This window comes from Photorhabdus luminescens subsp. luminescens, assembly GCF_001083805.1.
Lineage (GTDB): Bacteria > Pseudomonadota > Gammaproteobacteria > Enterobacterales > Enterobacteriaceae > Photorhabdus > Photorhabdus luminescens.
Genome location: NZ_JXSK01000001.1, coordinates 57,672 through 173,014 on the forward strand (window position 1 = coordinate 57,672; position 115,343 = coordinate 173,014).

General features: G+C 42.1%; 93 protein-coding genes and 5 pseudogenes (2 of these 98 cut by a window edge). 41 read left to right on the forward strand and 57 right to left on the reverse strand.

All coding sequences use genetic code 11. The annotated features are described in order from the left end of the window. The 6 genes from TI10_RS00255 to TI10_RS00280 all read right to left on the reverse strand — a co-directional run. Nucleotides 1-2,973, reverse strand: the 5' portion of a protein-coding gene (locus tag TI10_RS00255) for an MdtB/MuxB family multidrug efflux RND transporter permease subunit (protein WP_049581176.1). Its footprint begins 174 nt before the window's first position; 2,973 of the gene's 3,147 nt are visible here — the first part of the coding sequence; the start codon lies at nucleotides 2,971-2,973; the stop codon falls past the left edge of the window. Next, nucleotides 2,973-4,178, reverse strand: coding sequence for an MdtA/MuxA family multidrug efflux RND transporter periplasmic adaptor subunit (locus TI10_RS00260; protein WP_049581178.1), 1,206 nt, complete (start codon nucleotides 4,176-4,178; stop codon nucleotides 2,973-2,975). The genes TI10_RS00255 and TI10_RS00260 overlap by 1 nt, the downstream gene beginning before the upstream one ends. 480 nt (nucleotides 4,179-4,658) lie before the next feature. Continuing rightward, on the reverse strand, nucleotides 4,659-6,191 hold the full coding sequence (gene asnB, locus TI10_RS00265) for an asparagine synthase (glutamine-hydrolyzing) (protein WP_049581180.1): 1,533 nt from the start codon (nucleotides 6,189-6,191) through the stop codon (nucleotides 4,659-4,661). Nucleotides 6,192-6,226: 35 nt separating this feature from the next. Then, the gene (aroA, locus tag TI10_RS00270) at nucleotides 6,227-7,582 is read right to left on the reverse strand and encodes a 3-phosphoshikimate 1-carboxyvinyltransferase (RefSeq protein WP_049581182.1); all 1,356 of its coding nucleotides are present in this window, start codon (nucleotides 7,580-7,582) and stop codon (nucleotides 6,227-6,229) included. 16 nt (nucleotides 7,583-7,598) lie between these two features. Continuing rightward, nucleotides 7,599-8,915, reverse strand: a complete 1,317-nt coding sequence (locus TI10_RS00275) for a 3-phosphoshikimate 1-carboxyvinyltransferase (RefSeq protein WP_049581184.1) — start codon at nucleotides 8,913-8,915, stop codon at nucleotides 7,599-7,601. Nucleotides 8,916-8,965: 50 nt separating this feature from the next. Next, complete coding sequence (locus tag TI10_RS00280; protein ID WP_049581185.1) at nucleotides 8,966-9,364, reverse strand: RidA family protein; 399 nt, start codon at nucleotides 9,362-9,364, stop codon at nucleotides 8,966-8,968. A gap of 451 nt (nucleotides 9,365-9,815) precedes the next feature. On the opposite strand from TI10_RS00280, the gene TI10_RS00285 reads away from it, so the two are divergent. After that, nucleotides 9,816-11,072 (forward strand): ATP-grasp domain-containing protein, encoded by a 1,257-nt coding sequence (locus TI10_RS00285; protein WP_049581186.1) that lies wholly within the window; start codon nucleotides 9,816-9,818, stop codon nucleotides 11,070-11,072. 15 nt (nucleotides 11,073-11,087) lie between these two features. Next, complete coding sequence (locus tag TI10_RS00290; protein WP_049581187.1) at nucleotides 11,088-11,933, forward strand: DMT family transporter; 846 nt, start codon at nucleotides 11,088-11,090, stop codon at nucleotides 11,931-11,933. 292 nt (nucleotides 11,934-12,225) lie between these two features. Here the strand turns inward: TI10_RS00290 and ppx are convergent, their stop codons facing one another. The 5 genes from ppx to purM all read right to left on the reverse strand — a co-directional run bounded on the left by ppx (nucleotide 12,226) and on the right by purM (nucleotide 18,256). Beyond that, nucleotides 12,226-13,758: an exopolyphosphatase gene (gene ppx / locus TI10_RS00295; protein WP_049581188.1), complete on the reverse strand. Its 1,533-nt coding sequence runs from the start codon at nucleotides 13,756-13,758 to the stop codon at nucleotides 12,226-12,228. Nucleotides 13,759-13,761: 3 nt separating this feature from the next. Continuing rightward, nucleotides 13,762-15,831, reverse strand: a complete 2,070-nt coding sequence (ppk1, locus tag TI10_RS00300) for a polyphosphate kinase 1 (RefSeq protein ID WP_049581190.1) — start codon at nucleotides 15,829-15,831, stop codon at nucleotides 13,762-13,764. 63 nt (nucleotides 15,832-15,894) lie between these two features. Then, nucleotides 15,895-16,464 (reverse strand): spermidine N1-acetyltransferase, encoded by a 570-nt coding sequence (gene speG / locus TI10_RS00305; protein ID WP_049581192.1) that lies wholly within the window; start codon nucleotides 16,462-16,464, stop codon nucleotides 15,895-15,897. Nucleotides 16,465-16,571: 107 nt separating this feature from the next. After that, the gene (gene purN / locus TI10_RS00310) at nucleotides 16,572-17,210 is read right to left on the reverse strand and encodes a phosphoribosylglycinamide formyltransferase (protein WP_049581194.1); all 639 of its coding nucleotides are present in this window, start codon (nucleotides 17,208-17,210) and stop codon (nucleotides 16,572-16,574) included. Continuing rightward, complete coding sequence (gene purM, locus TI10_RS00315) at nucleotides 17,207-18,256, reverse strand: phosphoribosylformylglycinamidine cyclo-ligase (protein WP_049581195.1); 1,050 nt, start codon at nucleotides 18,254-18,256, stop codon at nucleotides 17,207-17,209. Before purM ends, purN begins: the two co-directional genes overlap by 4 nt. 227 nt (nucleotides 18,257-18,483) lie before the next feature. Here purM and upp point away from each other — a divergent pair, with 227 nt between their 5' ends. Together upp and uraA are read left to right on the forward strand one after the other, a co-directional pair. After that, complete coding sequence (gene upp, locus TI10_RS00320; protein ID WP_049581197.1) at nucleotides 18,484-19,110, forward strand: uracil phosphoribosyltransferase; 627 nt, start codon at nucleotides 18,484-18,486, stop codon at nucleotides 19,108-19,110. A gap of 68 nt (nucleotides 19,111-19,178) precedes the next feature. Further along, on the forward strand, nucleotides 19,179-20,471 hold the full coding sequence (gene uraA / locus TI10_RS00325) for a uracil permease (RefSeq protein ID WP_049581198.1): 1,293 nt from the start codon (nucleotides 19,179-19,181) through the stop codon (nucleotides 20,469-20,471). Between the two features lie 144 nt (nucleotides 20,472-20,615). Here uraA and TI10_RS23315 read toward each other — a convergent pair whose 3' ends face one another. From TI10_RS23315 to TI10_RS00350, 6 genes are all read right to left on the reverse strand, one after another. Next, complete coding sequence (locus tag TI10_RS23315; RefSeq protein ID WP_074524865.1) at nucleotides 20,616-20,816, reverse strand: AbrB/MazE/SpoVT family DNA-binding domain-containing protein; 201 nt, start codon at nucleotides 20,814-20,816, stop codon at nucleotides 20,616-20,618. Nucleotides 20,817-20,873: 57 nt separating this feature from the next. After that, the gene (locus TI10_RS24710; RefSeq protein WP_155416447.1) at nucleotides 20,874-21,044 is read right to left on the reverse strand and encodes a hypothetical protein; all 171 of its coding nucleotides are present in this window, start codon (nucleotides 21,042-21,044) and stop codon (nucleotides 20,874-20,876) included. A gap of 444 nt (nucleotides 21,045-21,488) precedes the next feature. After that, complete coding sequence (locus tag TI10_RS00335) at nucleotides 21,489-22,796, reverse strand: 6-phospho-beta-glucosidase (RefSeq protein ID WP_049581200.1); 1,308 nt, start codon at nucleotides 22,794-22,796, stop codon at nucleotides 21,489-21,491. Beyond that, on the reverse strand, nucleotides 22,793-23,134 hold the full coding sequence (locus TI10_RS00340) for a PTS lactose/cellobiose transporter subunit IIA (RefSeq protein WP_049581201.1): 342 nt from the start codon (nucleotides 23,132-23,134) through the stop codon (nucleotides 22,793-22,795). Before TI10_RS00340 ends, TI10_RS00335 begins: the two co-directional genes overlap by 4 nt. Before the next feature lie 18 nt (nucleotides 23,135-23,152). Next, nucleotides 23,153-24,481 (reverse strand): PTS sugar transporter subunit IIC, encoded by a 1,329-nt coding sequence (locus tag TI10_RS00345; protein ID WP_049581202.1) that lies wholly within the window; start codon nucleotides 24,479-24,481, stop codon nucleotides 23,153-23,155. A gap of 28 nt (nucleotides 24,482-24,509) precedes the next feature. Further along, nucleotides 24,510-24,815 (reverse strand): PTS sugar transporter subunit IIB, encoded by a 306-nt coding sequence (locus TI10_RS00350; RefSeq protein ID WP_049581203.1) that lies wholly within the window; start codon nucleotides 24,813-24,815, stop codon nucleotides 24,510-24,512. Between the two features lie 370 nt (nucleotides 24,816-25,185). Here TI10_RS00350 and TI10_RS24715 point away from each other — a divergent pair, with 370 nt between their 5' ends. The 3 genes from TI10_RS24715 (at nucleotide 25,186) to hda (ending at nucleotide 27,463) form a co-directional block, all read left to right on the forward strand. Beyond that, nucleotides 25,186-25,863 (forward strand): hypothetical protein, encoded by a 678-nt coding sequence (locus TI10_RS24715; RefSeq protein WP_053093407.1) that lies wholly within the window; start codon nucleotides 25,186-25,188, stop codon nucleotides 25,861-25,863. Beyond that, the gene (locus TI10_RS00360; protein ID WP_049581204.1) at nucleotides 25,856-26,521 is read left to right on the forward strand and encodes an RES family NAD+ phosphorylase; all 666 of its coding nucleotides are present in this window, start codon (nucleotides 25,856-25,858) and stop codon (nucleotides 26,519-26,521) included. Before TI10_RS24715 ends, TI10_RS00360 begins: the two co-directional genes overlap by 8 nt. 234 nt (nucleotides 26,522-26,755) lie before the next feature. Beyond that, a complete protein-coding gene (gene hda / locus TI10_RS00365; RefSeq protein WP_011146972.1) occupies nucleotides 26,756-27,463 on the forward strand; it encodes a DnaA inactivator Hda in 708 nt (235 codons plus the stop codon). 38 nt (nucleotides 27,464-27,501) lie between these two features. Here hda and arsC read toward each other — a convergent pair whose 3' ends face one another. After that, entirely contained in the window at nucleotides 27,502-27,858 is a 357-nt protein-coding gene (gene arsC, locus TI10_RS00370) for an arsenate reductase (glutaredoxin) (RefSeq protein WP_049581206.1), read from the reverse strand. 9 nt (nucleotides 27,859-27,867) lie between these two features. Beyond that, nucleotides 27,868-29,331, reverse strand: a complete 1,464-nt coding sequence (gene bepA / locus TI10_RS00375) for a beta-barrel assembly-enhancing protease (RefSeq protein WP_049581207.1) — start codon at nucleotides 29,329-29,331, stop codon at nucleotides 27,868-27,870. 136 nt (nucleotides 29,332-29,467) lie between these two features. On the opposite strand from bepA, the gene TI10_RS00380 reads away from it, so the two are divergent. Beyond that, nucleotides 29,468-30,547 carry an AI-2E family transporter gene (locus TI10_RS00380; protein WP_049581208.1) on the forward strand — a complete coding sequence of 360 codons (1,080 nt, stop codon included), beginning with the start codon at nucleotides 29,468-29,470 and terminating at the stop codon, nucleotides 30,545-30,547. A gap of 123 nt (nucleotides 30,548-30,670) precedes the next feature. Here TI10_RS00380 and bcp read toward each other — a convergent pair whose 3' ends face one another. Both bcp and TI10_RS00390 read right to left on the reverse strand, forming a co-directional pair. Continuing rightward, nucleotides 30,671-31,141 carry a thioredoxin-dependent thiol peroxidase gene (gene bcp / locus TI10_RS00385; protein WP_049581209.1) on the reverse strand — a complete coding sequence of 157 codons (471 nt, stop codon included), beginning with the start codon at nucleotides 31,139-31,141 and terminating at the stop codon, nucleotides 30,671-30,673. A 26-nt stretch (nucleotides 31,142-31,167) separates the two neighbouring features. Then, nucleotides 31,168-31,713 carry a glycine cleavage system transcriptional repressor gene (locus TI10_RS00390; protein ID WP_049581210.1) on the reverse strand — a complete coding sequence of 182 codons (546 nt, stop codon included), beginning with the start codon at nucleotides 31,711-31,713 and terminating at the stop codon, nucleotides 31,168-31,170. 258 nt (nucleotides 31,714-31,971) lie between these two features. On the opposite strand from TI10_RS00390, the gene dapA reads away from it, so the two are divergent. The 6 genes from dapA to TI10_RS00420 all read left to right on the forward strand — a co-directional run bounded on the left by dapA (nucleotide 31,972) and on the right by TI10_RS00420 (nucleotide 40,585). Then, nucleotides 31,972-32,871 (forward strand): 4-hydroxy-tetrahydrodipicolinate synthase, encoded by a 900-nt coding sequence (gene dapA, locus TI10_RS00395; RefSeq protein WP_049581211.1) that lies wholly within the window; start codon nucleotides 31,972-31,974, stop codon nucleotides 32,869-32,871. Nucleotides 32,872-32,887: 16 nt separating this feature from the next. Then, nucleotides 32,888-33,937 carry an outer membrane protein assembly factor BamC gene (gene bamC / locus TI10_RS00400; RefSeq protein ID WP_049581212.1) on the forward strand — a complete coding sequence of 350 codons (1,050 nt, stop codon included), beginning with the start codon at nucleotides 32,888-32,890 and terminating at the stop codon, nucleotides 33,935-33,937. 444 nt (nucleotides 33,938-34,381) lie between these two features. Further along, nucleotides 34,382-35,095, forward strand: coding sequence for a phosphoribosylaminoimidazolesuccinocarboxamide synthase (gene purC / locus TI10_RS00405; protein ID WP_049581213.1), 714 nt, complete (start codon nucleotides 34,382-34,384; stop codon nucleotides 35,093-35,095). 609 nt (nucleotides 35,096-35,704) lie between these two features. Further along, nucleotides 35,705-37,435, forward strand: a complete 1,731-nt coding sequence (locus TI10_RS00410) for an ABC transporter ATP-binding protein (RefSeq protein WP_049581214.1) — start codon at nucleotides 35,705-35,707, stop codon at nucleotides 37,433-37,435. After that, on the forward strand, nucleotides 37,432-39,084 hold the full coding sequence (locus TI10_RS00415) for an ATP-binding cassette domain-containing protein (RefSeq protein ID WP_049581215.1): 1,653 nt from the start codon (nucleotides 37,432-37,434) through the stop codon (nucleotides 39,082-39,084). Before TI10_RS00410 ends, TI10_RS00415 begins: the two co-directional genes overlap by 4 nt. A 322-nt stretch (nucleotides 39,085-39,406) precedes the next feature. Beyond that, entirely contained in the window at nucleotides 39,407-40,585 is a 1,179-nt protein-coding gene (locus tag TI10_RS00420) for an alpha/beta hydrolase (protein WP_049581216.1), read from the forward strand. Between the two features lie 6 nt (nucleotides 40,586-40,591). Here TI10_RS00420 and TI10_RS00425 read toward each other — a convergent pair whose 3' ends face one another. From TI10_RS00425 to TI10_RS00460, 8 genes are all read right to left on the reverse strand, one after another. Further along, on the reverse strand, nucleotides 40,592-40,822 hold the full coding sequence (locus tag TI10_RS00425; protein ID WP_049581217.1) for a phosphopantetheine-binding protein: 231 nt from the start codon (nucleotides 40,820-40,822) through the stop codon (nucleotides 40,592-40,594). A 34-nt stretch (nucleotides 40,823-40,856) separates the two neighbouring features. Continuing rightward, nucleotides 40,857-42,080 (reverse strand): ABC transporter permease, encoded by a 1,224-nt coding sequence (locus tag TI10_RS00430; RefSeq protein WP_080984991.1) that lies wholly within the window; start codon nucleotides 42,078-42,080, stop codon nucleotides 40,857-40,859. A 2-nt stretch (nucleotides 42,081-42,082) separates the two neighbouring features. Continuing rightward, nucleotides 42,083-42,748 carry an ABC transporter ATP-binding protein gene (locus TI10_RS00435; RefSeq protein ID WP_049581219.1) on the reverse strand — a complete coding sequence of 222 codons (666 nt, stop codon included), beginning with the start codon at nucleotides 42,746-42,748 and terminating at the stop codon, nucleotides 42,083-42,085. Continuing rightward, nucleotides 42,732-43,889, reverse strand: a complete 1,158-nt coding sequence (locus TI10_RS00440; RefSeq protein ID WP_049582112.1) for an efflux RND transporter periplasmic adaptor subunit — start codon at nucleotides 43,887-43,889, stop codon at nucleotides 42,732-42,734. Before TI10_RS00440 ends, TI10_RS00435 begins: the two co-directional genes overlap by 17 nt. Nucleotides 43,890-43,930: 41 nt before the next feature. Further along, nucleotides 43,931-48,322, reverse strand: a complete 4,392-nt coding sequence (locus tag TI10_RS00445) for a condensation domain-containing protein (RefSeq protein WP_049581220.1) — start codon at nucleotides 48,320-48,322, stop codon at nucleotides 43,931-43,933. 17 nt (nucleotides 48,323-48,339) lie between these two features. Then, entirely contained in the window at nucleotides 48,340-48,834 is a 495-nt protein-coding gene (locus tag TI10_RS00450) for a hypothetical protein (RefSeq protein WP_049581221.1), read from the reverse strand. Continuing rightward, nucleotides 48,831-49,841, reverse strand: a complete 1,011-nt coding sequence (locus tag TI10_RS00455) for a hypothetical protein (protein WP_049581222.1) — start codon at nucleotides 49,839-49,841, stop codon at nucleotides 48,831-48,833. Before TI10_RS00455 ends, TI10_RS00450 begins: the two co-directional genes overlap by 4 nt. A 523-nt stretch (nucleotides 49,842-50,364) precedes the next feature. After that, nucleotides 50,365-51,429 (reverse strand): radical SAM protein, encoded by a 1,065-nt coding sequence (locus TI10_RS00460; protein WP_049581223.1) that lies wholly within the window; start codon nucleotides 51,427-51,429, stop codon nucleotides 50,365-50,367. Nucleotides 51,430-51,682: 253 nt separating this feature from the next. Between TI10_RS00460 and TI10_RS00465 the strand changes: the two genes are divergently transcribed. From TI10_RS00465 to TI10_RS00485, 5 genes and pseudogenes are all read left to right on the forward strand, one after another. After that, on the forward strand, nucleotides 51,683-53,302 hold the full coding sequence (locus tag TI10_RS00465) for a (2,3-dihydroxybenzoyl)adenylate synthase (RefSeq protein ID WP_049581224.1): 1,620 nt from the start codon (nucleotides 51,683-51,685) through the stop codon (nucleotides 53,300-53,302). Between the two features lie 22 nt (nucleotides 53,303-53,324). Beyond that, nucleotides 53,325-53,945: pseudogene (locus TI10_RS00470) on the forward strand (isochorismatase family protein); the annotation flags it as partial. Nucleotides 53,946-54,021: 76 nt separating this feature from the next. Beyond that, nucleotides 54,022-54,792 carry a 2,3-dihydro-2,3-dihydroxybenzoate dehydrogenase gene (dhbA, locus tag TI10_RS00475; protein ID WP_049581225.1) on the forward strand — a complete coding sequence of 257 codons (771 nt, stop codon included), beginning with the start codon at nucleotides 54,022-54,024 and terminating at the stop codon, nucleotides 54,790-54,792. An 87-nt stretch (nucleotides 54,793-54,879) separates the two neighbouring features. Beyond that, the gene (locus TI10_RS00480) at nucleotides 54,880-55,332 is read left to right on the forward strand and encodes a DUF441 domain-containing protein (RefSeq protein WP_049581226.1); all 453 of its coding nucleotides are present in this window, start codon (nucleotides 54,880-54,882) and stop codon (nucleotides 55,330-55,332) included. A 5-nt stretch (nucleotides 55,333-55,337) separates the two neighbouring features. Beyond that, a complete protein-coding gene (locus TI10_RS00485; protein WP_049581227.1) occupies nucleotides 55,338-57,419 on the forward strand; it encodes a tRNA(Met) cytidine acetyltransferase TmcA in 2,082 nt (693 codons plus the stop codon). Here the strand turns inward: TI10_RS00485 and TI10_RS00490 are convergent. The 5 genes from TI10_RS00490 to TI10_RS00510 all read right to left on the reverse strand — a co-directional run bounded on the left by TI10_RS00490 (nucleotide 57,370) and on the right by TI10_RS00510 (nucleotide 60,595). Further along, nucleotides 57,370-57,558, reverse strand: coding sequence for a YpfN family protein (locus tag TI10_RS00490; RefSeq protein WP_049581228.1), 189 nt, complete (start codon nucleotides 57,556-57,558; stop codon nucleotides 57,370-57,372). The two genes, TI10_RS00485 and TI10_RS00490, sit on opposite strands and share 50 nt — an antisense overlap. Next, nucleotides 57,558-58,220, reverse strand: a complete 663-nt coding sequence (locus TI10_RS00495; RefSeq protein WP_074524873.1) for a M15 family metallopeptidase — start codon at nucleotides 58,218-58,220, stop codon at nucleotides 57,558-57,560. The genes TI10_RS00490 and TI10_RS00495 overlap by 1 nt, the downstream gene beginning before the upstream one ends. An 11-nt stretch (nucleotides 58,221-58,231) precedes the next feature. Next, nucleotides 58,232-59,359 (reverse strand): succinyl-diaminopimelate desuccinylase, encoded by a 1,128-nt coding sequence (dapE, locus tag TI10_RS00500; protein ID WP_049581230.1) that lies wholly within the window; start codon nucleotides 59,357-59,359, stop codon nucleotides 58,232-58,234. Between the two features lies 1 nt (nucleotide 59,360). Then, nucleotides 59,361-59,744 (reverse strand): ArsC family reductase, encoded by a 384-nt coding sequence (locus TI10_RS00505; protein ID WP_036779792.1) that lies wholly within the window; start codon nucleotides 59,742-59,744, stop codon nucleotides 59,361-59,363. Between the two features lie 215 nt (nucleotides 59,745-59,959). Further along, nucleotides 59,960-60,595 carry a response regulator gene (locus tag TI10_RS00510; RefSeq protein WP_011146941.1) on the reverse strand — a complete coding sequence of 212 codons (636 nt, stop codon included), beginning with the start codon at nucleotides 60,593-60,595 and terminating at the stop codon, nucleotides 59,960-59,962. 589 nt (nucleotides 60,596-61,184) lie between these two features. Between TI10_RS00510 and maeB the strand changes: the two genes are divergently transcribed. The 5 genes and pseudogenes from maeB (at nucleotide 61,185) to TI10_RS00535 (ending at nucleotide 69,953) form a co-directional block, all read left to right on the forward strand. Beyond that, a complete protein-coding gene (gene maeB, locus TI10_RS00515) occupies nucleotides 61,185-63,464 on the forward strand; it encodes an NADP-dependent oxaloacetate-decarboxylating malate dehydrogenase (protein ID WP_049581231.1) in 2,280 nt (759 codons plus the stop codon). A gap of 73 nt (nucleotides 63,465-63,537) precedes the next feature. Next, a complete protein-coding gene (locus TI10_RS00520; RefSeq protein WP_049581232.1) occupies nucleotides 63,538-64,416 on the forward strand; it encodes a ChaN family lipoprotein in 879 nt (292 codons plus the stop codon). 153 nt (nucleotides 64,417-64,569) lie between these two features. Next, the gene (locus TI10_RS00525) at nucleotides 64,570-65,367 is read left to right on the forward strand and encodes an energy transducer TonB (protein ID WP_049581233.1); all 798 of its coding nucleotides are present in this window, start codon (nucleotides 64,570-64,572) and stop codon (nucleotides 65,365-65,367) included. Nucleotides 65,368-65,497: 130 nt separating this feature from the next. Next, on the forward strand, nucleotides 65,498-67,555 hold the full coding sequence (locus tag TI10_RS00530; RefSeq protein ID WP_049582115.1) for a S9 family peptidase: 2,058 nt from the start codon (nucleotides 65,498-65,500) through the stop codon (nucleotides 67,553-67,555). Nucleotides 67,556-67,677: 122 nt separating this feature from the next. After that, nucleotides 67,678-69,953: pseudogene (locus TI10_RS00535) on the forward strand (TonB-dependent receptor domain-containing protein). A gap of 32 nt (nucleotides 69,954-69,985) precedes the next feature. Here the strand turns inward: TI10_RS00535 and xseA are convergent. Then, nucleotides 69,986-71,359, reverse strand: coding sequence for an exodeoxyribonuclease VII large subunit (gene xseA, locus TI10_RS00540; RefSeq protein WP_049581234.1), 1,374 nt, complete (start codon nucleotides 71,357-71,359; stop codon nucleotides 69,986-69,988). Nucleotides 71,360-71,531: 172 nt separating this feature from the next. Between xseA and guaB the strand changes: the two genes are divergently transcribed. Beyond that, a complete protein-coding gene (guaB, locus tag TI10_RS00545) occupies nucleotides 71,532-72,998 on the forward strand; it encodes an IMP dehydrogenase (protein ID WP_049582116.1) in 1,467 nt (488 codons plus the stop codon). 73 nt (nucleotides 72,999-73,071) lie between these two features. Continuing rightward, nucleotides 73,072-74,649, forward strand: a complete 1,578-nt coding sequence (guaA, locus tag TI10_RS00550; RefSeq protein ID WP_049581235.1) for a glutamine-hydrolyzing GMP synthase — start codon at nucleotides 73,072-73,074, stop codon at nucleotides 74,647-74,649. Nucleotides 74,650-74,908: 259 nt separating this feature from the next. Here the strand turns inward: guaA and TI10_RS00555 are convergent, their stop codons facing one another. From TI10_RS00555 to TI10_RS00570, 4 genes are all read right to left on the reverse strand, one after another. Further along, the gene (locus TI10_RS00555; protein WP_049581236.1) at nucleotides 74,909-75,169 is read right to left on the reverse strand and encodes a helix-turn-helix domain-containing protein; all 261 of its coding nucleotides are present in this window, start codon (nucleotides 75,167-75,169) and stop codon (nucleotides 74,909-74,911) included. A 197-nt stretch (nucleotides 75,170-75,366) separates the two neighbouring features. Further along, entirely contained in the window at nucleotides 75,367-75,687 is a 321-nt protein-coding gene (locus TI10_RS00560; RefSeq protein ID WP_049581237.1) for a CcdB family protein, read from the reverse strand. Further along, on the reverse strand, nucleotides 75,687-75,953 hold the full coding sequence (locus TI10_RS00565) for a type II toxin-antitoxin system CcdA family antitoxin (protein WP_049581238.1): 267 nt from the start codon (nucleotides 75,951-75,953) through the stop codon (nucleotides 75,687-75,689). The genes TI10_RS00560 and TI10_RS00565 overlap by 1 nt, the downstream gene beginning before the upstream one ends. A gap of 39 nt (nucleotides 75,954-75,992) precedes the next feature. Further along, entirely contained in the window at nucleotides 75,993-76,229 is a 237-nt protein-coding gene (locus tag TI10_RS00570) for a DUF2335 domain-containing protein (RefSeq protein ID WP_049581239.1), read from the reverse strand. Nucleotides 76,230-76,719: 490 nt separating this feature from the next. Between TI10_RS00570 and rlmA the strand changes: the two genes are divergently transcribed. Beyond that, a complete protein-coding gene (gene rlmA / locus TI10_RS00580; RefSeq protein WP_049581240.1) occupies nucleotides 76,720-77,538 on the forward strand; it encodes a 23S rRNA (guanine(745)-N(1))-methyltransferase in 819 nt (272 codons plus the stop codon). Between the two features lie 57 nt (nucleotides 77,539-77,595). Here rlmA and mntP read toward each other — a convergent pair whose 3' ends face one another. The 8 genes from mntP to pabB form a co-directional block, all read right to left on the reverse strand. Continuing rightward, a complete protein-coding gene (gene mntP / locus TI10_RS00585) occupies nucleotides 77,596-78,177 on the reverse strand; it encodes a manganese efflux pump MntP (RefSeq protein WP_049581241.1) in 582 nt (193 codons plus the stop codon). A 433-nt stretch (nucleotides 78,178-78,610) separates the two neighbouring features. Further along, on the reverse strand, nucleotides 78,611-79,069 hold the full coding sequence (locus TI10_RS00590; protein ID WP_049581242.1) for a DUF986 family protein: 459 nt from the start codon (nucleotides 79,067-79,069) through the stop codon (nucleotides 78,611-78,613). A 65-nt stretch (nucleotides 79,070-79,134) separates the two neighbouring features. Beyond that, complete coding sequence (locus tag TI10_RS00595; protein WP_049581243.1) at nucleotides 79,135-80,001, reverse strand: PTS mannose transporter subunit IID; 867 nt, start codon at nucleotides 79,999-80,001, stop codon at nucleotides 79,135-79,137. A 13-nt stretch (nucleotides 80,002-80,014) separates the two neighbouring features. Continuing rightward, nucleotides 80,015-80,815, reverse strand: a complete 801-nt coding sequence (locus TI10_RS00600; protein ID WP_049581244.1) for a PTS mannose/fructose/sorbose transporter subunit IIC — start codon at nucleotides 80,813-80,815, stop codon at nucleotides 80,015-80,017. A gap of 75 nt (nucleotides 80,816-80,890) precedes the next feature. Continuing rightward, nucleotides 80,891-81,874: a PTS mannose transporter subunit IIAB gene (gene manX, locus TI10_RS00605; RefSeq protein WP_049581245.1), complete on the reverse strand. Its 984-nt coding sequence runs from the start codon at nucleotides 81,872-81,874 to the stop codon at nucleotides 80,891-80,893. A 499-nt stretch (nucleotides 81,875-82,373) separates the two neighbouring features. Beyond that, entirely contained in the window at nucleotides 82,374-83,738 is a 1,365-nt protein-coding gene (locus tag TI10_RS00610; protein ID WP_049581246.1) for an L-serine ammonia-lyase, read from the reverse strand. A gap of 296 nt (nucleotides 83,739-84,034) precedes the next feature. Next, nucleotides 84,035-84,598, reverse strand: a complete 564-nt coding sequence (locus tag TI10_RS00615; protein WP_049581247.1) for a CoA pyrophosphatase — start codon at nucleotides 84,596-84,598, stop codon at nucleotides 84,035-84,037. Next, a complete protein-coding gene (gene pabB / locus TI10_RS00620) occupies nucleotides 84,595-85,977 on the reverse strand; it encodes an aminodeoxychorismate synthase component 1 (protein ID WP_049581248.1) in 1,383 nt (460 codons plus the stop codon). Before pabB ends, TI10_RS00615 begins: the two co-directional genes overlap by 4 nt. A gap of 139 nt (nucleotides 85,978-86,116) precedes the next feature. Here pabB and TI10_RS00625 point away from each other — a divergent pair, with 139 nt between their 5' ends. From TI10_RS00625 to pip, 3 genes are all read left to right on the forward strand, one after another. Beyond that, the gene (locus tag TI10_RS00625) at nucleotides 86,117-86,296 is read left to right on the forward strand and encodes a YoaH family protein (protein WP_036781980.1); all 180 of its coding nucleotides are present in this window, start codon (nucleotides 86,117-86,119) and stop codon (nucleotides 86,294-86,296) included. A gap of 107 nt (nucleotides 86,297-86,403) precedes the next feature. Beyond that, nucleotides 86,404-86,778 carry a protein YebF gene (gene yebF, locus TI10_RS00630; protein ID WP_049581249.1) on the forward strand — a complete coding sequence of 125 codons (375 nt, stop codon included), beginning with the start codon at nucleotides 86,404-86,406 and terminating at the stop codon, nucleotides 86,776-86,778. Nucleotides 86,779-86,976: 198 nt separating this feature from the next. Beyond that, nucleotides 86,977-87,930 (forward strand): prolyl aminopeptidase, encoded by a 954-nt coding sequence (gene pip / locus TI10_RS00635; RefSeq protein WP_049581250.1) that lies wholly within the window; start codon nucleotides 86,977-86,979, stop codon nucleotides 87,928-87,930. 49 nt (nucleotides 87,931-87,979) lie between these two features. Here the strand turns inward: pip and TI10_RS00640 are convergent, their stop codons facing one another. Continuing rightward, entirely contained in the window at nucleotides 87,980-88,210 is a 231-nt protein-coding gene (locus TI10_RS00640; RefSeq protein WP_049581251.1) for a DNA polymerase III subunit theta, read from the reverse strand. A 314-nt stretch (nucleotides 88,211-88,524) separates the two neighbouring features. Between TI10_RS00640 and ftnA the strand changes: the two genes are divergently transcribed. From ftnA to TI10_RS00660, 4 genes are all read left to right on the forward strand, one after another. Then, nucleotides 88,525-89,028: a non-heme ferritin gene (gene ftnA / locus TI10_RS00645; RefSeq protein WP_049582119.1), complete on the forward strand. Its 504-nt coding sequence runs from the start codon at nucleotides 88,525-88,527 to the stop codon at nucleotides 89,026-89,028. A 195-nt stretch (nucleotides 89,029-89,223) separates the two neighbouring features. Then, complete coding sequence (gene yobA / locus TI10_RS00650; protein ID WP_049581252.1) at nucleotides 89,224-89,610, forward strand: CopC domain-containing protein YobA; 387 nt, start codon at nucleotides 89,224-89,226, stop codon at nucleotides 89,608-89,610. Nucleotides 89,611-89,612: 2 nt separating this feature from the next. Continuing rightward, nucleotides 89,613-90,506 carry a copper homeostasis membrane protein CopD gene (gene copD, locus TI10_RS00655; RefSeq protein ID WP_049582120.1) on the forward strand — a complete coding sequence of 298 codons (894 nt, stop codon included), beginning with the start codon at nucleotides 89,613-89,615 and terminating at the stop codon, nucleotides 90,504-90,506. Nucleotides 90,507-90,632: 126 nt separating this feature from the next. Continuing rightward, a complete protein-coding gene (locus TI10_RS00660) occupies nucleotides 90,633-90,974 on the forward strand; it encodes a YebY family protein (RefSeq protein ID WP_049581253.1) in 342 nt (113 codons plus the stop codon). 225 nt (nucleotides 90,975-91,199) lie between these two features. Here TI10_RS00660 and TI10_RS00665 read toward each other — a convergent pair whose 3' ends face one another. Continuing rightward, entirely contained in the window at nucleotides 91,200-91,442 is a 243-nt protein-coding gene (locus tag TI10_RS00665) for a DUF1480 family protein (RefSeq protein ID WP_049581254.1), read from the reverse strand. 665 nt (nucleotides 91,443-92,107) lie between these two features. Between TI10_RS00665 and TI10_RS00670 the strand changes: the two genes are divergently transcribed. From TI10_RS00670 to htpX, 4 genes and pseudogenes are all read left to right on the forward strand, one after another. After that, nucleotides 92,108-92,605: a GAF domain-containing protein gene (locus TI10_RS00670; protein ID WP_049581255.1), complete on the forward strand. Its 498-nt coding sequence runs from the start codon at nucleotides 92,108-92,110 to the stop codon at nucleotides 92,603-92,605. A gap of 95 nt (nucleotides 92,606-92,700) precedes the next feature. After that, nucleotides 92,701-93,408 (forward strand): RNA chaperone ProQ, encoded by a 708-nt coding sequence (gene proQ, locus TI10_RS00675; protein ID WP_049581256.1) that lies wholly within the window; start codon nucleotides 92,701-92,703, stop codon nucleotides 93,406-93,408. A gap of 115 nt (nucleotides 93,409-93,523) precedes the next feature. Beyond that, nucleotides 93,524-95,479, forward strand: a pseudogene (gene prc / locus TI10_RS00680) (carboxy terminal-processing peptidase); the annotation flags it as partial. A 468-nt stretch (nucleotides 95,480-95,947) separates the two neighbouring features. Beyond that, a complete protein-coding gene (gene htpX / locus TI10_RS00685; protein WP_049581259.1) occupies nucleotides 95,948-96,835 on the forward strand; it encodes a protease HtpX in 888 nt (295 codons plus the stop codon). Between the two features lie 67 nt (nucleotides 96,836-96,902). Here htpX and TI10_RS00690 read toward each other — a convergent pair whose 3' ends face one another. The 3 genes and pseudogenes from TI10_RS00690 to TI10_RS25765 form a co-directional block, all read right to left on the reverse strand. Then, the gene (locus TI10_RS00690; protein WP_049581260.1) at nucleotides 96,903-98,294 is read right to left on the reverse strand and encodes an L-cystine transporter; all 1,392 of its coding nucleotides are present in this window, start codon (nucleotides 98,292-98,294) and stop codon (nucleotides 96,903-96,905) included. A 187-nt stretch (nucleotides 98,295-98,481) separates the two neighbouring features. Continuing rightward, a complete protein-coding gene (locus tag TI10_RS00695) occupies nucleotides 98,482-99,030 on the reverse strand; it encodes a metal-dependent hydrolase (RefSeq protein ID WP_049581262.1) in 549 nt (182 codons plus the stop codon). A gap of 223 nt (nucleotides 99,031-99,253) precedes the next feature. After that, nucleotides 99,254-99,438, reverse strand: a pseudogene (locus tag TI10_RS25765) (hexitol phosphatase HxpB); the annotation flags it as partial. A gap of 381 nt (nucleotides 99,439-99,819) precedes the next feature. Here TI10_RS25765 and TI10_RS00700 point away from each other — a divergent pair. Continuing rightward, nucleotides 99,820-100,362: a YniB family protein gene (locus TI10_RS00700; RefSeq protein ID WP_049581263.1), complete on the forward strand. Its 543-nt coding sequence runs from the start codon at nucleotides 99,820-99,822 to the stop codon at nucleotides 100,360-100,362. 57 nt (nucleotides 100,363-100,419) lie between these two features. Here the strand turns inward: TI10_RS00700 and TI10_RS00705 are convergent, their stop codons facing one another. The 5 genes from TI10_RS00705 to TI10_RS00725 all read right to left on the reverse strand — a co-directional run bounded on the left by TI10_RS00705 (nucleotide 100,420) and on the right by TI10_RS00725 (nucleotide 105,099). Next, nucleotides 100,420-101,286 (reverse strand): fructosamine kinase family protein, encoded by an 867-nt coding sequence (locus tag TI10_RS00705; protein WP_049581264.1) that lies wholly within the window; start codon nucleotides 101,284-101,286, stop codon nucleotides 100,420-100,422. A 237-nt stretch (nucleotides 101,287-101,523) separates the two neighbouring features. Further along, the gene (locus TI10_RS00710) at nucleotides 101,524-102,417 is read right to left on the reverse strand and encodes a metal ABC transporter permease (RefSeq protein WP_049581265.1); all 894 of its coding nucleotides are present in this window, start codon (nucleotides 102,415-102,417) and stop codon (nucleotides 101,524-101,526) included. Beyond that, nucleotides 102,414-103,289 carry a metal ABC transporter permease gene (locus TI10_RS00715; RefSeq protein WP_049581266.1) on the reverse strand — a complete coding sequence of 292 codons (876 nt, stop codon included), beginning with the start codon at nucleotides 103,287-103,289 and terminating at the stop codon, nucleotides 102,414-102,416. Before TI10_RS00715 ends, TI10_RS00710 begins: the two co-directional genes overlap by 4 nt. Continuing rightward, nucleotides 103,286-104,182, reverse strand: a complete 897-nt coding sequence (locus tag TI10_RS00720; RefSeq protein WP_049581267.1) for a manganese/iron ABC transporter ATP-binding protein — start codon at nucleotides 104,180-104,182, stop codon at nucleotides 103,286-103,288. The genes TI10_RS00715 and TI10_RS00720 overlap by 4 nt, the downstream gene beginning before the upstream one ends. Next, nucleotides 104,179-105,099, reverse strand: a complete 921-nt coding sequence (locus tag TI10_RS00725; protein ID WP_049581268.1) for a metal ABC transporter substrate-binding protein — start codon at nucleotides 105,097-105,099, stop codon at nucleotides 104,179-104,181. The genes TI10_RS00720 and TI10_RS00725 overlap by 4 nt, the downstream gene beginning before the upstream one ends. A gap of 221 nt (nucleotides 105,100-105,320) precedes the next feature. On the opposite strand from TI10_RS00725, the gene TI10_RS00730 reads away from it, so the two are divergent. Beyond that, entirely contained in the window at nucleotides 105,321-105,989 is a 669-nt protein-coding gene (locus TI10_RS00730) for a transglycosylase SLT domain-containing protein (protein WP_049581269.1), read from the forward strand. 949 nt (nucleotides 105,990-106,938) lie between these two features. After that, nucleotides 106,939-115,343, forward strand: a pseudogene (locus TI10_RS26315) (amino acid adenylation domain-containing protein); it runs 10,008 nt beyond the window's last position.

Genomic DNA, 115,343 nt, shown 5'->3' on the forward strand with positions numbered 1-115,343 from the left:
TTCAGCGCCTACACCGGTGCTGAGCATCAAAGGGAGCGCCCCAAGCAATGCTGCCATTGTGGTCATCAGGATCGGCCGGAAACGCAATAAACACGCTTGATAAATGGCTTCGTAAGGCGATAACCCCTGTTCACGTTCTGCCGCCAGCGCGAAATCGATCATCATGATGGCATTTTTTTTCACAATACCTATCAGCAGGATAATGCCAATGATCGCAATGACATCCAGTTCATGACCTGCCATCATCAGCGCCAGTAGTGCGCCTACTCCCGCTGTCGGCAATGTAGAGAGGATTGTCACCGGGTGGATGAAGCTTTCATACAATATGCCTAGCACGATATACATAGCGATGATGGCAGCCGCGATTAGCCATAATGTATTGCCCAGCGCGCTTTCAAATGCCAGCGTTGTTCCCTGGAATTGGGTGGAAATATCTTTGGGCATTTTGATCAATTTTGCTGCATTACGAACAGCATTGACCGCCTGTTCGAGAGAAGCATCCTCAGTAACGTTGAAAGAAAATGTTGCTGAGGGAAATTGAGCTAGATGATTGATTGCTAGCGGGCCAAATTTTTGTTCAATAGTCGCAATAGCCCTGAGAGGTATGACATGGCCGTCAGTTCCGTTAAGACGGATGTTATCAAATGCCGCCAGCCCTGGAGTGGATGTCACATCATGCTCCAAGATAATCCGATATTGATTAGCCTGTGTATAAATGGTTGAAATTAGCCGCTGGCCGAATGCATTGTAGAGTGCGTTATCTATAGCGGCCATTGAGATGCCTAATCGGCTGGCTGTGTCTCGGTCTACCTTAACGTAGGCAATTGGTCCCTGATCTTGCCAGTCACTGCTGATATCAACCAGTTCTGCTCTCTGCTTTAGTTCAGCCAGCAATTTTGGCGCCCAGATACTCAGTTCATCCAGAGAAGTTGCCTGCAAAGTGAATTGGTATTGGGTACGGGTAACTTGAGTATCAATCGTCAAATCCTGTATGGGTTGCAGATAGAGTTTTATGCCGGGTATAGCGGCAACTTTTTCCTGCAAACGCGGAATAATGTCAACGATTCTGTCATCACGCTGATTCAGTGGTTTCAGCGTGATTTGCAATCGCCCGTTATTCAAGGTTGGGTTGCTGCCGTCAACACCGACAAAGGTGGTGATATTTTCTACTGCCGGGTCTTGCAGTAATAGGGATGAAACTTGCTGTTGTTTATCCACCATTGCAGAGAAAGAAATGGATTGCGGCGCTTCCAGTGTTCCCTGAATCAGCCCATTATCCTGTGATGGAAAAAATCCTTTTGGAATCATCAGATAGAGTAGCGTCGTTAGCGCCAATGTGCTTAGGGCGATGCTAAATGTGATCCACGGGTGGTTCAGCGCTCTTTTTAGCCATACGGCATAACCGGCAATCATTTGTTCAAAAAAGCGTTCACTGGCTTGTTCAAAACGATTGTGTTTTATCTGTGATTCCGGTTTCAGTATTCGAGCGCACATCATGGGGGTTAATGTCAGTGAGACAATGGCTGAAATCAGAATTGCTACGGCCAGGGTAATCGCGAACTCACGAAACAGGCGGCCAACGATATCGCCCATAAAAAGCAGCGGGATTAACACTGCAATCAAAGAGAAAGTCAGGGAAATAATGGTAAAACCGATTTCACCTGCGCCTTTCAATGCTGCGGTCATCGGTTTCTCGCCTTGTTCTATATAACGGGAGATATTTTCAATGACCACAATGGCATCATCCACGACAAAACCGGTGGCAATGGTGAGCGCCATTAGCGTCAGGTTATTGACGGAGAAGCCGCAGAAATACATCACTGCGAATGTACCAGTCAGTGAAAGGGGAACAGCGATACTGGGGATGAGTGTTGCAATGCCGTTGCGTAAAAACAGGTAAATCACCATAACAACCAATGCAATTGCCAGTAACAGCTCAAACTGAACATCTTTCACAGAAGCACGAATGGTTGTCGTGCGGTCAGTCAAGATTTTCATATCAACAGATTTTGGCAAGCTGCTGATGAGCTCCGGCAACATCTGACGAATATTATCTGTGGTTTCAATCACATTAGCGCCGGGCTGGCGCTGGATATTAATCACAATGGCTTGTTTGTTATTTGACCATGCGCCTAGTTTGGTGTTTTCAGCTCCTTGCTCAATGGTTGCGACATCTTGTAACCGTACCGGTGAGCCATTTTTATAGGCAATGATCAGTTTGCGGTAATCATTTACTGACTTCATTTGATCGTTGGCCGAAAGCGTGACAGAGCGAGTCGGACCATCAAGGCTACCTTTGGCGGAGTTAACGTTAGCATTGTTGATAGCGGTACGGATCATTTCGCTATCCAATCCCTGTGCAGAGACTGCTTGAGCGTTTAATTTCACTCTGACGGCTGGCCGCTGGCCGCCGGCGAGCGTCACCAGTCCTACACCGTTAACCTGCGAAATTTTCTGTGCGATACGGGTTTCCACCATATCTTGAATCTGTGTCATTGGCATTGCATCGGAGGTGACTGCCAGCATTAAAATAGGCGGATCTGCGGGGTTAACTTTGCTGTAAATGGGAGGATAAGGAAGGTCATTTGGCAGTAAATTACTGGCTGCATTAATGGCCGCCTGTACTTCCTGTTCGGCGACATCTAACGGCAACGTCAGTTGGAATTGCAATGTGATAACGGAAGCCCCGCCGGAACTTTGGGATGCCATCTGTTTAAGACCTGACATCTGTCCGAGTTGGCGTTCCAGTGGCGCGGTGACTGCCGAAGTCATTACATCGGGGCTTGCGCCGGGATAGAGTGTGACAACCTGAATGGTGGGATAGTCTACTTCCGGTAATGCAGACACGGGCAGCATGCGATAGCCGATAATACCTGCCAGCAAGATTGCCGCCATAAATAGCGTGGTGGCGACAGGTCGCAAGATGAACAGGCGTGATGGTCCGCCTCCTGGGATTGGGGAGCTTACCTGCATCAGGAATTCTCCGTTTTGTCGTGTTTTTGTGGCTGAGGCTTATTGACCATCGGTGTGACAATATCCACTTTAGCGCCATCTGTTAGGCGATCGATACCATCAGTGACCACTTTATCGCCTGCTGCCAAGCCGGTACTGATAACAACGCGTTTTGTATCCTGCAATTTGACCGTGACCAGATGTTTGCTGACTTTATTCTCTTTGCCTAACATCCAGACAAAATTCCCTTCATTACCCATTTGCAGAGCAGCATTTGGGATCACCACTGCGTTTTCCAGTGTATCGACTTTAATACGGACATTAACGAATTGATTTGGAAATAAGATGCTATCTTGATTGGAAAAACGGGCTTTCAGCTTAATTGTGCCGGTAGCGGCGTCAATTTGATTATCAATGCTCAACAGTTTTCCTGCGGCAAGTTGTTGTTGGTTATTGCGATCCCAGGCACTAACGACGACGTCATGATTGGTTTTCTGAGCTTGCAAAACAGCACTGATATCGTTTTCAGGGAGTGAAAATAGTACATCTACCGGATCGGTTTGGGTAATAACCACAATAGGAGAGTTGTTGCCACTGGAGATAAAATTCCCTATATCAATCTGTTTCAAGCCCACTTTACCGGAAATTGGAGCCGTAATACGGCTGTAAGTGAGTTGAAGTTTTGCATTATCAATTGCTGCTTGATCAACTTTTAGACTGGCTTCGTGTTGGCGGACAAGCGCACGTTGATTATCCATTTCTTGTTGGGAAATCAAGTGGGTGTTTGCCAATTTCTGGTAGCGATTGAGATCCTGACGGGCATTCGCCAATATTGCTTCGTCTTTAGCCAGTTGGCCTTTGGCTTGTGCCAGCTGAACCTGAAAAGGACGTGGATCAATTTCTGCCAGTAAATCCCCTTGGTTGATTTGTTGACCTTCCTGAAAGTGTAAAGCGATAAGCTGACCTTCAACCCGACTGGTTACCGTGGCGGTGTTGGCGGCCTGAATGGTGCCAAGCCCAGTCAGAAAGCGAGGGACTGCCTGCTCTTTTGCTGTGGCGATCTGCACAGGGGGTAACGGAGGATGCCCTAAATCGGAGGATTGATCAGATGGGCCGGATTGTTGAGGAGTTTTAAATTGGTACCAGAAAAATATAGCGGCAGCGATAGCGATAGAGGCCAATGCTGCACGGAAAAGGAGGGTACGACGTTTATTATTTTGATTCATTTCTTCGGCATTCTCTCAACATTAAGGCTAGGGTATTGCTTAATTATGTGCGACTGAAATATCGGTTTAATCATATGTTATTAGTTTAGACAGTGAGGATAGGCTAAAAAATGGAGAAAATGTGGAAAATATGTCAAGGAAGCGCTTTTTAAGTTAAATTAAGGCGTTTTTTGTCATTTTTTTCGAGACGGCTCCAAAAATTATGCAAATGATGCTGTCTCTGTTACTTTCGTTTCCTTTGCTGTTTTAGTCAGGCAATTAAATAGAGCTATTAAAAGTTTGAATGAAAAAGGGATAATTATGTCAAAGAATAAGAGAGTTGAAATTATTGGTTATAATTTTTTAAAGAAAGATATTGAACTTCAATTTGACTCCAAGTGATGAGAGCAAAAAGTCCTATTTTTTATCTCCAGATAGCTGCATTGTTAGCAGAATAAACAATGCAGCAATCAACACGATGATTACAACACAATGGTTAAATTACGATATAAAATTAAAGTAACCAGATTCTGAAAAATCTTTGCCAGATTCTTTGAAACGTTCTTTTGGTAGTGGATAACCAAAAGAGAGATATTTCTCAGCGAAATAGAGTGAACTTTGGCTGTTTAGTCCGATGGAACTAAGGCTGTCAACCACGTTTCTTGGTAAATTACATTTAATATCTTTAACGTAATCAATGATAGTATTTTTTACACCACTACCATCCGGCATTCTTATTTTAGGTCTGTCAATAATATATTCGGGTATTTTTCCTCTGAATGCTTCACGTAGAATATATTTTTCTATCCCGTCATTGAGTTTATAAGAGAAATCCAGACTTAAAACATAGGGCACTAGTGCTGAATCCATAAAAGGAACTCTTGCTTCGACAGTATTTCTCATGCTTGCCCGATCAACTCTTTGTAAATCAGTCCTATGAAGGTTATTTAATCGATATAGGGAGAGATGATGGGGATTGGGATACGTTTTAAATAAATCGTAGCCAGCAAAAATTTCATCACTACCTTCTCCACATAAAGCAATTTTGAAGCCAAGGCGGTTAGCAATATAATAGCCAAAGTGAGCAATAGTCGAATCAATGGCATCGATTGGTTCGAAAAACTCACCATAATAGATAGCATCTTGGATGTTATTGATTAATTCTTCCTGAGTAAACGTGTATATAATGTGTTTTATCTTATTCTCAGAACAATATCTTTGGGCAATTTCAATGTCTTTTGAGCCGGGTAATCCAAATGAAATTGCCGTAACATCGTGGTGATATTTGTGTGCAAGATAAAGCACAATGGTACTGTCGATACCGCCGCTAAACATAATTGATATGGGCAAATCTGTGTCAACTCGCTTTTTGACTGCATTATCTAACAGTGAATAGATTTTTTCTTTTACCTGTTCGAAATTATCGTTGCTTGTGGAAATATTTGTGTCGTAACTAATATATTTCTCACTGGTAAATCCGTCGAAAATTGAACCGGGTTCAACAGGTTTAATTTCTGAGTTAAACTCGATCAATGATTTTATTTCTGACGCCACATACCAGTTACCCTCTTTTTGGGTGTAATAGAGTGGCTTTATTCCGACGTGATCTCTTCCTAATAAGAATTTGTTATTCTTATTATCAAATAGAATAAAACTGAACATGCCATCTAATTTCTTAATAAATGACTTGCCATAGCAAATATAGGCAATTAGGACGACTTCAGCATCGCCGCCATTTTTAAATTGATAACCTTGTTTAGTTAATTCATCTCGAAGCGATTTATAATTATAAATTTGACCATTCAGCACAAGATGAAGATCATGTTCTTGATTTGATATGGGTTGATAGGCTGAATCGCGTTCGACAATAGCCAGTCTGTTGGTTGCGATTGCAAAATTATTTCTGACAATCTTCTCGTTAAACCGAGATGCATCACCTCGGTGCGCTATTTTTGACATTATAGTCTGTAGCTTATTTTCAATATCATCAATAAGCCTGTTTTCTGTATTAAAGATACCACCAATTCCACACATAGTGAATTCCTTTGGTTAAGAGTTATTAATGATATTTAAATGTCTTCTGGTATAGGTCCAGAATATTTTAATTCATTCACATCGGCGCCTAATGTGGATATTTCGGCGAAATATTCTGGATAGGTTTGACCAACATGATATGGCTCACTAATAATGAGTGGTTCATCACAATGTAAACCTATTGTTGTGAGCGCCATGATTAATCCATGATCGTAATGACCATCAACAATAACACCGCCTTTATATCCATATGGGTTGCCATAAATAATTAATTGGTCTAGCTTCTCTTCGGATCTAACCCCTATTTTGTCCAACTCTCGCCGAAAATCAGAAATTCTGTCTGATTCTTTATAGCGGATATGTTCAATGTTATAGAAAACGCTTTTACCGTCGGCAAACGCAGCTAATGCAGCAAGTGCAGGTACAGCATCTGGTGCTAATGAACCATCGAAATCCTGCGCTTTTAGGGGGCCGCCAGAGCGAATGTTGAGACAATCTTCTCTGGTAAAGCTGATTTTCGTTCCGCTGTTAATTAAATAATCCACTACCGCGCCGTTACCTAATTCTTCCTCAAAGAAACCATTTAGGGTAACGTCGGAATTCAGTGAGGCGCAAAGTGCAAGGATTGCTGCCGTGCTGGCTGGATCAGCGCCGACGCTAAATTCTGATGGGATAAATCGACTCTTTCCTGTCGTAAAGAAATTGCGGAATTTATCGTCATACTCAATATTAATGCCGGCTTTGCGTAAATTATTAATTGTTGTGTGAACCATTGATGGCGCGGTAATGGTATCGGTGACTTTTATTTGCAGATCTCGTTCACTAATAGCACCTAAATAAAGTAATCCACTCAGGAATTGAGAGCTCTTTCTGCATGAAATTTCAGTGTAACTACTGATGTTTCTATCTGATTTCATGCTTATTGGTAAAAATGAATCAGGCCCAACTGCGGTACATTGAATATTGAGTAATTTTAGTGCATTGACCATTTCTGATTGTGATCGTGTACCTAAGGAGTGACTGTATTCTGTAATAAACTCAGTATCAGGCAAATAACCGGATACACCCATTAATAGCCGTAATACAACGCCAGAATTACCAGGGTTAAAGATGATTTTTTTATCAATTTTTCTGACATCTATGCCTTCTACGATTGTCCCTGTAATATTATTATTAAATGATGCTCCTAAATGGGAACAGTTTAATTTCATTGCTGTTGTATTGTTCCCTAATGCTATGTTATTTATTTTACTTGTACCTTCCGTTAATGATGCAGTCAGAATGGCGCGAGTTGAAGAGCTTTTTGAGGCAGGTAAAGTTATTGAACCATTTAGTGATCTGGTTTTGTTTATTTCGATAAATGGCGGATGATTATTACCATAATACTTCATATTTTTATCTCGCTTATTATACTGTTAGCTTACTTATTCTAGCTCCGAGAGAACTTAAGGATTGGATGAATCCTGGAAAACCATCATCTAATTTATGTATGTGATTAATGGTTGTTGGCTCTCTTGCCCCTAGTGATACAATAATATTGGATGCGCAAATTCGATGATCATAGTAACTGAATATTTCAGCGCCGCCTTTTAATGGCCCGTTACCATTAATCCTTATTTTGTTGAAAGCTCCAGTGTCATTAAAAATTAAATAACTTTTTCCTCCCATCATGCGTATATTTTCGTTGATAATAAATGCTCGTTGACATTTGTGATTGTTTATAGCATTAAGACCGGAAAATGTAATATCTCCATTGCCATTAATCGCTGCCGCGATAATATTAGTGGCAACGGAAGGGAGTTCATTTAAATGGATTTCATCTGTAATAGCGTTATGTTCCTTCTCCAAGATGATATTAAGATCATTTTTAATTGGATTGTAGCTTAAATTCATACCAAATTTTTTATATATGTCAAATAATACTTTTTCGTTAATGGTATTCCCTAGATAATAACTTTTTATAGTAACTTTACTTGGTCGATTAATACTTAATATCGACGAAGCGATGTAGCTTAGTGATGTAAAATCCGAAGGGATGTTGATAGTTATATCCTTTGGTTGATATTCAGTTGAAATAAATGTGCTGCCTATTCGGGTGATTTTACTTCCCAGCAATGCCATCATTTTAATTGTTATATCGACATATCCATTCTTAGTTTCGCCGTTGTTGTTAATGAGAATATTTTTCCCTTTAATAAATGGCGAAACAAGAAGAGAGAATGATAGGAATTGAGTGCTCTTATTGAAGTTTAATGGTGACTGTGACGGATATATTCTCCTGGAGACGACGACGATATTTTCTTCTCGCTTTTCCACAAAGACATTCAGGTATGAAAAAAATGATTCATCATACAGGCTTTCTCTGTTAAACAGTGAATCATTGCATTTTATACGAACTTCTTTTTCTGTCAGTGACGCTAAAGCGATACTGATTCTAAATAACATACCAGAGCCATTAGCATTAATAATCCCGTTACAATGATATATTGGACGTGTTCCTTTCAATATAATATGATTTTCACTTCTATCCAGAATTTGTAGCCCAAACTGTTGTAGAGCGATAAGGAGATCTTCTGTTTCGCTACACCACGATATATTATTTACGGTTGTTGTTTCTTCATTCAACAGTGCTAATAGCAGCGCTCTTTGGATATGAGGCTTAGATGATGGTATGACTATTTCCCCATTAAGAGTAGAGTCGGGGAGCACGCTAATTTTATTCATGCCAAGCCTCCAGATAAATCAATTACCATTGGTATTATTCTTTGATTTAACTATTTGCTGTCGATGGCAATAGTTGTAATTTCAACGTAATGTTCTGGTTTCACCATCGATTTAACGGCAATGGTGGTATTGACCGGACGTATATCGCCAAATTTTTCATTAAACGCTCGACAGTAATCATCGAAATGTTGGAAATCTGTTAAATGTGTTACTGTGCTGACAACATCAGTCAGTTCTGCGCCAAGCTCTTTTAAATATTTCTCAATTTTTTCTATGATAAATAGAGTTTGCTTGTAAGCATTTTCTCCCATAACATTTCCATCACCGTCTGAAGCGACACATCCTGCAATAAAGATCTGATTGCCAACTCTTTTTCCTCTCGAATATCCCATTTTATTTTCCCACGGAGAGGGGCTGAATACTGTTTTTCTAATTTCATGAGATGACATAAACACTCCTATAAATGAAAATATATAAGAAGAAGATTTGGGAACAATAAATTAATTTAAACAATTTATTCCGTTAACTAAAAAATATCCTTAAATCAATGCAGTATTAATAACAGTATATAAAGCCTGATATGTCAAATAAAATTAATTATTAAAATAGAATAATTTTTTGTTTTTTTATTTTAAAAATGAATAAATATTTTCTCTGGCCGGAAAAATTATTTTTTATGAATAAATTTCTATTATTATTGAATCAGTTATGTATTAAAGAATTGAGTCTGGTTGTGTTTTGAGTGTTTTTGTATTTGAAAGTCACCTTCGTTGGAACTATACATGATAATTAGGCTGTCTTAATTTTGATGTGAATTTTATTTATTAATAAAAATAGATGATTTAAAGAGTGAATGAAATGTGTATAGAGTAATAATTGTTAACTGATGATGGGGGAGATATGGGCGTTTTTATTTTTATTGAAGCAAGACCGGTTGAATGTTTAGCGATTGATTATATTAGAAATTTAGGATTTTCTCCTGTATTATTTACGTCAATGGAGTCAATGAATAAAGGATTATATGATGATTTGAAGAAGGAATTATTTGATAATGTTTATTATTTAGATACGAGAAGTAGTACGGATATCATTAATTTAATTAAAGATAACTGCATTCCTATTGTAGCGATCTTAGGCTGCTATGATGATTTTATGATTGTGGCGTCTGAAGTGGCGTTAGAATTTGGTTTACCTCACTCGGATATAGAAGGTTTGAGGAACGCATTTAGTAAGAAGAATGTTAGGGATATCTTGGCACAACATGGTTATGAACAACCGGCCTACGAGGTTTTTGCTTATAATAATATGCCAGAAAATCCTAAAGTTCCTTTTCCGTTTGTTATTAAGCCACTTCGTGATGCAGGGGCTTATGGGGTATCACTTTGTAAGTCTTTAGGTGATTATCACCATGTGATTGCGGAAATTTCATCTAATGGCTCAATATCAATGCTTGGAGAAGTCAATGAGGAGTTCTTGATAGAAGAATTCCTGCAAGGAAATTTTTATGGGGCTGAATTAGTTTATAGTCATGATGAATGGCATTTAATTGGTATCAATAGAATTTTTGTTTCTCCTGATGATAGCTTGTGTATGACAGGTTTATCTCATCCTGCTGAGTTGTCTGAATTTGAATTTACAATGGCTTGTAAGCTTGTCAAAGAGTGGGTAACCGTTTTGGGATTACGGGGGGGCGTAATAAATGTAGAATTTATTTATACCTCTCGTGGGCCTGTATTAGTTGAAATTAATTTGCGTATAGCGGGCGCCAGAGCGGCTCAACAGGTCCTCATGACCACCGGGATTAATATGGTCAAGTATTTGGTAGACTTTGTTTGTGGTATCGAAAGTTCTATATCGCCAGAATCGGAAAGAGTTTATCCATTTGTCGCTGATGCATTTGTTTTTTATCGTGGTGAGGGGGTTGTCAATGATATTAGGATAGATGCTGATATCCCTTATTTCATCTCCGCAGGGTTTAAAAAAACACCTTTTACTATTTTATCCAAAAGTAAAAGTTTATCCAAAAGTAAAAGTTCATCGAAAAGTAAAAATTTTGGTTCTATTGTCGGTCATGTTCTGGCTTATGGTAATAGCTGTGAGGAAGCGATGGAAAATGCCGCATGTATTGCTAATAGCGTACAGTTAAAAACAAATTAATAAGAGATTATCATTATGGCTATTCTGATGGGGTTGATTTCAGCATTATGCTGGGGAAGTACTGATTTTTTGGCAGGGCAAGTGGCAAGAAAAGTCGGTGTTGCTAAGTCTTTATTTTATAGTCAGCTATTTGGTTTTTTTGTTTTATCATTGCTGCTGTTTTTTTATTTTGAGATGTCGTTTGTTAATGCAAGTTTTTTTCAATTGACCATCTGTATTGTTGCTTCGGTTTGTAATTTAATGGCAATGGTGTTTCTGCTTAAAGCATTATCGATCGGCAAAGCTTCGATTGTCGCGCCGATTGTTTCGCTTTATGGCGCCGTTACCACGATTTTATCACTAATAAATGGGAAACCAATGACCGCTTTGGTTTTGTTTAGTCTATTTATGTGTGTTGTTGGCGCTTGTCTAACCAGTATACCCAAATCAAAAGATGGACAACGAGAATCATCCGGTTCAATTTTTTTTGCACTTTTATCTTCACTGATGTTTGGTTTAGGTTTCTGGCTGCAAGGGGAATTTGCTGTTAGAGATCTGGGGGTTATTAATGCGTTATGGGTTTACTATTTAACTGCTGTGGTTGTTTTGTTCCTCACACTGTTAAAAAAAGGGAATTTATCATTACCGCCGATTTCAATTATCGCTCTGGTTTTTTCAATTAGTTTCTTTAGTTTAATCGGGTTTGCTTCATTAGCTTACGGTTCTGCAACGGGACATGTTGCCGTTGTTACCGTTCTGAGTTCATTGGCAAGTGGCGTCACTGCTTTATTAGGCTTTTTTATTCGCGGAGAACGGTTGAGCCAAATTCAGTGGATTGGCATTGTGATTATCATAGCGGGTGTCATTCTTTTGAAATTATGACATTTGTGATCATTTGTTTCCCCGAATTCTTCGAGGAAACAGTGAAGTAATGACATTGATTAGTGATAATCAGTGCTATACCCGTTATCTTGCAAGTTGCTTCTTTGTTGGCTGCGCTCACTCACCCCGGTCACATAGTTCGCTATGCTCCCGGGGATTCGCTTCCTTGCCGTCGCGATGCATCTTGAAATCCATAGGGTATAAATGAAACGGCCAAATAAAATGAGAAAGCTAATAAGTAAAATCAGTTTAGTTATTTGAAATTGCTTCTTTTTTTCATTATTTGAAGTCGTTATATTGATTCCTCAGCTATTTCTAATTGCCAACCCGTAACGTTATGCCAGTAACCTTGCTCTTTTTCTAAGTCAAGCTGCATCAGGGTGTTTTCTGATAAATAATTGTAAGGCAGGTAGAGCGCCCAATGACTATCATCAGTAACCAGTCTGAGTGATTCAGGCGTGGTTGTGGATTGGCGTTGATTATTGAGTAACGTTGCTAAACGTAGGATTTGAATTAATGGCAGATACTGTTTTTTCTTGAATAAATTGAATCTTGGCAAATCATCCAGTTTTATTGTTTTACGATGACAGCGAACCAAGGTTGCCAGTAGTAATTGTTGTTCCTGATTAAAGCCCGGTAAATTGGTGTTTTGTAGAATATAGGCAGAGTGTCGTTGTAATCCGCTTAAGTTAATACTTAATCCAACTTCATGTAGCATTGCTGCCCAGTGTAAAATCGCTTCGAGTTGAGGTTGTACCAGTTTGGGGTTCTGCATTGCCCACTGTTTGTAAAGTGTTTCCGTCGTATTAAGTACACGCTTGGCCTGTTCTCTGTCGATATTATAGTGTTCAGCTAAGCTTTTTGCGGTTCTCTGGCGAATATCTTGATGACGGAAACGGCCTTCCATTTCATACAAAACGCCTTCGCGTAGCGCCCCATCTGAGAGTTGTAATGTTTTTATGTGCAGGGCATCGAATATACCGCATAAGATAGCCAAGCCAGGAATAAAAAAATGTTTACGATCGTCTGATAATCCAGGTAGGTCGAAGGTTTTTAACTTTTTGAATTTGAGTATTTCTTTGACTAACATCTCCAATCGTTCAGGGGTGATTAATCCGTCCTTTTCCCCCATTGCGACCAGTACTTCATAAACCGCTTTAATTGTCCCGGATGCGCCAAGCGCTGAATTCCAGCCTGTGATGCGATACTGCCATGAGAGATTCTCCAGTTTTTGCGCGGCTTCAAGCCGTGCTCTGCGGAATTTTTCTGCACTAATTTCGTCATCGGGAAAAAATTGGTGGGCGAAACTAATGCATCCCATGCGTCGGCTTTCTACTAATAAGGGTTCAAAATTTTCACCAATCACCAGTTCAGTGGAGCCGCCGCCAATATCAATCACCAGCTTACGGTCTTTTTCTGGTTGCGTATGTTCCACGCCCATATAGATTAGGCGGGCCTCTTCATGGCCGGAAATAATTTCAATCGGGTAGGGGATAACATCTTTAGCACGTTTGATAAATTCTTTTGCATTACTGGCTTCACGTAAGCTGTGAGTGCCCACCAGACAAACATTATCAGCAGGAACGCCTTGTAATCGTTCAGCAAATAGAGCCAGACAGGCAAGACCGCGTGCCATTGCTTCTTCGCTTAATCGATTGTTGTGGTCAAGGCCGTCGGCAAGATGGACGCGTTGTTTTAAGCGGCCCAGGATCTGAAATGCACCGTTAACAATTCGTGCGATAATCATATGAAAACTGTTTGAACCCAGATCAATAGCCGCAATTTCTATTGGTCTGGGTGTCGGTTTGTCGTGTGTTAGCGGCATAAATTAAGCTCTTGGTTCAGGTTGTTCGAGGGCTTTTATATAGTCATAAATAGCCAGTTGCGCCCGGATTTTCCGCTTATTACCCCGAGGCACATAACTATTGCTCAGCTCTTTATCAACGTAACGGGCTTTTACCGTATCGTTGAATTGTAATTCGAGAATATCCAGTACCCGTTGTTTTAATTGTGGATCAAGTAAGCAAACCGCAACTTCAATTCGGTAGTCGATATTACGGGTCATCCAATCGGCAGATGAGAGAAAGACTTTTTCATCTCCGTCATTAGTGAATACGTAAACTCGATCATGTTCGAGGAAACGGTCAACGATACTGGTGATCTGAATATTTTCGCTAAATCCGGGTTGATTGGGTACTAGCGAACACATACCGCGTATCAGTAGACGTATTTTTACCCCCGCTTCTGAAGCGTCGTATAAGCGGTCCACCAGCTCTTTGTCAACCAAATTATTAATCTTTAACGTGATGCCTGCGGGCTTATTTGCTCTAGCATTGGCGATTTCCTGTGAAATAAGCTGGTTGAGCATCGCGCGGGAATTTTGCGGCGAAACCATCAGGTTTTCAAATTTAACTGGACGGTAAGGATTCTCAATGAAGTTGAATACTCGGCGCACTTCGTTAGTAATTTGCGGATTGGCTGTCAGTAAGGAGTAGTCGGTGTAGAGGCGAGCGGTTTTTTCATTAAAATTACCCGTACCAATATGAGCATAGCGAACAATTTCTTCACCTTCCAGACGGGAAATAAAGAACAATTTTGCGTGAATTTTTAGTCCCGGCGCTGAGAAAATAACATGTACACCTGCTTCGGTTAGTCGTTTGGCCCAATGGATATTGGCTTCTTCATCAAATCGGGCCTGTAATTCAACCACAACAGTCACTTTTTTACCGTTATGGGCAGCATGGATCATGGAATCAATAATGCGGGAGTCTTTTGCTACCCGATAAATATTGATCTTGATGGAAAGTACACTGGGGTCGAAAGAAGCCTGACGTAATAATTCCAGTACATGTTCAAAAGTGTGATAGGGATAGTAGAGCAGCACATCTTGTTCACGAATCGCATCAAAACCATTGCGGAAATTATCAAACCAGGTGTGTCGTAATCTCGGCAAAGGTTTATTGAGTAGATTTTTCTTCCCCTCATTGGGGAATTTAATGAAATCTTTAAAATTGTGATAACGTCCGCCGGAAATCACTGAGTCATCGTTTGACAAGCCAAGTTTGCTACGCAGTAATTCCACCATTTCATCCGGCATCTCTCGCTGATAAACAAATCTTACTGGTTCCGCTGTCAGCCGTTGTTTCAATGTAGATGACATGAGTTCGAGCAAGCTTGATTCCATCTCGGTTGCTAAATCATATTCAGAATCACGGGTCATTTTCATTGAATAGGCATTTAGTGAATCATAATCGAAAAAGCCTTTGAAAATTTCATCAAGACAATAACGCATGATATTGTCTAGCAGGATCATTGATTTGCGGCGGTGTGGCATTTCAGGCGGCAAGTTAACAAAACGTGGCACCTTATCTGACGGAATTTCCAATAGTGCATATTGAATATTCTGGCCGTGAACAATTTCAACTGCCAGATAAGTGTAGTCATCTTTCAGAAATTCAACCAGGTTGGTTTCTGGATTGATAAGGATTGGCGTAGTGTGCGGCCGCAGATGTTGACGAAAGTATTGGCGTAACCAGATTTGTTGATTTGGTGAAATTTGTCGCTCATTGATGAGAAAAATTTGATTACGAGCTATTTCTAGTAGCAATTCATTATAGAGTACATCAAATTCTTGGTCGGTTTTAGCCACTTTAGCTTGAATTTTTTTCAATACATTCCGAGCGCTGGCGGCCGATCCTCGTTCTTCATTAATTAATATTCGCCGTTTTACATCAGCAAAACGGACTTTGTAAAATTCATCCAGATTATTGGAGTAAATACCAAGGAACCGCATCCGTTCTATTAATGGATTGCTCTTATCCGCTGCTTCTTGAAGCACACGTTCGTTGAATGATAACCAACTAAGTTCTTTCTCGGTATAGAGCCTGTCTTGGGACATTGTTACTCCAGGTGTTGAGGTAAAAGTATTAAAACTTTGAATACGACGGGGTGTCGTTTGTCGCTATATTCTTGTCTGTAATTGCTGACTCATTTTTTCATCTTGCTTGGAGGCAAAATATTGATGTTGGAAAATGCACATGCGAATGGCTGTGCGGTAACTGCCATTAATAAAGAATTCGTCTATTAATTCGCCCTCAGTGTAGAAACCTAGCTTATTATAGATATGAATGGCCTTGGCGTTATCTTTATCAACAATCAGGTAGAGTTTGTACAGGTTAAGTACGGAAAATGCATATTCCATTGCCAGTTTTGCTGCTTTGGTTGCATGACCTTGGCCCTGATAGGCGGGATCGATAATAATCTGAAATTCTGACCGGCGGTGGATATAGTCGATTTCGACTAATTCAACTAAGCCAACTTTAGCATCAGCACTTTCGATAATAAACCGGCGTTCGTTCTGGTCGTGAATATGTTTGCCATACAGATCGCATAGTTCAACGAAAGCTTCGTAAGGTTCTTCGAACCAGTAACGCATAACACTGGCATTGTTATTTAATTGATGGACAAAAGGGAGATCTTCCCGCTCAAGGGGACGTAACCTAACAGGTGGAGTATCAGAACCACCAGACATTTGGCACCTCAGTGTTTTTAATAAAGTAAAGGGCATGATTAATAATAGTTCACAGTGCCGGGTATATTACCACAGCACTGTACTGTAATTAGCCGTTAATAAATAGATTATTCTGCGGCATAGCCTTCTGGAGGGAGAATCTTTCCATCCAGATACGCTTTGCCATTAGCCATACTTAGGCGTCCTTCGACAAACCAGTTGATAACTAACGGATAGATATCGTGTTCCTGAGTCTGAACCCGTTTAACAACCTCATCTTCCTGATCATCGGCAAAAATAGGAACTTTAGCTTGCAGGATCACCGGACCGCCATCCAATTCTTCTGTTACAAAATGGACGGAAGTGCCGTGTTCTGTATCACCATTTTCTATCGCTTTGCGGTGAGTATGCAGCCCAGGATATTTGGGTAATAGAGAAGGATGAATGTTTAACAGGCGACCAAGATAGTGTTGTACAAAATCCGGCGTCAAAATGCGCATATAACCTGCGAGGACCACCAAATCTGGCTGATATTGATCAATGGCACGCTTCAACGCTTCATCATAAGCCTGACGATCTGCATAGTTTTTTGGGCTAATGGCATGGGAGGGAATGTCCGCCTGTTTAGCGCGTAACAGACCGTAAGCATTTGCTGTATTACTAAATACCGCGCAAACCTGCCCATTGATTCTGTTGTGTTGGCAGGCATCAATCACCGCCTGGAGATTGCTGCCGCTGCCAGAGATGAGGACAACGATATTTTTCATTGAATAACAACCTGTTGTTCACCCTCTTTCAATGTGGCGATAGTGGCGATAGTGCCGATATGCCAGGCTTTCTCACCGGCAGCAGTGAGTAATTCAATCGCTTGTTCAACGGCTGTTGGTGGTAATGCAATTACCATTCCGACACCACAGTTGAATGTACGGTACATTTCATGACGGCTAACGTTGCCAGTCTGTTGCAGCCAATTAAATATGGCCGGCCATTGCCAACTGGATTCGTTAATCTGCGCTTGGGTATTTTCAGGCAGAACCCGCGGAATATTTTCCCAGAAACCGCCGCCAGTCAGATGAGCAATAGCGTGAACATCAACCTGCTCAATCAAAGATAAAAGGGATTTCACATAAATTTTTGTCGGGGCGAGTAGGTGATCCGCCAGCGATTTACCTTCAAGCTCTGTTGTTTCGGGATCGGTGTTGCTGACGGCCAGAATTTTGCGTATCAGAGAATAGCCGTTTGAGTGAGGACCACTGGCGGCGAGGGCAATCAAAGCATCACCCGCTTGAACCTTACTACCATCGATGATTTCTGATTTTTCAACCACGCCGACGCAGAAGCCGGCAACATCGTAATCTTCACCGTGGTACATCCCCGGCATTTCTGCGGTTTCACCGCCAACCAAAGCACAACCAGATAATTGACAGCCTTCTGCGATACCGGTGATAACGCTGGCGGCAGTATCGACATCCAATTTCCCGGTAGCATAGTAATCGAGGAAGAATAGGGGTTCTGCACCTTGAACAACCAGGTCATTGACGCACATTGCAACTAAGTCAATGCCGATAGTGTCATGGCGTTTGAGATCCATTGCCAAACGTAACTTGGTGCCGACACCATCAGTACCAGAAACCAGAATGGGTTCACGGTATTTTTGTGGTAATGCGCATAAAGCGCCAAACCCACCTAAACCGCCCATCACTTCTGGGCGGCGGGTCTGTTTTACAACACCTTTGATGCGGTTGACTAAGGCATTGCCGGCGTCGATATCGACACCGGCATCTTTATAACTGAGAGAGGTTTTGTTGGTCACTCGAAGCCCCCAAGGCGGTTGCGTTTGATAAATTAAGACAGAATAGTAACAATTCTAACAGTCTAAGCAAACGTTTGCGAGACTCTTGTTTAGGATCTCAATTCTCTACAAGCAGGGCTATGTTTGATGAAAATCAACGGATTGGTAGTGGTGTTATGGGTAAAAGACGGTATAATCTCGCCGTTTTTTTGTCTGCTGGCGACATGACATACAGTTAGGAGAGGTCCATGAAGATCGTTGAGGTGAATCACCCACTTGTTAAACATAAACTCGGCCTGATGCGAGCACATGATATCAGCACCAAACGCTTTCGTGAACTGGCCGCAGAAGTTGGAAGCCTTCTGACTTATGAAGCAACTTCTGATTTAGAAACTGAAAAAGTCACTATTGATGGCTGGTGTGGTCCGGTAGCAGTTGAGCAGATTAAAGGTAAAAAAATAACTGTCGTACCTATTCTGCGTGCGGGGTTGGGTATGATGGATGGTGTATTGGAGAATGTTCCCAGTGCCAGGATTAGCGTCGTAGGGGTTTATCGTAATGAAGAAACCTTAGAACCTGTCCCTTATTTCCAGAAACTGGCTTCCAATATTGATGAACGTATGGCGCTGGTGGTTGACCCCATGTTGGCAACCGGCGGCTCCATGATTGCAACTGTCGATTTACTGAAAAAAGCAGGCTGCCAGTCAATTAAAGTGCTGGTTTTAGTGGCTGCTCCTGAAGGTATTGCTGCGTTGGAAAAAGCCCATCCTGATGTGGAACTGTATACAGCTTCTATTGATGAGAGACTTAATGAACAGGGATATATTGTGCCCGGCTTAGGGGATGCAGGCGATAAAATATTTGGTACGAAATAATAAGTTAGCCGACTTTTAAGTCGGCTTTTTTTTGGTTCTAACGCAAGAATATTAAGAGGATAAAGAAAATGACCCGTCGTGCGATTGGCGTAGATGAGCGGCCTCCCTTTTTACAGACCATCCCACTCAGCTTCCAACATCTTTTTGCTATGTTTGGTGCGACGGTATTGGTGCCGATTTTATTTAAAGTTAACCCGGCGACCATTCTGCTATTTAACGGTATCGGTACATTGTTGTATCTGGTGATTTGTAAGGGAAAGGTTCCGGCGTATTTGGGATCGAGTTTTGCTTTTATTTCGCCGGTTTTATTGTTGTTGCCACTGGGATATGAGTTGGCTCTGGGAGGGTTTATTCTGTGTGGTGTGCTATTTTGTCTGGTTTCACTGATTGTCAAAGTAGCAGGGCGAAGCTGGATTAATGTGCTGTTTCCACCTGCGGCAATGGGGGCGATTGTTGCTGTTATCGGTCTGGAACTTGCTGGTGTTGCGGCTGATATGGCAGGTTTACGCCCGGCGGAAGGTGCCGCTGTTGATCCGACAACCTTGACAATTTCTATGGTAACGCTGGCGGTAACCGTCCTTGGTTCAGTTATGTTCCGCGGATTCCTGGCTATTATTCCGATTCTTATTGGCGTTTTGGTAGGTTATGGGTTGGCGTTCCTGATGGGTGTAGTTGACCTGACACCGGTACGCGAAGCGCCGTGGTTTGCATTGCCGACTTTTTATACGCCACGTTTTGAATGGTTCGCTATTATGACGATCTTGCCCGCGGCGCTGGTTGTTATCGCTGAGCATGTTGGTCATTTAGTTGTAACGGCGAATATTGTGAAGAAAGATTTGTTAAAAGAGCCGGGTTTGCATCGTTCTATGTTCGCAAATGGTTTATCAACCGTGATTTCCGGTTTCTTTGGTTCAACGCCGAATACGACTTATGGCGAGAATATTGGCGTCATGGCAATTACTAAAGTTTACAGCACTTGGGTTATTGGCGGCGCTGCGATACTGGCGATTCTGCTCTCTTGCGTCGGTAAACTGGCGGCGGCAATTCAGGCCGTGCCGGTTCCAGTTATGGGGGGGGTCTCGCTGTTGCTTTATGGGGTTATTGGCGCGTCAGGTATTCGGGTGCTGATTGATTCCAAAGTGGATTACAACAAAGCGCAAAATCTGATCCTGACTTCCGTTATTCTTATTATTGGCGTCAGTGGAGCGAAAATTAATATCGGTGTTGCCGAACTTAAAGGTATGGCGTTGGCAACGATTGTAGGTATCGTTATGAGTTTGATTTTCCGTCTGATTACTGTTTTTCGTCCAGAAGAACGGTATATTGAATCTTCCGTTGAGTCTGTTAAGCATAGTAAATAACAGGGCAATAAACTTGAACTGATTTCCCCGCTTTTTGAGTAGTTTTCATTATGAAGAGGCGGGGATGGTGATAATTATCTTATTCGTAAGGGAGATTTTGTTCGAAAGCAAGCCAGCAAATATCTCCACGTTTAGGAATGGACATTAGCCATCTAGCTCTTTGTGACTCGGTGCTGCCAGTTCGTCAGCATGAGCAGTATAAGCAGATAAGCCATTTAGTAAATCAGACTTAGTTAATCGTTTCTTGACTACTTTTTGAATAACTGCTCCTTCTTCATTGATATTAATGTTTACGATATCACCTGTTTTAAGATTGGCTATTGTTTTAAGATTTCCCAATAACATATTGTGGAGTAAAAAAGTTGTGGAGTAAAAAAGGAGCGAAAAGCTCCTCTCAAGTGTTTAGCGGACTACGTACCAGTTTCGTTTTTCATTGAGATACTGAACAGTGCCCTCTCTTTCAGATTTTTTTAGGGCGCTGTAGGCCGCTCTCATACGTTCCGCTTTTTTAGCTACTGCTTTTTCGAGTTCAAGCTTTTCTTTTTCAGCTTGTTCATGATGTATATATGACATAACCCCTCCCGTTTGGATCTAACTTGTTTTTTGCGTCAAATGAGACTTCGAAAAAACAGCCCCGGTTAAATCTGTAATTTTCAGGTAAAACGACAGAAGAATCTCCCTTTGAGATAATTTCCATTATAATCAAAGTATATTCCACGCCAAATACCTCAAAATCTGAGATATGTGCTTCTCCATATCCGAGGTTTTCTATTTTAAAAGGCATAGAGTTTCCCAAAATTTCAACGTGTTGAAACTTTATATTTCAGTATTCTTCAATCAATTGATTTCATCACAGTATAATACAAACTTTCTTGTTTAAACTTAGTGTGAGAAATAATTGCGTATTGCACCGCAAAAAAAGTGACAAAATCAATTAACAATACCAGTATTAGTTGGTAATAATGGGTATCCCTTTAACTTTATTCCGATCCTAATTTCAAATTAATTACTGTTTATTCACCGAAATTGTGGCAGATAATCACGGTTTATCATTAATACGTCATCCAATAGTGGTGAAGCAATATCTGCATCGGCAACCAGTGGATTGGTAATCAGTGCTAATAGCGCAGCATTGCGATCGCCATAAATGGCTGCTTTGATCGTCAAGCGTTCATAAGTTTTTATCTGTTGTGTCAAAGGATACATACTGTCAGGCAAACGGCCGAACGTCAGCGGGTGGGCGCCTTCTGCATTAATAATACAATTGGTTTCGATGACGGCATCATCCGGTAAACCACGAATAGCACCGTGGTTTGTGGTATTGACCACCAATTGGTTATCAAGATTGTTATGAATGGCGCAAATCAGATCCAGTGCGACCTCAGAATAGAATGAGCCACCGCGGAAACTGAGTTGTTCTGGTTTGTGATCAAGTTCTGGATCAGCATACAGTTCGAATAGTTCCTGTTCTACTTTCATAACTTGTTCTGCCCGAGTGCCTTGTTCGACCGCAGCCTCGCGCTCTTCCTGTAACATATTGCGGGTTTGATAGAAATAGCGGTGATAAGGGCAGGGGATTGCGCCTAGTGCCTTGAGTAGTGGTGGAGGCCAGGGTGCCTCTTGAATATTATTCATGGTTAAAACAGCACCATTGCATAGCATATCAAGAATTTGTTGAGTTTTATCCTGACCTGAAACCAGTACTTGATGCACCCAGACCATATGATTAAGCCCGGCAAAGCGTAACTGCACGTCCTGATAAGGACGTTGTAACATATTAGCTATCATGTGATGCATTGTGACTGGGACGTTACATAAGCCAATAATTTTTGCTTTGCTATAGCGGGAGATTGCTTCGGTGACGATCCCGGCTGGATTGGTGAAGTTAATCATCCATGCGTCTGGGGCAAGTTGCTCGACTTTATAGGCGATATCTAGTAAAACGGGGATGGTACGTAGCGCTTTGGCAAATCCGCCTACGCCGGTAGTTTCCTGACCGATCAAGCCATATTTTAACCCCAGACGTTCGTCCGCAGCACGTGCCGGAAGCTGGCCGACACGCAATTGAGTCAAAATAAAACTGGCGCCGCGAATGGCGTCATCTGGTGTGAAATGGACGCTGACAATAACGTGTTCCATGTTGTGACGAGCTAACATACGGCGAGTAAGCGCGGCGATAATTTCTACTTTCTGTTTTCCACTGTCAATGTCAACTAATGCCAGTTCAGATAGTGGAATGCTTTTTTTGTGTTGAATAAGCCCTTCGACTAATTCGGGGGTGTAGCTGCTACCGCCGCCAATAACAGCTATTTTGACTCGTTTCATATTTTTTCCTCTTGTGATGGTATTCGGCGATAGAGTTCAATCATATCGCTGGCAAGATCTTGAATAACCATTGCGTTCATTAAGTGATCTTGCGCATGGACGGTGATGAGATTGACCGGTAATTTACCGCAACCTTCATCCAATCCGATGAGGGTAGTTTGAATGGTGTGTGCTTCTTTGATTGCCTGTTGGGATTCAGTCATCAGTGTTTGTGCTGTTTGAAAGTCACCGTTTCTGGCATGTTGTAAGGCCATTAGCGCATGACTGCGTGCGCTTCCGGCATGAATCAGCAGTTCTACAATAATTTTTTCTAAATCAATAGGTTGTTCTAAATCCATGTGTAAATCCTCCGAAAATTAGGGTTGGGATTGAGTTTCTACACCGGTGGATGCTGTGTTTTCTCGTTGTTTATCTTCTTCGTTGAGCAACTGTTTTTCATAAATTTTGAAGAAGGGATACCAGATAAAAAGGTCGATTATCATTAGCATGACAACTAGCACTGCCGCACGATAATCCCAGGCGGCGGAAATCATTGCGCCGAATGGTGCCGGTGCAGTCCAGGGGGAAAGGGCGACCGTTTTATGCACCAGGTCAAGATGCAGGGTGCTGTAGGACAATACTGCATTGACCAATGGCACAACCAATAGAGGAATAAATAAGGTTGGATTCATCACAATCGGTGAACCAAATAGCAGTGGTTCGTTAATATTGAATATGGATGGAACTACGCCCAGTTTTCCAATAGTGCGCAAATGTATAGAACGGCTGCGCAGATAAAGAATCGCCAGAACCAGTGTAGAACCAGAGCCGCCAAGACAGATATAAAATGACCAGTAAGGATCAGTAAAAATTTGTGTTGCAGCAGTACCTTGAGCCATTAATGTGGCATTGGTAGCAATATTTGCCATAAAAATAGGGGCCATCAAGCCAGTGATAATGTTGGCGCCATGAATACCGGCAAACCACAGTAGGTTAGAAATGAGTAGCGCCAGTATAATGGCAGGCAGAGTATCACCGACGGAGATGAGTGGGTGGAACATCTGCATTATGGCTGCGGGAATAAGTAGATTGAATTCACTCTGTAATAGCAAGCTGGCAGGATAAACTGTCAACAAGATACCTATGACTGGGTACAGAAGTTCAAAAGAACGGGCGATTGCTGGCGGTACTTGCGTTGGCATTCGGATGGTGATGTTGTATTTTTTTAGTAGACGCGTTAGTTCAACTGACCAGACAGCGCAAATTAAAGCGGTAAATACACCGGCGCCACCGAGGAAATCGAGAGCTATTTTGTTTTCTATCTGTGGTGCTGCTGCTAGCAAAAACGCTACCAGTGACAGTAAAGCAGAAGTTAGTCCATCCAGACCGTAAGATTTAGCCAAACTATAGGCGGCGCCGACCGCAACAAAGACACTCATTAAGCCCATAGTCATAAAGTAAGGCATGGTAATGGTGCCCCAGTGAGTTTTGGCAAAGGACAACCAAGCTTGGCCGAATGAGGATGTAGTCTGTAAATCGAAGGGTGGGTTTGCCACAATTAACATCATGCTGCCGATGATCAAAAACGGCATGGCTGAGATAAAACCGTCACGCATTGCAATAATATGCCGCTGGTTACCGATTCGCCCGGCAATCGGGATAATATAGCGTTCTAAGACACAAGTAAAAGAGGTATAGAGACTCATGAGGGACTCCAAGTGGTGGTGAAATGGCTTATTCCAACAGGCTTAATGCCTTATCGAGAACCTTATCACCACGAAGGGTGCCATAATCCATCATGTCAATAACGTCTATTGGTTTGCCGAGTGGTTTGGCGATAGCGGAAAAATGAGATAATTGATACTTCACTTGTGGGCCGAGTAGAACAACGTCAACGTCGGTTATCAGGTGTTCTAATTCAACTATGGGGGCTGCTTTGATCTCAATGTCCAATGCCCGTTTTATCACTTCTGCTTGCATACGTTGTACCAATATGCTGGTGGACATACCGGCTGCACAACACAATAGGATTTTTTTCATTGCTCAGTCTCCAGTTTGTTATATCGTTTCTTATGGGATAAGTGGTTAATGAGAGCTTTCACTTTATTAAGACTAGCAACTTATGTTAAATATGTTGCGATTCTGTTCGCATATTAATCAAGAATAGTTTAAGGAATAGGGATGGAATGTGATCTTCGTTTGCATTGTACATAGTGTGAAATTGTCAAGTTAGATTAGGACGTTGCAGCGGGATTTTTTACTTATGGAATGAGGGTGAGTGCTGGTTTATACCTCGTATGGTTATCGGCTATGGATCGTTAATCTTTGCCTTTTTCATAAATACGCCATATCATCCATATAAGTAATATATGCAAAATACGCACTCAAGTAGATACACTATGGAGGCAGTATGATTACCAAATCCCACCCTAAGTCGAAGCATGTTAGCTTTAACTTCCTTTCAATGGATACCATTGAGTTGTCAAGCAATAAGGATGTTGCTAAACATATCAATTTGTCTGATATTCCCGTTGATGAGGCAGATCAATATGTTGTCGTGAAATTGCCAAGATCAATTGATTATTATGATATTAAGCTTGCAATAGCTAGCGCAGTAACTGCTGTCACTACATTCAATAAACACAAACATTTGCCTTTGGTGACTGAACCATCTGAAAGTGAATTTGCTTCCCGTAATGAAGCACGTCTCGAAAAATTAAAAAATCAGATCCTTACTGATTCAAAGTGGCTAACTGCAAGTGAACTTAGCAGATTAACCGGATCTAAATCGGTTAATTCCAGCGCTGCGGCAAATCGGTTGAAAAAGTCGAAAAAAATATTCGCATTGCCCATTAATGGTAAAGATCTATTCCCGTTGTATGCTCTAGACGAAGGCGGCCAGCCGTTACCTGTGATAAAAAACGTTATTGAGCTGTTTAAGAACAAAACGCCCTGGTCAATAGCTATTTGGTTTGGTACACCAAATAGTTGGCTCAGTAATAAAAAGCCAAAGGATCTTTTATTAACTCAACTTGATGATGTTTATATGGCAGCCAAAGAAGAAGTTGAAGGGCCGCGTCATGGTTGATGATGAAAAGGAGCTTCAAGAAAATATACCATTTCCTCCAGAGAATACAGGAGTTAAGATTCAAAAGTGGAAAGCTGGTACACCTATTGAACGTATTCATAGAATTAAGTTTAAAGGGATTGAATTTAATCCTGGCATTGGCAATGCTCGTTTTAGCCCGTTCAAGAATAATGGAATTTTCGTTCCGACAATCTATGGTGGTGAAAACATAGGGGTAGCTATTATGGAGACGATTTTACATGATATTCCATTGAATTGCTCCGGTATACCTGTTTATCTTGGTAAACTAGATGACTTAGCGCGTAGCCGAATTATTCCGAGAAAAGATATCAAGTATGTGGATATCAATCCACGAATACTGAAGAAGTGGGGAATTATTCAGAGCCAGTTAATAGAATCAGAGGCATCGGATTATCATATTACTCGAAGATGGGCAGCCAAAATTTATCATGATAATCCTGATGCTCAAGCAATTCGATGGTCTTCTAAGCAGCACGGGAGCAAAGCGATAATAATTTTTGGGGATCGGGTAAAAGAAGGAGATTTGAGTGTGTCTATTGAATCTGAGCCAGCAGCTACTTCTAAAGAAGTTAACGAAAAACTTAAAGATTTGGCCGATGAAATGGAACTAGTTCTGGTGCCTAAAAATATTACGTAAATATCCGTTGATTTTCATCATTAGAGAGGTTTTTAAGTTGTTCGACTAAACCATTATTTTACAAGTGCTTGCGGGCCGTTCTATATTATGACAAAACATTATGCGCTGGTAGAGCTGGAATGGATTTAACTTATTGAATCTTAAAAATAGTTTTTTTATTATTTACCTATACAGTTCATTTACAACTATTTTCTGTGATAAACTTGCTGGCGTTTATTACCAGCTCTGTTTGAGGTGCTTCTGAACACGCCATCGCAGCTTTCGTTACCTTTGTATCTTCCCGATGATGAAACTTTCGCCAGTTTCTTTCCGGGGGAAAATGCCACCCTGTTAGCTGCAATCAAATTGGCCATTAATCAGCCGCATGGCAGCTATATTTATTTCTGGTCCCGTGACAGTGGAGGCCGAAGTCATTTGTTGCATGCCGCCTGTGCTGAGTTGTCCCTGAAAGATGAAGCTGTGGGCTATGTTCCGCTGGATAAACGCGCCTATTTTATCCCTGAGGTGCTTGATGGCATGGAACACTTATCACTGGTTTGTATTGATAATATTGAGAGTATTGCTGGTGATGAAGAGTGGGAAATGGCGATTTTCAATCTTTATAATCGCATTCTGGAGATTGGTCGCACTTGTTTGCTGATTAGCGGCGATCGCCCGCCTCGCCAGATTAATCTTAAGTTACCTGATTTGGCTTCTCGTCTGGATTGGGGGCAAATTTATAAATTACAACCGCTTTCCGATGATGAAAAATTACAAGCCTTGCAATTGCGAGCGAAGTTACGTGGTTTTGAATTGCCAGAAGATGTAGGGCGCTTTTTACTGAAAAGATTGGACAGAGAAATGCGAACTCTGTTTATGGCATTGAATCAGTTAGATCATGCTTCGATAGTTGCTCAGCGCAAGTTGACGATTCCATTTGTGAAGGATATTTTGCACCTTTAAAGATGATGGTGGTGTCACCATCATCATATCTATTCTTATCAATTAAGAATTTCTTTTACTTTTTCCGGTGGGCGTCCAAGTCTAGCTTTATCACCGCAAACGACGATTGGGCGTTCAATCAGTTTAGGATTGGCGATCATCGCTTTCAGTAAATCATGCTGAGTGAGTTTTTCATCAGCCAGATTCAACTCCTTGTAGAGATCTTCTTTCGTTCTCATCAATTGGCGTGCATCATGAAAACCAAGCTGTTCTAGCAGAACGGATAATTGCGCTACAGTGAGAGGAGTTTCCAAATAGAGAATAATTTGTGGTTTAATTCCCCGTTCTTCAATAAGAGCCAGAGTTTCACGGCTTTTGGAGCAGCGGGGATTATGATAAATCGTCACCTGTTGCATGAGAATTCCTTAACGTTTGTATTGACTGTAACGCTGTTGTAGCTGGCGTAATTGATCGATACGAGCATCATAACGTGCTTGATCGTAACTGCCTAATTTTACGAGCGCGCTGGCGCTACTGAGGTATTTGATGGCATTGTCAAATTGACCGCGAAGGGCCATTTCTTCCGCATGCGCTGATAATTCTTCATGGCGTTTGCCTTGCTTGGCGGCAGCCTCGGCCATCAGGCGCCAACCGTTTGGATCATCTGGGTTATTGAATGTATAGCGGTGGAGTAGTTTTAAAGCTTGTTGATATTGCTTTGCGTGAATAAGCGCATTAGCGAGATTAATTTGTAATACCAAATTGTCCTTTTGTTTTTGTAACGCGTTCTGTAACCGGGTGATAGCCTGAGCAATTCGGTTCTGTTCGATGTCTATGTCAGTCATTGTGTCAATAAACCAGATATTATCCGGTTGTTTTGCTAACAGTGGTTCCAGAATAGCCTGTGCTTCAGTGTATTTTTTATCTTGAGCAAGCAAGATTGCTCGGCCATAAGCGGCGGCAAGTTGCTCTTTAGCTGTGCCTCTACGGTAATTTTCCAAAATTTGTTCAAGATAGCTGCGTTGCTCGGTGGTGTACATGCCCATAACACGGACTCTGGCGAACAAAAAGTCTTGAGATTGTGGAATGTTCTGGGCCGGATATTGATTAGCGCGGTTACGCGCATCAGCAAGGCGGCTGTCAGGTAGCGGGTGGGTGAGTAACATTTCTGGCGGCTTAGAACTGTAACGGGTTTGATCGACCATAATCTGCATAAAGGCTGGCATACCTTGAGGATCAAAGCCAGCTTTACGTAATGTTTGCATGCCAATACGATCAGCTTCTTGTTCATTGGATTGAGTAAAACTGATCATGCCTTGTTGTACACCCGCAATAGTCCCACTGAGGGCTGCCATCCCTGCTTGTGGGTTAGCCATGAGTAAAAGGATAGAACCTAGCGTGCCTGCCCAGGCTAGCGGTGCTGTGCGTTGCTGATCTTCCATCATTCGCGCCAGGTGGCGTTGAGTGACGTGAGAAATTTCGTGAGCTATTACGGAGGCAAGTTCGCTTTCATTACGGCTATAACGAAAAAGCGCAGCATGGAGTACCACATTACCGCCAAAGAAAGCATAGGCGTTGATATTCGGGTTATCAATCAGATAGAAATGGAAAGGCGTTTTAACTGAGTCCGCATGAGCCACCAGCCTTTGTCCAATGGCATTAATATATTGTGTCAATAATGGGTCATAAATCAGCGGAGCGTTGTCACGCATCTGGCGAGCGTAGAAATCGCCCATTGCCAGTTCCTGATTGATGCTCAGGATTGAACCTGCCGTGGTACCGATATCTGGCAATGAATCTTCAATAGAGGCGCTGAGAACAGGAGGACTTGTTAGCAATAGCGTACTGATTAATATTGCTGTCAGAGATTGATTAGACATTATTTTCATAAAACAAAAGTGCTCTCATTTGGCCATCGTCTTAGATAATGCGTGTATGATAAACAAGGGTACCTTAAAATTAATCAATTAGTACAATTTTTAAGAAAAATAGAAATATGAATATTGCTATCAAGGAGCCTGGTTAATGCTGGATATGATTATACAGTGGTATCGCCGTCGGTTTACTGATCCGCAAGTTATTGCGTTATTTGTCATCCTCTTGGCAGGGTTTGGCATTATTTATTTCTTACATGGCATTTTGGCGCCTTTGCTGGTAGCGATTGTTCTTGCCTACTTGCTGGAATGGCCGACAGCTAAACTTGAAAGGTTGGGATGTTCACGCACAGTGGCTGTTTGTATTGTGCTGGTTATTTTTTCCGGTATCAGTTTGTTGGTCATCCTGATTGTCGCGCCAACCGCATGGCAGCAGGGGATTAATCTGTTGTCAGATATACCCAATATGCTTAATCGGTTTAATGAATATGCCCAAACATTACCGGCCCGTTACCCGGTTTTGGTTGATGCCGGCATCATTGATATGATGGCCGAAAATCTACGTAGTAAGATTTCAACTGCCGGTGACTCTGTGGTGAAGTTTTCGGTGGCTTCATTGATTGGTTTATTAACGCTAGCTATCTATTTGATTCTGGTGCCGCTGATGGCCTTTTTCTTGCTAAAGGATAAAACCCAGATGCTGCAAGCATTGCAACGGGTTCTGCCGCGTAACCGTATTTTAGCCGGGCAAGTATGGCGCGAGGTGAATCAGCAAATTACTAACTATATTCGAGGTAAAGTCACGGAGATGGCGATCGTCGGTATTTGTACCTATGCGGTGTTTGCATTTCTTGGATTGGATTATTCATTACTGCTTTCTGTTTTAGTTGGGCTATCAGTGTTAATTCCTTATGTAGGCGCGCTGATTGTCACGATTCCTGTTGTACTGGTTGCGTTATTTCAATGGGGCGTCGGGACAGATTTCTGGACCTTGATTATTGCTTATCTGGTCGTTCAGGGGCTGGATGGTAACTTGCTGGTGCCGATTTTATTCTCTGAAGCTGTAAACTTGCACCCTCTGGTAATCATTCTTTCTGTGATTACTTTTGGTGGGTTGTGGGGATTCTGGGGCGTATTTTTTGCTATTCCGCTGGCGACGCTAATTAAAGCAGTGATCCATGCATGGCCGGAAGAGATAGTTATAACAGAAGACGATGAAATAAAAGAGTAAATTTATTTTTAATGGTACAGGTACCTGTCATTAGAGGAAGCACGGGATGGGAATATCCCTCCCGTACTTGCCTTTGGCATCTTGAGCTGTTAAATGAGCATGATTAAATTTTGAATCATTTTCTTAAGGGTGCTGTTTCAGATAATTCACCACGATTTGGTGGTGATCACTGGTCTTAAATTTATCAAAAACGTGCTCTATATTGCCGTTGGTATCGATCAGGAAACTGATACGGTGGATACCATCATAGGTTTTGCCCATAAACTGTTTCTCGCCCCAGACGCCAAATTGTTCAGCAACTTGATGATCCTCATCGGACAACAATGTGAAGTTCAGCATTTCTTTTTCCACAAAGCGTGACAATTTACTTGGGGTATCTGTGCTAATGCCTAGCACTTCAACACCTGATTCCTTTAATTTATCCATTTCATCGCGCAGACCACAGGCTTGTACAGTGCAACCAGGAGTCATTGCTTTAGGATAAAAATAGACTAAAACACGCTGGCCTTCGAAATCAGATAAATTGATTGTTTCTCCATCTTGGTCAGGAAGGCTGAACTGAGGGGCCTTATCACCGGCTTTCAATGGGTTCATCCTGTATTCTCCGTTTAATCTTTCAACTAAAGTGGTTCAAGAATACTAATACTGCCTTGTGCATTTAGATCTGTACATAACTTATTAAACGCCTGCTTAATAATTATGCCGTCATCCTCTAATAGACTATGGGCGGTAATCTGGATCTGCAACCGAGCAGGGATATCGCCTTCTGGCGGCTGTGTTTTTGATACCAGTTCAGCAATATTAAAATCCTGTGTGGTAAACAGACTGGTAAACTGTTCGACAATACCGGGTGAATCATCAACATCAACCTTAACGGAGACCGTGGAAGGAAATGTTGTATGGGTATCGCACTTTGTGCGCTTCATGACGATAAGAAGATCGAGCTCGGCTCCTTTCTGCGGTAGTGAGGATTCAATCATTGTGATAGCGTTCCAGCTACCGGAAAGCAGCATAATGAAGGTGAATTCCTCACCGAACATGGCTAAGCGGCTGTCTTCAATGTTACAACCACACTCACTCACAAGACGAGTAATGGTGTTGACGATACCCGGACGGTCAACGCCTAAAGCGGTTATAACGAGAAAATGTTGTTCTGATTGTGGCAAAGTCACTTTTCCTTCTCTGCTATGGTTTCGTTAAGGTAAACATAAAAAGGCTATACTGCCAAGGCCAATTGCATCAAAGTTGCGCTATTGTACTGCCATTCCCAGCCATTGAATTTCAACAAATTACTTTGGTTATCACTTCTTTTTAATAGAGGTTATCTGGTATTAACAAAATTCATTGAAATTCCGCGTTAAATAGTTTCCTTCTGGATGACTAAAAAGTACCATGAAGTTCTTGTTTGTATAGGGGGTTATGTAATGTCTAGCGGGAGATTTGAATTTACAGGTAGCATTGTTGCGCTGGTAACACCAATGGATGCGAACGGTCAGGTTGATAAGGCCAGTTTGAAAAAGTTAATCGATTACCATGTTGCTAGTGGGACATCAGCGATAGTCTCGGTAGGGACAACCGGCGAATCTGCTACATTGAGTCATGATGAGCACGGTGATGTTGTTTTGACAACCGTAGAATTGGCTGATGGGCGTATTCCGGTTATTGCCGGAACAGGTGCAAATGCGACTGCTGAGGCAATATCCCTAACGAAACGTTTTGAAAACAGCGGCGTTGTTGGTTGCCTAACGGTAACGCCTTATTATAATAAGCCGTCGCAAGAGGGTTTATATCAGCATTTTAAAACAATTGCTGAAAATACCGATTTACCACAAATTCTGTATAATGTGCCTTCTCGTACTGGGTGTGATCTGCTGCCGTCAACTGTAGCGCGTTTGGCGAAGATTAAAAATATTGTCGCAATTAAAGAAGCTACAGGGAACTTAAATCGTGTTAGTCAAATCCAAGAATTGGTTAATGATGATAGTTTCATCTTATTGAGTGGCGACGATGCAAGTGGATTGGATTTTATTCAGCTTGGCGGCAAAGGGGTTATTTCTGTTACTGCAAACATTGCAGCGCCTGAAGTGGCTAAGTTTTGTGAATTGGCATTAAACGGCCAGTTTGCAGAGGCGCGTAAGGTAAATAATCGCCTGATGGATTTACATCGTCAGCTATTTGTTGAACCTAACCCGATTCCAGTTAAATGGGGATGTTACAAACTGGGTTTGATTGCTGGTGACACCGTGCGTCTGCCGATGACGCCATTGACAGATGCAGGAAAAGTCTCAGTTGAAAAAGCCTTGAAAACGGCCGGATTACTGTAAAATTTAGGGAATTTTAATGGCAATATTGTTGCAAAAATCGAAGGTGATAAAGGTTGCTGGTATGTCACTTGTCGTGTTATTGGCAGCCTGTTCTGGCGACCAAAGTTATAAGCGCCAAGTCAATGATGATGACACATATCTTGAAACACCTCCCCTGAAGGCGTTGAAAGTTCCTGCGGGTATGGTATTGCCATTGCAGAATGGTGAATATGATATTCCAGCAATATCCTCTAAAGGGCAGGTTGGGAAAGCGCTTGATATTCGCCCGCCATCTCAGGCACTGGCCCTGTTGAGTGGTTCCCGTACTGAAAACAGTGCAAAGAGCAGTAAATTGCTGCTTGAAAGCACGCCTGAGAATAGTCATCTGTGGTCACAGATTAACAATGTTCTGTTGAAAAAAGGTTATCCAATTAGCCAACGCGATGATGCTAGCCAGACATTGACAACTGATTGGATCGATTGGCCGCGTGCAGATGAAAATGTTCCATATCAGACTCGTCATCGTATTAATGTTGTACGCCAGAGCTATCAGATTGAATTATCCGTTACTAATGAAGGGCTGAGACAAGGTGATCGACAGGTCACTGATCCTATTGAAATCCAGCGTTATAACTCACTGATGCTCAATGAATTAATTGAAGGTGTGAACCAACAGCGCGAACGCATTAGCGATGATGCTGTGGCGCGTAATCTAGGCCCATTGGAGGTACAGAGTGGCGGTGATACTTCTGGATTACCTCAGATGATTGTTCGTGCGCCATATAATATTGTTTGGGATAGATTACCGGCCGCACTGGAAAAAGTAGGCATGAAAGTGGGTAGCCGCAGCCGTTCAACCGGGGCTATTACTGTGACTTATAAAAGCCTCAGTTCATCTAGCTGGAAATCAATGGGGGTTAGTGAACCATCCATTAGTGAAGGTGATTACAAATTACAGGTTGGTGATTTGAATAACCGGAGCAGCTTACAGTTTATTAGTGATAAAGGTAAACCGTTGACCCAATCACAAAATGATGAATTGGTTGCAGCGTTGAAAGCCGCTTTCAGCCAGACCGCAGGATTATAAGCTAGCCCCTCAGATTATTGGCAAAGCGCTGGCTGTTTAGTTAGCGCTTTGATTTAACATAGCGCTGTGTTAAGAATATCCCCTTCATATAATTTCTTCCTGAAACTCAGGAAATTCAAATTAATATCGCTGACTATCGTTGGTTACCATATTGCTAAGATATTCACGGTATTTTGGGTTCTTAACGATCCAGAAATACAGAATCGAGCAATTTTTTTGTTAGCTTTACTTACCATATAACCTTTGAGGATAAGTTTTTCGAAGGTCATCAGCTTGCCTTGAGATTGATAGGCAGACGGTTTTTTAGCATGAAATTTGGCTGTTTTTTAGACTAATCAGATAACTATAGAAAAAATCAGCCCTTTGGACAGGATTTTATCGACAATCTGTTTTATTATTTATCTATGGTGTTTATACAATAGTAATATCTCTGGAGTATATAAGATGCAAAAAAAAGCTGAGTTGTATCGTGGAAAGGCAAAAACGGTGTACACCACGGACGATCCTGATTTGCTAGTACTGGAGTTCCGTAATGATACATCAGCGTTGGATGGCGAACGTATTGAACAGTTTGATCGTAAAGGGATGGTGAACAATAAATTTAACCATTTCATTATGAGCAAATTGGCAGAAGCAGGGATTCCGACGCAAATGGAGCGTCTGTTATCGGACACTGAGGTATTAGTTAAAAAGCTGGATATGGTGCCGGTTGAATGTGTTATTCGCAATCGGGCTGCGGGTTCATTAGTTAGACGCCTTGGTATTGAGGAAGGTTTGGTATTGAATCCACCTCTGTTCGATCTGTTTCTGAAAAATGATGCTAAGCACGATCCAATGGTGAATGAATCTTATTGTGAAACTTTTGGTTGGGTTAGCAAAGAACATCTAGCTGAAATGAAAGAATTGAGCTACAAGGCTAATGAAGTATTGAGCAAATTGTTTGATGATGCTGGTTTGATTTTGGTTGACTTCAAACTGGAATTTGGTTTGTTCAAAGGTCAGATAGTTCTAGGGGATGAATTCTCTCCTGATGGCAGCCGTTTGTGGGACAAAGAGACGTTGAACAAAATGGATAAAGATCGCTTCCGTCAAAGCCTTGGTGGCCTAATTGAAGCGTATGAGGAAGTAGCGCGCCGTATCGGTGTTATTTTGGACTAATTACGCAAACGATTACTTGGGCCGAAAGGCCCTTTTTATTGGCTCAAGTGATTCTGGTTGTAATTTTTTCATTGGCTTTTTATGACCAAATATTATCCGACAATGAAGTAGTTAATATGAATTAATCCAATTATAGAATAGACTACCTCTTTGTAAGAGGTGATTTGCTTAAGTTTAGAACAATTTAAGGCATGTTAATATTGAATAGGAATTCATTTATATAATCGCTATATATTTAAAAAATCATTATAATTCATTGGAATTATTGTTATTTTTTACTCCATCTATGATTTGTTGTTTGGAATAAATTATTTATTATTCATATTGGCGAGATATTTTACAATTAGTATATTAAATAACCTAATAAAGGTATTGACATTGTAAAATAAGGTATCAATTTTATTTTTCGGCTATTTTCTTGTGATAGCGTTTATAAACATTTCAATCAGATCGTGATAAATGCGAATATTTTGCGATAATTGCATTTTGCTAAATGTGAACCAGATCTTACTGTTGTGATCGATCTGTTATTAATAACCTTGATGTTGGCTGCATACACTGATGTTGCAAATAACATCGTTAATTTTGATGAGGTGCCATAACCTAAAGATGAAAAGCGTGATGTCAGAGAATTTAACTGTATGGCGGGTATTGTTACAAAGCGCCATACCATTTAAGGGGACTGTTCTATGTGCGTTTTTGGCCTTAACCGTTACATTATCGTGTGATCTAAGCGGTCCTTATATTATCAGGAACTATGTTGATAAGGCGACATCAGGGACGACTGTTGATCAACTTATCATGTTGGCAATCATTTATGTTTTTATTGCGTCGATTGGTGTTATCGGTAATTTGGTAACCAGTTACATGAGCACCAAAGCCGGTTGGGGTATTGCTGATACTATTAGATATAAGCTTTTTCGCCATGTGATGACAGTGTTGCCTGTATTGGAAATAGAACGACGATCACAGGGAGAGTTGCTGGAAAATATCGAAGGTAACGCAGATATTATAGGAAAAACGATTTCTAAAGCAGGCTTCAAAGCCATTGCTAATTTAGCGCTGACATTAGGGACATTGATAATTATATTCAGCGTTATGCCTCAGGCAGGTATTGCCATAACTGTCGTCGTCATACTAGTAGCATATGTGTTGATTCAATTAACCAGACTTTCTGTCCGTCGCTGGCTAATTGCGCGAAATGAAAAAGCCCGAATCTTTGGTTTTGTCGGTGATTCATTACATGCAATGGATGATTTACAACCATTGTCCCAGGCGCATTGGCCTGCCATTGCATTTCGTAAAATGTTGTCAATATTGCTCAAATTTGAACGTAGCGCTTATATTGGCGGCAGGGCTTTTTGGCCAATTACTCAGCTCTTTTTTGCACTCTGTTTCGGTATCGGGTTTGGCTTTGGGCTTCAGTTACTTGGTGAGAACAGTTTAAGTATCGGTACATTAACGATGGTTTATCTCTATGTTGATAAACTTCGGGAACCGGTGGAGGATATGTCATCAGAAATAGAGTTGATACAGAAATTGTTTGCTGCTTTGTCACTTTCGGCAAAAATGTTAAATGAAGGTACTCCTGATAAATCATCGGATAATTTATTGCCTGATGGTCCTCTCTCGATCCATTTCGATAATGTTGATTTCAGTTATAACGGAGAAGAAGCGCAAGTTTTGCATGGCGTTAATTTTTACGTCGCTCCGGGGAGTAAAATTGGCATTATTGGTAGAACGGGGGCGGGAAAAAGTACCATTCTTAATTTGATGTGTGGATTTGCGCGACCTGATTCAGGAAGAGTGACCATTGGCAATGTCGATGTCTCAACGATTAAACCTGAGGAGTTTGCAAAAAAGATTGCTGTCTTGAGCCAGCGTTCTCATCTGTTTTCCGCAACATTGCGGGAAAATTTAACGCTTTTCAGTAGTGAAATATCTGACGACCAAATTTGGGCGGTTCTGCAAGAATTAGATGCGCTTGAATGGGTTAGGGCATTACCTGATAGTCTTGATACACAGGTTGGTACTAATGGTCTGATGCTATCAGCAGGAGAAATTCAAATGATAGCGGGCGCCAGAGTGATGTTGCAGCATTGCTCGTTAGTGATTATTGATGAAGGAACTTCTCAACTTGATCCCCGAATGGAAGAGAGTTGGCTGAAATTGCTTGAAAAGTTAAGCCGCAATTGCACTGTCGTGATGGTTGCACATCGCCTTCACACGCTTTCGGTGGTTGATGAAATTATCATTATCGATGATGGGCGGATTCAACAACGAATCCCTGAAACAGAAATCGCAATGTTAACGAGTAATCATGATGGGCTCATGGTATGACTATATCCAATGTATCAACTAAACTGAAAATGTTACCGGCCTTGACTGAGCTGATAAAAAAGTTTGCTCCTCTCTATTTCATTACCATGTTTGTGTGGACACTGATGCATGGTTTTCCTCTGTTGATTGGTTACCAAATCAGCAAATTACTTGATAGAGCGATGAATGAGCCGACTAACCCTGTCGTCTGGTGGTTGCTTGCTTCGGCGATTGCAACTATGGTTTTGCGATCGCTATTTTTATTCTTGGGATTAACCTTTGATTTTACGTTGATCTTCAAGGTCAGCGCTTATCTGAAAGAACGGGTTTTGTGGGGAGTGAGCCATTGTTCCCACAATCAGAGACAGGCTTTTTCTCAAGGCGATATTCTGAACCGTATTCGTGATGATAGTGATGAAATTGCGGAATTTCTGAGTTGGACTTCTGATTTTATTTACCGTGCATTACTTTTAATTATCGCATTAGTTGTGCTTATCAACACTGACATAATAACCACACTTGCTCTTATGCCTATGATTGTGGGCCTGTGGGTCGGGGCGATACTTAAACGCAAGGTAGGGAATTTACAGAAGAGTAAACGTCAATCGCAAGGGGACATTGCCGGCAAGATTACTGATGTCTTAACGGGAATACGCGATCTGCGCCTTGGTAATAAAATGGAAGGGCAGATTGAGCGGTTATCGCAGAAATTTGTCAATCGACGGGCTATTCAAGCCAAACATCAGGTATTTACTGACCTTCTTTCTGGGCTGTTCAAAAATATTGTCATACTTGGGACGTCGGCTGTTTTATTGATAGTAAGTAAACGAATCGTCGATGGCAGTTTTACTGTAGGTAATTTGGCACTGTTTTTGACCTATATCGGCTGGATCAGTGAACAGATACTTTTCTTTGGTCGGTCAGTTGCCTATTACAAAAATGCTGATGTGTGTTACGGACGAATCAGACAGTTTCTGGCAAATGAAGTAGATAAAAAAGAAACCAAAGAATATGGGCAAGGTGAAATTCTGCATAAGCTGAGCGTTAGTCATCTGACATATTCCAAAAACCAACCCCCGGTTTCATTTGAGGCAACAGCTAATCAGGTTATTGGCATTGTTGGTGATATTGGTTCGGGTAAGACCGCCTTTTTGCGTTACCTGATTGGTCTGGAAAAATCCAGTTCCGGCAGTGTGCTTTGGAATAACAAAGAGGTTCTGGGAAATGAAAACTGGTGGCGGAATCCACGTATCGGATATGCCAGGCAGAAAGCGGGGTTTTTTGGTGGAACCGTAAGACAAAACCTCGCGTTGGGTGATAAAGATATCGATGATGATGTCATGGTGCGGGCGCTGGAGGCAGTCGGTCTGACGCCCGGCTCATATGAATTGCCAGAAGGGCTTGATACCGTTATTAATTCTGGCAGTGCCGGTCAATTATCTGGCGGCCAGCGTCAACGTTTGGCATTGGCCCGGATGTTATGTCGTCCTGCTGACGTTTATATTGTTGATAACTGTGATTCGTCATTAGATACGGATACGGCCCGTAGTTTATGGACTGTTTTACCTGAGCGCTGGCCCGGTCTGTGGATTGTTGTTTCGCATAATGCCGATCTTCTCGCTAAAGCGGATCATATTGTTACCGTTCAACAGCGGAGAGAGTTAACATAATCCATTGGATATCCACTCCTGGCTAAGTCGGTAGGAGTGGATGTCAATAATGAAATGGTATATATTTTTTTATATCAAACGAGGAGGGACTATGGGTAAACAAGCTGTTTTTACTATGAAACTTGAATCAGATCTGCGTGATCACGACGTAAAAGCGATTTTTGCGGCTCGAAGAGAACAGGTTAAGGCTCGTAAGTGAACGTAATTTGGACACCTCAGGCGCTTTGCGATAGCGAGGCAATATGGGAGTGACTGGTTTTTGTCTGGATTTTAGCTTTAGTGCATACATCACGGTTGTGGCCGTAGGAAGTTGAGTAATTACATGCTTATTAAAAACTTAATTGCCACATTGGAAGGTGAAATACAGATATTAATAACCACATTGCTTAATGAGCAATGGGAAGCAGCCAGGGAATTAATGAATGAATCATTGCGTATGGCGGCTGATGATTTAGCTTTAACTGTATTGGCAGACAGTTTGTGTAACTCAGATATCGATATTATTTATCGGCAGCAAGGTGCTTGTCATCTGCGGCTAAATACTCTCAATGGAAAGCTCAATCTTTATATTGGGATTAAAGATCGGCAAATTGATTCTCTCACATTATCTCGATGCCCAATACCTGATGCGTATGCAAAACAGGGTATTTTTATCGAAAAAACGTTAAAGACGTTTGGTCTTAGAGATGTCCCGGATGGTTTGGTATGTTTGCCATCGCCACATAATGTCAAAGCGCTTGTACTATTGCTTGCGGGTTCTGGTCCGCATTCGATGGATTATGATGTTGGGCCTAATCCACTGTTTCGTATGTTGGCGCATGAATTAAGTCAATATGGCATTGCGAGTGTCCGTTTTGACAAACGCTATTACCGTATCCGGCAGAGAAATATGGACCCTGAGGTTGTCGATCTCAATACGGAAATTGTTGACGATGCTTGTAATATTCTGACCGGTTTAATGGGACATATTGAATTACACGATGTACCAGTCTTTCTGGTTGGGCACAGTTTCGGCGGATATGTCAGCCCATTAATTGCAAAGAACTTACAGCAAAAATCGGGTTTAAATATTACGGGCATTGCGATGTTGGCGGCGCCTTTCCGTAATTTACTCCGGGTGATTTTATCCCAATTACCCAGCGGGAAAGAGCAAGATACAGTATCTCTTGAGAGCTTTTTGTCAGTGCCGGATAGTTATCTCAAACAGATTGAGAATTATCATGCATTTGACTGCTTAAACAGCTTGCCTGCAATGCCGTTATTTTTTGCTCAGGGAGATCAGGATTTCCAGATTTTGCATAATGTTGATTTTACGATGTGGAAAACTGCACTGCAAAATAATAGGCAGGCAGAATTCAAACTCTACACTGGATTGAATCATATTTTATTGCCCACAATGGGGTGCGATGGTGGAGAGGATTATCTGCAACCAGGTCAGATCCCGGTGCAGGTAATTGCAGATTTGGCTGCATGGATCATCCACCATTCGTCAATGAAATAGACAGCGCTATTTATCTTTTTCGAGCAGTTTGACCCAATCGTTGATTGTCGGCCAGCGGGCTAAATCTGCAAAGTTGGTTGGATAACCTGCATAATTCAGCCGATCAACTAGCATCAGCATTTTTACCGAATCGAAACCGATATCAAAAAGATTTTCATCCTCCGGTATTTCCTCTGCTTCTGGATGAAGCGCTCTGATTTCTCGATGTAAAACTTCATAGATAAGCTGATTTTTCATTGTGTCTCCAAAAGGTGTTATGAAACAAAACAAGCTACAATTCTCTGATACCTTCGATTGGCGCCGATGCGGCTGCGCGATGTGATGGATATACACCAAACACAACGGTAATAAAGCAGGCTGCGAGGGAAGCGAGTAAAAAGGAATAGAAAGAGAAACCAACCGCAATATCAAATAGTAATAAAATTCTGAAACCGATAAATGAGAATAACAGTCCTAATAGTGTTCCCAATAATGAAATCAAAAATGCTTCGGTAAGAAACTGATAAAAAATATCGGAATAACTTGCTCCTACGGCAAGTCGTATACCAATCTCTCTTCTACGTTCTCTGACGCTGATGAGAATGGTATTCATGACACTGACGCCCGCAACAAAGAGGGTCACTGATGATATTGACAATAGGAAGAGGTTAATTTTTGATTGGGTTTCATGCAATGTTTTCAACAATTCCGTGGTATTACGTATCTCATAGCTTTGTTGATGTTTAAACCGTGACAATCGTTGTTCAACAGCATATTTAACCGGCTCAATATGAGAGGCGTCTTTGGCTTTCAACACCATGCCGCCAGGAGGCGTATGACCGAACAGCCGTACCAGATAGCTATTGCTTGGCAAAAATGCGGCATCGTCGACACCGGCATCCATGCCTTCGCCTTTCTGTGTCAAGATACCAATAACTTGCATCGAGATATCATTGATCTTGATGTTCTGCTCAAATGCGGTTTCTTTTTGTGGAAAAAGTCGTTCGGCCAGAGCGGCTCCCAAAACAACGACATTTGCCAAAGCTGCATCTTCTTGTGGTGTGTAAAAACGTCCACGATCAATCACCAGATTACGGATAATCGCGATATCTGCATTGGCGCCAATCAATTGACCATCAGTAGTGCCTTGTGGGGAAACTATGGTTCCTGGCGCGGTATAAAACAGGGTGCTGTGGCTGATATATGGGTTACTTGAAAGTGACGTTATATCCTCTGGTGTCAGATAATTATCATGGGAATCGAAAGCCCCGTTTTCTTGTCCCTTGTATTTTACTGAAATGATATTACTCCCCATTGAAGAGACCATCTTGACAATATGATGCTTGGTTTCTGTACCAATTGCTTGCATGATCACAATCGAAGCTACCCCGATGGCAATGCATAATAGCGTCAAGAAGACGCGTGTTTTATGAGCGGCAAGAGAGCGTACCGCCATCTTGAGGTTAAACAGAATAACCGTCGAATAAACATTGAGTTTTAAGGTTATTTTACTCATGCTCATTGAGTCACCAGACAACCGTTATCCAGATATAGTTTGCGTTTGGCATATTTGGCGACAGCTTGGTCATGTGTTACCAGGATAATACCGCATCCATTATGATGTAATTCAGTAAAAAGTTGCATGAGATTGGTCGCATTAGTGGTATCTAATGCGCCGGTAGGTTCATCGGCGATAATAAACTTTGGGTTGTTGATCAAGGCGCGAGCTACGGCAACCCGTTGCTGTTCTCCCCCTGACAGATGGCGCGGGTATTTATCTAATAAATTGTTAAGCTGGAGGCGATCGATTAAGTAGTGGAAATGCTCTCTGTCATAATCAAAGTTTCTTTTTAAGTAATACATGGGCATTGAGATATTTTCATCAATGCGGTAGTTTTCAAGCAAATTATAATTCTGAAAAACAAAGCCAAAATATTTTCGCCGTAAAAGCGCCAATGAGTGAATCTTTTGCTGAGTCACCGTGATATCGTTAATAAGATATTCACCCGCACTGGCGATATCCAAAAGCCCTATTATATTCAATAAGGTACTTTTCCCTGAGCCAGAGCGACCAAGAATAGCAATATAATCATTTTGGTCTATGGTTAAGCAAATATCTTTCAGGACCAGATGCTGTTGACTTTCATTGCCGTAGGTTTTGCAGATATTATTTAGCGTTATCATTGTTCCTATCCCCAAGATTATCTTGCTTGGAAAGTACAACGATCTGCTCGTTATTCTGCAATCCATTGACAACGACTGAACGTCTTCCGTCGTTATGGCCGATCAACAATTTTCTTACTACAATGTTTCCCTCTTTCATCTCACGTAAAAAATAGGTAGTTAGATCATCATTCAAAGGTTGATGCCGTTTATTATTCAGTATGTCATTGGGTATGGTCACGACTCCGATGCTTTCGTGGGTCACAATAGTGACATCCGCACTCATACTGGGTTTGAGCAGGAAATTATTATTAGGAACATCAAATAGCACCGTATAATAAACGGCATTATTAATGAGATCGGGCTTATACATAATCTTCTTAACATTGCCGTGCCATATATGCTGATTTGCGCCATAGATCTTGAAGGAGGCTTTTTGCCCTGTCACGATTTGGTTAATATCTGCTTCGGAAACTTTTGCATAAACCGTCATATTTTTGAGGTCGGCAATTTGCATGAGAACTGGTGTCTGTTGATTGACATTCAGCGTTTGCCCTGGATCAACATGGATTGCAGTCACTACGCCGGCAATAGGTGAATAGATTTGGGTATAACTGAGGCTGACTTCTTCACTATGCAAAATATGCTCATTCTGCCTGATATCTGCCTTGAGGCTTTCAATTCTTGCCTGACTTTTCTTAACGCCGAAAGCGGCTTCATCCAGCAGTTGCTGACTAGTTGCGGAGCGCAGGTTAAGCGCTCTTTGGCGCTTTTCCGTGATGACCAGAAGTTGATAGGCGTATTGTTCCTCCTGCAACATGGCACGCAATTTTTCTAACCGTGCGCGGCTGGCCTCAACTTTAGTACGATAAAAAGTATCATCAATGCTGGCGACCAGTTTACCTGCTTCAACGATATCCCCGACCTCAACATATAACTTAGTTAATTGGCCTGAGATTTGGCTACCAACATTGACCTGTCTGGTTGGTTGTATAACACCGGCAGCACTTACCGTAGTAATGATGTCACCTAACGTTCCGGTGACGATTTGTTCTGTCATCACCGCAGATGTCTCTTTTTGGCTAAAGTTGTTATAAGCCACGGCAAGAAAAGCGATCATGACAATGGTGATAACCACCCATTTCTTTTTTTTAACCAGCACAATCAGCATCCATTTTACTATTTGTTATCGTTCCGTATCTGTTATCGTTCCGTATCGCCAGACATCAGATCATTCTGAGTGCCTATGCAATCCAATAAATCAATCAAAAACAGCCCCATGTCGCTGATAATATCTTCAGAGAAAATATCATCATCGTAGAGCCATTCCAGCCCTATTCCGGTTGGCAAATTGATCAGTTCGAGCGCAATATCTCCTTTAGGTTTGAGCCCCTTGATTTTTTCCTTGATGCAACGGGTTTCACCAAGATATAAATCAGTTTCAAATCCTATTTGAGAAGAAAAATAATAAGTGACTTCCGGCAATTGCATACCGTGGTGGTGGTGAAGATGTTGTTTTAAATAGGCCAGCGAGATATTGGAATGCTTATTCGCGTTTGCCAGAAAATCGCGGACATACTTAGATACGTTAATTAGCGAAGTTTCCGCAGTAACGCAGGGCAGCAGTAGTGTTGTTGCGAAGCTACCAACGCTGTCAAACGATATGGGAGGAACGCGGTTGGCACAAGGAATACCTACGATAATCTCATCTTTATTGAGTAATGAATTAATGGTCATCAGAAATGCGCCAGTTACAATATGTTCCAGAGTCACCGCATGTTCTTTCTGCGTGTTGGATAGCGCGGCAATTAATTGAGGAGACAATGGCATTGAATAACGCCGTCCTCGGATTCTCTGATGAACTTCTGATGTATCATTACGTTGTCCGGCAACCGAAAGTACGTTGAACAATTTTTCTGTCCAAAAATTTAATGTTTCGTCTGACATGCGCTGATTGATGACATTAATGTCCGTTTCTGTAGCGGCTGCAATCTTTGGCGCATGATCTGCGTAAGCGGAAGATAATTTTTGCAACACATGAGCAATCGACATCCCGTCACAAAATGCATGATGGAAATTTAATAGCAGGTAATGTTCGTGCTCTGCTATTTTTAATAACTTAAAATATACTGGTGGATTATCTTGCAATGTCATCGGCTTAAATGCCATATCATTTAAGATTTTGCGTAATGAAATTTCAATATTGATGCCGGTAGCATGAGTTAAATCGATATATTCGAAAGGCAGATTCTCTTCGGCGGCAGGTGAGAAGGTTAAAGAGAGTTGCCCATCTATTATGGTGACTCTTTGGCAGAGGGCAGGGAAATATTGCATGGTATACAGCAAAGCGTAACGTAATTTCTTTAAATCAATCTCACCGGCCAGATGGTAATATAGTGGAATATTATGAGCGCCTGATCGATTAGAAATAGTATCGATAATCCAATAATATTGGTCGTGTTGTTCTGTCAGGTTAGTGCTATTTTTATCGGTTAAAATCGGTATTTGCCCTTGTTGAATGACAGATTGTAATAGATAGCCTAATCTAGGGGCATGATAAAAATCTTCCAGGTGGAGAGAACAATTAAAGCGTTGCTGGATCTTATTAATTAACAATAATGCTTTCAGCGAAGTACCGCCTGCGTCAAAGAAATTAGTCTCTTCATCAATAACGTTATCGCTATCACCAAAAACTTCCCGCCATAGAGTAAAAAATATTTCTCGTTTTTCCTCGTTAATCTGCGAAATATTATCATCTCTATTCAATTCTGACACTGGGATAGAATCATTGAATGATGCTAATTCGACAATAAAAGGCACCTGCAATTTTGGATAACATCCACGTAAGAATGAGACGATTTCGTGACGTGTGATTGAGTAGGAACCATCAGGTATAAATATATTAATATATTGATATCCAGTTTCATTTTCTTTTATCGTTAAATGAATGTCATCAATATTAATCGCCGCTGTAAGTAATTTTTGCATTTCATCCAAATCAACACGTTTTCCGTCAATTTTACGTTCTTTATCCAAGCGACCAATGAAATTTAAATTCCCTTGGTCATCGTAAAATCCACGGTCTCCGGTTAAATAATAGATTTTTCCATCGTTCAATTGTAGGAATTTACGTGAAGTTGACTGATTATCGTTAATATATCCGGCACAGATAGAATCGCCACGGATGCATATCTCTCCACTACTGCCATTAATGATCTTGTCAGTTCCATATTCCCGAATAACGATAGTGGTATTTGCTAGCGCTTTGCCAATGATATTACCGGGTTGAAATTTATCATCTATTTTGTGACTGCTAGCCACAACGCAACATTCTGTTGGACCGTAAGAGTTAATCAGAGAAATACCGCATCCTACTTTTTCCAACCAATGATGGATGGCTTTATCCATTGCCAGATCGCCACCGATAATTGTCATTCTAATCGAAGGGGCGAGTTCTTTAATAGCTGCATGTAGGAAAAAGACAATTTGATGCCAATAATTGGTAGGAAAGTTAACTATAGTGACTGATTGTGCATGGCAAAATGAAAACAGGGTATTAAGCTCAACGATCATATGATCGTTGGCAATCGCCAATGTAGCGCCTTGATAAAAACAGCCAAACACCTCTTCAATATAAGCATCGAAAACCGGTGTGCTGAAATTGAGAATAACGTCATCTTGTTTAATGCCATATTGCTCTGTCATTGCAGACAAATAGGCATAAAGCCCCTTAAATGTTATCGGTACCGCTTTCGGTATACCAGTGGTGCCTGAGGTAAAAAAGATATAGGCTTCGTCCTCTGGAGTTGAGGGACGTTTTATATCATTCCCCAGGAATATTTCGGAAGGGCGAGTCTCTATATCTTCAATAAAGAGAAGATGCGTATTATTAATAACGTTTATTTTCTCATGATAGCGACGGGCAGTAATTAATAAAGAAATATTCAGGCTATTTAATATATTATTAATTTCTTCTTGCCCAAATGTCATATTGATTGGGACAAAACATAATCCCGCAGTATGGATTGATAATATAGATAATAAGGAATCTACACCTCTGGGTAATAATACAGCGACTCTTCGGTTCTGTAGCGGGCAGGATAATAGCAGTTGACTGAAAGTTAATAATTTGTGATAAAGTTCACGGTAATTAAGGCAATGTACACTGCTTATTTCTGTTTGATTCCCATAAATAACTGATTTTTTATTCGGCGATATTTCGACGAGTTGTGCTATTCTGGAAATAATATTATCTTTGATCGGGTGATTAGCGATAATATTTTCTGGGCGCCATAGGATAGAAGTAATATTATCCATTGGTTTAATTTCTTTATATTTTTCCCAATAGATCTCGATCGTTTCATTAATATTTTCTGCAATAGTGCTATAAATACGTAAATAATCATCGAGCAGAGCATGAGCGGCAAAATGACTATACAGACGGCTCCCCACATCCAATTCAACTAATGCTGATTTTTCATCAGGAAAGAATCGGATGTTAATACCATAATTATTGACCGCGCCGGAAGTCATACAACCGCGAATAGCGCGATTATCTTTCATAAGATCATGTTCAAGCTCATGCAGCAAATTAACATACGGGGCGGCAGTGAATTGATCTGCTCGACTAATTGCTTCATCGTTTAAATCATTTATATCAATACGACTATGCTTGCTGTGTAAACTAATTTGCGACTGCATTGCTACGAGGATCTGTTTTATTGTTGCCTGCGGAGTTAAAGAAACCATAAGAGGTAGGGTGTTCATTGCCGGGCGATAATAACGGTATTCTCCTTTATCACGTCGATTAGAGAAAGGTAAATTGATAATACTTGTTGATAAACGACCTCGTTTGGTCATTTGCAGACATAAAGCCAGTATCATCATTAACTTATCATTAAAGGTAAAACCACCGTTATTTGCGGTGAGCGGCCGGCTTACTTTCATTGCTTTTGAGGGAAATAGGCGTTTACGGGCATAATCCTCTAATTCAGGTAGTTGGCTGAGGTAATTATTCCAATACTCTTTGTTGTTGGCATAATGCGCGTTTGCTTTATATTTAACATCGTTAAGGTAAGCCTGATAGGTAAAAACAGGCGCTGCTGTTGGGTGAAATGTTTGTCGTTCATAGTAAGACAAAACATCGTGAATCAACTGACCTATGCCCCAATAATCTGTGGCGATATGGTGCGCGATGATTCCCCAAAAACAGCACCCAACATCATTAAAGTAAAGATAATGCCTTATCGTCACCCCTTTTTCAGGCGCTAGCGGTTGAGTTGTTCGCTTGGCAAAATCAGCTTTTGCCGCGGGTTCTACTGCTGGATCTGACAATTTTATTGGTATAATTTCGACCGGCGTAGATCCCTTTTCCTGAAAAATATTGTGTTCGGCAATACGGTAACGTAAGGAAAAACCATCATTGAATTGATGAATGGTGATAATGGCCTGCTTCAATCTTGCCAGGCTAATATTATCACTGAAGCTGACGAATTCACCGACATTGAAGACAGATTTATCGTCAGCAACAGTATTAGCGATAGCTAAGCGGAGCTGTGTATAATTCAACGGCCAATAATTGTCACTATATTCCATTATTTTGCGGCTCCACGCTATATTTTACCTTGCAACTCGCCCTTTATTTTTTCAAAAATAGATTCATCTATGCATAATCCAATATTACCTTCTGAGTTAAAGCAAATCAGAGGGCGCTTGCTTACACGTAGAATGAAATATTTATTCTTTCCCTTGTGATAATATCCAGACGAATAATGGATAATATGTATACCATTACTGCGGCTAAAATCTTCCAGGGAAACGCCTTCTTCCCGGCGTAATGAGGAAATAACCCATTCGTGTGAATATACCCCGGACTTCATCAATAATTTTTCTTCCTTGATCACGGCTTTATTTGATAACAGTTGATAGCCTACAAATAAGGCAATGATGACAAAGAGAGTCGTCGCGATACTTGCCGCCAGCTTATTGGGATTACTGTTACTGAGCCAGTATGGTACAGGCAGAAAAACTAAAGCGATCAGGACGAGCATAGCGACATTCATTAATATGACTTTGAAGTCTGGATTTAATCCCACGATATTATTCATGCTGCTGCCATTCCTAAAGATAATTCGGTAAAGAGATGAATCACTTCTTTGCGTTCTTCACGTGTTGCGGGCAGATTGATATAACCACACTTTTGCGCCGCAAACAGGCAGGCGGTGATTTCCCTTCTGACAGCTTCTTTAACCAGTGCATCGACCATTTCTTGGTTGTTATAGAGTCTGGCAAGATGAAGAGAAGCCGTGCCGGTTGAAAGGTCGCTATGATCAAGTTTGGGTAAATAATTCGCCATACATACCGTAACCGCTGTTTGTACCGCCAGGCTTAAGTAGGCGACTACGTTAACTGCCGCCGCCGCATTCACTGCCGCGACAACTCGGGTGCCGACAGCCACGTTGACCGCAGCGACTACATTGGCCCCTACCGCAAGGCGAGCAATCTCAATACTGGTGTCATCTTCATGGTTTAAGGGTTCCAGAATTTCTTTCAGCCGGATAAGAGGAGGACTGTTTGTATCTTGGAGCTGATAGGCGTCGATGTTCTGTTTAAAATGTGCGAACAGGCTAGCATCTTGATTGAGATGGTGATTGATTCGGCTTCTCAGACTGGAGCCTCTTTCGTTTAGGCCATAAGTTTTTAGGTGGGAAAAGAGCGCTTCATAGTCGTTGGTTTTTACCGCATTCATTAAGTCTTTGTCATAAGTGATGAATAGCAGTAATTCTTCTGCGGAGCCGGGGCTAACGATATCTTTGTCTATGCCGAATTCAGCTAACACTTTTTCCGGTGATTCCCGGTATTCTAATGCTAGGTTGGGCTGCTGTTGTAGGGTTTCCCAGAATCGGTTATAGGTGATGATCTCTTCCCAAACTTCAACGGGAAGTTTGGCGTTTGACATTGACAGCCTTAGCTTATTTTCTTCAACCTCTCCGGGAGAGAGTAATGAACGTGGCACGCCAAAGAGACGGTTGCTATCAGTGCGAGCATTAACGGTGGGTATGACACTGCCAATAGCTGCGCCGGCAGCCACGCCAATAAATGTACGTCTTTTCATAATTCGTTCCTTTATAAGTTAACGGAATTCTTTTTTTATTGAGCGTTATATAAGATAAGATGTAACCTTTCCTTATTAAGTTTCTTCATTATTGAGATAATTTCGTGAATTAATTATCTAACTGATATTTCTTACCTGCGATATTCATTGTGAGTATATATTATGATTATCATGACAGGATTTGGCTATCATTCTTGATACTCAATGGAAAAACATAGAATAATTTATCCTCTGTTAAATTAAAGGTTAGGCGATACTAACTATTAGCTGGATAGTGACATTTTGCAATAGCTTAGTTGATTAAATTTATATTTTGAGCGTTTAGACTAAATATGTTTTGCGACAAAAGGCACTTATTTAGAGTCCGATCACAAAATAGTAAGTAAAAATATTCCTAAAGAAGAATAAAACCTTTCCTTGATTACCACCTCATTCAATAAAAATTGGCTAGTCGAAAAAGCGTTATTTTGGCGATATTCGTTAGTAATAACGTTAAAATATGGATGAGATCCTGTCGTATTTTTCATTCCTCAGTTAAGTTAACGGCATTTTTTTCTGCTGAGTAGTAGATGAGATCCAGTCTTTCTTTAGCATTAAATTTCTTCATCACGGGAATGATTTCTTTGTGATAATTATCTAACAGATTGCGGCGTGTTCCTTCGTCTTTATGCAAATGAGCACAGGCTTGGCAGGGGTGAACGATTTTTTCCAGATTAATGTTGCTATCCAACGGGCGATATTTTTTTAGGATCTTATACGGCCCTTCTGTTCTTAACCATACTTTCATAAAGTCTTCTTCCTGACTTTTAAAAAGCTGAGATACATCTCCTCCTTGCAAACGGCCAAGTTTCATTTCAGGGATATGCTCCAATGTCAGCCCACAGCAAGCGGAAATTTCACCATGTGGTGTCAATACAATATTTTCGAAGACTTGATCGCATCCTTTTGCCAGTTGCTGATCCCGGTTTGGAACATCTTTCCGTTCTTCGCTGGTGTCATAAAACGGCATCCAGGTATTTCGTTGTAAATTAATCTTGTTTTGTTCTTTCAGGCGTTTAATGACCGGGTTCTGGGTGATTTGCGTCGCAATGGCGGAATCAGCGGTATCCTGCTCTACGGTAATCAGGGTTGTAATGTTTTGTTCGGCCAATGCTTCCGCCGCGGCAACTACGCTGTCAAGGGGAATCCATTCACTGTGATCTTTTCCTGTGCTGATGTTCATCTCTGTGATGCCGGCATCTATTAAATCTTGGGCTATTTTTTGCGCCTTTTCTCTATTTTTTCCCCAATAACCGTTAGTCACGCAACGAGTTAATAAGCCGTGATCTGAGGCAAAGCGAATGGCTTCAATCAGATCTTTACCTAGCAGGAAACATTCACCGCCACTGAAAACCACGAGCTTTAAACCTGGAAAATTAGCTTTGGAGTGTGCAATAAATTGTTTAATTTCATCCAGGCTTAAACGCGCTTTTACCGAGGGGTTACATTCAAAACAACACTCTTTGCAAGCTGCATTGCAAGTATATGTTGTGATCACGGTGGCAGTATTCGGATATTGTTCCCAATACCCAGGAGGAAAGCATGACATAATTTACCCCTGTTGGATTAAAGGTTATACGTTACTAACTATTAGCAGTATGATTTTATTTTGCAATATATTTAGATAATTAAATTTGTATTTTGAGCGCTTGCGCTAAGTATGGTTTGTTACGAAATGCATTTATTTAGAAGCGGCTCACAAAATAAAGTTCGAAATATTTCTGGTTGAGGATAAAGTAAATGTGCATAAACAGTAATCGACTATTGTTAACACATTGAATATTATTGTAAGGAATAAAATCATGTCTATTGAATTTACACCCTGGCCGTCTGAGTTAGCAGAACGTTATCGTGAAAAGGGTTATTGGCTTGGTAAGCCCTTAACTGACATACTTTATAAACAATGTCAGATACAACCTGAAGCAATTGCGATTATTTGCGGTGATCGTAAATTTAGTTATCATCAACTTGATCAACAATCTTCTGCATTAGCGACAAATTTAACGTTAGCGGGAATAAAAAGAGGTGATACTGCCATTGTACAATTGCCAAATATAGCTGAATTTTATATTACATTTTTTGCGCTACTGAAAATGGGTGTAGTACCTATTAATGCATTGTTTAGCCATAATAAATTAGAGTTACTTGCTTATGCACAGCAAATTGATCCAAGTCTGGTTGTACTTTCGTCAGAGCATCCACTTTTGCAGAATGATGATTTCCTGGAACAATTAAAAATAGATTGTCCACGGCTGAGAAATATCGTCATTGATGGCCGCAAAATACAATATACCAATGAATTAAAACCGTGGTTAGAGTCAACAAATTTACCTTTGAATTTTGAGGTGACACGTTCAGATGAGGTCGCTTTTTTTCAACTTTCAGGTGGGAGTACAGGAACACCTAAATTAATTCCAAGGACGCATGACGATTACTATTATAGCGTAAGACGCAGTGTTGAAATTTGTGAGCTGACACCACAAACCCGTTATCTTTGTGCTTTACCTGCGCAACATAATTATCCGTTGAGTTCTCCGGGGGCGCTTGGCGTATTTTATGCTGGCGGTTGTCTCATATTAGCAACAGATCCTGGGCCGACGACTTGCTTTCCACTAATAGGTGAACATAAAGTCACAATGACTTCACTGGTGCCATCGGCTGTGGCGTTATGGATTCAGGCGATTCGGAAATATGAATATTCACTGGAAAGCCTTAGGCTATTACAAGTTAGTGGAGCAAAGTTAAGTGAAAGTGTGGCGCGAGTGATACCGAAACTTTTTTCGTGTAAGTTGCAACAGATTTTTGGTATGGCTGAAGGGTTGGTATGTTATACCCGGCTTAATGACGATGATGAACGTATATTTACCACTCAGGGGCGCCCAATGAGTGAAGATGATGAGGTGCGTATCGTTGATGATAACGGCAATATACAAGCGCCAGGTTCGGCAGGTATGTTAATCGTTCGTGGACCATATACATTCCGGGGATATTATAAAAGTCCAGAGCACAATTCGAAGGTATTCGACAAAGAAGGTTTTTATTATTCCGGTGATTTGGCCTATATGACTAAAGAGGGTGATATATGTATAGTCGGACGTGAGAAAGATCAAATTAATCGCGGTGGTGAAAAAATTGCTCCGGAAGAAATTGAATCTTTGCTACTCAAACATGAAAGTGTTATCCATAGCGCTTTAGTTTCGATGCCTGATCCTTTAATGGGAGAAAAAAGCTGTGCTTTTATTGTGGCGGCTGATCCGAATATAAACGCATTACAACTGAGAAAATATTTAAGAGGGCTAGGAATCGCTGAATATAAATTGCCTGATCGTTTTGAGATTATTGATGTTATGCCTGTTACACCGGTCGGAAAGATTGATAAACGATTATTGAGAAAACTCATTCGAGACAAATTAGAAAATTAATTAATGACATGAAGGTATTAAAATGACCATTCCATCATTGAAAAATTATATGCTACCTCAGCCGAAAGATTTTCCAGGTAATGAAGCATCCTGGTTATTCGAGCCTCATAAGGCAATTTTACTTATTCATGACATGCAGGACTATTTCTTGCAATTTTTCGGTAATAATAGCCCTTTAGTTAATCAATTAATTGAAAATATCCATTTGTTGAAAGTATTTTGTAAAGAAAAACAGATTCCCATTATATATACGGCACAGCCTAAAGTACAAAGTGATGAAGAGCGCGCATTACTTAATGATATATGGGGGGGGGGCTTGAATAGATCACCCCATTTACAGAATATTAGCCATGCTTTAGCCCCTGATAACGATGATATTGTGATAGTTAAGTGGCGTTATAGTGCATTCCAACGCTCTTCGTTAGAAAAAAATATGAAAGACTTAGGAAGGGATCAATTAATTATTTGTGGGGTATATGGGCATATTGGTTGTATGATTACTGCGGTTGATGCATTCATGAGAGATATAAAGCCTTTTTTAGTGGGTGATGCGATAGCTGATTTTACGCTAGAAGATCATCTCATGGCTTTAAAATATGTTGCTAAAAGGTCAGGAATGGTTGTGAGTACTAAAGAAATAATTTCATCAGTAAATTTCGATAAATCGGATTTATAAAAATTGCATAATAAATCGCTATTAAAATTAAAGAAGAAATAAAATGAAAAATAAACAAAATTTACAAATGGATTTTAGCCATAAGACTGTCTGGGTAACTGGCGCGGCACGCGGCATTGGTGAACAAATTGCCCGTGATTTTACCGCGCTTGGCGCTAATGTAATAGGTTTCGATCGCGTATTTGAGCAAGATAATTTGCCTTATAAATGTATACAACTCGATATCAGCGATCCAGAAAAGGTCGAAATGATTTGTTCCCAGCAACTGGCTATCTCAGCTAAATTAGATGTGCTGGTTAATGCTGCCGGTATATTGCAATTGGGAAATATTGATGAGTTAAATATTAGTGACTGGCATCGTTGCATTAATGTTAATGCTTCTGGGGCTTTTTATCTATTTCGTTCAGTGATTCCCCATTTTAAACGTCAGCGCAGCGGCAATATTATTAGTGTCAGCTCTAATGCGGCACATGTTCCACGTATGAGAATGGCGGCTTATTGCGCATCAAAATCAGCACTGACAAGTTTAACGCATTGTGTTGGGTTAGAACTGGCGCCATTTGGTGTGCGTTGTAATGTTGTATCGCCCGGTTCGACGGATACGCTTATGCAGCGTTCTATGTGGAAAACCGATGATGATGAAAAAAATACAATTAACGGGTATCCTGAGCAATATAAATTAGGTATTCCTCTCGGTAAGATTGCAAACGTTAATGAAATTTCACATACCGTACTTTTCTTGTCTTCTGATTTGGCAAGCCATATCACGCTACAGGATATTGTGGTTGATGGTGGTGCGACGTTAGCTTGTTAATAGTTTGAATTAATACGAGAATACCGGTCATGTCTGTAACATAAGGAAAAATTGCCCTAGCCTGATGGAATTAGGGTGTTGAAGTTTATGAGCCATCTCGATCCTACTTTACTGGTGCTGCTAGTGTTGGCAGCACTGGGTATCATCAGCCACAACATGACTGTCACGCTTGCAATGCTGCTCTTGCTGGTTATCCGTATAACGCCGCTGAATCATTTTTTCCCGTGGGTGGAAAAATATGGGCTGACTATCGGTGTGCTTATTTTGACCGTGGGCGTTATGGCGCCGATCGCCAGTGGAAAAATTACGGTACAAGCTGTCCTCAACTCGTTTATGAATTGGAAATCGTTACTTGCGATAGTGATAGGGGTATTAGTGTCATGGTTAGGTAGCCGGGGTGTTTCACTCATGTCTCATCAGCCATCAACAGTTGCTGGTTTACTGGTGGGGACGGTATTGGGTGTAGCCTTGTTTAAAGGTGTTCCTGTGGGACCGCTGATTGCCGCGGGGATTTTGTCACTGTTGATTGGTAAATCATAGCCGTTATGTCGCCAGAACAACTGAGTGTGATACAGACGGAAATGCAGCAGCAAGGGTTACGTCGTTTGCTGGTGTTGAGTGGAGATTATCATTGGTGCTATTTACAGGCTAATGAATTACAGCGGAAATTTACCGGTGATTGGTTATGGATTTCTTATCGTAAACAGAACGCTGTGTTGCCAGAAAAGGCGGTCAGTTTATTAGGTCAGGAATATCTGCACGGCATATTTGACGCTACCGAAGGTTTTAATGCGGAAGCGTTGGCGATATTGGCAGGCACACTAAAAGCCGGAAGTTGGTTGGTGATGATGGTTCCAGCTTGGCGCCAATGGCGTTATCAACCCGATAAGGATAGCGCACGTTGGAACGAACAGTTAGATGCTATTCCAACGCCGCATTTTGTTCAGCATATTCAGCAGCAAATTGTTAGCGATCCGCAAGTTTTGCTATGGCGGCAAAATGATCCCCTATGCACCCCTGAATTTCCGCAGTCTGAATTTCCACAGTATAATTCGTGGCAATATGGTTCGTGGCAACTGCCTGATGGCAATCCAACTGCCAGCCAGCAGGCCATTTTGGCGCGACTTTTGCGGGCAAATCAGGGGGTATGGGTCATTACTGCTCCAAGAGGACGGGGTAAATCGGCACTTGCAGGTATGTTAATGCAGCAATGGCAAGGAAATTGCTGGTTAACTGCACCGGCAAAGGCGACAACTGAAGTTATCAGGTGCTATGCGAGGGAAAAGGGAAAATTCTGGTCCGTAGATAATTTGCTCAAATATTGTAGACAAAATAGCGTGTCAGATATTGATTGGTTGCTTATTGATGAAGCCGCTGCTATTCCAATGCCTCAATTATCTGAATTGATCAGCTATTTTCCCCGAATATTGTTGACCACAACTGTGCAGGGATATGAAGGTACAGGGCGCGGATTTTTACTTAAATTTTGTGTAGGAATTCCTGATAGCCATATCCTGAACCTGACGGCCCCTGTGCGTTGGGCTGAAAATGATCCATTGGAAAACTGGTTAGAAAGCGCCTTACTGTTTGAGGATGCAATTCCGGTCAATAATTCTGATAAGACGATCCGTTATCACATCTATCATCAGCAACAATGGATTAAACAGCCTAAATTACTGAGGCAGTTTTACGGCATATTAACCAGTGCTCACTACAAAACTTCACCTTTGGATTTACGGCGTTTACTTGATGCTAAAGGTATGCAATTTATTGCCGCTCTTGGAAATAATGCCTTAATGGGGGCTTTATGGATGGTTGAAGAAGGCGGATTGTCGCTTGAGTTAGCCCATGAAATATGGGCAGGCAGGCGTCGTCCAAGGGGAAATTTGGTTGCTCAATCGTTAGCGGCCCATAGCGGTTTACCCCAGGCGGCGGTTTTGAAATCTCAACGGATCAGCCGGGTTGCTGTACCGGCTAATTATCGCAGACAAGGTATTGCTCAGGGAATGATCGCGTATCAACGGGAAAGGGCAGAAAAACAAGGCGTGGATTTTATTTCTGTTAGCTTTGGTTATACCGCGGAGCTTTGGGAATTATGGCGGAAATGCGGCTTCCAATTAGTGCGAATGGGAACTCATTTGGAAGCCAGTAGTGGTTGTTATACGGCAATGGCTATTTTTCCTCTGAGTGAACAGGGGATTGCTCTGGCGATTCAAGCTCAGCAACAGCTTGCTCGTGATGCACATTGGCTAGAATCTCAGATTGGGTTTGGTTTGCCTGTTGATTACCAGACTGACCATCATCTCAATCGGTATGATTGGCAGGAACTGTCAGGTTTTGCATTCGCTTACCGACCGTTTTCCGCTTCATTACCGGCTTTGCAACGATTGTTGCTGAACAGTGATTTGCCGTTGATTGCGCTGAGAAATCATCTCCAGCAGGAAATGAGTGTTGAACAATGCATCGCCGTATTGAAGTTGAATGGCTATAAAGCATTAATGCAACTCTGGCGGCAAGAAACCGCACAGGCGTTGTCAAGTCTCGATAAGAAACTTGCCAAAGAGTGGCAAGCGTGGACTACGGCTTTTTCTGCGGCCAATCATCTTCATCATCCCACTTGCTATTAAGATCCCGATGAGGAGGCAGTTCCGGTTTATTGTCCAGAAATTTTTTCACATCCAGGCGGCGTAACTCTTTAATGGCATTGAGAATAACGCCAACCAATAAAATTAAGATAACCCACCAGTAATCAGCTAACCATTGCATTAGGTTGTCTCCTGCTCAACGTGGAGGTAATTTTCAAATATATAAGGTAAGTTGGCCGATAACCAGTCAATGCCTGCGATGTCATGTTGTTGCCATACATTCAATAACAACTGTTGAGTCAGCAATTTTTCCAATTGTTTGGCTAATGGTTGGTAGCTGATATGCCACGGTTCATAAGCGACGCCGCTATTGTGACCGACAAAAGGACGGTAAAAACCGAAATGGGCCATATTCTCGGTTAACCAGCGAGTTAATGGCTCAAAATAACCGCCATGTTCATATTCCCAAGGTTCCAGTAATAACTTCTGGTTATTCGGTAACATCGTTGGATCATAGATATCCAGATCTGTTCCCCAATGGTGGCGGCTACCACCGGGCAGGGCAGACCAACGAAGAATTGCCTTACAGCGTTCTCCTTCTGATAACTGAGTGATATCCATTGGTTGGCTGTTTTCATCCAATATAGGGCGTTCACCACGGAATTTCCCATTCCAGATAGCTTGCTGGCGCTGAAAATCACGGAATGTGCTGGCTGGTTGCAGATTAATTCCGGCTTTTTCAGCGGCTTGTCGCATGGCAAGAAAAGCATTAGCGGCTTTTGGTTGTAATCGGTGATTGCCAGAGAGAGAAATCAAGTGACCAGTAGCCAGACCGGTTAACATATTTGCTGTGATCACTGGATTAACTGCTCCATAACGCGTTGATAAATCCGGCTGAGTTGTTGCAGATCGGCGGCGCTGACGGATTCATTAACTTTATGAATTGTTGCGTTTAGTGGCCCCAATTCGATAACTTGAGCGCCCATCTGAGCAATAAATCGCCCATCGGATGTACCACCACTGGTAGATAATTCAGGTTGATAGCCACAATATTGGTCTATTGCCTGTATGACAGCATTGACTAACTCACCTTTGGCTGTCAGGAAAGGTTGGCCTGGCAGTATCCAATCGATCGTGTAATTCAGGTGGTGATTCTTTAGGATAGTTTCAACTTGTTCACGGATTTGGCTATCAGTCAGTTCTGTACTGAAACGGAAATTAAATTGAACTTGCATCTTCCCAGGGATCACATTATGGCTGCCTGTTCCGGCATGAATATTGGCAATTTGCATGCTGGTTGCCGGGAAAAATTCATTTCCGTCGTCCCAATGTGTATTGACCAGCGTCTGTAAAGCGGGAAGAGCACGATGGATTGGGTTATCAGCTAAGTGCGGATAGGCAACGTGGCCTTGAATACCGTGGACAGTGAGATTCGCAGTAAGAGAACCTCGACGACCATTTTTCACCATATCGCCAAGGCGATGCTGGCTAGAAGGTTCACCGATCAGGCAATAATCTAATCGTTCATTGCGGGACATCAAGGCTTCAACCACTTTAACGGTGCCGTGGGTGGCTTTCGCTTCCTCATCTGAAGTAATAAGGAAAGCCAGCCGACCGCGGTGGTTGGGATGAGCGGCAACAAAACGTTCAGCCGCGATGACCATAGCAGCCAGTGAGCCTTTCATATCCGCCGCTCCCCGGCCATATAACATGCCATTACGGATAGTTGGCTCAAATGGAGGATGTTCCCACTGAGATTCATCGCCCGCCGGGACGACATCCGTGTGCCCGGCAAAGGCTAACGTTGGGCCTGTGCCGCGATAGGCCCAAAAATTGTTTGTATCGCCAAAGGGCATCCGCTCAATGGTAAAGCCAATAGCTTGCAAGTGGGCGATCATAATATCTTGGCAACCTTTGTCGTCCGGGCTGACAGAGGGTTGCTTGATGAGTTGTTGCGCAAGTTCAATTACAGGACAAGTCATTTCAAAGTGCCTCAGCAAAAAATTGCTGATATTCATCCACTTTATAACCTAATAGGCAATCACCTTTTGCAGAAATTAATAGTGGACGTTTAATAATAGCGGGTTGTTCCAGCATCAACGCTTTTGCCGCGTCAGCATTATTAATTGTCGCTCGCTGTTGATCGGTTAGTTTACGCCAAGTTGTACCACGGGTGTTAATCAATGATTCCCAACCAAGTTTGTCAATAAATGACTGTAAAAGCGCGGCATTGAGTCCATCAACACGATAATCATGAAACAGGTAAGTAATTTCTTGCTCTTCCAGCCAACGACGGGCTTTTTTTATCGTGTCGCAATTCTTAATCCCATAGAGAGTAAAAGCGGGTTGAGAAGATTTATCCAACATCATTTAACAGATCCTTAAAGAAAATTTAAATACCTAAACATAATGCTGGAAAATGCTAGTTTTATCCAGATGATATCCTGATTTTTATTACCGGAGAGGAGGCTCAATTTGGTTGACTTGTTTCATACAGAGTATTTGCTACATAACATTTGCTACATAAACAACGTAAGAGCCGCTCCTTGATAATAAACTCAAGGAGCGGCTTGGGAGAAGTATTAGGCTACTCCGTTTTTCCTATGTTGCAAATACATGATTGTTGCAGCCAGGCGGGAACGTACATTCAGTTTTTTTAACAAGTTTCTGATGTGTACCTTCACTGTCTCTTCAGAAATAAATAAGACATCAGCAACTTCCTTATTAGTCATACCGCTGGAAACTTCTTTTAATACATCTAACTCACGTTTGGTCAATTCAGATAATGGATCAACATGTTTATGGCGGTTAGCTAGATGTTGATATATTTTTTCGCTAAATACAGTTTGTCCACGAGCAGCGTGGCGAATACTGCTTAATAACGAATCTAAGTCGCTGTCTTTAAGTAAGTAGCCATTGGCTCCCGCGTCAATAGCGGCGTAAACATCATTTCGATCATCTGAAACGGATAATACCAGTACATAGGAATTGATCCCTTTTCTACGGATAGATTTAATTGTATCTACGCCTGAAAGACCATTCATATTGAGGTCTATCATAATGACATCAGGTTTCAGCTTGCATGCAATATTTATTGCTTCTTCACCATTGTCAGCTTCTGCTGTTACGGTAAGCGCTCGATCGAGCTCTACAATCTGTTTCAAGCCATGGCGAATGAGAGGGTGGTCATCAACTATCATCACTGAATGGTTATACATTTTCCTTCTCCCTTAATAAGTAAAGCCACGAAACGCAGACTTTGAATTTGATTAAAAGGCAGTAATGAATGGGTCTGCCATAAATTAAATTACTATGAAAAAATTTTACCAAAACCGATTGATTTACAGAATTGATAGCTCTGTAAGTCCAGAAAGCACATCCTGATATAAAAATATAAATAGCGCAAATTAGTTTGATAAGTAAAAAAAGAAGATGAGTAATTTTCACAAAAAACACATAACTTTCTATCTTAAAATAATGTTAAAAATCAATATATTAAATTTGTGATTATTAGATTTGTTTTCTTTTATAAAATTTATTTTAATTGAATTTATATTGAGAGTTTTTATATGTAATAATTATTACAGTTACTATAACCTCAATGATATTGTATAAATGGTAATGTTTCTTTCTTTATTTTCCTATATAAAGTAGGGGTATGGATGTAAATTGGGTAGTGTTTTTTATGAGCAAAAAAGTGCTACTTTATTGATAAAGCGCTGTCAATGTTATGATTTGACACACAGTACCTATTATACTGCTCCTGCTCTTACTCCAGATTGTAGATTGTATATAAAGGATCCGACGATGGATGAAAAATTAAAACAGAGTGCATTGGATTTTCACCAGTTTCCACAACCAGGGAAAATCACGGTTACTCCAACTAAACCCCTGACAACTCAGCGAGATTTGGCCTTAGCTTATTCACCAGGCGTTGCTGCGCCTTGCCTGGAAATTGCAGAAGATCCATTAGCGGCTTACAAATATACTGCGCGTGGCAATCTTGTGGCAGTGATATCTAATGGTACTGCGGTCTTAGGATTGGGGAATATTGGCGCATTGGCCGGTAAGCCAGTGATGGAAGGAAAAGGTGTACTGTTTAAAAAATTCTCAGGTATTGATGTATTTGATATTGAAGTCGATGAGTCTGATCCTGACAAATTGATTGATATCATTGCGGCGCTGGAGCCAACGTTTGGGGGAATTAACCTCGAAGATATTAAAGCACCGGAGTGTTTCTATATTGAGAAAAAGCTTCGGGAAAAAATGAACATTCCGGTATTCCATGATGACCAGCATGGTACAGCGATAATTTGTACTGCTGCGGTTTTGAATGGCTTGCGAATTATGAAAAAAGAGATTTCAGCCGTTCGCTTAGTGGTTTCTGGTGCCGGTGCGGCTTCAATTGCCTGTATGAACTTGTTGGTTGCGCTTGGGTTGCAACGCCAGAATATTGTGGTATGCGACTCTAAAGGGGTGATTTATCGTGGTCGCGATAAAAATATGGAAGAGACTAAAGCGGCCTATGCGATTGAAGACAATGGCAGCCGCACATTAGGTGATGTTATCCCTGGCGCGGATATTTTCCTCGGATGTTCCGGCCCTGGCGTGTTGACTCAGGACATGGTGAAAATGATGGCCAAAGATCCACTTATCATGGCGCTGGCAAACCCTGAACCAGAAATTTTGCCGCCATTGGCAAAACAAGTTCGCCCTGATGCCATCATTTGTACTGGTCGTTCTGATTATCCGAATCAGGTTAATAATGTGCTCTGTTTCCCGTTTATTTTCCGTGGTGCGTTGGATGTTGGCGCAACAACCATTAACGAGGAGATGAAGCTTGCCTGTGTTCATGCGATTGCTGATTTGGCGCTGGCGGAACAGAGTGAAGAAGTGGCTTCCGCTTATGATGATCAGGATCTGTTTTTTGGTCCAGAATATATTATTCCTAAACCATTTGATCCGCGCCTGATTGTGAAAATTGCTCCGGCGGTTGCCAAAGCAGCAATAGATTCCGGCGTGGCAACCCGTCCGATTAAAGACTTTGGCGCGTATATCGAGAAGCTAAATGAGTTTGTCTATAAAACAAACTTGTTTATGAAACCTATTTTTTCTCAGGCTAAAAAAGCGAAAAAGCGCATCGTTTTGGCCGAAGGGGAAGAAGTACGTGTATTACATGCGACTCAGGAGCTGATCTCTCTTGGGCTGGCTTATCCAATTCTCATTGGTCGCCCCAGTGTTATCGAAATGCGTATCCAGAAACTGGGATTGCATATTGAAGCGGGTAAAGATTTTGAAGTAGTTAATAATGAGAATGATCCGCGCTTCAAAAAATACTGGCAGGAATATCATCACATTATGAAACGTCGAGGTGTTTCTGCTGAACAAGCTCGCCGGGCAGTTATCGGTAATCCAACCCTGATTGGGGCGATTATGGTACTGCGTGGCGAAGCTGATGGTCTGATTTGCGGTACCGTCGGCAGTTACAGCGAACATTACGATGTTGTGAGAAATGTATTTGGTTTCCGTGATGGGGTTCATACTGCTGGTGCAATGAATGCACTGATGTTGCCAAGCGGCAATACTTTTATTGCGGATACTTATGTCAATAATGATCCAACACCTGAACAATTGGCAGAGATTACTGTTATGGCGGCAGAAACTATCCGTCGTTTCGGTATTGAACCAAAAGTGGCTCTGCTTTCTCATTCAAGTTTTGGTTCCAAAGATTGCCTCTCAGCACGGAAAATGCGCCAGACGCTGGCGTTGGTGAATAAGATGTCACCTTCACTTGAAATTGATGGTGAAATGCATGGCGATGCCGCATTAGTTGAAAGTATTCGCCGTGACATCATGCCAGATAGCCCATTGAAAGGGGCTGCCAATCTGTTAATTATGCCGAATATGGAATCTGCCCGTATCAGTTATAACTTGCTACGTGTCACCAGTTCTGAAGGCGTGACTGTTGGTCCAGTTCTGATGGGGGTTTCCAAGCCGGTACACATTTTGACGCCGATTTCTTCTGTACGCCGTATCGTTAATATGGTCGCTCTGGCGGCAGTTGAAGCGCAAACTCATCCATTGTAATACTGATTGCCCCTGTTCCTAGTATGGACAGGGGCTGTTTGTTGTAAACGATTCTTAAATATGGATAATGGACATGACGAAATTTCTCACGACTGTAAAATCTTCTCTGATTATCTGTGGTTTACTGATCTTATCTGGCTGTGTATCTGAACAACAAAAACCCACTCTCCAAGTGCTTTCGCCGGAATTGACTCAACAAGGGGTTATTATCGATCTGAAAACGGGTCACGCCTTGACGCCTGATGAATTGATCAATAGGCTGGCATCACATCAGAGGATCATTGTGGGTGAGAAACATGATAATCCATATCATCATCAAGTAGAGCTTTGGCTGGTTCAGCAACTTCCGCTCAAAAGAGAACAGGGATCGGTCCTGTTAGAGATGATTACCCCTGATCAGCAGCAAAAGGTGAATAAAGTTAAGAGTTGGCTGCAAACTAAGCCTATCGTACGTGAAAGTCGTATAAAAGAGCTTCTTGCATGGCAAAATGGGTGGCCGTGGGAGTTATATGGCGGATTGGTCATGGAGCTTATATCTCAGCCTTATCCGTTGCTGTCTGCAAACTTAGATCGCAGTGAAATTAAAGCAGCTTACAATAATCCTCCGGTCCTCCAGGGGAATATTTCTGTTGCTGAAAGTGTCAAAGCGCAGATTAAAGCGGTGATTGAAGATGTTCATGGTGGTGAAATAACGGAACAACAATTATCTGCCATGACAGTTATTCAGCAAATGCGGGATCGCAGAATGGCGGAACAGCTACTTAAAGCGCCGGTTCCTGCCACACTGATTGCGGGTGGATATCATGCAACGAAAGTGATGGGTGTTCCTCTGCATGTTAAAGACTTATCGCCTCAAGAGGACCTTGTTGTGGTGATTCTGGCTGAGAAAAGCAATGAACTGGATAGCCAATATGCTGATTATGTCTGGTATACACCAGTAAAAAAACCATAGATATTTTAAACGAATGGCGGTCTTTTCCCTGTATATAAGAGGTCTTGGCACAGGGATGTGCTCAAGTTAACGATACAGGTAAAAATAATTTTCATTAGCATATGAAATTAATTATCATTACTAAATGATAATTAAAATTATGCGCTATCATCCATGTTGACGCTGACACACCCGGCCTTTCAAACGGGTCATTTTAAAAAAGGGCTCGTTTCTGCTATTGCTGCTCACCTCATTTTGGTTGGCTGGATTATCTACCAGCCGGAAGAAATTGCTGTTGATGAACTGATGCCGCCGCCATCGGTAATGATGGAGCTTTCATTGTTGACAGAAGCGACACATCAGGTACAAAAACAGCCTATTGGTATTGAACAGCAACTTTCTGTTGCCAGCCGGCAGCAGGAAAGTGAGGTTAATGAGATTAAGATGCCTGAGCTGATTAAAGATGAACAGGCGCAGATTTTGGCGCATAAACCTAAAAAGCAGAAAAAGCACTATGAAGAGCTTAAAAAAACATTGCCAGTGAAGCGGCAGGCAGAAGAACAAGAGAGTGAAAAATCTCAAAGTAGTGCTGCTATGGTAAGCAGTACGGCCACCTCTGCTAATCTGACTTCGCGGGTTGCCGCTGCTTACGACAGTGATTCGAAGGCGGTTGCTGATGCGGATGCGTTATGGCGAGCGGAAGTTATCGGGCATTTAAATCGGTATAAACGTTATCCAGAGGACGCACAGAGAAGAAACCGCACTGGCCGGCCTACAGTTAGATTCACAATTGATAAACAGGGCTATGTTACTAACAGTGACTTAGTTCGTCGTTCCGGAACCCATTCTTTAGACCGGGAAGCGAAGCAAGTTCTGGCAAGGGCGCAGCCGTTGCCAGCTCCCCCCGATACCGTTTTAAACGGTAATGAAATTACGATAGAACTTCCGATTGATTTTAGTTTAACTAATTAATACTTTGAACGACTTAAGGACAGCAAATATGTTAAGGCAGCAAGCGCGGTTTGCCCTGAAAACTAAGGGGCTGTTATTGATGTTTTTATTGAGCGGCTGGTTGAATTCTGCCGCCGCAGAGGAAGAAATTATGCCACCAAAGGCTATGAAGCAACCACACAATATAACTATCCACGGTGATACTCGTATAGATGATTATTACTGGATGCGGGATGATAATCGTAAAGATCAAAAAGTCATTGATTACCTGACCGCCGAAAATAAATACACCGAACAGATGCTAAAACCCGGTGAGCCATTGCGGGATACGTTATACGAAGAAATGGTTGGCAGGATGAAGCAGGATGATCAATCGGTACCCTATACTTATAATGGGTATATTTATCGGACAATCTATGAAACTGGCAAAGACTTCCCGATTTATCAGCGTAAACCTGTTGATGGTTCATCAGATTGGCAAGTATTGGTCGATGGTAATGAAAGAGCTAAAGGGCACGAATATTACCAACTAAGTAATTTTGCTGTCTCTCTGGATAATAAACGTATTGCGATTGCGGAAGATACGCAAGGGCGCCGTAATTATCAGATCTCTTTTAAAGATATTGCGGATAAACAGTGGAATAATGATGTAATAAAAAATACTTCTGGCAACATGGTTTGGGCTAATGACAATAATACGTTGTTTTATGTGCGCAGACATTCACAGACCTTATTGCCATATCAGGTATTTCGTCACCAATATGGTAGCAATACCAGCGAAGATCAGAAAATATATCAGGAAGACGATGAGCGTTTTTATTTAAGCGTGTCTAAAAGCACTTCCCGTGATTATATTATGTTGTCGATAACCAGTAATTCGACTTCTGAATATTTGTTGATTGATGCCAATAAGCCACAAGCTGAACTTCAAGTATTTTCTCCTCGTCAGGAAGGCAGAGAGTATTATATTGACCATTTCCGCGATCACTTCTACATCCGGTCAAATCATGAGAATGAAACTTATGGACTTTATCAGACGGAAACAATCAATACACCGTGGAAAATAGTTATTGCTCCGCAACAAGATAGTGATCTTGAAGATTTCGACCTGTTTAATGACTGGTTGGTCGTACAGGAGCGAACAAAAGGATTACCGACAATTCGTCAGGTTAATTGGCAGACACAGCAAGAAAAACAGATAAAGTTTGATGATCCAAGTTATATGGCATGGATTGATTACAATCCTGAACCTAATACTGATTTTGTACGTTATGGTTATTCATCCATGACGACACCAAGTTCAACATTCCAATGGAATATGAAAACAGGTGAGCGGGAATTACTTAAGCAGCAGGAAGTCAAAGGTTTCGATAAACATCATTATGAGAGCCAGCGTATTTGGGTGAAGGCCCGTGATGGCGTTGAAGTTCCGGTATCTTTGGTGTATCGAAAATCACTGTTTGAAAAAGGTCATAACCCGATACTGATTTATGGATATGGGGCTTATGGTATGAGCATGGACCCTTCATTTAGCTCACCGCGATTGAGTTTATTAGATCGAGGCTTTGTTTACGCTTTGGTTCATGTGCGTGGTGGCGGCGAATTGGGTAAAAAGTGGTATCTACAAGGTAAAGTCGAAAATAAAATGAATAGTTTTAATGACTTTATCGATGTGACCAAAGCACTGATTGCTCAGAAATATGGTGACAGCAAACGTGTTTATGCGATGGGAGGGAGTGCTGGTGGTTTATTAATGGGCGCTGTGATTAATCAGGCACCGGAATTATATCGCGGTGTGGTTGCTCAGGTTCCATTTGTTGACGCGGTGACAACTATGCTTGATCCTTCTATTCCTCTGACAGTAGGTGAATATGAAGAATGGGGTAATCCCGAAAATAAAGAAGATTATTTCCGGATTAAATCATATAGTCCGTATGACAATATAAAACACCAACGTTATCCAAACTTATTGGTTACGAGTGGATTTTATGACTCCCAAGTACAATATTGGGAACCCACTAAATGGGTAGCAAAATTACGGGATATGAAGAAAGGTGACTCTGTTCTGTTATTAGAAACCAATATGAGCGCCGGGCATGGTGGTAAATCAGGTCGATTTAATCGATTAAAAGATACTGCGCTGGATTACAGTTTTATTTTGATGCTGGATGATGCTAATAAATATTTTCCACAATTGAAAGATAACTGAAATAAATAATATAAGTTTGTTATTTGAAGCACTGATAATAATTTATCAGTGCTAAACATTTTTATTTTCTAAAAACTGGTATGTGAGCAAATATTGATTTGTATGCATTTGGGATGATTGAAATGAAAATAATGACAAAGATAGCAGGGGCCGGTGTGGTTTTAATTGGGCTGCAAGGGTTTGCTTATGGTGAGGAAAAACAAGAAAGGAAATCAGATAAGGTAATGAAGTTCAGTAGCCTTAAGGTTTCTGGTTCGCAGGATGATGCCGAAGTGCGGGCAATGGAAAGGCCCGGCTCTTACAGTTCTAAAGGAGAAGATACAAAACTTCAATCAATGGATAGCATATTACGCAGTATGCCAGGGACCTATACGCAAATAGATCCGGGGCAGGGAACGGTGAGTGTGAATATTCGTGGATTAAGTGGATTTGGTCGAGTGAATATGATGGTTGATGGTGTTAGCCAGAGTTTTTATGGCACATCTCCGACGAGTCCTGCGCACGGTACTACTTATAACCAATTCGGTACAATCATTGATCCTAATTTTATTGTCGGAGTTGATGTCAACCGTGGTCAATCTGATGGCTCAGGTAGTGTTAATGCATTAGTGGGTAGCGCTAATTTTCGCACAATTGGTGTAGATGATGTGATATTCGCAGGGAATTCATTGGGAGTACACACAAAAACAGCTTATGGAAATAATGGTATTGGCTATAATGGCATGATAGCGGTTGCGGGTAAAACACCGGCTTTCAGTTCTGAAGGTTCAGTAGGCGCTATGTTGGCTGTCAGCGGGCATTCAATTGATGCACATTATAAGAATGGCGATGGAGTATTAAGCGATGAGTTTGTTACAGATAAATCGTTTAAACAAAAACCCAATTCGCAATTAATGAAAATAAAAATTGAACCAAATGAATTTCATGATATGGAGATAAGCGGTCGGAACTATCATAATAAATTCACCCGCCGCCATATTGATAGTCGGGATATTTATGTAAAATACAATTATACTCCATTTAGTGAATGGGTTGATATAAAATTACAGGTCAGCACCAGTGAGAGTAGTCAACGCTATGAAGGCGATGCACTTTTTAAGTTGCTAAATAGCAACGCTAAAAATAAGTCAGATGCAATAGATATCAGTAATATTAGTCGCTTCGATTATGGAGATACAAATTTTGAGTTAACATTTGGCAGTAAGTTGATGGAAACCGAATATAGTAGGACAACGAGTAGTGTTTATTCTGGTCAAGGTAAAGACGAAAAAGAAAAGGAAAAATATAAAAAGACAGATGGCGAAGTAAAAGAAAATAATGTTTTCGCGCCAAGTGGCAAACAAGATATTGCCAGTATTTATGGTGGGTTGAAAATAAATCGTGGAATTTATCAGGCAGATATTACGTTTAATTATATGGATTACAGTGTCAAAGGCTATAAACCGGCTTGTGATCTACGGATTCCTTGTTTTCCCCAAGGAGCAACCGAATTAGATTTAAAAGAACGTGGGTTTAACCCAGGGGTTTTACTATCAGCAGAAATTATTCCTGAGTTCCAACCATTCGTTAGTTATGCCCGTTCAATGAGAGCACCAAATATTCAGGAGACTTTCTATAGTAATGAAGGTGGTGGCTCCATGAATCCATTTCTGAAAGGAGAGACATCAGACACTTATCAAATTGGCTTTAACAGTTTCCGCCCAGATTTAATTGTAAAGGGGGATATTTTCCGTCTGAAAGCTGCTTGGTATCATACTAAAGTAAAAAATTATATTCTCAGTGATATCTGGCTTATATGTGGCAATAGAAAAACATGTAGAAACGATAGTTCGACAGATTACAATGAAGTCGATCCTAACATCAAAATGTATATCTATCACAATAGCTTGACTCCGGTAAAAATACACGGATATGAAATTGCTGCTGATTATGATGCGGGTATGTTTTATAGCAAATTGGCTTATAGTTGGCAAAAAACTCGTCAGCCAACCTCTGCTGCTACAGCGCATTTTGGTGCAGAGCCGTTGTCACAATTACCTGATAGCTTTATGACGTTGGATACGGGTATTCGTTTATTTGATGAGAAACTCCGTATTGGTGCGATTGTTAAATATACCGGTAATTCTCATCGGCTGGACCCGGATCAATATAATTTTGATGATGAGGGGAGGGTTGTACAGCAAGAAGAACCTAAAATCCCAACGATAGTCGATCTTTATAGCGATTATCAGATAAATCACAATGTGTTGTTGAAATTTTCAATACAGAACTTGGCAAATAAAAATTATTCTGAAGCGCTTAATCGTGCAAATTCTTCTCCATTAATGACTGAGCAAACTTCGGCTATGCAAACCGCTCGGGCCGGACCTATATTGCCGGCGCAGAAATTCGTTTCTGATTATAGGAAAAATAAGTGGCAAAGGAAGGCCGCTATTTCAGATTTGCAGATCGTTTTTTCCGTTCTTTCTTGATTTTCAATACTTCACTCTCAATCCAGCCATCTTGTAAACGGGTATTCAGGACATCACCAACATGTACCTGTTTGGTTTGTTTCAGTAATTTTCCATCCGAGGTTTGACTGATGTTATAACCACGGGCCAGTGTCGCCAGAGGGCTAACGGCTTCCATCCGTGAACAGGAAATGGCAAATTTTTCTCTGGAACGGCTGATTTGTCTCTCAATCGCTTGTCTTAATCGAAAATCTTGTTGCTGAATCTGTTGGCTATATTGATGGATCTGCGGGCTAGGTTCTGCGTACCAGAGCCGTTGCTGTAATTTCTCATAAGCCAGGCTGCTTTGCTTTAAGTGCCGTTGTAAACTGTCAGTGAGTCGTTGGCGTAAACTGACCAGTAAGTTTTGCTGACGCGCTAGCCGTAAATGAGGATGTTGTTGCTGTAAACGATGAGATAACAGACTGAAAAAACGCTGTTTCCGGGCAAAGAAGTAATCCATTGCCATTTCCAACCGCTGTTGTTGAGACTGAATGTGACGTAACAGTTCGAGCTGATTACGGCTGACTAACTCAGCCGCTGCTGATGGTGTCGGGGCGCGTAAATCTGCGACAAAATCAGCAATGGTGACATCCGTTTCATGACCGACCGCACTGACTATCGGAATATCACTGTGAAAAATCGCTCTGGCGACTTGTTCGTCGTTGAAACTCCATAAGTCTTCTAAAGAGCCGCCTCCGCGTCCGACAATCAATACATTACACTCCTGCCGTTCATTAGCTAATTCAATAGCTCGAATAATCTGTAACGGTGCTTCTGTTCCCTGAACCGCTGTTGGATAAATGATGATGGGCAATGATGGATCACGGCGCTTTAAAATATTCAAAATATCATGCAGGGCAGCGCCGCTGGTTGAGGTAATCACACCAAGCTGTTTAGCAGGGGATGGCAACGGTTTTTTATGGCTTTGGTCAAATAACCCTTCTGTACTGAGTTTTTGTTTCAATAATTCAAACTGTTGCTGTAACAGGCCATCACCGGCGGGTTGCATACTTTCAACAATAAGCTGATAGTCCCCTCTTGGCTCGTAAAGCGTGATTGCCGCACGGACCAAAATCTGCTGACCATTTTGTGGCCTGAATGTCACCCGCTGATTGCTACTGCGAAACATTGCTGCCCGCACTTGGGCACGCTCATCTTTTAGCGTGAAGTACCAGTGCCCGGAGGAGGGTTGAGAAAAGTTGGATATTTCAGCGCTTAGCCAAATTCTACCCATTTCCATTTCGAGCAGTTGCCGAACCGTCTGATTCAGGCGACTAACAGAAAAAATTCCAGTGTTAAAAGATAGTGACATGTGAGTAAGATCAAATTTCAAAACAATAACTTAATGTGCTGATACTAACCTGCATCATGAAGTAAGCAAGAAATTTTTTGATAAAATGCTGGAGGCAACCGATTACGTTCTGTATAATGCCGCGGCAATATTTTATCCCTTAAATTTTCAGCAGCTTGGTGAGATATTGCTTATGTTACGAATTAAAAAAGAAGCGTTAACCTTTGATGATGTTCTGTTGGTTCCTGCTCACTCTACTGTTCTACCTAACACTGCTGACCTGTCTACTCAACTGACTTCCACCATTCGTCTAAAAGTGCCTATGTTGTCTGCCGCTATGGATACCGTCACGGAATCCGGTTTGGCTATCGCATTGGCTCAGGAAGGTGGAATGGGTTTCATCCATAAAAATATGTCTATTGAGCGTCAGGCAGAAGAAGTTAGCCGAGTTAAAAAACATGAGAGCGGTGTTGTGACAGATCCGGTCACTGTGGCGCCGGAAACAACGCTGCGTGAAGTTAAAGAATTGACAGAACGTAATGGTTTTGCGGGTTATCCGGTTGTCACTGAAGGAAATGAGTTGGTTGGTATTATTACTGGCCGTGATGTACGTTTCGTTACTGATTTGGATCAGCCTGTTACTGCGGTAATGACGTCTAAAGAGCGTCTGGTGACAGTAAAAGAAGGTGAAGCCCGTGAAGTTGTGTTGCAGAAAATGCATGAAAAACGTGTTGAGAAAGCGCTGGTAGTTGATGGGAACTTTCATCTACTCGGCATGATCACGGTTAAAGATTTCCAGAAAGCGGAACGTAAACCGAACGCCTGTAAGGATGAACGTGGTCGTTTACGTGTTGGCGCTGCGGTTGGAGCTGGCGCCGGCAATGAAGCGCGTATTGATGCATTGGTTGCCGCTGGTGTTGATGTTCTGCTTATTGATTCCTCGCATGGTCATTCTGAAGGGGTACTGCAACGTATCCGTGAAACTCGCGCTAAGTACCCAAATCTACAAATTATTGGCGGTAACGTGGCGACCGGGGAAGGCGCAAAAGCGCTGGTAGCGGCTGGCGTCAATGCGGTTAAAGTCGGTATTGGTCCCGGTTCTATCTGTACTACCCGTATTGTTACCGGTGTAGGTGTGCCGCAAATTACTGCTATCTCTGATGCCGTTGAAGCATTGGAAGGCACTGGTATTCCAGTTATTGCCGATGGCGGCATTCGTTTCTCCGGTGATATTGCCAAAGCCATCGCCGCGGGAGCGTCGTGTGTTATGGTGGGCTCAATGTTGGCAGGGACAGAAGAGTCGCCGGGAGAAATTGAGCTATACCAAGGACGTTCATTTAAATCTTATCGTGGCATGGGATCATTGGGAGCGATGTCTAAAGGCTCTTCTGATCGATATTTCCAAACTGATAATGCCGCAGACAAATTGGTACCGGAAGGTATTGAAGGCCGTGTTGCTTATAAAGGCTTGCTGAAAAACATTGTCCATCAGCAAATGGGAGGCTTGCGTTCCTGTATGGGGCTGACCGGCTGCGCAACTATTGATGAATTGAGAACCAAAGCAGAATTTGTTCGCATCAGTGGTGCAGGCATTCAGGAAAGCCACGTTCACGATGTCACCATTATCAAAGAGTCTCCAAACTACCGGTTAGGTTTGTAATCCATATTTATTGTGGCCCATATAAGGGCCACTTATCTCTATTTGTTACTTGTTTTTTTGGAATTCACCGCACATGACAACTAATATCCATCAGCACCGCATTCTTATCCTTGATTTTGGTTCGCAATATACTCAATTGATTGCTCGCCGTATCCGTGAAATCGGGGTTTATTGTGAACTTTGGGCATGTGATGTCACTGAAGAGCAAATCCGCGAATTCAACCCAAGCGGCATTATTCTTTCCGGTGGCCCGGAAAGTACCACCGCACAAGGAAGTCCACGTGCACCTGAATATGTTTTTAACGCTGGCGTTCCGGTTCTGGGGGTTTGCTATGGCATGCAAACGATGTCAGTACAATTCGGGGGTAAGGTAGAAGATTCTACTCAGCGTGAATTTGGTTATGCTCAGGTTGAGATTAAAACGGAAAGTGCATTATTCCGTGGAATCCAGGATTCATTAAATGAGCAAGGTAAACCATTATTGGATGTATGGATGAGTCACGGTGATAAAGTCACTGCAATTCCTGAGGACTTTACCACTATCGCCAGCACTGATACCTGTCCATTTGCCATCATAGCAAATGAAGAAAAACGTTTTTACGGTGTGCAATTCCACCCGGAAGTCACCCATACCCATCAGGGGCAGCGTATATTGGAGCGTTTTGTCCTGGATATATGCCAATGCGAAGCGCTGTGGACACCTGCCTCTATTATCGAAGATACCGTTGTACGCTTGCGTGAACAGGTTGGTGAGGATCACGTTATTTTGGGGCTGTCCGGTGGTGTTGATTCCTCTGTCACCGCATTGTTACTGCATCGTGCAATTGGTAACCGCCTGACCTGTGTATTTGTTGATAATGGTTTGCTGCGTTTGAATGAAGCTGATCAGGTGATGGACATGTTTGCCGGCAAATTTGGGCTGAACATTGTTCATGTTCCGGCAGAGGATCGTTTCCTTACTGCACTGGCTGGCATCAATGATCCGGAAGAAAAGCGTAAAACGATTGGCCGTGTGTTTATTGAAGTCTTTGATCAAGAGGCAAGTAAGCAGACTCAGGTTAAATGGCTGGCGCAAGGCACTATTTATCCAGACGTCATCGAATCAGCGGCATCTGCGACAGGCAAGGCACACGTTATCAAATCTCATCATAACGTAGGTGGTTTGCCGGAAGAGATGAAATTGGGTCTGGTGGAACCGCTGAAAGAGCTGTTCAAAGATGAAGTACGTAAAATTGGTTTGGAATTGGGATTGCCTTATGACATGTTGAACCGTCATCCATTCCCAGGCCCCGGTTTGGGGGTTCGTGTATTGGGTGAAGTGAAGAAAGAGTACTGCGATCTGCTGCGTTGTGCAGATGCTATTTTTATCGAAGAGCTGCACAAAGCTGATTTGTACAATAAAGTTAGCCAGGCGTTTACAGTATTCTTGCCAGTTCGCTCCGTGGGCGTGATGGGGGATGGCCGTAAATATGATTGGGTTGTTTCGTTACGGGCAGTAGAAACGATTGATTTTATGACCGCACATTGGGCGCATTTACCATACGATTTCCTGGGCCGGGTTTCTAACCGGATCATCAATGAAGTCAGTGGGATATCGAGAGTTGTCTATGATGTCAGCGGTAAACCACCTGCTACTATTGAGTGGGAATAAGTCCTTAAAGTCTATAGACATCGGTTGAAGCTTAAACTAAAAACACCAATAAAACTAAAACGCTTTTTGGTGTTTTTATCTATGGTATGTACTGAACTATATTCGCCTGTTGAATATAATTGAGATTGGATTGAAGAGGCTTTAACTCATGAGAATGTGTGTCATAGCGGCCCATTAACAAAGTTGAATGTGTTAAACAGAGAAAACAATTGTTACGGTGCTGGTTATGATTGAAGAATATTAAGAGTAAACTTGATATTCATTTTAGCTTACGGTTAAAACTTGGTTTTTTCAGCTTTATTTTGTCTACAATCTGGGCTGGATCTAGTGACAACAAACGGGCTATGCGCACAAATTCCACGACATCTAGTCTTCTTTCACCATTTTCAACTTTGGCTATAAATGATTGAGGGCGGCCAAATGCTTGTGCCAGTTTTTCCTGTGTAATGCCCTTTTCCAAGCGTGTTTCGCGTAATAATCGGATAACATGCTGATATTCCTCTGAGTAAATCGAACTCATTCGTTTTGCCTTAATAAAAAATCCTAAGATAGAATATCTCTCATTTGCAATTATCTCTGTTATTGATAACCCTTTATTTGGGTTAATACTTAAAAAAACACATTGAAATTAATACAACGAAATTTTGGATGGTTCTGGCTTACAACTCCTATACTGAAACCTTATTTTGAAGTTGATCTAAAATTTAAATCAACTAACTAAATCCCTGAAACGATAGTATCTAAAGCTGCCATGATATCGGAGTGAATACCGGGTATAACACAGACGATATCCGCAGCTTTTAATTTGCTCTTCGCTACCGTTGTCACTGACTTTGTAATAACGATATATCGATCATCTTTAATTTCAATCACTGGCGTTAACGTTTTGACGCGTGAGTTTTTATCTGACAGTGGAGCAATTGGCATTATTACCCGTGAATCATAGTCGTCTAATAGGTCATTTTGAATGTCGATAATGAAAGGATATTGCTCCCTCGATTTAGGGGATTTGTTGCGGTAAACAGCGTACTGAGCCATCAAATAACCCCGTATTCATCATCATCGGTAAATAGCCCTGCACTACGCTCAAATTCATTGAAAGCGTGGATACCGACTTTGTTTTCAGCTTTCCATTGCTGTCTTTTTTTCTCACGAACAACATCGGACAACATTTTGTCTAGTGTCGCTGATAAGTTGAGTCCTAAATCACGGGCTTCATCTACTACTTCAGCCGTCAAATAAACATTTGTACTGCGTTTACCGGATCGTTTTCGTTCTACGGTTGAGACGCATTGTATTTTCATCAGACACCTCATCTATGCGTGTAAAACATGCACATAAGTCTATGGCAGATAGTGAGCATCATCAAGGAGTTCTAAGCCGAAACCGCCGGAATTTCTGTTTCCTATCTTGTGTCTATGTTTCTGTTGTTGTTCGATTAGGGTTAGAAATCGGTCAGCAGCTCCCTTTGTATGTTGTTCATAGAGCGTTAATATCTCTGAATCAGGCAATAGATTGATATCATCTTGGTTAGATTGTTTAGCTATTCTCGGATGTTTTCCGATAACTCTTTTGTTCATATATCGTCTCTTTCCCTGTAGATAATATGATTTCATCATTGAATTGCTTTAACACGGCAGCAAAGTCCGCACGAACCTTATCCAGATCATCGGCTAAAGCGTCAACGTCACTTTTCTGTGGGATAAAATCAAAATAGTTTGTATTGGGCATAATATCGAATTTCGGTGAAATTGATCTTAATTTATTAAAATATTGTATGAGAATGTTCATTACATTATCTGCGTTATTGGTTGTTTCTATTAGTTAAATGACTTAGTACCAATGATGCTTTATTGGGTTTTGATTGAAAAATCATACCTGATAAATAGATTTATGCCATAGAAATATTGCGAGATGCTTCAAAGAAAGGACTGAAAATAATGGAATATAATTTCATTCAAGATAATGATTAATCGTTTCTATAGAATTATTAATTAGCATGATTTACGACGAAAAGTATCAGAATATGCTATAGTGTCGGCTGGTTTTCGCTTATATTTTTGGAATCTTATGTCTTATCAATGCCCCTTATGTCATCAATCTTTATTGCCCGCTCGACAGCAATGGCGCTGTGAGAATAATCATCAGTTTGATTGTGCTAAAGAAGGGTATGTCAATTTGATGCCCGTTCAGCATAAAAAATCCAAGGAGCCGGGGGATAGCCCAGAGATGATGCAATCAAGAAGAGCATTTTTGGATTCAGGGCATTATCAATCATTACAACAACGGGTTTCGGAATTATTGGAAAAGTATCTGCCAGAAAAAGCAGAGAGTTTGCTGGATATAGGATGTGGTGAAGGTTATTACACTGCGGCGGTTGAAGCGCAGTTAAACAAGAGACGTAATCTTAAAATCTATGGGTTAGATGTTGCTAAGATCGCGGTTCGTTATGGCGCTAGGCGCTATCCTGCTGTTAGCTTTTGTGTTGCGTCGAGCCATCGTTTGCCATTTGCCGATAAATCGCTTGCCGGGGTATTAAGGATTTACGCGCCTTGCAAAGCGGAAGAATTGGCAAGGGTGGTTAAGCCACAGGGAATTGTTTTGACAGTTACTCCTGGCCCTCGCCATCTTTATCAGATCAAGGAGTTGATTTATCAAAATATTCATCTTCATCCATTGAAAGCAGAACCGTTGGCAGGATTTGAATTGATAACTGATGAATCGTTATCTTATCCAATGAAATTAGATGGCGTGCAAGCGTATCATTTATTACAGATGACGCCATTTGCCTGGCGAGCAACAGAAGATGTGAAAAAAGAATTGGCAGATAGAGCGCTGTTTGAATGTGAAACTGATTTTATACTGCGGGTCTATCAACGCCTTAATTGATCAAGATTTCAGCCCAAAATATAGCGTTTAACAGAGAGATATTTTGGGCTGGTAGAGTTATTTCGCGTACATAAATAATTCGAGATGCTCAAATAAGATATTGAAGCCAATTGCAATCAGAGTCAACCCGCCAATAAGTTCAGCGCGTTTGCCGAGCAGTGGGCCAATATAACGGCCGATTAACATACCCAATGTTGCCATAATCATTGTCATCATGCCGATAGCCATTGCGGTATGTACGATATTGACTTGAAGGAAAGCGAGCCCGATACCAACAGCCATTGCATCCAGGCTGGTGGCAATGGCTGTTGTTATCAACACTATTGAATTATGGCGGCAGGGTGATTCACACTTTTTTTCCTGATTTTTTTTAAAACTCTCTGTAATCATTCTACAACCCAGAATGAATAACAGAGCGAAAGCAATCCAGTGATCCCACTCCATAACATACTGACTGGCATAAAGCCCTATAGACCAGCCAATTAATGGGGTACAGGCTTCTATCAAGCCAAATATCAAACCGGTACGAATTGCTTCACGAAAATGTGGTCTATGTAATGATGCCCCTTTGCAAATTGCAGCAGCAAAGGCATCCATTGAGAGGGCTAAAGCCAAGATGAGGGTTGCGTACATATTCATTAATATAGCCTCGGTTGGGTATTTCCATATACATATAACTCCACCCCCAACCAATGATGGCGCTATATGCAATGGTCTTGCCAACCGAGTTAATAGCTATCCCATTAGGCTATTGTATTTGCTATTTTGAGCAACAATAATGCCTGCTAAGATAGTAATAAGGTTACCCGCACCACGTTTATTTTGTAACGAGCGTGTTGATACGGGCTTTTCAGAGAAATTAACTAAATCGTTTCTCTGAAACAGGCTACTCCCCATGACAATTTAAAAGATAGCACAATAATTCAAAAAGGGAAAATAATATTATTTTTAAGGTTAAGGTATGATATTGATAATAATTATCATTATCTGTTTTATGGGGAAAATAAAAGCCAGCATAAGGCTGACTGTTTATTATTTATTATTTATTTTCTTATTTATTATTTTTACTTATCTATTTGTTTTCGATGAGAAATTTATAAATTCTTTCTAAATCATCAAGTTGGCTTACTGATATATATAATTTCTTGTTTTCCAAACCAATAACCAGGATTCCATCTTCAGATAAATTCATGGTTTTTATCCGATTATAGGAAATAAAGGTATTTGCATAGAAGAAACCGTTATTTTTAAAAAATAATTTAGGCGAACGTATATAGGCAATATAAATAGTCACCAGGATAGTAAACAGTAATAAATATGTGGTTAAACGGCTGCCATAAGAGGTGATATTGTTATAAACAACAATAAGTGTCAGGATAATAAAGATGAGTGTATCAATTCTATGTTTTCTTTTTAGCTTTATTTGTAAGTAAGTTTTCCCTTTCAGCAAGTTAACTATGAATTCATCATAAACAGCAAAGGCTAGCATTAGTATGATTAAACCAACTAATACCATATCATTAAGGTTCATTCCTTATCCCTGTATTGTTATAAAAAGAAAATATGGGGAGGCATTCCTCCCCGAATGATATTGTTCTAGAGACCGAGGAAACCAAATCTGGCGCCAATAATCCCCAGAATAAAGAAGCCAATAATGATCCACAGGGCATTGATTTTATGCCGTAGTAACCACATACAGGCAAATGTCAGTAAAAGGGGCACCAGGCCCGGCATCAACTGATCGAGGATATTCTGAACCGTGGTTATTGTCGTTTCACCTGTTTGTTGGTTAGGAATTTCTGATACAACCAACGGGATATTGACTTTCGTCCATTTATTAACTAATGCCCCCATGACAAATAGACCAAGGATTGACGCTCCTTCCGTCATTTTTTGCAGGAAGCCGCCACCCATATCTTGAACGATATTGATCCCTTTCTTATAACCGTAGGAGATACCTGAATAGAGAACCAATAGGCGTACCAGGTTGAATAAGAAGAAGAATAAGACAGGCCCAAGCCAACTACCACTCATTGCAAGGCCAGCGCCCAAAGCAGCAAATACGGGACGGGCTGTCCCCCAGAAAATAGGGTCGCCGACACCGGCTAATGGTCCCATTAGACCGACTTTGATACCGTTGATCGCACCATCATCAATGGCTGCGCCGTTAGCGCGCTGTTCTTCCATTGCCATAGTGACGCCCAATACAGGCGCAACGACATAAGGGTGAGTGTTGAAGAATTCAAGGTGGCGCTTGAGGGCCTGTTTACGCTCATCGGTATTTTCTGGATACAAACGACGAAGAGCTGGCACCATAGAGAAGCAGAAGCCCAAGGCCTGCATACGTTCAAAGTTCCATGAACCTTGAAACACATTCGAACGAAGAAATACACCGCGGATATCACTGGGTGTCAATTTTTTCTGGTCTGCTGTCTGAGCAGCCGTTTTTGTGGTATCTAACATGTTGCTCATCCTTTTAATCTAATTCGTTATCAAGATCGTTATTGGCGTGTCCAGGGGCAGCAACTGCCTGAGATTTGTTATATTTAGGGCTTAGCTGGATGTACAGCACGGCCATAACAATACCAATAATGCCTAATGCAACCAGGTTAAAATTAGTGAATGCCGCTGTAACGAAGCCGAGGTAGAAGAAGGGCATTAAGTAGCCGGCACGCATCATGTTGATAACCATTGCGTAACCCACAACGACAATCATACCCCCTGCGATGTTCAAGCCATCGGTTACCACTTTTGGAATAGAAGCCAGTAACTGCTGGACTTCGTTGGTGCCGACCGATAGTGCCACAATCAGGGCAGGGATGGCGATACGCATAGCCTGGAGCAGTAATGCGGATAGATGGATAAAGCTAATCGCACGCAGGCTGCCACGTTCTGCTGCGTTGTCAGCCGCATGCTGGAAGGCGACGGTGATGGTACGTACAATGATAGTCAGAACCTGTCCTGCCGCTGCCAGCGGAATGGCCAAAGCAATACCTTCACCGATATCACGACCGCCAGCGATGACCAGAATCGTGGAGATGATTGATGCTAAGGCCGCATCCGGGGCAATGGCAGCACCGATATTCATCCAGCCAAGAGCGATCATCTCTAGCGTACCGCCGATAATGATACCGGTTGTCATATCACCGAGAATGATCCCGATTAAGGTGCAGGCCACGAGTGGGCGATGGAATTGAAATTCATCAAGAATGGAATCCATTCCGACTATACAAGCCACGATGAATATCAATGTAATTTGAACAACGGTAATTTCCATTGTTTGTCTCCTGTAACCAAATTAAATTTGGTAAGAAATTTTTGTCATTGAGTAATTTTTATCATTGAGTAATAGTTAAATTGCTCTGATCTGGTTTTCGTTTTTAACCTTCTGGAGTAGATCCATCATTTGTAAACGGCTGTCGCTGGCAACCTTACGGGCTTCAAGCTCAATGCCTCGTTCATCTAGTTTTTTGAAGGCTGCAATATCGGTTTCATCAACGGATATTGCGTTGTTAACTTGCGTTTTTCCCTGACGGAAAGCCATTCCACCGATGTTGACGGAAGTGATATCGACACCATCTTCGACTAAACGCAAAACATCTGTTGGGTTTGTAAACAACAACATGACACGCTCATTGGCGTATTTCGGGTTGTTATAAACGCGAACACATTTTGCAACGTCAACCACGTGAGCACTGAGCCCCGGTGGAGCAACTTGTTTTAGCAAGGTGGTACGGACAGTATCGGCAGCAACTTCATCGCTGACGACAATGATCCGTTTGACATTGGTTTCTTTTGTCCAACGAGTAGCGACCTGACCATGAATGAGTCGGTCATCAATTCGAGCCAGTGCAATTTTCATATGACCGCCGGTTGATGGCGCAAATGAAGGTGCTGCAACGGATGTCACAGGTTTGACGGGTTCAGTTTTTTGAGGTTCTTCTGTTTTCAGGGCCCGGATGCCTTCTTTCCCTGTTTCCAGAGCAACAGAAACCAGTTCTGCCAGAGATGGGTTATCATCTCGACACATAAAGGTTTCAACCAACATTGGAACGTTAATTCCGGTGATGATCTCATAATTCTCTTTATCTACGGCAATACGGCTAGCCGCATTGAATGGACTTCCTCCCCATGTATCGACAAGAAATAGTACACCTTGCTTTGTATTAAGCGTTTCCAGTTTACTGTTGTATTTTTCAAATAAGGTATCGGCATTTTCACCAGGAACGAAGTCAATGTAAGAAACATTTTCTTGCTCTCCAATTAACATCTCTGCGGTACGAAGCAGTTGCTCAGCCGCAGCCCCGTGTGTGCCAATCATAATGGCTATACTCACCTGTTTTCCCCTCTGTTAACAAAATATAAACGCAGGATTATGACAAAGTTACTGCAATAATTTTGATGAATCATTCCTCCAATAAAAATCTTATTTGTATGAATAATGACCTTTTATCAATATGATACCTAAATATTTGACTTGATTTAGACTTTATCTCTTATTGACTGAAAAAATCGGCTGTTAGATTAACATTAGAAATAGCGGAGGAAAATTGCTGTCAGTCAGAAAAAATGAAATAGATAAAAATGTTAACCACAAAACAATTTAATAAGCTAAAAATTGTAAAATTGATTTATAATTATCTATAATTTGTTTATTGTTAGATGTTTATTCTGTTTGCGGTAACATTTTATTAATTTAAAATTGAAAACATATTCATCTTTTTAGATCAAAAGATGATCATTTTAAATTTTGGTTAAAAAATATCCCAACCATATGGTAGGGATATTTTCATTACAGAAGCATTTATCGATTAAAAAACAGGTTATTTATTTGATTAATCACACTGAACCTTAATTGCCAGACCTCCGCGGGATGTTTCGCGATATTTAGCGTTCATGTCTTTACCTGTTTCGTACATAGTTTCAATAACTTTATCGAGAGAAACGCGTGGTTCACTGGTACGGCGTAAAGCCATGCGTGCAGCATTGATTGCTTTTACTGAAGCAATAGCGTTTCGTTCAATACAAGGTACTTGTACCTGACCTGCCACTGGGTCACAGGTCAGGCCGAGGTTATGTTCCATACCGATTTCAGCCGCAATACAGACCTGTTCAGCGCTGCCGCCAAGCAGTTCAGCCAAGCCGGCTGCTGCCATCGAGCAGGCAACACCCACTTCCCCTTGGCAACCCACCTCAGCGCCAGAGATTGATGCATTCATTTTATAAAGAATGCCAATAGCGCCGGAAGCCAGGAAATAGCGGATATAGAGCTCTGGCGTTACAGGCTCAATGCAGTGGTTGTAATAAGCGAGTACGGCGGGAACAATGCCGCAAGCACCATTGGTTGGCGCGGTAACAACACGCCCGCCCGCAGCATTTTCTTCATTGACTGCCAGGGCGAACATATTCACCAAATCCACAACATTCATTGGATCATTAGATAGATTGTTTGATGAGGTCAGCATACGATGTAGTGCCGCTGCCCGGCGTGGTACACGCAGTGGGCCAGGTAAAACCCCTTCCGTGTTCAAACCGCGTTCAATACAAGCCTGCATGGTATCCCAAACATCGGCAAAATAGGCATTAATTTCTTCTTTGCTGTGGAGATCTAGCTCATTTTTCATCATTAAACCGGAAATAGATAATCCGGTTTTATTACAATTCATCAGTAATTCTTTTGCTGAATTGAATGGATATGAAACGGGTTTCATATCCTGAGAAGGTTTACCAAAGTGTTCTTCATCAACAATAAAACCACCACCAATTGAGTAGTAGGTTTTGCTATAAACTTTTTTGTCCCCCGCGAATGCGTGAATTTGCATGCCGTTTTCATGTAATGACAGATTATCACTGCGGAAAACCATGCCGCTATCACGCGGGAAATCGACTTCATGTAAACCGTTGGCCAGCTTAATACGCTGTGTTTGCTCTACATCACGAATAAAACCGGGGATCGAATCAATATCAACGGTGGCGGGTAAATTACCTGCCAGACCCATGATAATGGCGATATCCGTATGATGACCCTTGCCGGTTAATGAGAGTGAGCCGTAAACATCGACGGCTACACGCGTGATAGAAGGCATTAATCCCTGGTTTACCAGATCGTCGACAAACTGTTTGCCGGCTTTCATCGGGCCAACCGTATGAGAGCTAGATGGGCCAATACCGACCTTAAACATGTCGAAAACGCTAATCACGCAAGACTCCTTAAAAAAGATAGAGATATATACCCGTTATCTTTCAAGTTGCCTCTTTGTTGGCTGCACTCACTCACCCCGGTCACATAGTTATCTATGCTCCCGGGGATTCGCTCCCTTGCCGTCGCGATGCACCTTGAAATCCATTGGGTATAGTTATATATATTGGGGTACGCTACTTTACTGTGATTTAGTAGTGTTGATAAGGGAGTTTACAGTTTTTTTTGAATTATGATAGCAATAGTGACAAAAATGGGCAAAAAAAATACAAATTAGTGATTCCTAAATGATTTGGATCAAACTTGAACTTGTTGAGCTAATTGATGAATTATCGCCGCTGTCAATCCCCAGATGAGATGCTGCTGATACCAGTAAAAATAGATACGATGTTGCTGACCACGGCGATTAACATCAAGATAATGGTAACTTGAAAGTGAAAGTGCTTCAGATAGAGGAACTTCGAATATATTAGAAACTTCTGTCGGGTTACTGTGGAGGGATAATCCGGGGGGCAATAATCCGACAATAGGTGTCACCAGATAGCCGCTGGTGCTATTTAAAGGAGCCAGTTGTCCCAGAATCTGAACTTTTTGAGGAGGTATGTTAACTTCTTCTTCCGCTTCTCGTAATGCTGTCGCGATTATTGATTTATCTTTAGGATCAGCAACTCCCCCAGGAAAGGCTACTTGACCGGCATGCGATCGTAAGGTATCGGAGCGTCGGGTTAATAATAATGTAGGTTTCGGTTTGCAGATGATCGGTAATAACACCGCAGCGTGGCGGTTATTATCCAAAAGCCGTTTAGGTGATAGTGGAAGTTGTAACTGAAATCTGTTAACGAAATCAGACAGAGATATCATATTTCTTTTATTTTCCCTAGTTGCGGCAAAATACGATTCAACTTATCAAATGTTTCCTGATACTCTTTTTCAGCAATGCTGTCGGCAACGATTCCGCCACCGGCCCAGCAATATATTTTTTCTTTCTCCGTTAAGAGGGTACGAATGGTGATATTGCTATCCATTGTGCCACAGAAACTAATATAGCCAATTGAACCACAATATCCATGTCGGCGGTGAGGTTCAAGCTCTTCTATTATTTCCATCGCTCTGATTTTAGGAGCTCCAGTAATAGAACCGCCGGGAAAACAGGCACGTAATAGATCCGTAGCATGTTGTTCATTTGGCAATGTTGCGGTGATTGTGCTAACCAGATGATGAACGGCAGGGAATTGTTCAACCATAAATAATTCAGGCACTTTCACTGACCCCGGTGTGGCTACCCGGCCAATATCATTACGCAGTAAATCGACGATCATCAAATTCTCGGCTTGGTCTTTTTTCGAAGCTGCTAGTTTTTCAGCTTGCAGGGCGTCCTTTTCTGTATCATCTAAGCGCGGTAATGTTCCCTTAATCGGGCGAGTTTGAATTTGTTTATTTTCCAGCAGTAAGAAACGTTCAGGAGAGACACTGATAACGCTGTTTTCCGGTAAACGAATAAAAGCTGAAAAAGGTGCGCGGTTGCCCTCATTAAGTTTTATGAATGCTTGCCATTCGTCTCCTTGGTAATCAGCGCAAAATCGCTGTGCCAGGTTAACTTGATAACAATCACCACTTAACAGATATTGATGAATGCAGTTAATTTTCTCATTATATTGTTTGGCGCTCATATTTGACTGCCATTCACTGGTCAACGTAAAAGCTGCTTTTGGTGAAAGTTGGTGAGAAGTTTGGTGAGAAGTAAGCCAGTTCAGGCGCGCATCAACATCACTGTAACTGAATAAAATCACCTCTTTTTTGTGATGATCAACAATCAGCGCCCAGTCATAAATACCCATTGCCATGTCTGGAAATGACAGCTCATTTGTGGCTTGTGATGGTAATTCTTCAATATAGCGCCCAAGGTCATATCCCCATAAGCCTAGTGCGCCACCCTGAAATGGCAAATTAGGATCAGGTTTTGCCGTAATATTTAATTTCTCTAGCTGTCTTTTTAGCAGGTAAAAGGGATCTTCCTCAGTAATATAGCTATCGCCATTTTCATTTATTTCAGTTGATTTATCATGACTGAGTAATGTTATCCGTGGCTCTGCAACCAGAATATCAAACCGATTATGAGGATGGTCGGCAGAACCAGAATGGAGCAGCATTGCCCAAGACTGGTTTGAAATCGGCGCGAAATAGTTGATGGCAGCGTCTGGTTGATAGGGTAATTGCCGTTTTTGTAGTGAAATACTCATAATGGTGTTGATTTAGCAGTTGTAATGCAAAAGTTAGTCTTGATTTTAGTCCTTACAGATTAACATAGAAATCCATTCCTTACTTGCGCTAAAAATCGCTATACTCCTCGGCATAGATCACTTTATAGAGGTTATTATCATGTTTTCAGATATGCCAACTTTATCCCATCAGGAACAGCAATTAGCAGTAGAAAAAATTCAACAATTGATGGTTGAAGGAATGAGCAGTGGGGAAGCGATTGCGTTGGTTGCACAAGAAATTCGTGAACAGCATCGAGGAAAAGAGCAGGTTAATGTAGTGTTTGATGATGAAAAATGAACATAATTAAATTATTTATTTAACAATAATCACACATTTATTTCACTTGGCATGTTAGGTTAGCTCCATATTTAATCTCTTATTTTGAGATATTAACGGGAGGTAGTATGAAAGCATGTCATGTCATTAACAGCGTTGGTCTATCGGGCGCCGCACTTTTGCTCACGGTTTCATTCACAGTGTCTGCTGTATCGGAGAACAAACGTGTTGATAAATTTATTTCTTGCGATAATTTAACCAAATCGCAAATTGCCGCTCAAGTAAAGCGTGATTTTCTGCAAAACCGTATTAACCATTGGTCAGAAGACAGAAAGCAGTTGGGAACGTCTAAACCCGTGGTGTGGATAAAGGCAGAAAATATTACTGGCGATAAAGATATATTAAAAATTCCGCTGACTGTTCGTGGTTCTAAGCGTGACAAAGATTACCGTGTTGTCGTTGATTGTCAGCAAAATACGATTAGCTATAGCGAATTGAAATAACATTTTCTGATAGTTATCTCTACCCGTCATTATACCCAATGGATTTCAAGATGTATCGCGACGGCAAGGGAGCGAATCCCCGGGAGCATAGATAACTATGTGACCGGGGTGAGAGAGTGCAGCCAACAAAGAGGCAACTTGAAAGATAACGGGTATAGACGGATACCAGGTTTGGTGTTAGTCAGTAAAGGAAATGTTATGTCAGAATTGAGAAAATTATATCCGGCTTGTGAAGCCTATCGTTCGGGTTATTTGGATACAGGCGATGGTCATCAAATTTATTGGGAATTATGTGGTAATCCTGTAGGTAAGCCTGCTGTATTTATTCATGGCGGGCCGGGCGGTGGTATTGCCTCTTATCACCGTCGGTTATTCGACCTCAAGAAATATCATGTCATGCTGTTTGATCAGCGTGGTTGTGGGCGTTCAAAACCTCATGCCAGCTTGGAAAATAATACCACTTGGCATTTAGTTGAAGATATTGAGCGTTTACGTCAATTGATGGGCGTGGAAAAATGGCTGGTATTTGGTGGTTCGTGGGGTTCAACTTTATCTTTAGTTTATGCCCAGACTCACCCTCAACGCGTTTCTGAATTAGTTCTTCGGGGAATTTTCTTGCTGAGGCCACAAGAGTTGTACTGGTATTATCAGGATGGCGCTTCTAATTTCTTCCCTGACAAATGGCAACGAACGGTATCTATTTTATCGGAGGAAGAACGAAAGGATGTTATCGGAGCATATAATAAGCGATTGACCAGTGATGATCGTCAGGTTCAATTAGAAGCTGCTCGTCTCTGGAGCTTGTGGGAAGGGGAGACGGTAACGTTGCTTCCTTCAGATAGCGTGGAATGTTTTGCAGAAGATGAGTTTGCCCTGGCATTTGCTCGAATTGAGAACCACTATTTTATCAATGAGGGGTTTATGAATGAGGAGCAGCAACTGCTGAATAATATTGACGTTATACGGGATATTCCGGCAGTTATCATTCATGGCCGATATGATATGGCTTGTCGGGTGCAAAATGCTTGGGATCTGGCGCAGGCATGGCCGGAAGCGGAATTATATGTCATTGAAGGAGCAGGACATTCATTTGATGAGCCGGGTATTTTACATCAACTTATTAGTGCAACGGATAGGTTTGCCGATCAGTAATTGGATATAACCACCGGTTATCCGGTGGTTACCCATGCTTACTGGTTGATCAGCGGTTTTTGGGTTCGTAGGGTAAGCGGGAAAATTGTTTGGATAATTGGCGATAATGTACTAAACGTTGTTGAAAATATTGCCGCAGATGCTCGGGTTGTTCTTGTTCAACTGTATCGGGAAGTACTGGCATATTGTAACGTTCCTTAAAAGCTACACCGGAGGCTGCCAAGTCAGCATTCACTTTATCCATATCCTCTGTGGAAAGCTCGGCCAGATTATGTTTCATAAGTGTCTCTCTCATTCACAAAGCGATAAAACTAATCCAGACAGGTTTTTCTGGCAAGGTCTGAATTGATTATTTTATAAATATAAATAATATTCATTATCATTAAATATCAAAATTCTTTGATGGAGATTATTTTGTAAATGTAATTCATTTTCATTTAAATATATTAAATGAGATTCATTTTCATTTTTTTATTGAAAAATATATTTATATTTCAACGTGATATATATATTTAATTTATTTTCTCTTATTGGGTTTTATTATTTTGATTTAATTGGCATAATACAGGGGAATTAATGACTGGAGTATCCATTATGTTAAACCAAGAAATGATTAATAAATTAAATGAGCAGATGAATCTGGAGTTCTATTCTGCGAATTTATATCTGCAAATGAGTGCATGGTGCAGTGAACAAGGGTTGCCAGGCGCCGCTGCGTTTTTTAAATCACACTCCCAGGAAGAAATGCAGCATATGCATCGCTTGTTTGATTATCTGAGTGATACAGGTGCAATGCCGCGTTTGGGACAAATTGATGCGCCTACGGCCGATTATAAATCTATAACCCATGTCCTCAATAGCACTTATGCACACGAGAAGTTCATTACTGCCGAAATTAATAAACTTGCTCATTTGGCGATAACCACGCAAGATTATTCTACTTTTAACTTTCTGCAATGGTATGTAGCAGAACAGCATGAAGAAGAGAAATTGTTTAAATCTATCCTTGATAAATTGGATATGGTTGGTGAGGATGGTAAGGCACTTTTCCTATTAGATAAAGATCTGAAAGGTCTGGCTGCTGCAAATCCTGTCTAATGAAGCGGAATTAATTAGCCGCAGTAGTCGCAATAACTTTAGGTATTTAAAGTCAATGCTGCGGTTTTCCTTTATTTTTGCGCGATAGTTCACAAGACGAAATTCTCATTGTAAGTTATCGCAGATAAAATAACTCTTTTGATATAAAATGATGACAATTTATAGAGATTCATTTGAAAATTAAGAGGTTATTTGATGACCATTAGCGCAATCCGCTCTTTTTGCCGAAAATTATCTGCTTTAATTGTTCTTTTTGTTGGCATATCTTGCCAGCAGGCTTTGGCCCATGCGCATTTGACAGAACAAATTCCGGCAGAAGATACTACTGTAGAAAATACACCGCAGGTAATCACGCTGGGCTTTTCTGAAGGTATTGAACTGAATTTTAGTAAAGTAAAAGTGATTGGCCCGGAAAATAGACCCATTAAAACCGGAAAATTGAAGCTTGATCCGGCAACTAATACAAAGCTGATTCTTCCTATCGAAGATAAACTAACGACAGGGAGATATGATGTTAACTGGAGCGTGGTCTCTGTTGATGGGCATAAGACCAAAGGTGTCTATAGCTTTACAGTGAAATAATGATGTCTCTGGCGGCGTTGTATATTCTTTGTCGCTTCACCCATTTTGTGGCAGTTATGTTACTGTTTGGTTTTAGCGTATTTACTGCCATCCTGGTTCCTGAGCGTTTATCTGTTCTGATTGATGCGCGCCTTCGTTTAGGGGTAATTATCAGTACCGTTGTGACATTAATAACAACTATTGGATGGTTGGCAATTCAAGCGGGAATAATGGGTGATGGCTGGCAGGATATTTATAATCTAGAAATCTGGCTGGCAGTACTGGGAACAACTTTTGGTAAAGTTTGGCAATGGCAAATACTGATTTCAATAGTTGCTACGGGGTTTTTGTTTATCAGTAAACAAAAAGTCAGAAATATTCTGATGTTAATCAGTTCTACTGTTTTACTCTCCTGCCATGCCTTTATGGGCCATTCGGTAATGCATGATGGGATAACAGGTATTTTTTCTCAGATTAATCAGGTAATTCACTTGGTGAGTGTTGGGTATTGGTTTGGTGGATTATGGCCCTTTTTGCTATGCCTGCAATTTTTACGGATACACAATGAATCGGCTATAGGGTTAGATAAACAGATTATGATTTCTATGATGCGCTTTTCCACATATGGTCATGTTGCTGTAACCCTGATTATTATGACTGGCATCATAAGCAGCTTAATTTTGCTGCCGAACTGGCCGAAATACAGTGGCAGTGAGTATCAATCCATGCTATGGCTGAAGATAGCTCTGGTGGCGGGTATGGTGATGCTTGCATTAATTAACCGCTATATCCTGGTTCCTAAATTGAAGCAACCTGGCCGCTATCAATTGTTGATTGTCAATAGTTGGGTTGAAATTATTCTCGGAGCATTGGTTTTATTATGTGTTGCTGTTTTTGCTACTTATCAACCGATTTGATTTTCTTAACTATATCCTGTGGATTTCAAGATGTATCGCGACGGCAAGAGAGCGAATCCCTGGGAGCATAGCTAACTATGTGAAAAGATCCACTTCGCTCGTTTTTATATCTACCTTGGTAACTTTATGAAACGTTTACTTTTATTACTTCCCTTGTTTTGTCTCTCTTTTCAAAGTATTGCTGCGCCGATTGAAACGGTGAGTAAGCTACAATTTGGTGATAAATGGGCATTTACACGGGAGGAAGTGATGTTGGATTGCAGAGCAAATAAGGCTCTGTTTGTGATTAATCCAAGTACGCTAGTGCAATATCCATTGAACGATATAGCTACAGAGATGATGAAGGTAGGGAAGGTGAATGCTAAGCCTTTGGATATTATTTTATTGGATGATGGTAAAAATCCGACTCAAAAAATGAGCATAGAGCCATTCCAACAAGCAGCTTTAGCATTGTGCGATAAAAGATAATGTCATTGAGTAAGCGATAGCGTCTATTTGGCTTAATGGAAGATGTTGTTTTTGATTATTTATTATCCAAAAAGTTGGTAAAATGCAAGTATGTCAACTACGCTTTAAATTGTAAGTTGTTTTACGTCTCAATGACACTTTTAGCGCACGGCTCTTAAGAGCCATTTTCCCTAGGCCGAGTAGAGGAGTCAACTCGGCCTTTTTTTGTCACAAGTTTTGTGGACATCAGGCCACCCTCATAACCCATGCATGTTTTTGTCTGTCATAATGTTTTCTGTAGAGAAGAATGTGTTTGTCGTTTAGTAAGGCGGGAATACTTGTGTGCTCATCCCATCCATCTAACTGCATACAAAGTTCGCGGTCGGAATTACAAGGAATGCTAATGGTGATATCGTCCTCTTCGGAAGGTAAAGAGAGAATCGCATCATCAATTTCGTAGCTGGAAATTCTTAATTTTGTCTGGTTCATGATTATTCCTTAACTTTTAGATAACAGGTAAGACCAGTGTGGCCATCATTGAGGATAGATCAAATAGCTGAGATTTCCAGTAATAATATTTTCTGTGTTGGATAATCGGTAGATGATATTGCTGTTATAATTATCCGTTCTAAAACTTACTCTTGTCATATTGCTTTTTTTATCTTTGTCATTCTTTGACCTTTTATACATTCAGTAGGAAATATTTATTTGGTGTGGTAGTAAGGATTAAAAGTGTTAGGGATGGAGTGGTAAATGCAATAATTCTACAGATAAATTGTTTGAATGTTTTGTTTTTTACTACACAGCGAGTCAACTCTCAAATGAAAGGGGCTAATGAGCGACACTGTTATCGGATAATTGATCTTTATAATTGTGGAAAAGTTCAATTTGATTTTATTGTATGAGGGCATAGCGATGCTGACAGTGAATCATATTTGTACTGGTTGCACCTTTGATAATGTTTTGGTGAGTAGTGTGATATCTCACAAGCCTTTACCAGTACTCAATAAATATAATTAAAGAATATCTTATTAAAGACAGTAAAAAATTTACGTCGGTGTGACAGACTGTTAACCTTATTGTTATGGGCATTTGATATTTTTTTGATATAAAAATAGAGATGCGTTTTGTGAATTTCATCGGATAGGTCAATTATGAATAAAAATGAGTTCTATCGGGAGCTTACGGGGGACTTAAAAGCTCTGTTGTCTGGTGAGTATGACTTAATAGCGACGCTGGCTAATGCCAGTGCATTGTTGTATGAACGCTTGCATGACGTTAACTGGGTTGGCTTTTACCTGATTGATGGTGATACGTTGGTGTTAGGGCCATTTCAGGGAAAAGTTGCTTGTGTCAGAATACCTGTTGGCAAGGGGGTATGCGGAACGGCTGTATTGGAAAAACGCACCCAGCGTGTTGATGATGTTCATGCGTTCCCAGGTCATATTGCCTGCGATGCTGCTAGTAACGCTGAAATTGTGTTGCCGTTGATCGTGAGCGGTAGAGTCATCGGTGTATTGGATATTGATAGTACGGTCTTTAATAGGTTCGACGAGAAAGACGAATTTGGCTTACAAGCCCTTATTGATGGGCTTTGCGCTCATTTAGAACAGTGCGTTGTGCCTAAATATGTTGAATTGAATGTAACTTAACATATGGATAACGTGGCATTTATCAGCAACGCTATTATAATGACGCCAGTTCATGCCTATGCTGGTTGGCAAAACCGTTGTAATCAGGAAATTTCATGGAAAATCAACCTAAGTTGAATAGTAGTAAAGAGATTATTGCTTTTTTAGCTGAGCGTTTCCCGCTCTGTTTCGTCGCAGAAGGTGAAGCTCGTCCTTTAAAGATCGGTATTTTTCAAGATATCGTTGAACGTATTCAGGACGAAGAGTGTTTAAGTAAAACACAACTGCGCTCCGCCTTACGCCTGTACACATCAAGTTGGCGCTATCTGTATGGTGTTAAAGAAGGCGCACAGCGTGTTGACCTTGATGGTAATTCGTGCGGTGAACTGGAAGCGGAACATATTGAGCACGCTCTTCAGCAACTGACTGAAGCCAAAGCACGGGTTCAGGCACAGCGTGCAGAGCAAAGAGCTAAAAAACGTGAAGCTGAAAATACGACTGCTGGTGAAAAAAATGAACGGCCCATAGCCAAGAAACCAGCGCCTCGTCGCCGTGCTGACAATACTGAGGGGGAAAAACGGCAGCAACAACCACGCCAACAAAAACGCCCTCAGCAAGCACGTAAGCCAGTTGCTCAACCTGCTCAACCTGCACCTACTCAGATTGTCGATGTTTCATCGCTGAAAATTGGTCAGGAAATTAAAGTAAGAGTGGGTAAAAGCTCAGTGGATGCTTCTGTGCTTGAAATCGCCAAAGATGGCATACGAGTGCAATTGCCTTCCGGTTTGGCAATGATTGTACGCGCAGAACATTTACAGTTCTGATACGGAGGCCAACCTGGGCATGAACAAATTCGTCAGACTGGCTTTTGTCTTAGGTGTTTCAATTTTTGGTACTTGTTATGCAAATACAAACAGTCCAGTGGCTGTTCCTGTTCATATTGAACAACTACCTATATTGAAACAAGAACCTCAGCATTCAACAGTGAGCGAGCGGGTAACATCCCGCTTCACTCGTTCTCATTATCGCCAATTTGATTTAAATGGTGATTTTTCGGCAAAAATATTTGACCGCTACCTCAATATACTGGATTACAGCCATAACATATTATTAGCGTCAGATATTGCTCAGTATGCCGATAAGAAAAAGTTGTTAGGCAAGGAATTGGAAAGTGGAAATCTGGAAATTCCATATGACTTGTTTAATTTATTACAGAAACGTCGCTTTGAGCGTTATCAGTACGCTTTATCGCGTCTTGAACAGCCAATGAATTTTGATGGTAACGATATAATTGATGTTGATCGTTCCAAAGCCCCTTGGCCGCAGAGTGTGGAAGAGCTAGATAAACTTTGGGATGCTAAAGTTAAGTATGATTGGCTCAACCTCAAGCTCAGCGGCAAAGAGGACAGTAAAATCAAAGAGATGCTCACCAAGCGCTATCAATCCGCGTTAAAACGTCTGACACAAAGTCAAAGTGAAGATGTTTTCCAATTGATTATGACTGCGTTTGCCCGTGAAATTGATCCTCATACCAATTATCTTTCACCACGCAATACTGAACAGTTTAACTCAGAAATGAGTCTTTCCTTGGAAGGAATTGGTGCTGTTTTGCAAATAGATGATGACTACACGGTTATAAACTCTTTGGTTGCTGGTGGACCTGCCGCTAAGAGCAAAGCATTAAACGTGGGCGATAAGATTATCGGTGTTGCTCAGTCAGGGAAGTCTATGGTGGATATTATTGGCTGGCGTCTGGATGATGTGGTTGCGCTGATTAAAGGTCCTAAAGGAAGTAAAGTACGGCTTGAGGTTATTTCTGATACCAAAGGGGCAAAACCACGTACTGTTACTTTAACTCGTGAGCAGATCCGTTTGGAAGATCGGGCTGTGAAGATGTCAGTTAAGACAATTGGTCAGGAAAAAGTGGGGGTGCTTGATATCCCCGGTTTTTATGTTGGTTTGACTGATAATGTTAAAACTCAATTACAAAAACTGATCAAACAGCATGTCAGTGCTATTGTCATTGATTTGCGTAGCAATGGTGGCGGCGCTCTGACAGAGGCGGTTTCTTTATCAGGCTTGTTTCTTCCAAGCGGCCCGATTGTCCAGGTTAGAGATAATAATGGAAAAATCCGCCAGGATTCTGATACTGATGAAGTAGTGTACTATAAAGGGCCTTTAGTTGTTCTGGTAGACCATTTTAGTGCTTCAGCTTCTGAAATTTTTGCCGCAGCAATGCAGGATTATGGGCGAGCGTTGATTGTTGGTGAACCGACTTTTGGTAAAGGCACTGTTCAGCAATATCGTTCTTTGAGTCGTATTTACGATCAAATGATGCGCCCTGATTGGCCATCATTGGGTTCTGTCCAATATACCATTCAGAAATTCTATCGTGTGAATGGCGGTAGTACTCAGCGTAAAGGGGTGACTCCTGATATCGTAATGCCAACGGGGGTTGATCCGGCAGAAACGGGGGAAAGTTTCGAAGATAATGCTTTGCCTTGGGATAGCATTCCTCCTGCCCGTTATACAGGGTCTAAAATTATTGCTGCCTTGGTTCCTCAGTTGAATACCGCTCACAATGCTCGCATTACAAATGATTCAGAATTCAAATACATCAATGAGGATATTGCTCACTATAAGGCGATGAAAGAGCATAAAAATATTGTTTCTCTGAACTATGCACAAAGAGAGAAAGAGAATAAAGAAGCGGATGCTCTGAAGTTGAATCGTATAAATGATCGCTTTAAACGCGAGGGTAAAAAGCCGTTAACTTCACTGGATGATTTACCTAAAGATTATCAGGGGCCAGATCCCTATCTTGATGAATCAGTGAAGATTGCACTTGATTTAGCGCACCAACCTGCTGAGAAAATGTTAGCTAAATCTAAGTAAAATAATGGATTAAAGCCTGTTAATGATTAATGCCCAATACCGTTCGCTTGGGATGTTTTGAGTGAACGGTATATACCCTATGGATTTCAAGATGCATCGCGACGGCAAGAGAGCGAATCCCCAGGAGCATAGCGAACTATGTGACTGGGGTGAGCGAGTGCAGCCAACAAAGAGGCAACTTGAAAGATAACGGGTATATTGGGTTTTCAGTAATATGAACAGTCTCTTTAAGGTGTTTTTTGTTTTCAGGAAAGATGAATTGTTTCACATTTTCTCAGGATTACCGAGTATTGGAGTATTTTGTTTAACCAATTGGTGTTAGGCTAATGTGGGTTTTTTTATGATTTTGTAAAGTTGTGTTGTTCTTATCACTTAACAGGTTAAAAGCCTTGAATATAGCAAGAACAGCCTTATTTAATAGAGTAGTTCTGAAAGTGCATTGATTATTAATAAAGGAAGCCGGTTTTTATGATGCGAATTGTTTTGTTCCTCCTCACTAACCTTGCTGTTATGTTGGTGTTCGGGATAATACTTTCTTTGACAGGAATTCAGGGGAGTAGTGTACAAGGTCTGATGATTATGGCAGGCCTGTTCGGTTTCGGTGGAGCGTTTGTTTCCCTATTGATGTCCAAATGGATGGCCCTGCGTTCTGTGGGTGGTCAGGTCATAGAACAGCCAGCAAATGAAGTTGAGCATTGGTTAGTTGAAACTGTTCGCCGTCAAGCGGAACAGGTCAATATTGCTATGCCTCAGGTTGCGATTTATGCCGCGCCTGATATTAATGCATTCGCTACCGGAGCGCGTCGTAATGCTTCTCTGGTGGCCGTCAGCACCGGTCTATTGGATAACATGAGTAGGGCAGAAGCAGAAGCGGTTATTGCTCATGAGATTAGTCATATTGCTAATGGCGATATGGTGACGATGACCTTGTTGCAAGGGATAGTAAATACTTTCGTTATCTTTATTTCCCGTCTACTGGCTCAGGCTGTATCAAGTTTCCTGTCTGGCAACAGTGATGAAGAAGAGAGTAACTCCTCCGGCAATCCGATTGTTTACATGGTTGTTTCAATGGTGTTGGAAATAGTATTTGGTATTCTGGCGAGCATTATCACAATGTGGTTCTCCCGTTATCGCGAGTTCCATGCAGATGCAGGTTCTGCTAAGTTGGTTGGTCGTGAGAAAATGATCGCCGCTTTACAGCGTCTGAAAACCAGTTATGAACCGCAGGAAGAAGGCGGTATGATGGCGTTCTGTATTAATGGTAAATCAAAAACATTCAGTGAGCTGTTCATGTCTCACCCACCATTGGACAAACGTATTGAAGCGTTGCGTAGTGGACAATACCTGAATAAATAATATTGTGAATAAAATCAAAAGCCGGGAAATCAACCCCGGCTTTTTTGCAACTTTTGAAGTTTTTAAATTATAGCTGACTTAATTCAACTTGTTCTTCTTGATCGAAGATAGTTTTATCAGTTTGCCCCATCAGTTGGCTGGTAATAGTACCAGCGGTCATTGAACCACTTACATTCAGTGCTGTACGGCCCATATCAATGAGAGGTTCAACAGAAATCAATAAAGCGATCAACGTTACAGGTAATCCCATTGCAGGTAAGACAATCAGTGCGGCAAACGTAGCTCCGCCACCTACACCGGCGACGCCAGCAGAGCTGATAGTGACGATGCCAACGAGTGTTGCAATCCACATCGGGTCAAGAGGGTTTATGCCTACTGTTGGAGCAACCATTGCTGCCAACATGGCGGGATAGATCCCGGCACAGCCATTTTGACCAATTGTTGCTCCGAAAGATGCTGAGAAACTGGCGATAGATTCTGGTACGCCAATACGGAGTGTCTGGGTTTCGACATTCAGTGGAATACTGGCAGCACTGGAACGGCTGGTGAATGCGAAGGTCAACACTGGCCAAGTTTTTTTGAAGAATCTAAGTGGATTGATGCCGATAAGAGAAAGTAGAAACCCATGAACAACAAAAACTAGCGCTAGTGCAACGTAGGATGCGATAACGAAGGTTCCCAGTTTTGCAATTTCATGAAGATTAGAGTTGGCGACAACTTTGGTCATCAGAGCCATAACGCCATACGGCGTTAAGCGCATAACCAAGCGGACCAGTTTCATTACCCATGCTTGTATAGTATCGATAGCGACTAATATGCGCGCACCCCTCTCATGATCATCTTTCAACATTTGCAGGGCTGCGATACCTAAGAAGGTTGCAAAAATAACAACGCTGATAACCGAAGTTGGATTAGCGCCGGTTAAATCTGCAAACGGATTTTTAGGAATAAAAGATAAAATCAATTGTGGTACAGATAAGTCAGAGACTTTGCTGACGTAGTTGTTTTCGATAGCAGACAGGCGGTTTGTTTCTTGAGGACCTTGAATCAGACCTTCAGCAGTCAGGCCGAACAGGTTGATAATCATGATACCGATAAGCGCTGCAATCATTGTCGTAAATAGCAACGCTCCAATGGTTAGAAAACTGATTTTTCCTAGAGAAGATGCTTTGTGTAATTTAGCAACTGCACTCAAAATAGAGGCAAATACCAGAGGCATAATGACCATTTGTAGAAGCTGTACGTAGCCATTACCTACAATGTTGAACCATGATATGGATTCCTTCACTGTGGTATTATCAGAGCCATAAACTAGTTGCAGTGCTAAACCAAAAATAATGCCAATGGCAAGGCCCGCAAAAACCTTTTTCGACAGGTTCCATTGCCGTGAACTGGCTTTTGACAATAGCAAAAGCAGTGCTACGAAGACGAGCACATTCGAAATGAGTGGTAAATTCATCCCCAAACTCCAGAATTCAATTTAGTTAAGTCATAAGCTGTATCGAATCGTGTAAGTCTGCAAACGAACACATTACAACAAGCAGTTGGGGAGCATAGTACCAGCTTAAACTATTCTCATTTATAACTATATAGAATTTAATATAACAAATGTGACTTTTAAGATTTATTTTTAGTCAATTAGAGCATTAGAAATAGAGATCTTTGATACGATTGATGTAAAAAAGTATAGAGTATTCAATATTTTCTGGTAGAAAAACGGCAATAACGATTAATAGGGCAGAAATAAACCTTTCTGCTTTCTTGTTTCCTTGCTTGCCAAGCACAGGTAGACAGAAACGTATTTTGATTGGCCATAATAACGGCACACCAGCGGGTGTTAGCATATCTGCAATCAGATGGCTCAAATAGCCAACAATCATGGCATGAAAAAAATCAGTTGGAATTAACCACTCTTCCGGTATTTTTAGCCAAAATAAAGTAACCCCTAATATGAGAGCAAGTAAACTGTGAGTAAATCCTCTATGACCACAGAGTTTGGCAATGGGAATGGAGATAAATCTGAATAACCTACCCAAAGTTGAATTAGGGTGATCGATATCGGGCAACAAGGCAGTAAGCAACACCCCTGGTATCATATGCAACCAGTCTCCATTAGCTATCTCTGGTGTTATTTCTAGTTTGTGTGCCAAGATAATGCTGGCAACAGAAAATAAAAGATGCCCTTCTGCGGTCATAAATTCCTCTGACTAATAACTGTCTATCCATACAGTCGGCGAAGTATAGAGGGTTTTATGTGGGTAAGATAGAGGGTAAAAAGCAAAAATATCTTATTTATTAATATATAACGTTAATATTTAATTAAATTTTTATTTGACAGAATAAGACATAAGCGCTACGGCTATTGTATGAACAATAAGAAACTGCCATCAACACAGATGATGGCAGCTAAAGTTATAATCAGATGATGTTCATTACAGTTAGTTGTTCGAGTGAATGCAGTTTAATTCTGCCAAAACCCAACGTGGATCATCAAAATGATGAGCTGATGGCACAACAATTGAACGCATTCTTGCAGCTTTCGTTGCTATCATTCCATTGAATGAATCTTCCAGAGCTACACAATTTATCGGAGCGATATCCAGTAGGGTTCAGAGTCAATCAGTAAACCGTCCATATCGAAAATGGCCGCTTTTATTGGTAAATGAAAGGACATTTATACCCAATAGATTTTGAGTTGCAGCGCGGCGGCAAGTGAACGAATCCCCAGGAGCATAGATAACTATGTGACTGGGGTGAGTGAAAGCAGCCAACAAAGCAGCAGCTTGAAAGATGAAGGGTATATAGTATCTCTCTGGTCAGACAGTTAGCGAAAGCTGATTGTAACAACCTCAGGGGATGAAATCTTTTCCTGATCGGGAACATGGTAAGAAATCCTTAGTTAATTAAATATAAAGTTAAATTTGGTGATTGATGGGCTATGATTAGCCAAAAATAGAATCTGCTTATTGCTATGAGGGGTATCGATGACTTACCAAAAAGCCGGATACATCGCTATTATTAAGCGAGTTTTAGGTTGGGTGATTTTTATTCCGGCACTTTTATCGACCATTGTTTCTGTGATCAATCTTGCTTGGTTGCATGGTATTAAAGGTGATGGTATTAATGCTGTTTTAGATGATTTGCTGAAAATGATGGCTGAAATGGTGCGTTTTAATACCCCGTTTCTGGATTTCTTCTGGAAAAATTCGCCAACACCTGATCATCTGGCTGATTTTACCGGATCAACACTTAGTTTCTTGATTATCTATTTTCTTATTTTTTTCGGCCTTGCTATGAATGCATCAGGTCAACGTATGTACAGACAAGTGAAGTTTATACGCGAACACATTGAAGATCAGCTTATTATTGAAAAAGCTAAAGGCAATGATGGCCTGACAAGAGAACAGATTGAATTAAAAATTAAACTTCCTCGTCATACACTGTTCAGCCAGATTTATATCTTATATATTTCACCGGTAATTATCGGCGCAATTTTTTATTTTCTATTGAAAATCTTAGGTTGGTAGACTCTCCGGTTGGCTATAGCTGCGGAATAAGGGTTTCGCAGCTTGATTAGCCACTTATTAGCTATTTTCAGTTAAAATATTATCAATAATATTTTGAACTACAATAAGATTGTCACCACCAAACAAATTACACCGGTTAAGCAAATAATAGAGCTGATACACTGGTTGTCGTTCAATAAAGTTGGCAGGGAGTGGCCATATGCTCTGATAGCCATCAAGAATTTGCATTGGTAAATTGGGGTATAACGGTAACATAGCGAAATCACATTCACGATCTCCCCAATAACAGGCTGGGTCGAAGGCAACGGCTTGATCATCTAACGAAGCACAATTAGCCGGCCAGAGATCGCCATGTAAGAGAGAGGGCTGTGGTTGATGGTGTTGAAGTTTGTTACTTATGGCTTGGACGATATTATCAATATCACCAAATATCATGTTTTTTTCTGCTGCGATTTGTAATTGCCAACCGACCCGCTTTTCCGCATAAAATTGGTGCCAACGTCGTTGCCAGCCATTAGGTTGCGGTGTTGTTGCCAGCATATTGTCAAAATCAAAGCCGAATTGAGGTTGCTCGCTCCATTGATGAAGTTTTGCCAGTTGTTGACCGAAACAATAGGCACTGTGAGGATCAAAAGATTTTAAAGGCAGAAATTCAAGCAATAGAAAGCTATGGTCACGGGTATTGCCAATACCATAAACAGTAGGAACACGGATAGTTTGGCTGCGTGCCAGGAGTTCAAGCTGTTCTGATTCTGCTTTGAAGACAGGGAGCATTTCCCGCAGGTTTGATTTGACAAAAACTTGTCGTTTTCCATGAGTGACTCGCCAGGCTTGATGGATGTCCCCTCCGGCTAACTCAGTTTTATCGTGAATTTCAGCAACACCGAAATGTTCGTTTAACAAACGATTTACTGCCTGCCACATGGTTCACCTCTCTACGTCGTCAATTACTTTATGAACAATTATAGTCAGAGAAAACATATGATCAGGTAAAAAAGATGATTAACAGGGTTATATCTCAAAACAGATATAACCCTTTTTGTTATTGATTGGGTTCGTTAGAGATTTGCAGAGCGGCTTGATACGTTTTACGTTTATACCCGTTATCTTTCAAGTTGCCTCTTTGTTGGCTGCGCTCACTCACCCCGGTCACATAGTTATCTATGCTCCCGGGGATTCGCTCCCTTGCCGTCGCGATGCATCTTGAAATCCATAAGGTATAGATTTTGTTCTTACAAGTTTTATCTGACTGTAAGCCAGTGCCAGTGTAAAGAAGATAGCCTGAACAATAACGATGCATGGTCCCGTTGCACCATCAATGTGGAAACTGATCAGAGTACCCAGGACACAGGAAATGACTGATGCAATGATAGCGACGATTAACATTCGGTCAAAACTACGGCATAACATGAAAGCGATAATGCCCGGCGATATCAACATTGCAATGACCAAAATCATTCCCACTGCTTGCAGGGAAGCGACGATGGTCATGGACAGCAGGCAAAGCAAACCGTAATGCAAAAGTTTAACAGGTAATCCTACTACGCGTGCTTGGTTAGGATCGAAGCAATAAAGCATGAAGTCTTTGCGCTTTAGCAATACCACCGCCATAGTGATGCAGGCAATCCATAATGTTTGATTCAACTCATCTTTAGTGATCCCGAGTATATTTCCGAACAGAATATGAGTCAGATGTTGGTCGGTATCCATGCGGGCAAAAAGAACTAAACCGAAGGCAAACATGCCTGAAAAGACAATTCCCATGACAGTATCTTCTTTTATCCGGCTATGTTCTTTCAGATATCCTGTCGCAACAGCACAAAAAATACCGGAAAGGAATGCGCCAATAGCCAGTGGTATACCGGCAGCGAAAGCCAGCACAATACCTGGTAATACCGCGTGAGAAATGGCGTCACCCATTAACGACCAGCCTTTAAGAACCAAATAACAAGAGAGTATTGCACATACCGCTCCTGTTACAATTGCGGCGAATATCGCCCGTTGCATAAATGGAAACATAAACGGCTCAGTGAGTAACTGTATCAACTCATTCATGGTTGTGTCTCCTGAGCCAATGCTGAGGACTCTTTTTTGGCACGTATACGGGAGGCGAATAGCCCATGTTTTGGAGCAAAGAAGAATGCGAGTAGGAAAATAACAGTTTGCAATGTGACAATGACGCCACCAGTAGCGCCGTTTAGGAAGAAACTTAGGTAAGCGCCAAATGCGCTGGTCAGGGAACCAATAGCAACGGCAATGATCAGCAGGTGCTTAAAACGATCAGTTAATAAATAAGCGGTTGCGCCTGGAGTGACTACCATTGCAATCACCAGAATAGCGCCGACAGTTTGTAAGGCTGCAACAGTGCAAGCACTCAATAAAGTAAAAAAAATAATTTTCATCCGTAAGGGAGATAAGCCGATAGAGCGCGCATGCGTTTCATCAAAAAATACAATTAGCAAATCTTTCCAGATAAACATGAGCACGATAAATGAAATCGCAATAATGATTTCAACTTGGAGAACATCTTCATCAGCGATACCAAGGATATTGCCGAAAATAATGGTTTGTACGTTAACGGATGTAGGATTCAGAGAAACGATTAATAATCCAGCCGCAAAGAAAGTGGAAAAAATGAACCCGATTACCGCATCTTCACGTAAACGAGTGATATGACGAACCAAAGTCATAGACAGAGCGGCCAGCATTCCGGTAAAAAAAGCGCCGCCTGCATAGGGAAGACCCAGTGCATAAGCACCAGCGACGCCAGGCACAACTGAGTGAGAGAGAGCATCTCCCATCAATGACCAGCCTTTTAACATCAGGTAGGAAGAAAGGAAGGCACAGACGGCACCGACGATGGCACTCACCCAGATGGCTTTTACCATGTAATTATAGTGAAAAGGTTGCAGCAAAAGTTCTGTCATGATTGACGCTTCTCCTTATGCTGACTCTGCCTTGGCGGAACATGATGATCACGACCATAAAATACGGCTGCGCGTTCATCATCAGTAATAACAGTCAAGGAGCGTGGATCATCATCATCATGTAATTCCGGGCCGGATAAATTAATATGACGAAGTACTCCACCAAAAGTCATCTCTAAATTTTTTTGGGTGAAGGTTGTTTCTGTTGGTCCACTTGCCAGAACCGTCCGGTTGATTAGGATAACATGATCGCAGAATTCAGGCACACTACCAAGGTTATGTGTAGAAACCAGAACCAGATGGCCCTCATCACGTAAATCACATAATAGGTCAATGATGGCATTTTCCGTTTTTACATCAACACCAGTAAAAGGTTCATCCAGTAATAGAACTTTGCCTTCCTGAGCCAGAGCCCTTGCAAGAAAAACCCGTTTTTTCTGTCCGCCTGAGAGTTCTCCAATCTGTCGGTTGCGTAGGGCCGTTAAGCCGACGCGTTCAAGTGCTTCATTAACAGCTTGGTGGTCTCTTTTACTTGGGATTCTTAGGAATCCCATTTTCCCGTAGCGGCCCATCATCACGACATCAGAAACTAATACTGGAAAGTTCCAGTCGACTTCTTCTGTCTGAGGGACATATGCAATAACATTTTTCTTCAAAGCACTTTTGACTGGCATATCACTCAGAGTGACTTTTCCTTGAGATGGGTTTACTAGTCCCATGATGGTCTTAAACAATGTGGATTTACCACTACCGTTAATTCCCACCAACGCACAAATAGAGCCGCCAGTGATAGAAAAACTTGCATCATAAATAGCTGTGTGACCGTTGTTATAAGTCACAGTAGCGTCATCAACGACTAAATGAGGACGTTCAAACAGCGTATTGCTATTCATTGATTAAATCCTTTTGCGATTGTATCTACAGTCTTATTCAGTAAATCAATATAAGTTGGTACTGGGCCGCCACTGCCGGAGAGTGAATCTACATAAAGAACGCCGCCATAACGGGCATCTGTTTCTTTACTGACTTGTTTAGCTGGTTTATCTGAAATGGTACTTTCGCTAAACACAACGGGGATTTTGTTCGCTCTTACAGTATCAATGACATGACGAACTTGTTGTGGTGAACCTTGTTCTTCTGCATTAATTGGCCATAGATAAACTTCTTTGAATTGGTAATCTTTAGCCAAATAGCTAAAAGCCCCTTCACTGGTGACTAACCAACGTTGATCTTGTGGAATACGGGAAAGACGTTCTCTCAGTGGAGAATCCAGTTGGGCGATTTTTTCAGCGTAGGCTTTGGCATTCCTATTATAAATTTCTGCATTATCAGGATCGTATTTCACAAATGCTTGGCGGATATTCTCGATATAGACCAAAGCATTTGTGGGTGACATCCAAGCGTGAGGATTCGGATTCCCGTTGTAAGGCCCTTCACGGATGGGGAGTGGTTCAATACCGTCAGTAATAACAACGGCAGGTACATCTTTAAGATTTTCAAAGAAGCGTTCAAACCAGCGTTCTAGATTTAGCCCATTCCAAAGGATCAAATCAGCATGTTGAGATTTTATAATATCTTTTGGGGTAGGTTGGTAATCATGGATTTCAGCGCCAGGTTTAGTAATTGATTCAACAATCGCCGCATCACCTGCTACGTTTTGCGCTATATCCTGGATGATAGTAAAGGTAGTGACAACTTTGAATTGTTTGGCGGCAGATACCTTCTGACTAAATAAAACTATAGATAAAAGAATCAATGTAATTCCCAGTACAGGGGGGGAAAGCAAAAGTAGAGAAAGTTTTTTCTTCATCAATTCAAGCCTTACTTGTTATAAGTATATATATGATAACGATTATCAATATCATTTAAGTAAAGTCAAGATTATAAAATTTGGGAATAGTGATTGTTGCAATCGTCATTCCATATGATATGAACACGAATACAGTGAAAAGTTAAGTAAAAATATTTTTAGATTATAAACGAAATTGTATATGCTGCGCTTTAGTAAAATTTGATCCAGAGGATTATAGGGTGAAATTAAGACTGAGCTTTGTGGCACTGGTCGTGCTGTTAGTCGGTTGTGCTGAGAGAAATACTCAGCAAACAAATGCGGGTAAACGGTTCGGTCAGCAACGTATGCTGAGCAATACTGCCAACGCAGCTAGAATTTCTTCTTTCCCTCCAACGCCTTTTGACACATTTATTCAACAGGCATCCAATCGGTACGGTGTTGATGAAACGCTTATCAGAGCTATTATTCAAGTTGAATCCGGTTTTCGCCCTGATGCAGTCAGTAAATCGAATGCAATTGGCCTTATGCAGATTAAAGCATCGACAGCAGGGCGGGATGTGTATCGACAGAAAGGGCGTCTTGGTCAGCCGACAACGCGTGAGTTGAAAGATCCTAAAACCAATATTGATCTTGGCACTGCTTATATTAGTATTCTGAAAGAGCAACATCTGGCAGGTATTGATAACCCTGAGACTCTCTACTATGCCACTATTGTTGCTTACGTAAATGGTGCGGGTGCTCTTTTGCGGACTTTTAATGTGGATCGTCAATTAGCCGTTAATAAAATAAACCGCATGACGCCGGATGAGTTTTATCAGTATGTTCAGGATAATCATCCTGCACCTCAGGCTCCACGCTATTTATGGAAAGTAAAAAAGGCTTATCGTTCGTTAGTAATTGCAGATTGAGTTGCTGATAAAAATGACGATTCTATTTGCGACAGCCTCGCGTTGGGTGAGGGTTTACGGTGGTTTTTGTTAAATTTAACTGCGAAAGACTTGCCCTCAATTGATAGTGGATGTTGGGAGATAAAATAATCCCTCCTTTGGTACTGGTTGTGGAGGAGGGGGCTTTAATATATGTGTTCACTGGTGTTTACAAGCTAAAAGGTATAAGACCTCATTTCAATTTACATCATGCGATGGTAAATATCGTTTGATATCCGATAATTCATGTCTAAAGAAGGGCTCTCTTAGAATATGTTGCTTAATGATCAATACGGTATTTCACCAATGTTGATCTCAGCTATATTATAATAAAAATAATATAGCTAGGTTGATTCTAATTAGAAATTATTTCCTTATGGAGTTAAAGGTAATTAACTTTTACATTAATTATATCGATTTATTATCATGAAATAACATATGCTGAAATTAATTTTAGCCTGAACTTATATTTTAAAGTAATTAAATATACGGGATATCTTTGTAAATGTTTAATAAGTTGTATTTGATGTGGCATGTCATCTACTCCTTGTGAGAATAAAAAATATTATTTTACAGTAAGTTATCAAAGTAAGCTCGTGTTAATAGTCGTTAATGATTTTAGTCTAAACTATGGAATTAAGCGTCAATCAAAAGTGCTTATCCAAAAAATAAGGATGAAATAGAACATATACTTACGTTTCATGAATGACTGTTTCCCGTTATTGGGGAAGTTATCATTGCGGAATTGCCAATTAAAGAATTTATTTACATTCAATTCCAAAGAGGAAACGTTGTCTGAATATTTTAATTGATGTTTAACGTGCCCGTTTTTATTCCGTCTAGGGTAAGTGGGACAAAAATAAAAAAACACTTGTGATGATTGCCAAGAATGATAGTTGCCAAATATCTAACAGATTTATTGAGGTAGTAGATGAAAGATAGTATTACTAAAAAAGCGGAAAGTGTTCTTAAATCCGCATTCCTCTCTCAGACATCAGAAAATATAACCAATAATGTAAAAAATGTACCTGCTCTGTCACGTAGCTGCGTCATAGTCGGGGGAACGACCCTCGCAGTGTTCTGCGCCGAACAAATTCAAGCGGCTGGGCATACGATACAAGCAATGCTGACTACCGATACCGTTCTGCAAACATGGGCTACTCGGCAAGGGATAGTTTGTGTGAGCTCTGTTGAGGCATTACAAGCTCAAATTGCGCAACACCCTGTAGATTGGCTTTTCTCAATCGTTAATCCGATTATCCTGCCTATGTCGCTGATTGGGCAGATTCGCGGCGGTGCTTTTAATTATCACAATAGCCCCTTGCCACGTTATGCGGGCAGTCATGCAACTTCTTGGGCTCTGTTAGCGCGGGAGACACATTATGCCGTTTCGTGGCATTGCATTGAGGCGGGGGTGGACACCGGTGATATTGCCGTGCAATGGCCGGTATCTATCGAGGAACACGATAATGCATTTTCATTAAATCTGAAATGTTATCAGGCAGCTCAAGAAGGGTTTATTAAACTACTTCGAGATCTTGAGCAGGGAAAGTTGACGACTTATCCGCAAGATCTGACACAACGGAGTTTTTATGCTCAGTCCCGTCGTCCCGATAGTGGGGGGTATCTATGTTGGCAGCAGCCGGGTGAGGCACTTTCAGCTTTAGTACGGGCGTTAGATTTTGGCGAAAATTATTTAAATCCACTGGGTTGTCCGAAACTGTTACTGAAATGGGGCACAGTGCGGATTTCCTGGCTTCAACGATTGAATCACTATTCTGGGGGGGCGCCCGGTACATTGATTGATGTAGAGGAGGATGCCTGGCAGGTAACAACCGGAAGTGAGGATGTTCGGATCGGAGGGTTTGCCACACTTGAGGGTAAGGTACTGTCCGCCGGGGAGCTTGCCGATATATCAGAACTCAGGCCAGGCAAGCAATTACCTCTGCTTGCCCCACAGCAGGTTGAAAATGTAAAAGATACTCTCCAGGCACTCGCGCCCAGTGAATCATTCTGGCGTGAGCGTCTTGCCTCTTTACTTCCACTGCAATTACCTTTCGAAACTGTCGGAAAGTCAGCAGCACCTAAATGGGCATTGAGTGTCTGGCAACCTCCGTTGTTAAAGAATGATGAAAAAGCCCCATTGCAAACGTTGTTACAAACATTTGCTATTTATCTTGCGCGTTTGACTCATCAGACCGAATTCCAAATCGGCTGGTGTGTGGATAGGGTAAAAGATGAACCAGAGGTGTTGTCTGGTTTAGCGCCAGTGGTGCCAATGACTGTTAAGGTGGAGTTTGATCAGCCTTGGTATGCGGTAGCAAGCTGGATGAATGATGAGCTTGTACGGTTGGCGCAGCATCGTACATTTTGCCGTGATCTCCTTTCTCGTGCTCCTTCACTGTGTGCTATCCCTGCATTAGCTACAAACCACCCGTGGCGGGTTGCTGTTTCTTTCGTACCGGATGACAAACCGTGGGAGCAGAATGCGTTAGGTGAATTGCTGACACTCCAGATGAATACTCAGGGCAGTTTTCGCTGGATCTACGATATAAATCGTTTGAGTACGGAAGTGGTTCAGCGGATGAGTGAGCATTTACAGGTGTTGGCATCATCGGCAGAAGAAAAAAATGACATCCCCGTCTGGCAACTTAATTTGTTGCCTGAAGCTGAACGCACGTTGCTGCTGGAAACCTGGAATGCAACCCAGACACGATACCGTGACCAAACATGCATTCACCGGTTGTTTGAGCAACAGGCAGAGAAAACCCCTGACGCGATAGCGCTGGCGTATGAAGAACGCATTCTCAGTTATGCCGAATTAAATGCCCGTGCTAATCGGCTGGCGCATCAACTGATTACATTGGGAATCGCCCCAGAGCAGCGGGTGGCAATTTGCGCCGCGAGTTCGCCAGCACGAATAGTGGGACTGTTGGCAGTACTAAAAGCTGGTGGTGCCTATGTACCGCTAGACCCGGCTTATCCGGGGGAACGTCTGGTTCATATTTTAACCGATGCTGCGCCGGTTATTGTACTGGCGGATAATACTGGACGTGCCGCGTTAGGCGAAAAAGTGTTAGCGGCGTTAACTGTACTGGATCCGAACATCCTATCTGATCAGCCGGATAGCAACCCGCAAGTACCGGCATTAACCCCACGCCATCTGGCGTATGTAATTTATACCTCCGGTTCAACCGGCATACCAAAAGGCGTGATGGTCGAACATCGTGGGCTGGTTAACCTTATTCAGGAAAAAATTGCTCAGTTTGATATCCATCCGGGTAGCCGGATGTTGCAGTTTGCTTCATTTGGCTTTGATGCCAGCGTCTGGGAAACCATGATGGCATTGTGCAGTGGGGCCGCTTTGGCGATCCCTGCTGATACAGTTCGTCAGGAGCCCCGTTATCTCTGGCATTATCTGGAAGAGCAAGCGATAACTCACGCTTGCTTGACCCCGGCCCTGCTCCGGGAAGGGACCGATTTGCCGGAGATGACGATAAGACCGACGTTGATACTCGGTGGCGAGGCACCCAGCGCAACGCTGCTTCAAGCCCTGAGCCGTCGGGCAACGGTGTTTAATGCCTATGGCCCGACAGAAATCACGGTGTGTGCGGCCGTTTGGCGTTGTCCGTCAGACTACACTGAGGGTGTCATTGCTATTGGGCGTCCGACAGCGAACACACAGGTTTATTTGCTGAATACTGACGGTCAGCCGGTACCGTTAGGCGCGGTTGGAGAGCTCTATATTGGCGGCGTGGGGGTGGCGCGAGGCTATCTCAACCGCCCTGATTTGACGGCGGAACGTTTTCTGGCAGATCCGTTTAGCGATAAGCCGGATGCCCGCCTGTACCGCACCGGGGATTTGGCTCGCTACCTGCCGGATGGCAATCTGGAATTCTTGGGCCGTAATGACCAACAGGTGAAAATCCGCGGTTTCCGCATTGAACCGGGGGAAATCGAAGCTCGATTGCTGGAACACCCGGCGGTGAGCGAAGCGTTAGTGCTGGCTTTGGGCGACAGTCAGGATAAACGGTTGGCGGCTTATGTGGTGGCAGAAGCCGATGATCGGCTGGTTAACAGCTTGCGTGCCTATCTGAGTGCCATTTTGCCGGATTATATGGTGCCGACAGCTTTTGTACGTCTGGATACCTTCCCGTTGACGCCGAACGGCAAACTGGATCGCCGGGCGCTACCGGCGCCGGGGGAAAATGCCTTTGCTCGGCAGGTTTATGCAGCACCACAAGGGGAGATAGAAACTTTGCTTGCTGTCATTTGGAGCGAGTTGTTGGGTATTGAACAGGTCAGCCGACACGACAGTTTCTTTGCCTTGGGCGGTCATTCGCTGTTGGCAGTGCGGATGATTGAACGTCTGCGTAATGCGGGGTTAACGCTGGCGGTGCGTGATTTATTCCAATTCCCGGTGTTATCTGAATTTGCCCAAACAGTAGGACAATCACCGGCGGTGGTGGTGCCAGCGCATGTCGTGACGCCGGCAACCACGGCACTGACACCCGACATGTTGCCGTTGACTGATCTCACTCAGTCTGAGATTGACCATATCATTGCGCAAGTACCGGGTGGGGTTGCCAATATTCAGGATATTTATGGTTTGTCACCGTTACAGGATGGCATTTTGTTCCACCATCTGTTGGCAAATAAAGGTGACCCGTATCTATTTGTTAGCCAGATGACCTTTGCTGACCGATCTCTGTTGGACAGCTATTTAGTGGCGGTGCAACAGGTGGTTAATCGCCACGATATTCTGCGTACCGCCTTTGCCTGGCAAGGATTATCAGCGCCGGTACAAGTGGTTTGGCGTCAGGCGCAATTGTCAGTCACTGAACTGACACTAAACCCGATTGATGGACCGGTCCGTGACCAATTAGCTCAACATTTTGCCCCACATCACCATCGCCTCGACTTGAACCAAGCACCCTTGCTGCATTTTGCGGTAGCGCAGGAGGACGATGGCCGTTGGAGCGTAGTGCAATTGCTGCATCATCTGATTGGCGACCATACGACGCTGGAAGTGATGAATGGTGAAATTCAGGCTTATCTTGTTGGACAGGTAGAGAACCTGCCTGTGCCGATTCCTTTCCGCAATCTGGTGGCTCAGGCCCGGTTGGGGGTGAGTCAGGTCGAACATACCCGCTTCTTTACTGATATGTTGTCTGAGGTGGATCAACCGACGCTGCCATTTGGGTTGACAGGGGTACATTGGGATGGTTCGCAGGTGACAGAATCGTACCGGATGTTACCCGCTACGTTGAATGACCGCCTGCGCAGTCAGGCCCGGCGTCTGGGCGTCAGTTTGGCGGCTTTGTGCCATTTGGCCTGGGCACAGGTGTTGTCACGTACCAGCGGACAGGCGAAAGTAGTGTTCGGCACCGTACTGTTTGGGCGGATGCAGGCCGCTGACAGCGGTATGGGGCTGTTTATCAATACCTTGCCGTTACGACTGGATATAAATGATACCTCGGTACAGAACAGTGTACAGGCTGCGCATACCCGGCTGGCGGAATTGTTGGATCATGAACATGCGTCACTGGCATTGGCTCAGCGTTGCAGTAGAGTGCCGGGGGAAATCCCGCTCTTCAGTGCTTTATTGAACTATCGACATAATGATCAACTGACGATCCCAAATAAAGTCGTGCCGGGTATTGAATTCCTTGGCTCGCAGGAGAGAACTAACTATCCCTTTGTGCTGTGTGTGGAAGACGGTGGTTTTAGTTTAGGATTAACTGCTCAAGTGGTACAGCCGTTTGAGTCGGAACGGGTATGCGGTTATATGCAACAGGCGCTAGAAAGCCTGACAACGGCGCTTGAACAATGTCCAGAGACACCGGTAAAAACATTGAATATCTTGCCGGCAGCGGAGAAAAAGCTGCTGCTGGAAACCTGGAATGCAACCGAAACATCGTATCCAGATCACGGTTGTATTCACCGACTGTTTGAGCAATGGGCAGAGAACAATCCAGATGCCACGGCGTTGGTGTATGAAGAACACACCCTCAGCTATGCCGAGCTCAATGCCCGAGCTAATCGTCTGGCGCATCAATTGATAGCGTTGGGAGTCACGCCGGACCAACGGGTGGCGGTTTGCGTGTCACGTTCACCGGCAATGGTGGTAGGAGTATTAGCGGTGCTGAAAGCCGGGGGCGCCTACGTGCCGCTGGATCCGGTTTATACCGGTGAGCGTCTGGCGTATATCCTGACTGATGCCGCCCCCGCTATTTTACTGGCGGATAACGTCGGGCGTGATGCGCTGGGAGAGGATGCGCTGGCAAGGCTGACCGTACTTGACCCGAATAGTCTGCCTGATCAACCGGGCAGTAACCCGCAGGTGCCAACATTGACGGCACAGCATCTGGCCTATGTGATTTACACCTCGGGTTCGACCGGCACACCGAAAGGGGTAATGGTAGAGCATCGTCATATCCTGCGTTTGTTCGACGCCACTGAATCCTGGTATCACTTTAACCGGCAAGATATTTGGTGCCTGTTCCATTCCATTGCGTTTGACTTCTCGGTGTGGGAATTATGGGGAGCCTTACGCTACGGCGCTAAACTGGTATTGGTCCCACACGCGATTGCCCGTTCGCCCCAGGAGCTGCATCAATTCGTGTGTCAGCACGGCATCACGGTGTTGAATCAGACCCCCAGCGCCTTCAAAGCCTTTATTGCCAGTTATGTCGCCAATCCGTTACCGGACTGCTTGCGCTATATCATCTTTGGCGGGGAAGCACTTGATCCGAGTATTCTGAAACCGTGGTATGCCCTGCGTGAGGAGACATTGCCTCAATTGGTGAATATGTACGGTATCACGGAGACCACGGTTCACGTCACTTACCGGGCACTGAATCGCCATGATGTGGAACAGACAACGAGTCCTATTGGTACGCGGATCCCGGACTTAACCCTCTATCTGCTGGATAAATATCGTCAGCCAGTGCCGTTAGGTACCGTAGGTGAGTTATATATTGGCGGGGCCGGTGTGGCACGGGTTATCTCAATCGCCCTGAACTGACGGCGGAACGTTTTCTACCGGATACGTTCAGTAGTGAACCAGATGCCCGGATGTACCGCACCGGGGATTTGGCCCGCTACCTACCAGACGGCAATCTGGAGTTTCTGGGCCGTAATGACCAGCAGGTGAAAATCCGCGGTTTCCGCATTGAACCGGGGGAAATCGAAGCTCGACTGTTGGAACACCCGGCGGTGAGTGAAGCAGTTGTGCTGGCGCTGGACGATGGTCAGGACAAACGGCTGGTAGCTTATGTGGCGGCAGAAGCGGATGAGGCATTGGTTAACCATCTGCATATTCACTTAAGTATGGTGTTACCGGATTATATGGTGCCGGCCGCTTTTGTGCGTCTGGACGCGTTTCCGTTGACGCCAAACGGCAAACTGGACCTGCGGGCATTACCCGTCCCAGGAGAAGAAGATTTTGCCCGGCAGGTTTACGCTGCACCGTCAGGGGAGATGGAAACCACGTTGGCGGCTATCTGGCGTGAATTACTGGGTGTTGAGCGAATTAGCCGATATGACAACTTTTTCTCCCTAGGCGGCCATTCTCTGTTGGCGGTGCGGATGATAAACCGGATAACGGCGTTGGGGATTGAATTACCGCTGTCCACATTGTTTACTTTCCCGTCTTTGATGACCTTTGCTGAAGCGATGCGTACCCAGTTTGACACGTCAGGAGAGGTATTACCCGCTATCATTCCGCTATCCCGTGAAGACCAATTACCGTTGTCATTTGCGCAACAGCGTCTGTGGTTCTTGGCCCAGCTTGACGGGGAGAGTGAGACCTATAATATTCCGTTAGCCCTGCGTTTGCGTGGTCGGCTGGATATCACCGCTTGGCAACAGGCGCTTGATACGCTATTTGCCCGCCATGAAGCATTGCGCTCTATTTTTGTTGCTGTTGACGGCCAGCCACAGGTGGAGTTGTTACTAGCGGCATCAGGCTTGCCGATGAGAAAATATGATCTGCGTAACACGCTTGATGTGGATGCACAGCTTGCATCTCTCTCTGCTCAGGAAGCCAGTGCGCCATTTGATCTTGCTCGTGGCCCATTAATTCGTTCCAGCTTGATACAACTGACTAATGATGATCACGTTTTCTTGCTGACCCAGCATCATATTGTTTCCGATGGTTGGTCTTTAGGGATACTAAAATCAGAATTGGAGGCGCTTTATTCGGCTCACTTGAACCAACAGCCGGATCCGTTGCCACCGTTGACCATTCAGTATCCTGATTACGCCGCCTGGCAGCGTCAATGGTTATCGGCTGAACGCATACAGTCCCAATCTGATTATTGGCGTTCGAAACTGGTTGATGCACCGGTTCTCCTGGATTTGCCGACTGACCGGCCACGTCCGCCTCAGCAGTCGTTTACCGGGAATATCTTGCCCGTCAATCTGGATGCTGAGTTAACCCAATCTCTCAAACGCCTGAGTGAGCAACAGGGCGTCACGTTATTTATGACCCTGTTGGCGGCTTGGGCAACGGTTCTATCGCGTCTGTCAGGTCAGGAAGATTTGGTTATCGGGACGCCAAGCGCGGGCCGCAGTCGGCAAGAAGTAGAATCTTTAATCGGCTTCTTTGTGAATACTCTGGCGTTGCGTATGGATTTATCCGGTGCGCCGAATATAGCGGAATTGCTGGCGCGTGTGCGACAAACCGCGCTGGAGGCACAGGAACATCAGGACCTACCATTTGAACAGGTGGTGGAAATTGTGCAACCGCCGCGCCGACTGGCGCATGCCCCACTGTTCCAGGTGATGTTTGCCTGGCAGAACAATAAGAACACGGAATGGCAGTTGCCGGGACTGGTGGTTTCACTGGTCGAGCAAGCTTTTGATGTGGTTAAGTTCGATCTTGAGCTGAATTTGTTTGAAGTGGAAGGCCAGATTGTCGGTTATCTGAATTATGCCTCTGCCCTGTTTGATCAAGCAACCATTGAGCGGCAGGTGGGCTATCTCCATACCGTACTGCGAGAGATGGCGGCTAACCCTCAACAGCCGGTCGGGAAAATCAATATCCTGACTGTGGCGGAACGTAAGTTGTTATTGGAAACCTGGAACGCGACCGAAACGTCGTATCCAGATCATGGTTGTATTCACCGATTGTTTGAGCAACAGGCAGAGAAAAACCCGGATGCCACGGCTCTGGTGTATGCGGGGCAAGTCCTCAGTTATGCCGAATTAGATGCCCGTGCTAATCGGCTGGCGCATCAATTGATTACATCGGGAATCGTACCAGAGCAGCGGGTAGCAATCTGTGTCGCCAGTTCTCCGGCACGAATAGTGGGATTGCTGGCAGTACTAAAA

What these genes read in the sequence shown, in the direction of transcription:
- TI10_RS00260 (WP_049581178.1), bottom strand. Translation starts at nt 4,178, where the DNA reads ATGAATCAAAATAATAAACGTCGTACCCTCCTTTTCCGTGCAGCATTG.
- asnB (WP_049581180.1), bottom strand. Translation starts at nt 6,191, where the DNA reads ATGTGTGGAATTGGTGGTATCTTTAATACAGAAAACAGGCTTATTGAT.
- aroA (WP_049581182.1), bottom strand. Translation starts at nt 7,582, where the DNA reads ATGAAGTATTATGGTAATAATCATCCGCCATTTATCGAAATAAACAAA.
- TI10_RS00275 (WP_049581184.1), bottom strand. Translation starts at nt 8,915, where the DNA reads ATGAATAAAATTAGCGTGCTCCCCGACTCTACTCTTAATGGGGAAATA.
- TI10_RS00280 (WP_049581185.1), bottom strand. Translation starts at nt 9,364, where the DNA reads ATGTCATCTCATGAAATTAGAAAAACAGTATTCAGCCCCTCTCCGTGG.
- TI10_RS00285 (WP_049581186.1), top strand. Translation starts at nt 9,816, where the DNA reads ATGGGCGTTTTTATTTTTATTGAAGCAAGACCGGTTGAATGTTTAGCG.
- TI10_RS00290 (WP_049581187.1), top strand. Translation starts at nt 11,088, where the DNA reads ATGGCTATTCTGATGGGGTTGATTTCAGCATTATGCTGGGGAAGTACT.
- ppx (WP_049581188.1), bottom strand. Translation starts at nt 13,758, where the DNA reads ATGCCGCTAACACACGACAAACCGACACCCAGACCAATAGAAATTGCG.
- ppk1 (WP_049581190.1), bottom strand. Translation starts at nt 15,831, where the DNA reads ATGTCCCAAGACAGGCTCTATACCGAGAAAGAACTTAGTTGGTTATCA.
- speG (WP_049581192.1), bottom strand. Translation starts at nt 16,464, where the DNA reads ATGTCTGGTGGTTCTGATACTCCACCTGTTAGGTTACGTCCCCTTGAG.
- purN (WP_049581194.1), bottom strand. Translation starts at nt 17,210, where the DNA reads ATGAAAAATATCGTTGTCCTCATCTCTGGCAGCGGCAGCAATCTCCAG.
- upp (WP_049581197.1), top strand. Translation starts at nt 18,484, where the DNA reads ATGAAGATCGTTGAGGTGAATCACCCACTTGTTAAACATAAACTCGGC.
- uraA (WP_049581198.1), top strand. Translation starts at nt 19,179, where the DNA reads ATGACCCGTCGTGCGATTGGCGTAGATGAGCGGCCTCCCTTTTTACAG.
- TI10_RS23315 (WP_074524865.1), bottom strand. Translation starts at nt 20,816, where the DNA reads ATGTTATTGGGAAATCTTAAAACAATAGCCAATCTTAAAACAGGTGAT.
- TI10_RS24710 (WP_155416447.1), bottom strand. Translation starts at nt 21,044, where the DNA reads ATGTCATATATACATCATGAACAAGCTGAAAAAGAAAAGCTTGAACTC.
- TI10_RS00335 (WP_049581200.1), bottom strand. Translation starts at nt 22,796, where the DNA reads ATGAAACGAGTCAAAATAGCTGTTATTGGCGGCGGTAGCAGCTACACC.
- TI10_RS00340 (WP_049581201.1), bottom strand. Translation starts at nt 23,134, where the DNA reads ATGGATTTAGAACAACCTATTGATTTAGAAAAAATTATTGTAGAACTG.
- TI10_RS00345 (WP_049581202.1), bottom strand. Translation starts at nt 24,481, where the DNA reads ATGAGTCTCTATACCTCTTTTACTTGTGTCTTAGAACGCTATATTATC.
- TI10_RS00350 (WP_049581203.1), bottom strand. Translation starts at nt 24,815, where the DNA reads ATGAAAAAAATCCTATTGTGTTGTGCAGCCGGTATGTCCACCAGCATA.
- TI10_RS24715 (WP_053093407.1), top strand. Translation starts at nt 25,186, where the DNA reads ATGATTACCAAATCCCACCCTAAGTCGAAGCATGTTAGCTTTAACTTC.
- TI10_RS00360 (WP_049581204.1), top strand. Translation starts at nt 25,856, where the DNA reads ATGGTTGATGATGAAAAGGAGCTTCAAGAAAATATACCATTTCCTCCA.
- arsC (WP_049581206.1), bottom strand. Translation starts at nt 27,858, where the DNA reads ATGCAACAGGTGACGATTTATCATAATCCCCGCTGCTCCAAAAGCCGT.
- bepA (WP_049581207.1), bottom strand. Translation starts at nt 29,331, where the DNA reads ATGAAAATAATGTCTAATCAATCTCTGACAGCAATATTAATCAGTACG.
- TI10_RS00380 (WP_049581208.1), top strand. Translation starts at nt 29,468, where the DNA reads ATGCTGGATATGATTATACAGTGGTATCGCCGTCGGTTTACTGATCCG.
- bcp (WP_049581209.1), bottom strand. Translation starts at nt 31,141, where the DNA reads ATGAACCCATTGAAAGCCGGTGATAAGGCCCCTCAGTTCAGCCTTCCT.
- dapA (WP_049581211.1), top strand. Translation starts at nt 31,972, where the DNA reads ATGTCTAGCGGGAGATTTGAATTTACAGGTAGCATTGTTGCGCTGGTA.
- bamC (WP_049581212.1), top strand. Translation starts at nt 32,888, where the DNA reads ATGGCAATATTGTTGCAAAAATCGAAGGTGATAAAGGTTGCTGGTATG.
- purC (WP_049581213.1), top strand. Translation starts at nt 34,382, where the DNA reads ATGCAAAAAAAAGCTGAGTTGTATCGTGGAAAGGCAAAAACGGTGTAC.
- TI10_RS00410 (WP_049581214.1), top strand. Translation starts at nt 35,705, where the DNA reads ATGAAAAGCGTGATGTCAGAGAATTTAACTGTATGGCGGGTATTGTTA.
- TI10_RS00415 (WP_049581215.1), top strand. Translation starts at nt 37,432, where the DNA reads ATGACTATATCCAATGTATCAACTAAACTGAAAATGTTACCGGCCTTG.
- TI10_RS00420 (WP_049581216.1), top strand. Translation starts at nt 39,407, where the DNA reads ATGCTTATTAAAAACTTAATTGCCACATTGGAAGGTGAAATACAGATA.
- TI10_RS00425 (WP_049581217.1), bottom strand. Translation starts at nt 40,822, where the DNA reads ATGAAAAATCAGCTTATCTATGAAGTTTTACATCGAGAAATCAGAGCG.
- TI10_RS00430 (WP_080984991.1), bottom strand. Translation starts at nt 42,080, where the DNA reads ATGAGTAAAATAACCTTAAAACTCAATGTTTATTCGACGGTTATTCTG.
- TI10_RS00435 (WP_049581219.1), bottom strand. Translation starts at nt 42,748, where the DNA reads ATGATAACGCTAAATAATATCTGCAAAACCTACGGCAATGAAAGTCAA.
- TI10_RS00445 (WP_049581220.1), bottom strand. Translation starts at nt 48,322, where the DNA reads ATGGAATATAGTGACAATTATTGGCCGTTGAATTATACACAGCTCCGC.
- TI10_RS00450 (WP_049581221.1), bottom strand. Translation starts at nt 48,834, where the DNA reads ATGAATAATATCGTGGGATTAAATCCAGACTTCAAAGTCATATTAATG.
- TI10_RS00455 (WP_049581222.1), bottom strand. Translation starts at nt 49,841, where the DNA reads ATGAAAAGACGTACATTTATTGGCGTGGCTGCCGGCGCAGCTATTGGC.
- TI10_RS00460 (WP_049581223.1), bottom strand. Translation starts at nt 51,429, where the DNA reads ATGTCATGCTTTCCTCCTGGGTATTGGGAACAATATCCGAATACTGCC.
- TI10_RS00465 (WP_049581224.1), top strand. Translation starts at nt 51,683, where the DNA reads ATGTCTATTGAATTTACACCCTGGCCGTCTGAGTTAGCAGAACGTTAT.
- dhbA (WP_049581225.1), top strand. Translation starts at nt 54,022, where the DNA reads ATGAAAAATAAACAAAATTTACAAATGGATTTTAGCCATAAGACTGTC.
- TI10_RS00480 (WP_049581226.1), top strand. Translation starts at nt 54,880, where the DNA reads ATGAGCCATCTCGATCCTACTTTACTGGTGCTGCTAGTGTTGGCAGCA.
- TI10_RS00485 (WP_049581227.1), top strand. Translation starts at nt 55,338, where the DNA reads ATGTCGCCAGAACAACTGAGTGTGATACAGACGGAAATGCAGCAGCAA.
- TI10_RS00490 (WP_049581228.1), bottom strand. Translation starts at nt 57,558, where the DNA reads ATGCAATGGTTAGCTGATTACTGGTGGGTTATCTTAATTTTATTGGTT.
- TI10_RS00495 (WP_074524873.1), bottom strand. Translation starts at nt 58,220, where the DNA reads ATGTTAACCGGTCTGGCTACTGGTCACTTGATTTCTCTCTCTGGCAAT.
- dapE (WP_049581230.1), bottom strand. Translation starts at nt 59,359, where the DNA reads ATGACTTGTCCTGTAATTGAACTTGCGCAACAACTCATCAAGCAACCC.
- TI10_RS00505 (WP_036779792.1), bottom strand. Translation starts at nt 59,744, where the DNA reads ATGTTGGATAAATCTTCTCAACCCGCTTTTACTCTCTATGGGATTAAG.
- TI10_RS00510 (WP_011146941.1), bottom strand. Translation starts at nt 60,595, where the DNA reads ATGTATAACCATTCAGTGATGATAGTTGATGACCACCCTCTCATTCGC.
- maeB (WP_049581231.1), top strand. Translation starts at nt 61,185, where the DNA reads ATGGATGAAAAATTAAAACAGAGTGCATTGGATTTTCACCAGTTTCCA.
- TI10_RS00520 (WP_049581232.1), top strand. Translation starts at nt 63,538, where the DNA reads ATGACGAAATTTCTCACGACTGTAAAATCTTCTCTGATTATCTGTGGT.
- TI10_RS00525 (WP_049581233.1), top strand. Translation starts at nt 64,570, where the DNA reads ATGTTGACGCTGACACACCCGGCCTTTCAAACGGGTCATTTTAAAAAA.
- TI10_RS00530 (WP_049582115.1), top strand. Translation starts at nt 65,498, where the DNA reads ATGCCACCAAAGGCTATGAAGCAACCACACAATATAACTATCCACGGT.
- xseA (WP_049581234.1), bottom strand. Translation starts at nt 71,359, where the DNA reads ATGTCACTATCTTTTAACACTGGAATTTTTTCTGTTAGTCGCCTGAAT.
- guaB (WP_049582116.1), top strand. Translation starts at nt 71,532, where the DNA reads ATGTTACGAATTAAAAAAGAAGCGTTAACCTTTGATGATGTTCTGTTG.
- guaA (WP_049581235.1), top strand. Translation starts at nt 73,072, where the DNA reads ATGACAACTAATATCCATCAGCACCGCATTCTTATCCTTGATTTTGGT.
- TI10_RS00555 (WP_049581236.1), bottom strand. Translation starts at nt 75,169, where the DNA reads ATGAGTTCGATTTACTCAGAGGAATATCAGCATGTTATCCGATTATTA.
- TI10_RS00560 (WP_049581237.1), bottom strand. Translation starts at nt 75,687, where the DNA reads ATGGCTCAGTACGCTGTTTACCGCAACAAATCCCCTAAATCGAGGGAG.
- TI10_RS00565 (WP_049581238.1), bottom strand. Translation starts at nt 75,953, where the DNA reads ATGAAAATACAATGCGTCTCAACCGTAGAACGAAAACGATCCGGTAAA.
- TI10_RS00570 (WP_049581239.1), bottom strand. Translation starts at nt 76,229, where the DNA reads ATGAACAAAAGAGTTATCGGAAAACATCCGAGAATAGCTAAACAATCT.
- rlmA (WP_049581240.1), top strand. Translation starts at nt 76,720, where the DNA reads ATGTCTTATCAATGCCCCTTATGTCATCAATCTTTATTGCCCGCTCGA.
- mntP (WP_049581241.1), bottom strand. Translation starts at nt 78,177, where the DNA reads ATGAATATGTACGCAACCCTCATCTTGGCTTTAGCCCTCTCAATGGAT.
- TI10_RS00590 (WP_049581242.1), bottom strand. Translation starts at nt 79,069, where the DNA reads ATGAACCTTAATGATATGGTATTAGTTGGTTTAATCATACTAATGCTA.
- TI10_RS00595 (WP_049581243.1), bottom strand. Translation starts at nt 80,001, where the DNA reads ATGTTAGATACCACAAAAACGGCTGCTCAGACAGCAGACCAGAAAAAA.
- TI10_RS00600 (WP_049581244.1), bottom strand. Translation starts at nt 80,815, where the DNA reads ATGGAAATTACCGTTGTTCAAATTACATTGATATTCATCGTGGCTTGT.
- TI10_RS00615 (WP_049581247.1), bottom strand. Translation starts at nt 84,598, where the DNA reads ATGATATCTCTGTCTGATTTCGTTAACAGATTTCAGTTACAACTTCCA.
- pabB (WP_049581248.1), bottom strand. Translation starts at nt 85,977, where the DNA reads ATGAGTATTTCACTACAAAAACGGCAATTACCCTATCAACCAGACGCT.
- TI10_RS00625 (WP_036781980.1), top strand. Translation starts at nt 86,117, where the DNA reads ATGTTTTCAGATATGCCAACTTTATCCCATCAGGAACAGCAATTAGCA.
- yebF (WP_049581249.1), top strand. Translation starts at nt 86,404, where the DNA reads ATGAAAGCATGTCATGTCATTAACAGCGTTGGTCTATCGGGCGCCGCA.
- pip (WP_049581250.1), top strand. Translation starts at nt 86,977, where the DNA reads ATGTCAGAATTGAGAAAATTATATCCGGCTTGTGAAGCCTATCGTTCG.
- TI10_RS00640 (WP_049581251.1), bottom strand. Translation starts at nt 88,210, where the DNA reads ATGAAACATAATCTGGCCGAGCTTTCCACAGAGGATATGGATAAAGTG.
- ftnA (WP_049582119.1), top strand. Translation starts at nt 88,525, where the DNA reads ATGTTAAACCAAGAAATGATTAATAAATTAAATGAGCAGATGAATCTG.
- yobA (WP_049581252.1), top strand. Translation starts at nt 89,224, where the DNA reads ATGACCATTAGCGCAATCCGCTCTTTTTGCCGAAAATTATCTGCTTTA.
- copD (WP_049582120.1), top strand. Translation starts at nt 89,613, where the DNA reads ATGTCTCTGGCGGCGTTGTATATTCTTTGTCGCTTCACCCATTTTGTG.
- TI10_RS00660 (WP_049581253.1), top strand. Translation starts at nt 90,633, where the DNA reads ATGAAACGTTTACTTTTATTACTTCCCTTGTTTTGTCTCTCTTTTCAA.
- TI10_RS00665 (WP_049581254.1), bottom strand. Translation starts at nt 91,442, where the DNA reads ATGAACCAGACAAAATTAAGAATTTCCAGCTACGAAATTGATGATGCG.
- TI10_RS00670 (WP_049581255.1), top strand. Translation starts at nt 92,108, where the DNA reads ATGAATAAAAATGAGTTCTATCGGGAGCTTACGGGGGACTTAAAAGCT.
- proQ (WP_049581256.1), top strand. Translation starts at nt 92,701, where the DNA reads ATGGAAAATCAACCTAAGTTGAATAGTAGTAAAGAGATTATTGCTTTT.
- htpX (WP_049581259.1), top strand. Translation starts at nt 95,948, where the DNA reads ATGATGCGAATTGTTTTGTTCCTCCTCACTAACCTTGCTGTTATGTTG.
- TI10_RS00690 (WP_049581260.1), bottom strand. Translation starts at nt 98,294, where the DNA reads ATGAATTTACCACTCATTTCGAATGTGCTCGTCTTCGTAGCACTGCTT.
- TI10_RS00695 (WP_049581262.1), bottom strand. Translation starts at nt 99,030, where the DNA reads ATGACCGCAGAAGGGCATCTTTTATTTTCTGTTGCCAGCATTATCTTG.
- TI10_RS00700 (WP_049581263.1), top strand. Translation starts at nt 99,820, where the DNA reads ATGACTTACCAAAAAGCCGGATACATCGCTATTATTAAGCGAGTTTTA.
- TI10_RS00705 (WP_049581264.1), bottom strand. Translation starts at nt 101,286, where the DNA reads ATGTGGCAGGCAGTAAATCGTTTGTTAAACGAACATTTCGGTGTTGCT.
- TI10_RS00710 (WP_049581265.1), bottom strand. Translation starts at nt 102,417, where the DNA reads ATGAATGAGTTGATACAGTTACTCACTGAGCCGTTTATGTTTCCATTT.
- TI10_RS00715 (WP_049581266.1), bottom strand. Translation starts at nt 103,289, where the DNA reads ATGACAGAACTTTTGCTGCAACCTTTTCACTATAATTACATGGTAAAA.
- TI10_RS00720 (WP_049581267.1), bottom strand. Translation starts at nt 104,182, where the DNA reads ATGAATAGCAATACGCTGTTTGAACGTCCTCATTTAGTCGTTGATGAC.
- TI10_RS00725 (WP_049581268.1), bottom strand. Translation starts at nt 105,099, where the DNA reads ATGAAGAAAAAACTTTCTCTACTTTTGCTTTCCCCCCCTGTACTGGGA.